This is a genomic window from Longimicrobium sp. (assembly GCA_036377595.1).
Taxonomy (GTDB): domain Bacteria; phylum Gemmatimonadota; class Gemmatimonadetes; order Longimicrobiales; family Longimicrobiaceae; genus Longimicrobium.
Genome location: DASUYB010000006.1, coordinates 1 through 103,349, shown reverse-complemented (window position 1 = coordinate 103,349; position 103,349 = coordinate 1). Strand labels below are relative to the sequence as shown.

At 70.9% G+C, this 103,349-nt stretch carries 86 protein-coding genes; 44 read left to right on the top strand and 42 right to left on the bottom strand.

Annotated elements, in window-relative coordinates:
• Nucleotides 1–298: 298 nt before the first annotated feature.
• From VF092_01195 to VF092_01180, 4 genes are all read right to left on the bottom strand, one after another.
• Nucleotides 299–1,621, bottom strand: coding sequence for a RagB/SusD family nutrient uptake outer membrane protein (locus tag VF092_01195; GenBank protein ID HEX6745900.1), 1,323 nt, complete (start codon nt 1,619–1,621; stop codon nt 299–301).
• 204 nt (nt 1,622–1,825) lie between these two features.
• Nucleotides 1,826–4,885: a TonB-dependent receptor gene (locus VF092_01190; protein ID HEX6745899.1), complete on the bottom strand. Its 3,060-nt coding sequence runs from the start codon at nt 4,883–4,885 to the stop codon at nt 1,826–1,828.
• 497 nt (nt 4,886–5,382) lie between these two features.
• Nucleotides 5,383–6,327: a UV DNA damage repair endonuclease UvsE gene (gene uvsE, locus VF092_01185; protein HEX6745898.1), complete on the bottom strand. Its 945-nt coding sequence runs from the start codon at nt 6,325–6,327 to the stop codon at nt 5,383–5,385.
• A 239-nt stretch (nt 6,328–6,566) separates the two neighbouring features.
• Nucleotides 6,567–6,935, bottom strand: a complete 369-nt coding sequence (locus VF092_01180) for a PAS domain-containing protein (protein HEX6745897.1) — start codon at nt 6,933–6,935, stop codon at nt 6,567–6,569.
• A gap of 203 nt (nt 6,936–7,138) precedes the next feature.
• On the opposite strand from VF092_01180, the gene VF092_01175 reads away from it, so the two are divergent.
• From VF092_01175 to VF092_01110, 14 genes are all read left to right on the top strand, one after another.
• A complete protein-coding gene (locus VF092_01175; GenBank protein ID HEX6745896.1) occupies nt 7,139–7,690 on the top strand; it encodes a PRC-barrel domain-containing protein in 552 nt (183 codons plus the stop codon).
• Between the two features lie 124 nt (nt 7,691–7,814).
• Nucleotides 7,815–9,161: a gluconokinase gene (locus tag VF092_01170; GenBank protein ID HEX6745895.1), complete on the top strand. Its 1,347-nt coding sequence runs from the start codon at nt 7,815–7,817 to the stop codon at nt 9,159–9,161.
• A gap of 265 nt (nt 9,162–9,426) precedes the next feature.
• Nucleotides 9,427–11,517: a transketolase gene (tkt, locus tag VF092_01165; protein HEX6745894.1), complete on the top strand. Its 2,091-nt coding sequence runs from the start codon at nt 9,427–9,429 to the stop codon at nt 11,515–11,517.
• Between the two features lie 118 nt (nt 11,518–11,635).
• The gene (tal, locus tag VF092_01160; protein ID HEX6745893.1) at nt 11,636–12,778 is read left to right on the top strand and encodes a transaldolase; all 1,143 of its coding nucleotides are present in this window, start codon (nt 11,636–11,638) and stop codon (nt 12,776–12,778) included.
• A gap of 1,040 nt (nt 12,779–13,818) precedes the next feature.
• Entirely contained in the window at nt 13,819–14,460 is a 642-nt protein-coding gene (locus VF092_01155; GenBank protein ID HEX6745892.1) for an NADPH-dependent F420 reductase, read from the top strand.
• A 760-nt stretch (nt 14,461–15,220) separates the two neighbouring features.
• The gene (locus tag VF092_01150; GenBank protein ID HEX6745891.1) at nt 15,221–15,775 is read left to right on the top strand and encodes a hypothetical protein; all 555 of its coding nucleotides are present in this window, start codon (nt 15,221–15,223) and stop codon (nt 15,773–15,775) included.
• Nucleotides 15,776–15,895: 120 nt separating this feature from the next.
• Nucleotides 15,896–17,032: an FAD-binding oxidoreductase gene (locus VF092_01145; GenBank protein ID HEX6745890.1), complete on the top strand. Its 1,137-nt coding sequence runs from the start codon at nt 15,896–15,898 to the stop codon at nt 17,030–17,032.
• A gap of 640 nt (nt 17,033–17,672) precedes the next feature.
• Nucleotides 17,673–18,164, top strand: a complete 492-nt coding sequence (locus tag VF092_01140) for a plastocyanin/azurin family copper-binding protein (GenBank protein HEX6745889.1) — start codon at nt 17,673–17,675, stop codon at nt 18,162–18,164.
• Between the two features lie 339 nt (nt 18,165–18,503).
• Nucleotides 18,504–20,474, top strand: coding sequence for a Sec-dependent nitrous-oxide reductase (nosZ, locus tag VF092_01135; protein ID HEX6745888.1), 1,971 nt, complete (start codon nt 18,504–18,506; stop codon nt 20,472–20,474).
• Nucleotides 20,475–20,585: 111 nt separating this feature from the next.
• Entirely contained in the window at nt 20,586–21,728 is a 1,143-nt protein-coding gene (locus VF092_01130; protein ID HEX6745887.1) for a hypothetical protein, read from the top strand.
• On the top strand, nt 21,725–23,116 hold the full coding sequence (nosD, locus tag VF092_01125; GenBank protein HEX6745886.1) for a nitrous oxide reductase family maturation protein NosD: 1,392 nt from the start codon (nt 21,725–21,727) through the stop codon (nt 23,114–23,116). The genes VF092_01130 and nosD overlap by 4 nt, the downstream gene beginning before the upstream one ends.
• A gap of 318 nt (nt 23,117–23,434) precedes the next feature.
• Nucleotides 23,435–24,346 (top strand): ABC transporter ATP-binding protein, encoded by a 912-nt coding sequence (locus VF092_01120; protein HEX6745885.1) that lies wholly within the window; start codon nt 23,435–23,437, stop codon nt 24,344–24,346.
• Nucleotides 24,347–24,354: 8 nt separating this feature from the next.
• Nucleotides 24,355–24,801 carry a nitrous oxide reductase accessory protein NosL gene (locus VF092_01115; protein HEX6745884.1) on the top strand — a complete coding sequence of 149 codons (447 nt, stop codon included), beginning with the start codon at nt 24,355–24,357 and terminating at the stop codon, nt 24,799–24,801.
• Nucleotides 24,785–25,618 carry an ABC transporter permease subunit gene (locus VF092_01110; GenBank protein HEX6745883.1) on the top strand — a complete coding sequence of 278 codons (834 nt, stop codon included), beginning with the start codon at nt 24,785–24,787 and terminating at the stop codon, nt 25,616–25,618. The genes VF092_01115 and VF092_01110 overlap by 17 nt, the downstream gene beginning before the upstream one ends.
• Before the next feature lie 317 nt (nt 25,619–25,935).
• Here the strand turns inward: VF092_01110 and VF092_01105 are convergent, their stop codons facing one another.
• Complete coding sequence (locus tag VF092_01105) at nt 25,936–26,130, bottom strand: hypothetical protein (GenBank protein HEX6745882.1); 195 nt, start codon at nt 26,128–26,130, stop codon at nt 25,936–25,938.
• A 158-nt stretch (nt 26,131–26,288) separates the two neighbouring features.
• Here VF092_01105 and VF092_01100 point away from each other — a divergent pair, with 158 nt between their 5' ends.
• The 6 genes from VF092_01100 to VF092_01075 all read left to right on the top strand — a co-directional run bounded on the left by VF092_01100 (nt 26,289) and on the right by VF092_01075 (nt 32,747).
• Nucleotides 26,289–26,969 carry a DUF6766 family protein gene (locus VF092_01100; GenBank protein ID HEX6745881.1) on the top strand — a complete coding sequence of 227 codons (681 nt, stop codon included), beginning with the start codon at nt 26,289–26,291 and terminating at the stop codon, nt 26,967–26,969.
• A gap of 195 nt (nt 26,970–27,164) precedes the next feature.
• Nucleotides 27,165–28,229: a glycosyltransferase family 4 protein gene (locus tag VF092_01095; GenBank protein ID HEX6745880.1), complete on the top strand. Its 1,065-nt coding sequence runs from the start codon at nt 27,165–27,167 to the stop codon at nt 28,227–28,229.
• A 144-nt stretch (nt 28,230–28,373) separates the two neighbouring features.
• Complete coding sequence (locus VF092_01090) at nt 28,374–29,459, top strand: lysophospholipid acyltransferase family protein (GenBank protein ID HEX6745879.1); 1,086 nt, start codon at nt 28,374–28,376, stop codon at nt 29,457–29,459.
• Nucleotides 29,456–30,904, top strand: coding sequence for a glycosyltransferase (locus VF092_01085; GenBank protein ID HEX6745878.1), 1,449 nt, complete (start codon nt 29,456–29,458; stop codon nt 30,902–30,904). The genes VF092_01090 and VF092_01085 overlap by 4 nt, the downstream gene beginning before the upstream one ends.
• 47 nt (nt 30,905–30,951) lie before the next feature.
• Nucleotides 30,952–31,716, top strand: a complete 765-nt coding sequence (locus VF092_01080) for a DUF3108 domain-containing protein (GenBank protein ID HEX6745877.1) — start codon at nt 30,952–30,954, stop codon at nt 31,714–31,716.
• Nucleotides 31,717–31,742: 26 nt separating this feature from the next.
• Nucleotides 31,743–32,747, top strand: a complete 1,005-nt coding sequence (locus tag VF092_01075) for a hypothetical protein (GenBank protein HEX6745876.1) — start codon at nt 31,743–31,745, stop codon at nt 32,745–32,747.
• 201 nt (nt 32,748–32,948) lie between these two features.
• On the opposite strand, the gene VF092_01070 is transcribed toward VF092_01075, so the two are convergent.
• The 3 genes from VF092_01070 to VF092_01060 all read right to left on the bottom strand — a co-directional run bounded on the left by VF092_01070 (nt 32,949) and on the right by VF092_01060 (nt 35,668).
• Entirely contained in the window at nt 32,949–33,875 is a 927-nt protein-coding gene (locus tag VF092_01070) for a DUF5996 family protein (protein ID HEX6745875.1), read from the bottom strand.
• Between the two features lie 79 nt (nt 33,876–33,954).
• A complete protein-coding gene (locus VF092_01065) occupies nt 33,955–34,731 on the bottom strand; it encodes an alpha/beta hydrolase (protein ID HEX6745874.1) in 777 nt (258 codons plus the stop codon).
• Nucleotides 34,732–34,834: 103 nt separating this feature from the next.
• The gene (locus VF092_01060; protein ID HEX6745873.1) at nt 34,835–35,668 is read right to left on the bottom strand and encodes an alpha/beta hydrolase; all 834 of its coding nucleotides are present in this window, start codon (nt 35,666–35,668) and stop codon (nt 34,835–34,837) included.
• Between the two features lie 176 nt (nt 35,669–35,844).
• On the opposite strand from VF092_01060, the gene VF092_01055 reads away from it, so the two are divergent.
• Together VF092_01055 and VF092_01050 are read left to right on the top strand one after the other, a co-directional pair.
• Entirely contained in the window at nt 35,845–36,123 is a 279-nt protein-coding gene (locus tag VF092_01055; GenBank protein HEX6745872.1) for a hypothetical protein, read from the top strand.
• Nucleotides 36,124–36,240: 117 nt separating this feature from the next.
• Nucleotides 36,241–37,584: a hemolysin family protein gene (locus tag VF092_01050; GenBank protein HEX6745871.1), complete on the top strand. Its 1,344-nt coding sequence runs from the start codon at nt 36,241–36,243 to the stop codon at nt 37,582–37,584.
• Between the two features lie 699 nt (nt 37,585–38,283).
• On the opposite strand, the gene VF092_01045 is transcribed toward VF092_01050, so the two are convergent.
• From VF092_01045 to VF092_00970, 16 genes are all read right to left on the bottom strand, one after another.
• Nucleotides 38,284–43,749, bottom strand: coding sequence for a multicopper oxidase domain-containing protein (locus VF092_01045; protein ID HEX6745870.1), 5,466 nt, complete (start codon nt 43,747–43,749; stop codon nt 38,284–38,286).
• Between the two features lie 979 nt (nt 43,750–44,728).
• On the bottom strand, nt 44,729–45,787 hold the full coding sequence (locus VF092_01040) for a sigma-54 dependent transcriptional regulator (GenBank protein ID HEX6745869.1): 1,059 nt from the start codon (nt 45,785–45,787) through the stop codon (nt 44,729–44,731).
• A 40-nt stretch (nt 45,788–45,827) separates the two neighbouring features.
• Nucleotides 45,828–46,736: a hypothetical protein gene (locus tag VF092_01035; GenBank protein HEX6745868.1), complete on the bottom strand. Its 909-nt coding sequence runs from the start codon at nt 46,734–46,736 to the stop codon at nt 45,828–45,830.
• Nucleotides 46,660–47,394: a prepilin-type N-terminal cleavage/methylation domain-containing protein gene (locus VF092_01030; protein ID HEX6745867.1), complete on the bottom strand. Its 735-nt coding sequence runs from the start codon at nt 47,392–47,394 to the stop codon at nt 46,660–46,662. The genes VF092_01035 and VF092_01030 overlap by 77 nt, the downstream gene beginning before the upstream one ends.
• 135 nt (nt 47,395–47,529) lie before the next feature.
• Complete coding sequence (locus VF092_01025) at nt 47,530–47,973, bottom strand: type II secretion system protein (GenBank protein ID HEX6745866.1); 444 nt, start codon at nt 47,971–47,973, stop codon at nt 47,530–47,532.
• On the bottom strand, nt 47,939–48,595 hold the full coding sequence (locus VF092_01020; protein HEX6745865.1) for a GspH/FimT family pseudopilin: 657 nt from the start codon (nt 48,593–48,595) through the stop codon (nt 47,939–47,941). Before VF092_01020 ends, VF092_01025 begins: the two co-directional genes overlap by 35 nt.
• Nucleotides 48,592–50,328, bottom strand: a complete 1,737-nt coding sequence (locus VF092_01015; GenBank protein ID HEX6745864.1) for a secretin N-terminal domain-containing protein — start codon at nt 50,326–50,328, stop codon at nt 48,592–48,594. Before VF092_01015 ends, VF092_01020 begins: the two co-directional genes overlap by 4 nt.
• A 173-nt stretch (nt 50,329–50,501) precedes the next feature.
• Nucleotides 50,502–51,026 carry a hypothetical protein gene (locus VF092_01010; GenBank protein HEX6745863.1) on the bottom strand — a complete coding sequence of 175 codons (525 nt, stop codon included), beginning with the start codon at nt 51,024–51,026 and terminating at the stop codon, nt 50,502–50,504.
• On the bottom strand, nt 51,023–51,682 hold the full coding sequence (gene gspM, locus VF092_01005) for a type II secretion system protein GspM (protein ID HEX6745862.1): 660 nt from the start codon (nt 51,680–51,682) through the stop codon (nt 51,023–51,025). The genes VF092_01010 and gspM overlap by 4 nt, the downstream gene beginning before the upstream one ends.
• The gene (locus VF092_01000) at nt 51,679–53,085 is read right to left on the bottom strand and encodes a PilN domain-containing protein (protein HEX6745861.1); all 1,407 of its coding nucleotides are present in this window, start codon (nt 53,083–53,085) and stop codon (nt 51,679–51,681) included. The genes gspM and VF092_01000 overlap by 4 nt, the downstream gene beginning before the upstream one ends.
• Nucleotides 53,086–53,349: 264 nt before the next feature.
• Nucleotides 53,350–54,561, bottom strand: a complete 1,212-nt coding sequence (locus VF092_00995) for a type II secretion system F family protein (GenBank protein ID HEX6745860.1) — start codon at nt 54,559–54,561, stop codon at nt 53,350–53,352.
• A gap of 5 nt (nt 54,562–54,566) precedes the next feature.
• A complete protein-coding gene (gspG, locus tag VF092_00990; protein ID HEX6745859.1) occupies nt 54,567–55,214 on the bottom strand; it encodes a type II secretion system major pseudopilin GspG in 648 nt (215 codons plus the stop codon).
• Nucleotides 55,211–56,704, bottom strand: coding sequence for a GspE/PulE family protein (locus VF092_00985; protein HEX6745858.1), 1,494 nt, complete (start codon nt 56,702–56,704; stop codon nt 55,211–55,213). The genes gspG and VF092_00985 overlap by 4 nt, the downstream gene beginning before the upstream one ends.
• Nucleotides 56,701–58,761 (bottom strand): cytochrome D1 domain-containing protein, encoded by a 2,061-nt coding sequence (locus VF092_00980; protein ID HEX6745857.1) that lies wholly within the window; start codon nt 58,759–58,761, stop codon nt 56,701–56,703. Before VF092_00980 ends, VF092_00985 begins: the two co-directional genes overlap by 4 nt.
• A 486-nt stretch (nt 58,762–59,247) precedes the next feature.
• Nucleotides 59,248–60,195, bottom strand: coding sequence for a DMT family transporter (locus tag VF092_00975; GenBank protein ID HEX6745856.1), 948 nt, complete (start codon nt 60,193–60,195; stop codon nt 59,248–59,250).
• Nucleotides 60,196–60,282: 87 nt separating this feature from the next.
• Nucleotides 60,283–60,741 carry a nuclear transport factor 2 family protein gene (locus VF092_00970; GenBank protein ID HEX6745855.1) on the bottom strand — a complete coding sequence of 153 codons (459 nt, stop codon included), beginning with the start codon at nt 60,739–60,741 and terminating at the stop codon, nt 60,283–60,285.
• 398 nt (nt 60,742–61,139) lie between these two features.
• On the opposite strand from VF092_00970, the gene VF092_00965 reads away from it, so the two are divergent.
• Complete coding sequence (locus VF092_00965; GenBank protein HEX6745854.1) at nt 61,140–61,613, top strand: DUF4440 domain-containing protein; 474 nt, start codon at nt 61,140–61,142, stop codon at nt 61,611–61,613.
• Between the two features lie 16 nt (nt 61,614–61,629).
• Here VF092_00965 and VF092_00960 read toward each other — a convergent pair whose 3' ends face one another.
• Nucleotides 61,630–62,490 (bottom strand): MBL fold metallo-hydrolase, encoded by an 861-nt coding sequence (locus tag VF092_00960; protein ID HEX6745853.1) that lies wholly within the window; start codon nt 62,488–62,490, stop codon nt 61,630–61,632.
• Nucleotides 62,491–62,736: 246 nt separating this feature from the next.
• On the opposite strand from VF092_00960, the gene VF092_00955 reads away from it, so the two are divergent.
• The gene (locus VF092_00955) at nt 62,737–63,111 is read left to right on the top strand and encodes a hypothetical protein (protein HEX6745852.1); all 375 of its coding nucleotides are present in this window, start codon (nt 62,737–62,739) and stop codon (nt 63,109–63,111) included.
• Between the two features lie 162 nt (nt 63,112–63,273).
• On the opposite strand, the gene VF092_00950 is transcribed toward VF092_00955, so the two are convergent.
• The 8 genes from VF092_00950 to VF092_00915 form a co-directional block, all read right to left on the bottom strand.
• The gene (locus tag VF092_00950) at nt 63,274–65,217 is read right to left on the bottom strand and encodes a pyridoxal-dependent decarboxylase (protein ID HEX6745851.1); all 1,944 of its coding nucleotides are present in this window, start codon (nt 65,215–65,217) and stop codon (nt 63,274–63,276) included.
• Nucleotides 65,218–65,459: 242 nt separating this feature from the next.
• Nucleotides 65,460–65,849, bottom strand: a complete 390-nt coding sequence (locus VF092_00945) for a hypothetical protein (protein ID HEX6745850.1) — start codon at nt 65,847–65,849, stop codon at nt 65,460–65,462.
• Between the two features lie 114 nt (nt 65,850–65,963).
• Nucleotides 65,964–66,728 carry an endonuclease/exonuclease/phosphatase family protein gene (locus tag VF092_00940; protein ID HEX6745849.1) on the bottom strand — a complete coding sequence of 255 codons (765 nt, stop codon included), beginning with the start codon at nt 66,726–66,728 and terminating at the stop codon, nt 65,964–65,966.
• A gap of 86 nt (nt 66,729–66,814) precedes the next feature.
• Nucleotides 66,815–68,080 carry a hypothetical protein gene (locus VF092_00935; protein HEX6745848.1) on the bottom strand — a complete coding sequence of 422 codons (1,266 nt, stop codon included), beginning with the start codon at nt 68,078–68,080 and terminating at the stop codon, nt 66,815–66,817.
• A 228-nt stretch (nt 68,081–68,308) separates the two neighbouring features.
• Nucleotides 68,309–68,977, bottom strand: coding sequence for a PHP domain-containing protein (locus VF092_00930; protein ID HEX6745847.1), 669 nt, complete (start codon nt 68,975–68,977; stop codon nt 68,309–68,311).
• Nucleotides 68,970–69,584, bottom strand: a complete 615-nt coding sequence (gene coaE, locus VF092_00925; protein ID HEX6745846.1) for a dephospho-CoA kinase — start codon at nt 69,582–69,584, stop codon at nt 68,970–68,972. The genes VF092_00930 and coaE overlap by 8 nt, the downstream gene beginning before the upstream one ends.
• A gap of 60 nt (nt 69,585–69,644) precedes the next feature.
• Nucleotides 69,645–70,049, bottom strand: a complete 405-nt coding sequence (locus VF092_00920) for a type II secretion system protein GspG (GenBank protein HEX6745845.1) — start codon at nt 70,047–70,049, stop codon at nt 69,645–69,647.
• 19 nt (nt 70,050–70,068) lie between these two features.
• Nucleotides 70,069–71,007: an MBL fold metallo-hydrolase gene (locus tag VF092_00915; protein HEX6745844.1), complete on the bottom strand. Its 939-nt coding sequence runs from the start codon at nt 71,005–71,007 to the stop codon at nt 70,069–70,071.
• A gap of 264 nt (nt 71,008–71,271) precedes the next feature.
• Between VF092_00915 and VF092_00910 the strand changes: the two genes are divergently transcribed.
• From VF092_00910 to VF092_00890, 5 genes are all read left to right on the top strand, one after another.
• Nucleotides 71,272–71,742, top strand: coding sequence for a DinB family protein (locus tag VF092_00910; protein ID HEX6745843.1), 471 nt, complete (start codon nt 71,272–71,274; stop codon nt 71,740–71,742).
• The gene (locus tag VF092_00905; GenBank protein HEX6745842.1) at nt 71,739–72,671 is read left to right on the top strand and encodes a CPBP family intramembrane glutamic endopeptidase; all 933 of its coding nucleotides are present in this window, start codon (nt 71,739–71,741) and stop codon (nt 72,669–72,671) included. Before VF092_00910 ends, VF092_00905 begins: the two co-directional genes overlap by 4 nt.
• A gap of 655 nt (nt 72,672–73,326) precedes the next feature.
• Nucleotides 73,327–74,445, top strand: a complete 1,119-nt coding sequence (locus tag VF092_00900; GenBank protein HEX6745841.1) for a hypothetical protein — start codon at nt 73,327–73,329, stop codon at nt 74,443–74,445.
• A 183-nt stretch (nt 74,446–74,628) separates the two neighbouring features.
• Entirely contained in the window at nt 74,629–76,761 is a 2,133-nt protein-coding gene (locus tag VF092_00895; GenBank protein ID HEX6745840.1) for a dehydrogenase E1 component subunit alpha/beta, read from the top strand.
• A 279-nt stretch (nt 76,762–77,040) separates the two neighbouring features.
• A complete protein-coding gene (locus VF092_00890) occupies nt 77,041–77,820 on the top strand; it encodes a hypothetical protein (GenBank protein ID HEX6745839.1) in 780 nt (259 codons plus the stop codon).
• Nucleotides 77,821–77,911: 91 nt separating this feature from the next.
• On the opposite strand, the gene VF092_00885 is transcribed toward VF092_00890, so the two are convergent.
• On the bottom strand, nt 77,912–79,186 hold the full coding sequence (locus tag VF092_00885; GenBank protein HEX6745838.1) for a M12 family metallo-peptidase: 1,275 nt from the start codon (nt 79,184–79,186) through the stop codon (nt 77,912–77,914).
• Nucleotides 79,187–79,585: 399 nt separating this feature from the next.
• Here VF092_00885 and VF092_00880 point away from each other — a divergent pair, with 399 nt between their 5' ends.
• The 3 genes from VF092_00880 to VF092_00870 are packed head-to-tail and all read left to right on the top strand — an operon-like array spanning nt 79,586 to nt 81,332.
• Nucleotides 79,586–80,212: a hypothetical protein gene (locus VF092_00880; GenBank protein ID HEX6745837.1), complete on the top strand. Its 627-nt coding sequence runs from the start codon at nt 79,586–79,588 to the stop codon at nt 80,210–80,212.
• Nucleotides 80,213–80,248: 36 nt separating this feature from the next.
• Nucleotides 80,249–80,869, top strand: a complete 621-nt coding sequence (locus tag VF092_00875; GenBank protein ID HEX6745836.1) for an outer membrane beta-barrel protein — start codon at nt 80,249–80,251, stop codon at nt 80,867–80,869.
• A 7-nt stretch (nt 80,870–80,876) separates the two neighbouring features.
• Nucleotides 80,877–81,332 carry a hypothetical protein gene (locus VF092_00870; GenBank protein HEX6745835.1) on the top strand — a complete coding sequence of 152 codons (456 nt, stop codon included), beginning with the start codon at nt 80,877–80,879 and terminating at the stop codon, nt 81,330–81,332.
• 74 nt (nt 81,333–81,406) lie between these two features.
• Here VF092_00870 and VF092_00865 read toward each other — a convergent pair whose 3' ends face one another.
• The 3 genes from VF092_00865 to malQ all read right to left on the bottom strand — a co-directional run bounded on the left by VF092_00865 (nt 81,407) and on the right by malQ (nt 84,356).
• Nucleotides 81,407–81,640: a hypothetical protein gene (locus tag VF092_00865; protein ID HEX6745834.1), complete on the bottom strand. Its 234-nt coding sequence runs from the start codon at nt 81,638–81,640 to the stop codon at nt 81,407–81,409.
• 486 nt (nt 81,641–82,126) lie between these two features.
• Nucleotides 82,127–82,858: an SDR family oxidoreductase gene (locus VF092_00860; protein HEX6745833.1), complete on the bottom strand. Its 732-nt coding sequence runs from the start codon at nt 82,856–82,858 to the stop codon at nt 82,127–82,129.
• Nucleotides 82,839–84,356: a 4-alpha-glucanotransferase gene (gene malQ / locus VF092_00855; protein HEX6745832.1), complete on the bottom strand. Its 1,518-nt coding sequence runs from the start codon at nt 84,354–84,356 to the stop codon at nt 82,839–82,841. Before malQ ends, VF092_00860 begins: the two co-directional genes overlap by 20 nt.
• 553 nt (nt 84,357–84,909) lie before the next feature.
• Between malQ and VF092_00850 the strand changes: the two genes are divergently transcribed.
• Nucleotides 84,910–86,646, top strand: a complete 1,737-nt coding sequence (locus VF092_00850; GenBank protein HEX6745831.1) for an ATP-binding protein — start codon at nt 84,910–84,912, stop codon at nt 86,644–86,646.
• 253 nt (nt 86,647–86,899) lie between these two features.
• On the opposite strand, the gene VF092_00845 is transcribed toward VF092_00850, so the two are convergent.
• From VF092_00845 to VF092_00830, 4 genes are all read right to left on the bottom strand, one after another.
• The gene (locus VF092_00845; GenBank protein HEX6745830.1) at nt 86,900–87,286 is read right to left on the bottom strand and encodes a hypothetical protein; all 387 of its coding nucleotides are present in this window, start codon (nt 87,284–87,286) and stop codon (nt 86,900–86,902) included.
• Nucleotides 87,287–87,588: 302 nt separating this feature from the next.
• Nucleotides 87,589–88,935: an alpha-amylase family glycosyl hydrolase gene (locus tag VF092_00840; GenBank protein HEX6745829.1), complete on the bottom strand. Its 1,347-nt coding sequence runs from the start codon at nt 88,933–88,935 to the stop codon at nt 87,589–87,591.
• Complete coding sequence (treS, locus tag VF092_00835; GenBank protein HEX6745828.1) at nt 88,932–92,213, bottom strand: maltose alpha-D-glucosyltransferase; 3,282 nt, start codon at nt 92,211–92,213, stop codon at nt 88,932–88,934. Before treS ends, VF092_00840 begins: the two co-directional genes overlap by 4 nt.
• Nucleotides 92,214–92,994: 781 nt before the next feature.
• Nucleotides 92,995–93,174 (bottom strand): hypothetical protein, encoded by a 180-nt coding sequence (locus VF092_00830; protein HEX6745827.1) that lies wholly within the window; start codon nt 93,172–93,174, stop codon nt 92,995–92,997.
• A gap of 392 nt (nt 93,175–93,566) precedes the next feature.
• On the opposite strand from VF092_00830, the gene VF092_00825 reads away from it, so the two are divergent.
• The 11 genes from VF092_00825 to VF092_00775 all read left to right on the top strand — a co-directional run bounded on the left by VF092_00825 (nt 93,567) and on the right by VF092_00775 (nt 102,850).
• Entirely contained in the window at nt 93,567–94,538 is a 972-nt protein-coding gene (locus VF092_00825; protein HEX6745826.1) for a hypothetical protein, read from the top strand.
• 790 nt (nt 94,539–95,328) lie between these two features.
• Nucleotides 95,329–95,682, top strand: a complete 354-nt coding sequence (locus VF092_00820; protein ID HEX6745825.1) for a hypothetical protein — start codon at nt 95,329–95,331, stop codon at nt 95,680–95,682.
• A gap of 569 nt (nt 95,683–96,251) precedes the next feature.
• Nucleotides 96,252–97,670, top strand: a complete 1,419-nt coding sequence (locus VF092_00815; protein ID HEX6745824.1) for a phophatidylserine decarboxylase associated domain-containing protein — start codon at nt 96,252–96,254, stop codon at nt 97,668–97,670.
• A gap of 117 nt (nt 97,671–97,787) precedes the next feature.
• The gene (locus VF092_00810; GenBank protein ID HEX6745823.1) at nt 97,788–97,994 is read left to right on the top strand and encodes a cold shock domain-containing protein; all 207 of its coding nucleotides are present in this window, start codon (nt 97,788–97,790) and stop codon (nt 97,992–97,994) included.
• Nucleotides 97,995–98,185: 191 nt separating this feature from the next.
• Complete coding sequence (locus tag VF092_00805) at nt 98,186–98,626, top strand: nuclear transport factor 2 family protein (GenBank protein HEX6745822.1); 441 nt, start codon at nt 98,186–98,188, stop codon at nt 98,624–98,626.
• A 144-nt stretch (nt 98,627–98,770) separates the two neighbouring features.
• The gene (locus VF092_00800; protein HEX6745821.1) at nt 98,771–99,547 is read left to right on the top strand and encodes a nucleotidyltransferase domain-containing protein; all 777 of its coding nucleotides are present in this window, start codon (nt 98,771–98,773) and stop codon (nt 99,545–99,547) included.
• A complete protein-coding gene (locus VF092_00795) occupies nt 99,544–99,933 on the top strand; it encodes a VOC family protein (protein HEX6745820.1) in 390 nt (129 codons plus the stop codon). Before VF092_00800 ends, VF092_00795 begins: the two co-directional genes overlap by 4 nt.
• A gap of 60 nt (nt 99,934–99,993) precedes the next feature.
• Nucleotides 99,994–100,389 (top strand): VOC family protein, encoded by a 396-nt coding sequence (locus VF092_00790; GenBank protein ID HEX6745819.1) that lies wholly within the window; start codon nt 99,994–99,996, stop codon nt 100,387–100,389.
• Between the two features lie 136 nt (nt 100,390–100,525).
• Complete coding sequence (locus tag VF092_00785; GenBank protein ID HEX6745818.1) at nt 100,526–101,125, top strand: cytochrome P460 family protein; 600 nt, start codon at nt 100,526–100,528, stop codon at nt 101,123–101,125.
• A gap of 279 nt (nt 101,126–101,404) precedes the next feature.
• On the top strand, nt 101,405–102,229 hold the full coding sequence (locus VF092_00780) for a hypothetical protein (protein HEX6745817.1): 825 nt from the start codon (nt 101,405–101,407) through the stop codon (nt 102,227–102,229).
• Between the two features lie 366 nt (nt 102,230–102,595).
• Nucleotides 102,596–102,850 carry a hypothetical protein gene (locus tag VF092_00775; GenBank protein ID HEX6745816.1) on the top strand — a complete coding sequence of 85 codons (255 nt, stop codon included), beginning with the start codon at nt 102,596–102,598 and terminating at the stop codon, nt 102,848–102,850.
• A 282-nt stretch (nt 102,851–103,132) separates the two neighbouring features.
• Here the strand turns inward: VF092_00775 and VF092_00770 are convergent.
• Nucleotides 103,133–103,349 (bottom strand): hypothetical protein (locus tag VF092_00770; GenBank protein HEX6745815.1); only part of this gene is annotated, 217 nt, incomplete at its 5' end.

Sequence of the window (103,349 nt, the reverse complement as noted above, 5' to 3'; positions counted from 1 at the left end):
TGGACCAGCTCGGATCCAACGCACTCGCGCACTTCTGTTCCTGGACATCTGGCCGAGCATACTGCATCCAACCCGCACCGAACCCTCTCCCCACGCTGAGGTCTCCCCCCTTCTCCCCGTTATCGGGAGAAGGGGGGGCCGGGGGGGATGAGGGCCCTCGCGCGCAGCGCGACCCCGCTGTTCCGGCGACTGTTCCAGCGACCGTTCCGACGCCTGCTCCGTTGAGCGAACGAAACCGCCGCCCCGGAATCCCGGAGCGGCGGTTCGTATTTCCTTTCTCACGCGGCGGTGAGCCGCGTCACGCGTTGGGGTTGTTCGCCCGCTCGACGTCGGGGAGCGGGAGGCAGCGCTGCGAGCCGTAGGTGCCGCCGGCGTGGTAGGCGGTGCCCGGCGCCGGGCTCAGCGGCAGGTTGAAGCGGATGTAGTCGCCCAGGTGGTGGCCGTCGAGGAAGAACTCGCGGCGCCGCTGGTCGATGATCTCGGCCAGGATCTGCGCCTGCGTGGTGCCGGTGAACGCCGGCTGGCCGCCGCGCGTGCGCTCGGCCGCGATCACCGCCAGCGCGGGCGCCAGGTCGTTGGCGCGCGCCGCGGCCTCGGCCACGATCAGCTGCGCCTCCTGGTAGCTGGCCAGCACCATCGGCGTGCTCGAGGTGGTGTACTTCTTCTGCAGCCACTGCTGGATCCCCGTCACCGTCAGCGCGATCCCGCCGGGGCCGGAGCCCGCCACCGAGTCCACCGGCACGCGCGGGTCGCCCAGGCGGCGGTACAGCGGCCCCACCGTGGCGGACAGTGAGACGGCGGTTCCCGCCTGCCGGTTCTCGGACCAGATCTTGTTCTGCCGCAGCGAGTTGGCCCCCGAGGTGGTGACGTTGTACACGAAGCCCGAGGGGATGGCCGCCGCGTCCGTCCGCGCTGCTGCGTACTGCCCCAGGTCGAGCTCGGCGCGCGCGCGCCCCAGCCGGGCCGCGTTGGCCAGCTGCGCGTTCCCCGCCGCCGTCGCCGCGGTCATCGCGGTGTTGAAGCGCGCGATGGCCTCGGTCAGGATCTCCGCCGGCGTCATCTCCGGCCCGTAGATCGGGTTGCCGCTGGCGTCGAAGTTGGAGATGGTGGCCGAGCAGAAGCCCTCGCCCAGCAGGACCAGCGAGTAGCCGGCCACCAGCGCCGCCTGCGCGATCTTCGCCTGGCGGCCGGAGACCTGCGCGTCGGTCCACTCGTTCAGGTGGCGCAGCAGGTTGTCGGCCCCCGAGCGCGCCTTCTGCAGCGGCGCGTACACGCCCAGCTCGGCGCAGGTGCGCGACTGGTAGCGCCGGTCCGCCGACGTCATCGTGCGCTGGTCGTACGGGAAGCGGTCGGCGGTCTGCGTGGCGTCCTGCAGCTCGTCGCCGATCAGGCCGCCCAGCGCGGCGTAGGCGCCGGCCGCGCACTCGAAGTCGCCCACCACGCCGTTCAGCAGCGTCTGCGCGTTGGCGGGGTCGTTCTCGAACGCCTCGGCGCCGATGCGGTTGCTGGTCTGCACGTCCAGCGCGTCCTTGCAGGCGGGGAGCCCCGCCATCAGCACCGCGGCCGCCGCCAGCGCCCCCCAGGGCACCCGCCGCCGCATGCGTCGTTGTTCTCGCGTCATCGTCTTCTCACCGTTCGGGTTAGGAAGTCCTGAGTCCTAAGTCCTAAGTCCTGAGTCCTAAGTCCTAAGTGCTGAGTGCTGAGTGCTGAGTGCTGAGTCCCGGGCTCGATCGCCTATCGTCCTGTTCGTAAGTCACTTGGGACTTAGGACTCAGGACTTAGGACTCTTTTACTGGGCACTTGGCACTTGGCACTGGGCACTGCCTCAGAAGTTCAGATTCAGCGTCACCACCCACGACGTCAGCTGCGGCAGCGTGGTCTGCTCGAACGCGCCGAAGTTGCCGCCGCGGGTGCCTCCCAGGAACATGGCCTCGGGCTCCAGCCCCTCGTAGCCCGTCCAGGTGTGCAGGTTGCGCCCCGCCACCGACAGCGACGCGCGCCGCGCGCCGGCGCGGCGGGCCAGCGTCTCGGGGAGCGAGTAGGTCAGCGACACCTCGCGCAGCTTGGCGAAGCTGGCGTCCTGGATCAGGAAGTCCACCAGGTTGCGGCTGCTCTGGACCTGCGCGATGCGGACGGGATCGAAGCGCGTGGGATAGTAGTTCTCCTCACAGCGCCCGAAGAAGGTGCAGCGGACGCGCAGGTTGCCGTCCACCTTCTGCATCCCCGTCTTGAAGTCGATCAGCCCGTACAGCCGGAAGTTCTGGAAGAAGGAGAGGGTGGAGCTGAACGAGCCCTCCACCTTGGGCAGGCTGCGGCCCAGGAACACGTTCGGCGCGTCGTCGGCGGTGCCGAAGTTGCCGTCGGCGCCCCTGCACGGCATCGACCCGCCCGAACCGTTGTCGCACATCACGTTGATCGGCCGGCCGTTCGCGTCGAACTCGGCCGACAGCACGCGCTGCTCGAAGAACGAGCCGATCGGGAAGCCCTCGCGGTGCTCCAGGAAGCTCCCCGCCGTCACCGACGTCAGCCCCGGGAGGCCGAGGGTGACCACGCGATTGTTATTGGTCGCGACAGACAGATTGAGGTCCAGCCCCACGTTGCGGCGGTCGAGCGGGCGGCCGCGCGCGGACAGCTCCCATCCCCAGTTCTTCACCTGGCCGGCGTTGAAGAACTGCGTGCCCGAGAAGCCGATCGACGGCGCGATCTCGCGCTCGAGGATGGCCCCGTTCGTCCGCTTGTTGTAGTAGGTCACCTCGAAGCCCAGCCGATCGTCGAGCAGCCCGGCGTCGAAGCCCACCTCCAGCTCCTTGCCGCGCTCGGGTCCCAGCGCCGGGTTCCCCAGGAACTGCGGCGTCACCGCCGGCGCGTCGCCCGTGCCGATCGCGGGCGCGTAGGTACGCTGCGCGGCGAAGGTGGGCGGCTGCTTCCCGGCCTCGCCGTAGGCGGCGCGCAGGAGGAGGGTGGAGATGAAGGGGACGCTGAAGAACGGCTCGTCCGTCACCACCCAGCTGCCGCTGACCTTGGGATAGTAGACGCGGTCGAAGTTGCGCCCGAACGCGCTGTTGTCGTCGGTGCGCAGCCCGAAGGTCAGGAACAGCCGGTCGTTCCAGCCGAACTGCTGCTGCGCGAAGAAGCCGAGCTCCGCGTTCTCCAGGCTGAACTCGTTGTTCACCCGGTCGGCCGTGGTGGCGTCGATGGCGGTCAGCCCCTGCGCGGGGAAGATCTCGCCGTACGCGTACACGGTGTCGCTCTTCGTCCGGTAGTACTGCCCGCCGAAGGTGGTCTTCGACGACAGCTGCCGGAGGAGGTCGAACGTGGCCGTGCCGCTGTAGTCGATCGTCCGGTAGCGGATGTCGCCGTTCAGCACCTCCTTCAGCCCCAGCGCCTCGCTCCCGAACACGGGGTTGGAGACGAGCGAGTCGATGCGCGGGAAGAAGGTGACGTTGTCCTCGCGGGTGAAGTCGGCGCCCACGCTCATCCGGTGCGCGAACCAGCTGAACGGCCGGTGGTTCACCTGCAGCGACCCGATGAAGCGGTTGACGCCCTGAGAGAAGTGGTAGAGCGCGTCGTACTCCTCCGGCAGCCCGCTGTGGAAGCCGCGCTGGTGGGCCACGGCGCCGACGGTGTTCGAGGGCGAGGCCAGCACGGTGGACCACACGCGCCCGCCGAAGCCGGCCTCGGCGGAGAGGTTGGTCAGCCCGTCGGTGTACCCCATCCCCGCGTCGATGTCGAGCTTGCTGCTGGGCGCCACGGTCAGGTTCAGGCGCGCGGTGTAGCGGCGCATGTCGTTGCTGCGCTCGGCGCCCTCGCTGTCCTCGAACCCGCCCGACGCGTAGTAGCGGAAGCGGTCCGTCCCGCCGCTGGCGGAGACGTCGGCCTGCTGGTGGTGGCCGGTGCGGAAGATGGGCGTGCCGCGCGCGTTCTCGCGCTCCACGATGTCGAAGGGCACGGTGTCGAGCGCGCCGGTGGGCCCGCCCACGCGCGGGATGGGGCCCCAGTTCACCCAGAAGCGCCCCTCGGGGTTCTGCAGGAAGTTGGCGCCGGTGCGCACGTTCACGCTCCACTGCGTGCCGCCGCCGGCCGCGCCCTTCTTGGTGATGATCTGGATCACCCCGTTCGACGCCTCGGTGCCGTACAGCGTGGCCGCCGCGGGCCCGCGCAGCACCTCCACGCTCTGGATGTCTTCGGGGTTGATGTCGTTGATGCGCGAGATGGTGCTCGAGCCGAACGCCTGGTTGGCCGGCCCGGTCGCGGCGGTGGAGTTGATGCGCACGCCGTCGACGTACACCAGCGGCTCGTTGGAGAGCGAGAACGAGCTGGCGCCGCGGATGCGGATGCGCGCGCCGGTGCCCACCGCGCCGGTGCCGGGCTGGATGACCACGCCCGGGGCGCGGCCGTTCAGCAGGCTCTGCACGCTGGTGACGGGCGCCTCGCGGGTGACCTCGGCCGCGTTGATGGTGCCCACGGCGTTGCCCAGCGCGCGGCGCTCGGTGGGCTGCGCGGTGCCGGTGACCACCAGCTGGTTCAGCGAGATGGCGGCCTCCTGCAGCGCGAACTGCACCGCCATGTCGCCGGTGCGCACGGTGCGGGTGGCACCCTGGAAGCCGAGCAGGCTCACGCGCAGCGTGGCCTCGGCGCCGGTGACGCCGGCGATGCGGAAGTGCCCGGCGGCGTCGGTCACCGCGCGCAGCGAGGTGTTGACGACGACCACCTGGGCGCCGGCCAGCGGGCGCCCGCCGCCGCTGGCCACCACGGTGCCGCCGACCTCGCCGGTCTGGGCGGCGGCGCCCGCGGGGAGCGCCAGCTCCAGCGCCACGGCCGCCGCGGCCAGGCGGCGGAGCGTCCACACCGCGCCGGGCGGTTCCGAACGCGTGGTTGGTTGCATGGGGGGTCCTCCTGGAGGGGTGAACGAACAACGGCGCCGCACCGCGCCGGCCATTCCATCAGCCGAGGGGGCGGGGCGCCTGGTCACGCGGGCGGCATGCGGGCCGCTCGCGGTGGATTCGGGGCGTGTGCCGGGGTGCGTGGCGGTGCTCCGGGGCGTGGCGTGGGGCTGAGTGGCAAGCGCCTCCGAGGGGCGCGGATCTGCGGGTGGAACTCCGAGTTTTCCGGGGGATCTATCGCGAAGGTAGCCCGGCCCGCGGAACGGCGCAAGGTAGACGGCGCGCCACGGCCCGGTCACGATTTTTCATCGAACGAGATACGAAAGATGCACGGCTGGTGAGGCGGGACAAAGTGCGAAAATGCGGGGATTCGCGGCGGGATCGGGATCGGTAAACTGCAGAATCTCACGCAGAGGAGCAGAGGTAGCAGAGGCCCGGACCGGGGTTCCTCTGCTGCCTCTGCTCCTCTGCGTGAGCTTTCTTTTCTTTTGATCTCGTCCTACATCGCACCGTCCGGCCAGAGGCGCAGGCGCGCCATGTCCGCGCGGAGCTTGAGGAGCGCGGCGTCCTTCATCTTCGCCTCCAGCATCACGTCGAACGGGCGCGGGCCGGCGGCGCGCAGGAAGGCGGCGAGCTCCCACGGGTTCACGTAGTCCGCGTGCTGGGAGAGCAATGGCGGCGCGGGCACCTCCTTCCCGCCCTTCACCACCACGCGCGAATCCATCTTCGGCGACGAGAAGTGCACCTTCGGCGTGACCTCCGCCGGCCACGTGTCCAGCGCGGCGCGGACGGCGTCGCCCATCTCCATCGTCCCGGGGTTCAGCAGGTGGTGCTGGTGGTCGAAGATCACGCGGACGCCGACCGCCTCGTGCACGCGCAGGCAGTCCTGCACGGTGTAGATCGTCTCGTCATTCTCGATCACCAGCCGCCGCCGACCGGACTCCGAGAGCCGCGGCCAGTTGGCGATGAAGCGCGCGATGGCCGCGTCCTTGTCGCCGTACGCGCCGCCGAGGTGGAGGATGACGACGGCCTCGGGGCCCTGCTCCATCGCGTCGAGCAGTTCGGCCTGCGCGTTCACGTCGGCGATCCCCTTGGCGTTGATGGCGGGGTCGACGGCGCTCAGGAGCACGTACTGCGAGGGATGCAGCGACAGCCGGATCCCCCGCTCGCGCGCGATGCGGCCCAGCTCGGCCAGCCCGCCGCGGCACTCCGCCACCTGGTTGTGGAACTGGGGGAGATCGGGGTGGGTGCGGTAGGGGACGAAGTCGGACGAGATGCGGTACATGCGCACGCCGATCTCGTCCAGGTAGTCGAAGATGGCGTGGAGGTACTCCATCGACACGCGCAGGTGCGGCCCCGACTGCCACCGGCGCGCGTCGTTGCTCTTCAATCCCTCGCGCCCCGCCACCTTCACCGCGAACCCCAGCCTGCGCTCCGCGCTCACATCATCCTCTCGATCGATCCCCGGCATCGGTCCGGGCGAATAGAATTCACGGCAACAACCGCACAAAGTCGCTGCGCGACTGCGGGAGAAATCATCCAGCATCTCCAGAAGATTCGGTGAGGTCACCTATCCCCGTACGACAGCTCGCCGCCACGCACGAATCCGTCCATGCAGTCGCGCAGCGACTTTGTGCTCTTGTTGCCGTGAATTCATTCGCCCGGCCACCTGGAGCCGCAGCTTCACGGGCGCTCGACGCAGACCCAGACCGTGTCGGTGGTCGGGCTGTAGAACATCGAGATCACCACGTTCTTCTGGCGGCCGTCGCGGAAGCGGAAGACGTAGTCGAACACCGTGTGCAGCTGCTTCTTCTCTACTCCCTCCACGAAGCGGCCGTGGAACTCCTGCACCTTCGTGCACGGCGCCACCTCGTCGAAGAAGCTCTTCCCCAGCGCGTCGTCCTTCGCGACGCGGGCCAGCTCGCTCTCGGTCTGGTTGAACTTCAGCACCCTGCCGGTCCGGTCGAGCTGGATCATTCCCATCGGCAGGGTGTCGAGCTCGGCTTCGGACAGCACGTCGGCCTTCTCCAGCACTCCGGCGGTCGCCTGCATGATGTGTCTCCAGTAAATGCGGGGAATCGATGCGGGCTGTCCCGCGGCACCGCCAAGAATATGTCACTGTATAATGTTTGTCAAATCTTTGTCGAAGACACGGGATCGTGGAGATGGAACCCGATTTGCGGCCGGGGGACGGCTCCGCGCGCGCCTTCACCGGGCGCCGCGGCGGACACTCGACGAACCCGGGAGGTACGCCGATGACAAACGACGACCTGGACCGCGTGGTCCCGCTGGACGAGCTCGACGACTTCCGCATCGCCCGCGACGACCCCGACCCGCGCGGATGGGAGGTGGTGGCGGCGGACGGGCGCAAGATCGGCGAGGTCGACGAGCTGCTGGTGGACACCGGCGCCATGAAGGTGCGTTACCTGGACGTGGACCTGGACGACGAGATCGTGGCGGGCGAGCACGACCGGCACGTGCTGGTGCCCATCGGCTACGCGCGCCTGGACCGCGACCACGACCGGGTGATCGTGGACGAGATCACCTCGGGCGACCTGCGCGCGATCCCCGCGTACGACCACGGCCCCATCACGCGCGACTTCGAGACCTCGGTGCGCGACAGCTGGCGCCGCGACCGCGAGCCGCCCGCGCCGGAGCGGATGCGGGCCGACGCGCAGGACGACTTCTACGCCGACGACATCTACGACGAGTCGGCCTTCTGGGCCGCGCGGCGCTCCACCGGCCTGGGCGGCGCGCTGGGCGACCTGGGCCGCGACCCCGGCCGTCCCCGCGACGTCCAGCGGTGATTTTGATCCCACGCAGAGGCCGCAGAGGGCGCAGAGGGCGGGACGAAAACCCTCTGCGCCCTCTGCGGCCTCTGCGTGAGATTCATGGGATGCCTGGCGCAACACGACGGCGTAGATTGCGGGGATGAGCAAGCCGTGCGTGCTGGCGGTGGACGTGGGCTCGTCGTCGGTGCGCGCACAGCTGTACGACGCGCGCGGCCGGCCGGTGGGCGACGGCCCCGCGGCGCAGGTGCCCGTGCGCTGGCGCACCCACCCGCGCGGCGCGATGGAGACGGACGCCGACACCCTCGTACGCGCGGCACTCACCGCGCTCGACCGGTCAGTGAAGCTCGCGCGCGCGGCGCGGATGGAGATCGGCGCCGTGGCGCTCGACACCTTGTGGCACGGGGTGATGGGCGTCGACGCCAACGGCCGCGCACTCACCCCGCTCCATGCCTGGGGCGACACGCGCGCCCGCGACGACGCCACGCGGCTTCGGGAGGGGATCGATGCGGACGCCGCACACGCGCGCACCGGCTGCTTCGTGCACGAGAGCTATCCGGCCGCGCGTCTGGTCTGGCTCCGCCGTACGCAGGGCGATACCTTCCCGCGCGCCGCGGCCTGGCTCTCCATCGGCGAGCACCTGGGCGAGCGGCTGCTCGGCGTCCGCCGCACCTCGCTGTCGATGGCGTCGGGGACGGGGCTGCTGGACGTGCGCCGCTGCGCGTGGGACGCGGAGATGCTGGCCGCGTGCGGCATCTCCGAGGCGCATCTCTCCGAGCTGTCGGATGAGCCGATGCGGGGCCTGCGGGCGCCGTTCGCGCGGCGCTGGCCCGAGCTGGCCGGGGTCCCGTGGTTCCCCGCGCTGGGCGACGGCGCCTGCGCCACGCTCGGCAGCGGCGCCGCCGAGCCGGGCCGCATCGCGCTGACGGTGGGGACGAGCGCCGCCGTCCGCGTGCTGCGCGAGGACCCGGCGCCGCGCGTGCCGGACGGGCTCTGGCTCTACCGGCTGGACGCGCGCCGCACCGTGGCCGGGCGGGCGCTCTCGAACGCGGGAAATACCTTCGCCTGGCTGCGTCGCACGCTCCGCCTTCCCCGCCCCGAGCGGCTGGAGGCGATGCTGGCGGCCGCGGCGGACCGGCCCGTCCCGCATCTCCACGTCATCCCCACCCTGCTGGGCGAGCGCCCGCCGCTGTCGGAGCGCGAGGAAGCCGCCACCATCGCGGGGATGACGATGGACACCACGCCGACCGAGATCTGGCGCGCCTGGCTGCAGGCGGTGGCGATGCGCGTGGCGGAGGCGGTCGCAGCGGTGGAGCGGGAGTACGGCCGCGCGGAGGAGATCGTGGCCAGCGGCGGCGCGCTGCACGCGTCGGATGCGTTCCGCCGCATCGTGGAGCGCGCGCTGGGCCGCCCCGTCACCCTCCGCCCCGCCGGCGACGACACCGCCCGAGGCGCCGCGCTGGTCGCCCTGGAGCGCATCGGCGCCTGAGACGGCTGTCCGCGCCGCGGCGCCGAATTCGCAGCGAGCCCGAGGTGTTGCCGGGCGAATGAATTCACGGCAACAAGGGCACGAAGTCGCTGCGCGACTGCTCCCCGGCATCCGCGCGACGCGCCGAACTCCGCGTCGGCGCTGAGTTCTCCCCTCCCCTGCGCAGCGGGGGAGGGGCCGGGGGAGGGGGCCCGCCGGCGGCCGCGCAGACGTCAGAACAGCGGCGCCGATCCGGCCCGCGAAAACCATTCAACCAGACCGATCGATGTCCGACGGACGGCCGTACGGCGGCGACCTGGACCAGCTCTGCATCAATACCATCCGCACCCTGTCGATGGACGCGGTGCAGAAGGCCAACTCCGGCCACCCGGGCACGCCCATGGCCCTGGCGCCGCTGGCCTACGTGATCTGGACGCGGCACCTGCGCCACAATCCCCGCGACCCGCACTGGCCCGACCGCGACCGCTTCGTCCTCTCCGCCGGGCACGCGTCCATGCTCCTGTACTCCATGCTCTACCTCACCGGGTACGGGCTGGAGCTGGACGACCTGAAGAACTTCCGCCAGTGGGAGAGCCGGACCCCCGGCCACCCCGAGTACGGGCTGACCCCGGGCGTCGAGACCACCACCGGCCCGCTCGGCCAGGGCTTCGCCAACGGCGTGGGGATGGCCATGGCCGAGGCGCACCTGGCGGCGCAGTTCAACACCCCCGAGCACCGGCCCGTCGACCACCTGGTCTACGCCATCTGCTCCGACGGCGACCTGATGGAGGGCGTGGCGTCCGAGGCGGCGTCGGTCGCGGGCCACCTCCAGCTCGGCAAGCTCATCTACTTCTGGGACGACAACAAGATCACCATCGAGGGCTCCACCGACCTGGCCTTCACCGAGGACGTGCTGGCGCGCTTCGCGGCATACGGCTGGCACACCGACCGCATCGAGGACGCCAACGACCTCGCCGCGATCGACGCGGCCATCGAGCGCGCCAAGGCCGACCCGCGGCCGTCGATGATCGCGGTGCGCTCGGTGATCGGCTACGGCTCGCCCAACCGCGCGGGAAGCGAGAAGGCCCACGGCGAGGCGCTGGGCGAGGAGGAGGTCAAGCTCTCCAAGCAGCAGCTCGGCTGGCCCACCACCGACACCTTCTGGGTCCCCCAGGAGGCGCTCGACCACATGCGCAAGGCGGTGCCCCGCGGCGAGCGGATCCAGGACGAGTGGCGGCGGCGCATGGACGCCCTGGCCGCGGCCGAGCCGGAGCGGGCGCGGGCGCTGCAGGACGCGCTCGCCCGCCGCCTCCCCGAGGGGTGGGACGCGGAAGTCCCGACGTGGAGCAAGGACGACAAGCCCATCGCCACGCGCGCGGCGTCGGGGAAGGCGCTGAACGCCATCGCCCGCAGGGTGCCGTGGCTGATGGGCGGCTCGGCGGACCTGGCCGGCTCGAACAACACCAACATCGACGGCGGGGGCGACTTCGAGGCGCAGAGCTACGACGGGCGCATCCTGCACTTCGGCGTCCGCGAGCACGCCATGGGCTCGTTGATGAACGGGATGACGCTGCACGGCGGGGTGCGCGTATTCGGCGGCACCTTCCTGATCTTCAGCGACTACATGAAGCCCCCCGTCCGCCTCGCGGCGCTGATGGAGCAGCCGACGATCTACATCTACACGCACGACTCCGTCGGCCTGGGCGAGGACGGCCCCACGCACCAGCCGATCGAGCAGCTGGCCTCGCTCCGCGGCGTCCCCGGCCTGGTCGACCTGCGCCCCTGCGACGCGAACGAGACGGCCGAGGCATGGCGCTTCACCATGGAGCACACCGAGGGGCCCGTCTTCATGGCGCTCACCCGCCAGGCGCTCCCCATCCTCGACCGCGACGTGCTGGGCGACGTGTCCGGCCTGCGCAAGGGCGCCTACATCCTCGCGGAAGCAGAGGGCGAGCTGCAGGCCATCGTCATCGCCACCGGGAGCGAGGTGAGCGTCGCCCTCGAAGCGCGCGAGCAGCTGCAGGCCGAGGGCGTGGGGACGCGGGTGGTGAGCATGCCCAGCTGGACGCTCTTCGCCCGGCAGCCGCGCGAGTACCGCGACGAGGTGCTGCCGCCCGAGATCAAGGCGCGCGTGTCCGTCGAAGCCGCGAGTCCGCTCGGCTGGGAGAAGTGGGTGGGGACGGAGGGCGCCATCGTGGGCCTCTCGCGCTTCGGCGCCAGCGCGCCGGCGAAGGAGATCTTCAAGCAGCTGGGCTTCACCGGCGACAACGTCGCGGCGAAGGTGCGGACGCTGCTGGGCCTCGAGGGCGGCAACGGCGAGGAGGCCGGCCTGGCCGCGGCGGGCCCGGCGCGGCACGGGACGGACGAAGGGAGATAACAGATGGTCCTGAGTCCTAAGTCCTAAGTGACCGGACCTCAGTTAACTTGGGACTCAGGACTTAGGACTTAGGACTTAGGACTTTTGGTTCAGCTTACCCGAACCCAGGACGGTACAGATGTCCGACACCGCGAAGAGCCGCCTCCACGCCCTGCACGAGCAGGGGCAGAGCGTCTGGCTGGACTACATCCGCCGCGGCATCCTCGAGAACGGCGAGCTGGCGGGGATGATCCGCAGCTACGACCTGCGCGGCGAGACCTCCAACCCCACGATCTTCGAGGAGGCCATCGGCAAGGGCGACGACTACGACGACGCCATGGAGACGCTGGCCGCCGAGGGCGTGGAGGCCGGCGAGGCGTTCGAGACCGTGGCGGTGGAAGACATCCAGGACGCCTGCGACCTCTTCCGCCCCGTGTACGACGAGGCGGGCGGGCACGATGGGCTGGTGTCGATCGAGGTCTCGCCGCTGCTGGCCGAGCACACGCAGGAGACCATCGACGAGGCGCGGCGGCTGTGGAAGCTGGTCGACCGGCCCAACGTGATGGTCAAGGTCCCCGGCACCGACGAGGGGATCCCCGCCATCGAGCAGCTGCTGTTCGAGGGGCTGAACATCAACATCACCCTCCTCTTCTCGCTGCGCGGCTACGAGGCGGTGATGGAGGCCTTCCTGCGCGGGATGGAGCGCCGCGCCGAGGCCGGCCTCCCGCTGGACCACGTCGCCTCCGTGGCCTCGTTCTTCGTCTCGCGCGTGGACTCCTCGGTAGACGCGCAGCTGGAGAAGATCGCGGCCGAGGGCGGCGCGCGCGGCGAGAAGGCGAAGAGCGTGATGGGGCGCGCGGCCATCGCCAACGCGAAGATGGCCTATCTCCGCTTCACCCAGGTGTTCTCGGGCGAGCGCTGGGAGCGGCTGAAGGCGAAGGGCGCGCGGGTGCAGCGGCCGCTGTGGGCCAGCACGTCGACCAAGAACAAGGCCTACCGCGACGTGATCTACGTGGAGGAGCTGATCGGCCCCGACACGGTGAACACCATGCCGCTGGCCACCATCGAGGCGTTCGCCGACCACGGCGAGGTGCGCCGCACGGTGGACACCGACCTGGACCGCGCACGCGCCGACCTGGCCACGCTGCAGGAGCTCGGCATCGACCTCGACGCGGTGACCGAGCAGCTTCAGGTGGAAGGGGTCGAGAAGTTCTCGAAGTCCTTCCGCCAGATGATCCAGACGGTCGACGAGAAGCTGACGCGGGTGGCCCAGGAGACCTGAGCCGGCCGCCGGCCCGCACCGACGAGCCCGCCGCAGGCGGGCTCGTCGTTTTTTTCCGCCTGGCGGCAGGCGGCGGGAGGCAATAAGGAATTTTTCGGAGTGGTGCCGTCTAATGATCCAGACGATGACGTGAAGCTGACGCGGGTGGTGCGGGAGAGGTGGCCGGCGGCGCGGACGCGCCGCGCGGAATCGCTCCCCGGCCCCCGCCGGGAGCGACTTCCTTGCGCCCGATCCCCCACCACTCCACTCCTCTGGCGGCAGGACGCGCACGCACCGCGTGGCATCCGCGACACGTCCACTCCGTGCCGATGTGCCCGTGGGTGGGACATCGACGTGAGGCTTCCCTGTCGCAACTTGGACAGCCGCGCCCCATGGCATGCCGGAAATGGGCGGGCGCGCGAGATGAGGTAAGTGCCGCAACGGCACCATCTTCGCACAATTCGGGTCGTTTTCGAGGACACGGCACAGTAACTGCAACAGTCTTGCGTCGCAGATCAGCCATCTCCAGTTCGTCCGGATTCATCCCGCAGGACGTTCCACGCACCGCCGCCAGCAGTTCGCAGGACCAGCAGCACAGATGATCGTTGCCGGGAGCGGGCCCACGGGTTCGGCCCTTTAATGCGCCGAACATCGTCGCCCGTCACAGGTACGCAGGCCTCAGCCCGCCGCCCCGTGGCCCGCCCGGCCCACAATCGCCCGTTCGGTTCTTGATGGGGATCACACAGGCTGGCGGCAGACCCGGAGCCGGGGCAGGCTTGCAGGACCGTTGATGGGCGCAGGGAATCACGTACGCAGTCTACAATGCTCACCTTCATGATCCCTGCCGGCCTGCCCGGCGGGTGGCCGGGCCGGCTCCCTTCCACCGGGAGCTGGCCCGGCCGCCTTTCATAAGTGCCCAGTGCCCAGTGCCCAGTGCCCAGGGAACCGCTTCGCCCGGGCACTTGTCCCGGTTACCCACGGGTGCCTGCTTGCGCCTCTTCTCCGCGCCGGCACACCTTCCCGCATCCCTGGAACATCCCCCTGGAAGAACGGGAGCTACGATGAAGATCGGCATCCTGGGCACCGGCGTGGTGGGGCAGTCGCTGGGGCGCGGCTTCGCGGGACGCGGCCACGACGTGATGATCGGCACGCGCGACCCCGGCTCGGGGAAGCTGGACGAGTGGGTGGCAGCGACGAACGGGCGCGGCTCCGTGGGCACGTTCGCCGAGGCGGCGGCGTTCGGCGAGCTGGCGGTGCTCGCCACGTCGTGGACGGGGGCGGAGAACGCGCTGCGCTTGGCCGGCGCGGAGAACCTGGACGGGAAGGTGGTAATCGACGTCACCAACCCGCTGGACTTCTCGGCGGGCGCGCCGCGGCTGAGCGTGGGGTTCAGCGACTCGGCCGGCGAGCAGGTGCAGCGCCAGCTTCCCGGCGCGAAGGTGGTGAAGGCGTTCAACATCATCACCGCGGGAGAGATGGTGGACCCCGACTTCCCCTGCGGCCCACCCACGATGTTCATCTGCGGCAACGACGAGGGCGCGCGCCACGCCGTGGCCGGCATCTGCACCGAGTTCGGCTGGGAGGTGGTCGACATCGGTGGCATCGAGGGCGCGCGCCTGCTGGAGCCGCTCGCGATGCTCTGGATCGTGCACGGCGTCCGCTCGGGCGCGTGGACGCACGCGTTCAAGCTGCTGAGGAAGTGACGGAGTGCTGAGTGCGTGAGGGGCGACGCAGAGATCTGTCATTCCGAGCGCCGCCGCTCGACGGATCTCTCGTCCGCATCATCATTTGCGCGGCGGCCGAGGAATCTATGGCCGGCATTCGAGCGATAGCCGAGGCTTTCGCGCGGATACTGACCAGAGATTCCTCGGCCGCCGCCAGGCATTGGTGCCGCATCGAGTTCGGTGCGGCGGCGCCGCTCGGAATGACATCCCCCGCGTTCGTGCCTTTGGACGTCGGCCATTGCTCGCGGGCGGTTTCCGTCTGAGTTTTCGGGAAGATGATGGTTCCGCGGAGGGACATCCTCATCCACGGGAGCCGCTCGCGATGCTCTGGATCGTGCACGGCGTCCGCTCGGGCGCGTGGACGCACGCGTTCAAGCTGCTGAGGAAGTGACGGAGTGCTGCGTGCTGAATGCGTGAGGGGCGACGCAGAGATCTGTCATTCCGAGCGCCGCCGCTCGACGGATCTCTCGTCCGCATCATCATTTGTGCGGCGGCCGAGGAATCTATGGCCGGCATTCGAGCGATAGCCCGGGCTTTCGCGCGGACGCTGGCCAGAGATTCCTCGGCCGCCGCCAAACATTGGTGCCGCATCGAGTTCGGTGCGGCGGCACCGCGCGGAATGACATCTCCAGGCGTCTTACCGTCCCCAGCCATTGCTCGCGGGCGGTTTCCGCCTGAGTTTTCGGGAAGATGGTGGTTCCGCGGACGGACATCCTCATCCACGGAGGCGGCCGTGTCGGTGGAGAAGCCACGCGTCGAGGCGCCCCACATCGCGCCCGCGGGCGGAGTCCAGCCCAAGGACGCATCGATGGACGTGTACAGGGAGATCTGCGCCAGCATCCGCGCGACCGACGATGTCAGCCTCAAGCTGCTGGCCATCGTGCCGCTGGTGGCGGGGTTCCTCTCCGGCGCGCTGGCGCTCTGGGCGGGAAAGGACGCTGCCGCGGGAAGCGCCAAGCCCGCGCTGAACCTGGCGGTGCTGGCGCTCGCGCTGGCCGGCGCCGGCATCACGCTGGGGCTGATGAACTGGGAGATGCGCAACATACAGAAGTGCAACTGGCTCATCGCCCGCGCCGCCGACCACGAGCGGCGCCTGCTGGGGATCACGCCGACGGAGGACCCGCGCCTGGGGATTCACTGGGACGGCTGGGAGGGCCCGCAGCCGCCGCTCGTCTCCGTCTTCCGCCGCCCGTGGGGCAAGACCCAGGCGGAGAAGCTGATCTACGGCACCGCGGTCGCCGTCTGGCTCGTCCCCGCCGCGCTCGCGATCGCCCGGCTACTGGGCGCGAGCTGAGGCCCGTCGCGCACTCCGACGCATCGCCCAAGCCGACGCCAGTAGTCCCCGCAGGGGGACTTCGCGTGGTTGTTGCAGCGAATTCATTCGCCCTTTCTCCCCCCGCGAACCCCTGATTCCGTGATCACCGAGACCTACATCGCCCCGCCAAACACGCCTGTCTGGGACGCCGGCGGCTGGACGGGCTTGCCGCGCCTGGAGGGCGACGTCTCGGCCGACTTGTGCGTGATCGGGCTCGGGGGCTCGGGGCTGGCGGCCGTCGGAGAGCTGCTGCGGCTGGGCGCAAGCGTCGTCGGGGTCGACGCGGGCACCGTCGCGGGCGGAGCGGCGGGGCGCAACGGCGGCTTCCTGCTGGCGGGATCGTACCACTTCTACCACGACGCCGTCGCGGCGTACGGGCGGGCGCGCGCGCTGGCCATCTACCGCGCCACGCTGGCGGAGATGGACCGCATCGCCGCGGAGACGCCCGAAGCGGTGCGGCGCGTCGGCTCGCTGCGCATCGCCGCGTCGAACGACGAGGTGGAGGACTGCCGCGCACAGCTCGCCGCGATGCGGGCGGATGGGCTGGCGGCGGAGTGGCACGAGGGCGCGGAGGGCACCGGCCTCCTCATCCCCACCGACGGCGCGTACGATCCCCTGCTCCGCTGCCGCACCCTCGCGCGGAGGCTGGCGGACGCGGGCGCGCGGCTTTTCGAGCACTCGCCCGCCGCCGAGCCCCACGCGGGGGAGGTGCGGACGCCGGTGGGACGCGTGCGCTGCGGGCGCGTGATCGTGGCGGTGGACGGCGGGCTGGAGCGGCTGGTGCCGGCGCTCGCCGGTCGCGTGCGCACCGCGCGGCTGCAGATGGTGGCCACGGCGCCGCTGTCGGAGATCCGCTATCCGCGCCCCGTCTACATGCGCTACGGCTACGAATGGTGGCAGCAGCTCCCCGACGGCCGCATCGCCCTGGGCGGCTTCCGCGACCGCGCGGGCGATTCGGAGTGGACGCACGACGCCGCGCCCGGCGACGCGGTGCAGTGGATGATCGAGGGCTTTCTCCGCGGCACGCTGGGGATCGACGCGCCGATCACGCACCGCTGGGCCGCGTCCGTCGGCTACACCGAGGACGGGCTGCCGGTGCTGGCGGAGGTCGAGCCCGGCGTGTGGGTGTGCGGCGGCTACAGCGGCACCGGCAACGTCATCGGCGCGCTCTGCGGCCGTGCCGCCGCCCAGCTGGCGGTCACCGGCACCTCGGAGCTAGCCTCCTCGTTTATCTAATCTCCTTTTATGGAGGTGAACGATGCGCACGAAGATTCCGAGCCCAGCCTCAGCCGATCCCTACAGTCCTTTCGCCCAAGCACGCAAGTCGGGCTCGTTGGGGGGTGACATTGCGCACGGTCTGGCGCGTAGGAGAATCGTGGATCTTGTCGCAGACTCGAAGAGCAGTGTGGAAGAGATGCTCGCTGCCGGAGCGGAGCCCACTCCATGTCGCCGCCGGCTCGATTGAGCGAGACAGCGGCGACATCCCGCCATTGGAACACCCGACGCGTCAGATTTCGCTCGCGTTCTCCGGGTGAACCCGCCCGACCTTCTGCTCGCCGAGCTCGGAGCGGCTGGACTGCATCGACACTCCCCCCACGCTGGGGTGGGGGGCATCGTCTGAGAATATGCAGCCTAGCCACAAATGGACAAAGTCGAGCTCAGGATGACGTCGGAGCGGATCGTCGTGTATCCCACAAAATCCGGCATTCGAGCGCTCGCGCGGACCATCCTCCTTACGGGCGGACGACTACGCGTGGGGAGCGTCCCCACGCGAATTCCGGGGAACACCGGGCGGACCGTGGTCGGTTGGGACCCCACATTCGCCACCGATGACGGACGTGCGCCACGAATCTCCCATCTCCACGAGGATACACGGATGCAGCCCAGGAACCTGATGGCCCTCGCCGCGCTCGGCGCCACCCTGCTGGCCGCGTGCGGCGGCGAAAAGGGCGGCGACGCCGGCGCGCCCGCCGACACCGCGCAGCCCGCCGCGGCCCCGGCCGCCGCGCCCGCCCCCGCCACCGGCTCCGGCCCCACCGCGCTGGGCGAGCAGGAAGAGGCGAACGGCACCGTGATCGAGGTGAAGATGATCACCGACGACACGGGAAACCGCTTCGAGCCGAACGTGATCAACGCGAAGGAAGGCGACGTGCTGCGCTTCACCCTGGCCACGGGCGTGCACAACGTGGACTTCCTGGCCGCGAAGAACCCCGGCGTGAACGGCCTCCCCGCGCCCAGCGAGATGCTGCAGCTCCCCGGGCAGACCAAGGAGTACGTCGTGGGATTGAAGGCGGGCTCGTACTACTTCCAGTGCGACCCCCACGCCGCGCTGGGGATGACCGGCACGCTGAACGTCACCGCCGATTGAGCCGGATCGCCTGAGCCCGCCGGTTGGATCGGGCCGGTGAAGATGCAGTGATCCCGCCGTTTCGAGGTTTTCGGACGACGGCCCCGGCAGCGCAACGCAGCCGGGGCCGTCGTGTGTCCTCCCGTGGGGCGACGCCGGATTCGCCGAACCTTACGGCGTGGGGAAGATCCCCATGCGCGAGGGGGACGACGCCGGGGAGAATCTTCCTCACCATCCCCTGCCAGCGGCGGACTCTCCCCGCCCGTCGGTGCGGCCAGATTGAGCGGCAGTCCGGCGGGTCCCATGGCTTCCCATCTTTCTCCACCCGCCGCTTCCCACCTCCCGACGGGAGATCTTCCGATGAAACGCACCGCACTCGCGTGCGCCGCGCTGGCCGCCGCCGTCATGGCCGGCTGCGACCGCAAGCCACAGGCGCCCGGCACCCAGCCCATGGCCACGGGCGACGTGCAGAGCGCCGCCCTGGCCACCTACGTGAAGCCGGGCGACCAGGACGAGTACTACCTGTTCTACTCCGGCGGCCACAGCGGCCAGGTGTTCGTGGCCGGCGTGCCCAGCATGCGGCACATCGCCACCATCCCGGTGTTCGCGCCGTACCCGGGCACCGGCTACGGCTTCGACGAGGACACGCGCGCCATGCTGGGCGGCTACACCTGGGGCGACGTGCACCATCCCGCCGCCAGCAAGACCAACGGCGACTACGACGGGCGCTGGCTGTTCGTGAACGACAACGCCAACAACCGCATCGCCCGCATCGACCTGCGCGACCTGAAGACGCACCAGATCCTGGGCCCCATCCCCAACACCATGGGGAACCACGGGAGCTCGATGGTCACCGACAACACCGAGTACGCGCTGGTGGCCACCCGCTTCTCCGTTCCCCTCGGCAGCCAGTACGAGCCGCTGGAGAACTACGCGACCCGGTACCACGGCGCCATCTCCGGCATCAAGGTCGATCCGAAGACGGGGACGATGTCGCTCGGCTGGCAGATCATGACGCCGCCCTTCAACTGGGACCTGGGCGCGACCGGGAAGGGCCCCTCGAACGACTTCGCCTTCTGGACCAGCTACAACACCGAGCGGGCGACCGGGAAGCTCGAGGTGACGACGGCGCAGCGCGACCGCGACTACGTGGCCGTGGTCAACTGGCGCGCGGCCGAGCGGGCGCAGCAGGCGGGGCAGACGCAGACGGTCGGCGGCGTGCCGATCATCGACCCCGCGAAGACGCCGGGGGTGATGTACCTCCTCCCCTGCGGCAAGAACCCGCACGGCGTGGACGTCGATCCCAGCGGCCAGTACGTGATCTGCTCGGGCAAGCTGGCGCCCACGGCGAACGTCTTCTCCTTCGCGAAGATCCAGGAGGCGATCCAGAAGCGCGACTTCACCGGGAGCGAGGACGGCATCCCCGTTCTCAACTACGATCACACCATCCTGATGGAAGTGCCCGTCGGGCTGGGGCCGCTGCACACGCAGTTCGACGGCAAGGGCTACGCGTACACCTCGCTGTACGTCGAGTCGGCCGTGGCCAAGTGGAAGCTGCCGCCGTACGCGGCGGGAACGGACCCGCGCACGATCGTGGTCGACAAGATCCCCGTGCAGTTCAACATCGGGCACCTGGTCACCGCGCACGGCGACACGCGGCATCCGCGCGGCGACTTCCTGGTGGCGATGAACAAGATGTCGCGCGGGCGGCACCTGGACGTGGGCCCGTCGATCCCTGAGAGCTCGCAGCTGATCGACATCCGCGGCAACCGGATGCGGATGCTGTACGAGAGCTACACCGAGCCGGAGCCGCACTTCGCGCAGCTGGTGCACCGCAGCGTGTTCACCCCCATCGAGTTCTATCCGCGCGCCGAGAGCCGCGACCGCAACGCGGTCTGGCAGCCGCGCGACACGAAGGTGGTGCGCGACGCGGCGCATCACCGGGTGGAGGCGTGGGTCTACGCGATCCGCACCTACTTCGAGCCGGGGCGCATCCAGGTGCAGCAGGGCGACACGGTCACCATCCACCTGACCAACGCCGAGCAGGAGCGCGACGAGATCCACGGGTTCGGGCTCACGCAGCACAACCTGAACGTGATCATGGACCCGGGCGATTCGAAGACGGTGAAGTTCGTGGCCAGCCGCGCCGGCGTGTACCCGTACTACTGCACCAACTTCTGCTCCGCGCTCCACCAGGAGATGCAGGGCTACCTCGAGGTGGTGCCGCCGGGCCGCGCGCTGACGATGTACCGCAACAACACCGGCCTGATGGTGTGGCAGCGGCGTGACGCGCCGCAGGTGGCGATGGCCGGCGGGCACGGGGGCCACTGAGAAAAGAAGTCCTGAGTCCTGAGTCCTAAGTCCTAAGTGAGGGCGGCCGGACTCGCGACCTGCGGTTCACTTAGGACTTAGGACTTGGGACTTAGGACCTTCTTTCCCGAGATGAAGAAGATGAGCGAATCGACGAAATCCGCCGCCTTCCCCCGGCGCGCGGGGCGGGCGACGGCGAAGGCGGGCGAGACGGCGCCGTGGGCGGTGCGGCCGCTGCTGCTGGCGGCGGCGGTGCTCACCGCGGCGGCCATCCGCCTGCCGCTGTGGGGGATGACGCTGGTCAGCACGCAGTATCCCGACGGGCTGCGGATGATCGTGTACCCCACGCGCATCCGCGGCGACGTGACCGAGATCAACATGCTGAACCACTACATCGGGATGCACCAGATCACCGACGCGTTCTTCGCCGAGCTGAAGATCCTCCCGCTCCTCCTCGGCGTGATCGCGGCGACCTGCGTGCTGGCCGCGATCGTCCGCCGCGCGTGGACGGCCGCGGTGCCGCTGGCGCTGATGGCGGCCACGGCGCTCTACGGGATGTGGGCGATGCAGCACCGGCTCTGGCAGTTCGGCCACGAGCTCGACCGGCACGCCGCCATCCAGGTGCCGCCCTTCGACCCGCCGATGTTCGGCCAGAACCAGCTCGCCCAGTTCGCCACCTGGTCGTACTTCTCGTGGGGCACCTTCCTCCCCGTGATCGCGGGGGGGATGGTGGCGGTGGCGCTCTGGCTGGAGCTGCGCGCGGGACGGAAGACGAAGGAGATGCGCGTCGCCCGCGCCGTTCCCGCGGCGGCGATGGCGATGCTGGCGGCGATCGTCACCGTCTCCGGCGGGTGCGCGCGCGAGCGGACGGAGGCGCCGTCGCTCCCCGTGCTGCGGCCGGGCGCGGTGACGGCGGCGGACCAGGAGATCGGCCGCATCACCCGCGACTGGAGCGACGCGGCCTGGGAGCAGTGCGGCCCCTCGCTCCGCGACGCGCTGGGCGCCCGCGACCTGGTCCGCGGCGCGATGAACGTGGAGATCCGCGACGAGGACGAGCAGGTGGTGGCCCTCCGCGCCGAGGCTCGCGCGTGGATCGAGCGCGGCGACGCGAAGCTCGGCTTCGTCCGCCCGCAGCTGGAGTCCGGCATCTGCGACGGCGAGCTGAACGTCGCCCTCGACGAGGTGCGCGAGACGTACGCGAAGGCGGGGACGGCGGCGATGCAGGCGCTGCGGCTGGCGCAGGGCTTCCGCGACGGGGAGCGCGCCGCGCGATGATCCTGGCCGCCGCCGCCTTCGCCGCGCTCCTCCAGGCGCCCCCGCCGCGCACGCTGCGCGTGGGCCCGGGCGCGCCCTTCGCCACGCCCGCGGCCGCGCTGGCCGCCGCGCGCCCCGGCGACACGGTGCGGGTGGCGCGCGGGACGTATCGCGGCGCGCTGGTCATCTCCATCCCCCGTCTCGTGCTGTTGGGGGATGAAGGTGCGGTGATCGACGGCGGGCGGCGCGGGACGGCGGTGGCGGTGCGCGGCGCGGACGGCGTGGCGATCGAGGGCTTCGTCATCCGCAACTCGGGCCGGTCGCTGGATACGGACGACGCGGCGATCAAGCTCTTCCACAGCCGCCGCGCACGCATCCTCCGCAACCGCATCGAGGAGTCGCTGCACGGCGTCTATCTCCAGGAAGCAGATTCGGCGGCGGTCGAGCGCAACGTGATCGCCGGCGACACGGCGCTGGCCGAGCCGCGGCGGGGGAACGGGGTGCACCTGTTCAACTCGCACGGCACGCGCGTGATGGGCAACGAGATCCGGTGGACGCGCGACGGGATCTACTTCGCAGGGGCCAACGGGAACGTGATCGCTGGCAACGAGGTCGCCCGCGTGCGCTACGGCGTGCACTACATGTACAGCGACGACAACGTGTTCGAGGACAACCGCTTCACCGCGAACGCGGCGGGCGCGGCCATCATGTCGTCCAAGCGCATCGCCTTCCGCGGCAACCTGTTCGCGCGTCATGTCGGCTACCGCGCCTACGGCATCCTGCTGCAGAGCGGCGAGTACGTCGTGGCCGAGCGCAACCGGATCGAGGGGAACCTGACGGGCATCTTCCTCGACGCGTCGCTGCACTGCGAGTTCCGCGGCAACGCCATCGTGGGCAACGGCGTGGGGATCGACCTGACGGCCAGCAGCGAGGGCAACCTCTTCGCCGGCAACGCCATCGCCGGCAATCGTACGGACGTGGTGAACCTGCTGGGCGCGGGCGAGAACCGCTGGTCGGAGAACGGCCGCGGCAACTGGTGGGGGCGCGGCAAGGCGTTCGACCTGGACGGCGACGGCGTGGGCGACCGCCCCTTCCGCGCCGGCGATGCGTTCGCGTCGCTGGCGGCCAGCCGCGGCGTGCTGGAGATCTGGGTGGGGACACCGGCCGCGCGTGCGCTGAGCTGGGCGGAGGAGGCGTTCCCGGTGTTCGGCGTGGCGCACGTGGAGGACCCGCACCCGCTGGTCCGCCCGCCCGCCGGCGTCCTCGCCGCGCCGGAGGATGCGGCGGCGCCGCGCCGTGGGCTGCGCGCGTCGGTGCTGCTGCCGCTGGCGGGGCTGAAGCTGGCGTTCGCGGGGGTGATCGGGTGGCGGCGGCGGATCCCGGCGCGGCGCACTCCCCGGCTCGCCTAGGCTCGCCACCCCTCCCGTACCGGGAGGGGTAGCCGGACGGGATCCGCTCGGGAGGGAGCGATCCTACCCGCCCGGCGCGGAGGCCCTCTCCCCCCGCCCCCCTCCCCCAAAACAGCCTGGGGGAGGGGGAGAACAAAACGTGGAGCCGAACTTCGGTCACACAGTAAGCCAGGTTTTGACAGGGGGATGCAGGACGCGGGGATGCTGGGGAGGCCCCCCTCTCCCGGTACGGGAGAGGGCGAGCGCTCTAAGGCGCGGGGAGAGGGCGGACGGATGCCGGCACAAGGGACCGAGATCGACCACACGATCGAGAAGACCATGATTCGCTACACCGGCTTCACCAAGCGCTTCGGCAAGGTGGCCGCCGTCTCCGGGCTGGACCTGGAGGTGCGCGAGGGCGAGGCGCTGGCGCTGATCGGGCCCAACGGCTCGGGGAAGACGACCACGCTCAAGGCCGCGCTCGGGCTCATCCGCCCCACCGCCGGCTCCGTCACCGTCGACGGCCTCGACGCCGTGGCGGCCGGGCGGCAGGCGCGCGCGCGGCTCGGCTATCTCCCGCAGCGCCTCTCCTTTCCCGAAGGGTGCGCCGCGCGCGAGGTGATGCGCTTCTACGCGCGTCTCCGCGGCGCGGACGCCCGCGAGGTGGACGCGCTGCTCGACCGCGTGGACCTGCTGGCCGCGGCCGACCGCACGGCGGAGGAGTTCTCGGGGGGGATGAAGCAGCGGCTGGGGATCGCCGTCGCGCTCCTCGGCACCCCCGGCGCGCTGGTGCTGGACGAGCCGACGGCCGCGCTCGATCCGACGGGATCGCTCAGCGTCCGCGACCTCGTCGCCCGCATCCGCGCGGAGGGAACGACGGTGCTGCTGTCGTCGCACGACCTGGCGGAGGTCTCCGCGCTGGCCAGCCGCCTCGCCGTGTTCGTCGCCGGGAAGCTGGTGGCGCTGGGCACGCCCGGCGAGCTGGTGCGCGAGCTGGGGCTGCACGCGCGCATCCAGGTGGGGATCGCCGACTGGCTGCCGGACCCGCGCGAGGCCGCCGAGCGCGCCGGCGCCCGCCAGGTGGAGTGGGTCGGCACCACGCTCCGCTGCGAGGTCCTCCCCGGCCGCGAGGCCGCCGTGGTCGAGGCGCTGCGGCAGGCGGGCACCCAGCTCACCGAGATCACCGTGCGCACGCCGGACCTGGAAGACATCTACCGCGCGGTCACCCTTTCCGGCCGCCGCGCGGCGTGAGGATCGCCATGAGACCGACCCTGCTCCGCATCTCCATCTCCCTGGCCCTGGCCGCGTGCGCTACCGCGGACGCCGCCCCGCGCCCGCGCGAGATCGCCTACGGCGTGGACGCCTGCGAGCAGTGCCACATGAGCGTCGACGACCCCGGCCTGGCCGCCGAGTGGCTGGAGCCCGGCGGCGCCGCGCACAAGTTCGACCAGCCCGGGTGCCTCGTCGCCTGGCTGGCGAAGCATCCCGTCGACGGCACCGGCTTCGTGCGCGACTACGGCGGCGGCTGGGTGCGCGCCGACAGCGCCACGTACGTGATCGGCGGGCGGCGGACGGACATGGGCTTCAGCGTCACCGCCTTCCGCGCGCGCTCCGCCGCGGACGCCCGCGCGGCGGAGATCCACGGCCGCACGCTCGACTGGACGACGTTGAAGAAGGAAGGAGTGCCCGATGCCCACGCGCATTGACGCCGTCCGCACCATCGCCGCGCACGAGCTGCGGGGCGCGCTGCGAGGGAAGATGGTGCCCGCGTTCGGCGGCCTCTTCGCCATCCTCGCGGTGGGGATCAGCCTCGCCGGGCTGGGCGCCAGCGGTCAGGCGCTGGTGCAGGGATTCACCCGCACCGCCGTCTCCCTGCTGACGCTCTCGCTCTACCTCCTCCCGCTGCTCGGCCTGGTCCTCGGCGCCGCCGCGTTCGGGGGCGAGGACGGCGCGGCGGAGCTGCTCCTGGCGCAGCCCATCTCCCGCGGCGAGGCGCTGCTGGGGCGCGCGGCGGGGCTCTTCGCGGCGCTGGCGATGGTGTCGCTGGCCGGCTTCGGCACCGCCGGCGCGCTCGTGGCCGCGCAGGCGGGGACGGAGGGGCTGGGCGGCTACGTGCTGGTGGCGATCGGATCGACGCTGGTCGGCTTCGCGGGGCTCGCGCTGGGTGTGCTGATCGGGGTGACGACGCGGCGCCGCGCCTCGGCGGTGGGATGGGCACTGGCGGCGTGGTTCGGCGCCGCGGTGCTGTACGACCTGGCCTGCATCGCCGTGCTGCAGGTGATGGGGACGGGCGAGCCGGGGCCGTACCTCGTCGCCCTCCTCGCGCTGAACCCGATGGACGGCATCCGCGCGCTCGGGCTGGTGCAGCTCGGCGCCGACGTCCTCCTCGGCCCGACGGGCGCCGCGCTGCAGAAGCTGCTCGGCGCCACGGCCGGCGCGCTGGTCGTGCTCGCCGGCGTGGCCGCATGGACCGCCGGCCCGCTCGCGCTCGCCGGCCGCGTCTACCGCCGCCGCGACTTCTGATTCGAGATCCGGGATCCTGGTCAGACTCCGGCTCGAGAGGGTGCGGCTGAACCTTCGGGACGCGCTCATTGGATGTCATCCTGAGGGCGCGGTGCACCGCCGCGGCGTCCGCGGATAACTCTGCGCGCCCGAAGGATCTTGCATGGCCGGCTGGATGTCCGCCCGAACGAGCAGGCCTGTCCGGGCGCCGATTAGATCCTTCGGTCGGCGCCAACGTTCGGTGCGGACGCGAATCCAGCGCGGCGCCTCCCTCAGGATGACACCGGAGGTGATCCGGGATCTCGGTTCGGCAAATCCCGGTTTCGGTTTGATCCGTCCTACACCTTCTCTGCCGGGTCGGTGACGGCCGCGTCCGCCTGCAACGCCCGGAGATTCTGCTCGATCCGCTCGAGCATCGCGGCGTAGACCGGGTCGGTCTGCTCCGCCATCAGGTCCATCAGCGCCGCCGCGGCCTGCTCGTGCGCGCTGACCGCCTTCTGCAGCGAGATCTGCTTGTTCTCCTGTGGTTCCATCTCCCTCTCTCCTGATCCGGCGGACAAGACGCTGCTGCATCGCCATCGCTACGTGCACGTCGTGCGCCGGGGCGTTCGACGCGAACGCTGGCATGGAACGCGCATTCTGGACAGCCGATCCGTGCAGGTCGAGCTCACCAGCGAGGGGGATTGGCGACGTGGGGAAGTGGATCAGGAGCCACAGCCTTGGGCTCGCGGCGATCCTGCTGTTCGCGGGCTCGTTCGTGGGCCAGGTGCTCACCGGGCGCGCCGAGTACAACGAGGACCAGGAGGCGCACGGCCAGCCGCCCGTGTCGCTCGTCGGGTATTTCGGCACCGGGCACTTCGGCGAGGCGACGCTGGAGAACTGGGAGTCCGAGTTCCTGCAGATGGCGGTGTTCATCTTCCTGACCGCGTTCCTGGTGCAGCGCGGCTCCGCGGAGAGCCGCAAGCCGGAAGACGAGCCGGGCGCGGGCGAGGAGCCGATCGACGAGGACCCGCGCAAGCACCGCGGTGACCCGAAGGCACCGTGGCCGGTGCGGCGCGGGGGCATCGCGCTGGCGCTCTATCGCAACTCGCTCAGCATCGCGCTGTTCCTGCTCTTCCTGGCCTCGTTCGCGGGCCACGCCGTCACCGGGGCCGCCGAGTACAGCGAGGAGCAGGGCGCCCACGGCCAGCCGGCGGTGAGCGCGCTGGCCTTCGTGGCCACGCCGCGCTTCTGGTTCGAGAGCTTCCAGAACTGGCAGAGCGAGTTCCTGTCGGTGTTCGCGCTGACGGTCCTGTCCATCTGGCTGCGGCAGCAGGGCTCGCCCGAGAGCAAGCCCGTCCACGCCCCGCACGAGCAGACCGGCGAGGAGTAGATTAGATGGGGCCGCGTGGGTCTCCCCTCCCCTGCGCAGCGGGGAAGGGGCCGGGGGAGGAGGCCATCCGCGGCCGCGCGAATGCCGGTCGAAGTGGCACGATCGCCATCCCCCTCTCGCGTGGACGGTGCCGGGCGGCGGGGTTAGTTTGTCGCGCGTGAACCGACCCGCCCGCCGCCCGCCCCGCGCCGCCCGATGCGCATCGTCCTGAGCAACGCCTCGGCGCGGTGGGGCGGCGTGACGAAGGTGACGGAGGTGCTGGCGCGGGGGCTCCAGGCGCGCGGCCACGACGTCGTCGTCTTCGGCCGCCCGAAGTCGCTGCTGGAGGAGCGGATGCGCGCCGTCGTCCCGTTCGAGCCGGTGCTGCGGGGGATCGACCTGCACCCGCCCTCGCTCTGGCGCGCGGCCCGCGCGCTGCGCCGCCATCGCGCCGACGTGGTGGTCGCGCTGATGAAGAAGGACGTGCGCCTGACCGCGCCCGTCGCGCGCGCGCTCGGCATCCCCGTGGTGATCCGGCACGCGAACGACCAGCCGCTTCCGCGCGGCCTGCGCGGCCGGGTGCTGTACGCGGGGGCGATGCACGTCACCAACGCCGAGGCCACGCGGCGCACCATCCTGGCCTCAGCACCGTGGCTGCCGCCCGAGCGGGTGCGCGTGATCCACAACGGCATCGACCCGGCGCCGTTCGAGGGCGCGGCGCCGATCCCGCTCGACCTGCCGGAGGGCGCCGTCCGCTTCGGCTACGTGGGGAGCTTCGAGCCGCGGAAGGGATTGCGCGTGCTGGCCGAGGCGTGGCGGCGCGTGGCGGAGGCGGCGCCGGACGCGCACCTGCTGATGGCGGGGACGGGGTCCGAGGAAGCGGCTCTGCGGGAGATGCTGGACGACGCGCCGCGCGTGCACTGGCTCGGCTACCGCAAGGACGTGCCGAACGTGATGGCGGCGCTGGACGTGCTGGTGCTGCCGTCGTTCGTGGAGGGCGCGCCGAACGTGGTGCAGGAGGCGATGGCGACGGGGGTCGCGGTGGTCGCCACCGCCGTGTCCGGCACCCCCGAGCTCGCGCGCGACGGCGTGGAGGCGCGCCTCGTCCCCGCGCGCGACGCGGACGCGCTGGCCGCCGCGATGACGGAGGTCGCGCTGGATGCGGACCTGCGCCGCCGTTTGGCCGCCGCCGGCCACGCCCGCGTCCGCGAGGAGTTCACCCTCGAGCGCATGCTCGACCGCTACGAGGCCCTCCTCGCCGAAGTCGCGCGGCGGGGCTGAGTCGCAGTTCTCCCCTCCCCTGCGCAGCGGGGGAGGGGCCGGGGGAGTGGGCCGTCCGCGGCCGCGCCAATCTCCGCCACATTCGCATTGATCGTCGGCCCCGGCTCGATCGACATCGACCGAAAGAAGCAGGACAGCAGATAGATGCAGGACACGAAGCCATCCCCATCCCCCGCCCCACCGGCGGAGGCATCCCCGACGCCCGTCGCGCCCGCCGCGCAGCAGGCGTCGACCGCCGTCGCGCGGCCGGCGCGCGGGGGCGAGACGCCGCGCCACACCGCCGCGCACCGCGTGGAATACGCGCTGGCGCGGACGCTGGAGACCGCCGTCGCAACCCTCCCCGAGCGCGCGGCGGACGCGGTGGGGCGGCGCATCGGGCGGATGGTGTACCGCCTCGGCATCCGCCGGAAGGTGGTGGAGGAGAATCTCCGCATGGCCTTCCCGGAGAAGGACGAGGCTTGGATCCACGCCACGGCGCGGGCCGCGTACGAGCATCTCGGCCGCGAGTCGGCCGCCATCCTCCGCCTCAGCAGGCTCGACCGCCAGGCCATCGTCGACCGCACCGTTCCCGTCGGCTGGGACGAGCTGCAGGAGGCGCTGGCGGAGGGGAAGGGCGTGATCCTCGTCACCGGCCACTACGGCAACTGGGAGATCGCCGCCGCCACCGTGGCCGCGCGCGGGACACCCATCTCCGCCATCGTCCGCCGCCAGGGGAACCTGCTGGTGGACGCGCGGCTCGACGATCTGCGGCGGAATCTCGGCGTGGAGACCGTCACCCAGCGCGAGGCGCCGTCGCGCGTCCCCCGTCTCCTGCGGAAAAACCGGGTGATCGGCATCGTGGGCGACCAGGACGCGCGGCGCGCCGGCGTCTTCGTCCCCTTCTTCGGCAGGCCCGCCTCGACGCACCGGGGGCCCGCGCTCTTCGCGCTGAAGCTGGGGGCGCCGGTGTTCGCCTGCGTGGCGCGCCGCCTGCCGGGGCGCGAGGTGCGCTACGAAGTGAGCGGCCAGCGCGTTCCCGTGGTCCGCACGGGCGACCTGGAGGCCGACGTGCAGGCGCTCACGGCGGAGCTCGCGGCGCGGCTGGAGGGCGAGGTGCGCAAGGCGCCGGAGCAGTACTTCTGGTTCCACAGGCGCTGGAAAAGCAGCCCTACATCGGAACAATCCGCGGCGGAAACGGGTAATTCCGAGTCCGTTTCCGCACCCGCGGACAGCGACCCGGACGACGCGTGATCTACATCTGCATCCCCTCGCTGAACGAGGCGCGCACCATCGGCGTGCTTCTCTGGAAGATCCGCCAGGTGATGGAGGAGTTCCCGCGCGACTACCACGTGCTGGTGCTCGACGACGGGTCCACCGACGACACGCGCGAGGTGCTGGAGCCGTACCGCCGCGTCCTTCCCGTCACCGTGCTGCGCAACGAGAAGACGGGCGGCTACGCGCCGGCGGTGGAGCGGCTGATCAAGGAAGCGGTGCGCATGTCCACCCACCCCAAGCGCGACGCGGTGGTGGTGATGCAGGCGGACTTCACCGAGAGCCCCGACGACATCCCCCACCTGCTCAAGCGGCTGGAAGGCGGCGCGGACGTCGTCGGATCGACGGTGAAGGAGACGGAGGGCGAGCTGCCGCGCAGCCTGCGCTGGTCGCGCCGCGGCCTCCCCTGGCTGGTCTCCCGCGCGCCGCTGCCGAAGGAGATCCGGGATCCGCTCTCGGGCTTCCGCGCGTACCGTGTGTCGGTGCTCAAGCGCGCGCTGCAGGACCGCGACGGCAAGCCGCTGCTGACCAAGCACGGCTGGGCGGCCAACGCCGAGCTGCTGCTGTCGGTAGCCCCGCACGTGCGGCGCGCGGAAGACGCGGAGGTCTCGCTGCGCTACACCCGCCGCGAGCGGCCCACGCGCTTCCGCCCGTGGAGCACCGCGGTGGAGCTGTGGGACTTCGTGCGCAAGGCGCCGCGGCGGCTCGCCGAGGCCCGCGCCGCCGCCGCGCTCCCCGAGGCGCAGCGCCCGCAGAAGCCGGCGCAGCCCGAGCCCGTCGCCGCCGTCGCCGAGCCGCCGCGGCAGCCGAAGCCGCAGCGCGCGCCGGAAGCATCGCCCGCGGCGGGGCCGCCGTCCCAGCGCAGCCGCCCGCCGCGCAACCGCAATCGCGGCCGCGGCGAGCGCCAGCAGGGGGACGAGGGACGCCAGCGTCCTCAGCAGCAACAGCCGCAGGGAGATACGCAGCGCCCGCGCGACCGCGAACGCCCGCCGCGTCCCCAGGCCGAGGCGGCGGATGCGCAGCCGGTCGCCGAGCAGCCGGTGATCGAGCAGCCCGTGATCGACCAGCCGGCCGGCGAGCAGGCGAGCGGCGAGGCGCCGCAGCCGTCCCGGAAGAAGCGCCGCGGCAATCGCCAGCGGAATCGCTCGCGCCGCGCGGAAACCGAGGGGCAGGCGGACGCGGCTGAATCTCCGGACGCCGCCGAGCCGTCTTCTGATGCGGCGCCGGAGCAGCCGGGCGAGGCGCCGAAGAAGCGCAAGCGCCCGCCGCGCCCCCGCCGCCCGCGCCGCAAGCCGTCCGCTACCGGCGGAGAGATCGGCGAGGGCGGAGATAGTGGTGGCGACGCGGCCGGCGGTCCATCTCCCGCATCCAGCGGCGACGCGGGCGGGGGCGGAGGAGGCGGAGAGCCGCCGGGAGAAGGATGAACGGACTCGATCCCCACCGATCGAGAACGACTTTTCGGAGCGACGAGATGCGTCTGGTTCGTGGACATAGATTCGGGGCCGCGGCGGCCGCGCTGGCCGCCGTCGCGCTTCTGGCCGGCGCGGCGCGCCCGCAGGACGCGGGGCGCCGCCTGCCGTTCTCCAGTGGCGAGCGCGCCGACTACCAGGTGCGCCTGGGCGCGCTGAGCGTCGGCAGCGGCTACCTGGAGGTGGTCGGCTCGGAGACCATCGGCGGCGCGCACACGCTGCACGCACGGATGCGGGTGTCGGGCGGCGTGCCGCTGGCGCACGTCGACGACCGCTACGAGACGTGGATCGACACGCAGGGGCTCTTCTCCCGGCGCTTCGTCCAGGACGTGCACGAGGTGCGCTACAATCGCAGCCGCAGCTACGAGTTCGACATCGCGCGCCGCACCTACCGGCGGCTGGACAAGAACGAGACGGGCAGCATCCCCACCGCCAACCCGCTCGACGACCTGTCGTTCATGTACTTCGCGCGCACCCTGCCGCTCGAGGTGGGCGACACGTACACGCTCAACCGCTACTTCAAGGAGAGCGGCAACCCCGTGGTGCTGCGCGTGCTGCGGCGCGAGACGGTCACCGTTCCCGCCGGACGCTTCCGCACCGTGGTGGTGCAGCCCACCATCCGCACCAACGGCCTGTTCGGCGAGGGCGGGCGCGCGGAGATCTACTTCTCCGACGACGAGCGCCGCATCCCCGTGCTGATCCGCAGCCGGGTGCCGGTGGTGGGGTCGCTCACCATGTCGCTGCGCAGCTACCGCGCGGGCTCCTGACCGATCCCCATCGCCCCCGAACGCACGTGACCAGCGACGACGGCCGAAGCGGCGGGTCCGCCTCAGGGAACGCTCCCGAGGCGGACCTTTCGCTGGTGCGCACCCTTCCCGTCTCCACCCGCCCCAACAAGGTGCTGGCCGGGCAGTTCGCCTCGCCACCGCCGGATCGTGACGAGCGCACCTTCGCCGCGTTCTTGGCCTCGCTCCCGCACATCCTCCAGGCCGAGGCCTTCCTCGCCGTCGCCGATGCCGTCGCCGACGCCGTCCGGGGACGCAGGGCGATCGTGTGGATGCTGGGCGGGCACGTGGTGAAGACGGGGCTGGCGCCGCTGCTGATCGACCTGGTGCGGCGCGGGGCGGCCACCCATCTCGCCTCCAACGGCTCCGCGGGGATCCACGACTACGAGATGGCGCGCTGGGGCGGCACCAGCGAGGACGTGGAGGCCGGCCTGGCCGACGGCTCGTTCGGGATGGCGGACGAGACCGGGCGCGACATGAACGCCGCCTTCGAGCGCGGGATGCGCGAGGGGTGGGGGATGGGAGAATCGCTCGCGCACGACCTGAACGAGCGCAACGACCTGGCGTACCCCGAGCTGTCCCTCCTCCTGCAGTCCTTCCGGCTGGGGATTCCGTACACGCTGCACCCCGCCCTCGGCGCCGAGATCATCCACCAGCACCCCGCCGCGAATGGCGCGGCGATCGGCGACACGGGGCACCGGGACTTCCGCCGGCTTGCCGCCGCGCTCCCGGCGCTGGATGACGGCGGCGTAGTGATCAACCTCGGCAGCGCGGTGGTGATGCCGGAGGTGTTCCTGAAGGCGCTGACCGTCGCGCGGAATCTGAATGACGGGCGGCCGCGGAATTTCACCGCGGCGGACTTCGACATGCAGCGCCACTACCGCCCGCGCGTGAACGTGGTCGAGCGGCCGACGAGATCGGGAGGAGGCCGCGGCTTCCACCTCACCGGCCACCACGAGCTGATGCTGCCGCTGCTCGCCTGGGCCATCGCCGAGCGGCTGGACGCGGGGTGAGGCCCTTCGGCGAGGTTCGGACGGGCGGGTAAACCCGCGGCTGGAACATTGGAAAGCCTCGCAAACCGCGCGAGGCTTAGTTTTTCGTCGGCTGGACGGCTGCAGCCCGAGCGCATGTATCCGCCACAGCCTGCGCAGCAGGCTTCCCAATGTTCCAGCCGCGCCTTCAGGCGCCCGGATCGATCTCGGCCCGCCGGTGCATCATCCCCGCTCCAGCGCCGCCCGATCCCATCGCGCCAGCTCGGCGGCGGCTTCGTAGGTGGTGTCGAGGAAGGCGTGGAGGGCGGCGTCCGGGTCCGCAGCGGTGCGGACGGCGTCGTAGGGGAGGATGAACTCGCCCCAGTCGGGCGACCACTTCGCGGCATCGGGGCGCGCCTTCCACTCGCCGAACCCGTCGGGGGCGGGGTAGGCGTAGGCGTAGAAGATGGCCTCGCGCATGGGGCCGCCGCCGGGCCAGAAGCCCGCGCTGCTGACCTCGTGCGAGTACGCCTCGCGCGTCACCGAGTCGGCGACGTTCGGCGCGCCGGGGTGCGGCGGCGCGCGGCGGCCGCTGAAGCGCGTGACCGCCAGGTCGAAGCTCCCCCAGAAGAAGTGCACCGGGCTGCACTTCCCCAGGAACCGGCCGCGAAACTCCGTCATCACCCGCGTGCTCTGCGCCAGCACGCGCCAGAACCGGTGCGCGTACTCCGGATCGTACGACGCGTGGACGGTGTCCTCCGCGAAGGGGATCGGGTCGGCGATCTCGACGGGGACGGGCCAGATCCGCACCTCGATCCCCAGCTCGCGCAGCCGCGCCATCGTCTCCGCGTAGAAATCGGCCACGGAGCGCGGCTCCAGCCTGAGCGTGCGGGCGCCGCCGTGGCTGCAGGCGATCACCAACTCGTGCGAGACGAAGTCGAACTCCATCTCGAACGTCCCCGCCTCGCCGTACGCGATCGCCGAGGTGGTCAGGCCGCGCGCGGAGACGTAGAGCGGCACGTGCCACCAGTGGTTCACCGGCGGCGCCAGCGCCATCCGCACCTTGCCGGCCACCTGCGTCCACAGGTGCAGCGTGTCGCGCGTCGGCTCCCACGCGTCCAGCGCCAGCGCGGGCCACGCGGTCCCGGCGGGGGATTCGATGACGGTCACGGCAGGATCTCCGGGTGGGGGATGGAGATGGGGGATGCACCGCGTTCTCGCCGCACGACGTGGGCCGGGGCGATGCGGATCACCCCCGCGCCGCCACCTCGCGCAGGAAGGCGACGGCCTCGCGGTTGAAGTCCTCGTGCGCGTCGAAGACGACGGCGTGGGCGCCGTGCTCCAGCTCGATGCAGCGCCCGCCCGGCAGCGCCTCCGCCAAGTCCCGCGCGAAGCCGCGGCGGACGACGGGGTCGTGCTTCCCCAGCACCACCACGCCGGGGCAGCGCGCCCGCCGCGCCGCCGCGAGCGCGTCGTGCTTTCCCGCCGCGGCCCAGGTGCGCAGCCAGCGCGGGATCCCCGCGCGGAAGTACGGCTCGCCGACGGCGGGGATCAGGCCCAGCGGCTCGAACACCGGGTCCATCACGAACCCCGCCGCCTGCCGCAGCCGCCTGAGCGGCGCCGGATCGCCCGTCGGCGCGGCGAGCACGAGGGCGGCCACGCGCTCGGGGTGATCCGCGGCGAGCTGCAGCACCGCCTGTGCGCTCACCGAGTGGCCGACGTACGCCGCCGTGCCGATCCCCAGCGCGTCGGCCCAGCGCGCGACCCACGCCGACTGGTCCTCGACGGAGAGGAAGGGCGGGCCTTCCGTCTTCCCGAACCCCGGCAGGTCCATCGCCAGCACGCGGAAGCCGGCGGCGGCGAGCGGCGGCCCGTTCCGCGCCCAGAAGTCGGCGGAGAGGCCCAGGCCGTGGACCAGCACCACCGGCGGCCCTTCCCCCGCATCGCGGTAGCGCACATCGTAGTCGCCCACGCGCACCCACCGCTCGCGCGTCCACGCGACGGCTGCATCGCCCTCTGCCGTCATTGCATCTCCTGATAACAGAATGTCTCACGCAGAGTCAGCAGGGTCAGCAGTTGAACTGCGCAGTTGACTGCTGACTCTGCTGACTCTGCGTGAGCCCAAAAGATCATTCGCCCACCTCGCCGCCGTCGAGGAAACGCAGGAGGGCGGCGTTGAATTCGTCCGCGCGGTCGATCATGGGATTGTGGTGCGCGCCGCGGATCACCATCAAGCGAGAATCGGGGATGCCGGCGCGGAGCGCGCGGGCGGCGTCCAGCGGCACCAGGCCGTCCTTCTCGCCCCAGAGGATCAGCGTCGGCGCGGTGATGCGTGGGAGGAGCGGGCGCACGTCGTCGCGCAGGATGTGGCGCAGGCCGCGCAGGACGGTAACGGGGCCGGCCGTCAGCGCGTCTCTCCAGATGACGGGGAGGAAGCGCGGATCGCCCCAGCGGCGCGGCGGACCGGTCTCGTACAGCAGCCGCAGCAGCGTCCGCGGCGTCCGCGCCCGCGGGATCCCCGCCGCGTCGACCAGCACCAGGCGCCGCACCAGCTCGGGGCGGGACGCGGCGATGTGGACGGCCAGGTGCCCGCCCATCGAGTGGCCCACGAGGTGGACGGGGTCGGCGGAGACGGAGGCGATCCAGTCGGCCAGCACCTCCGCCGCGGCGGGGACGTCCGGCAGCCGGCCCGGCGCGCGGCTGCGGCCGAAGCCCACCACGTCGGGGACGGCCACGCGGCGTGATACGGCCAGGGCGGGGATGTTGCGCTGCCACCACCGCGCCGAGCCGCTGAGCCCGTGCAGCAGCACCACCGTCTCGCTCCCCGCGCCGGCCTCGACCCGGTGGATGCGGTACGCGCCGGCCTCGCTCCACGCGGCGCGGTACCCCATCGGCACCCACCAGGCGGGGCCGGCCAGCCGCCGCGCGCGCGGCGTCCGGGAGGAACGGCGAGACGGATCCATGCGCCCGGAAACTACCGGACGCACCGCCCCGCGCCATCCCCCGGCGTCCGGCGAAAAAACGGGGAGCAGCAGTTTCGCGGAAGCCCGGAAAGTGTTAGATTTATCGGCACACCTGCGTTCGTACGCTCCACCCTCCGCGCGAGGGTTCGTTTCTTTAGGAAGATGAGGAGGCACGTTTGAGTCGTAACCGAGACCGGGACAGAAAGCCCAGCCGCCCGTCGGTGCTGGACGAGGCGCGCAACGAGCTGTTCTCGCACATCCACCGCTGCGGCGTGCTCCAGGCCACCGACGAACAGCAGGTGGAGTGGATGAAGGATACAGTGGAGTTCCTGTCCGAGCGCTATCCGCAGCTCAAGGACAAGGAGCTGAAGGAGCTGGAGAGCATCGGCCTGCGGTTCTGCCGGCCGGTGATCGTGAACGCTCCGGGCGCCGAGGCCGAGAGCGCAGCGGCCTGACGCCCCACGTGGCGGCGCGGTCGCGGGGGGACCCCACACAGACCCCCGTGAGCCCGCGGCGCCGCGTGCCTGCGGGGTCCCGGTTCGCGGGGCCCCGGGTCACCCCCCAGACATCCGATGGACGACCCCGGCCCGAGTAGTCTCTCCCTTTTCATAGCCCTGGCCCTCGTTGCCGCCAACGCCTTCCTGGCGGCGGCCGAGTTCGCGCTCATCGCGGTCCGCCGCTCCCGCATCGAACAGAACGTCCGCCTGGGCGATCCGCGCTCGCAGCGCGTGCTGCCGCCGATCGAACGGCTGGAAGAGCTGGTGTTCTCGGCGCAGATCGGCCGCAGCACCCTCACCGTGCTGCTGGGATGGTTCGCCGTGGTGGCCGCCGACCGCTTCTGGGGGCCGCTGGGCCTCCTTCCCGTCCCCGCCCGCATCCTCTCCTTCGCGCTGGTCATCCTCCTGCACGCCACGCTGGGGCAGCAGGTGCCCAAGCTGATCGCCGTGAACCGCGCGGAGTGGATCACCGCGCACGTCTCCGTCCCCTTCCTGGAGATCCTGGCGGCGGCGCTCTTCCCCATCACCCGTCCCCTTTCGTTCATCGTCCGCGGCTTCCTGCGCCTGTTCGGCGTGCGCCAGGCCGGCCTGCACCCGCTGATGCAGACCCCCGAGGAGCTGCGCATGCTGGTGACGCACGGGACGGATCCGGGAGAGATCGAGAGCGACGAGCGCGACATGATCCGCGGGGTGTTCGAGTTCGCCGAGACGGTGGCGCGCGAGGTGATGACGCCGCGCACGGCGATGGTGGCCGTGCCCGTGGAGATCACCTTCGACGAGCTGGTCCGCGTGGCCCTCGAGGAGGGCCACTCGCGCTACCCCGTGTACGAGGGGACGGTCGACTCCATCGTGGGCGTGATCCTGATGAAGGACCTCCTCCCCCTCCTCGCGCGGCGCGAGGAGCTGGAGCAGACGGGGTTCGACATCCGCGCCATCCTGCGCCCGGCCTACTTCGTCCCCGGCACCAAGCTGGTGAGCGAGCTGCTGCAGGAGCTCAGGCAGCAGAAGGTGCACCTGGCCATCGTGCTGGACGAGTACGGCGGCACGCACGGGCTGGTGACCATGGAGGACCTGCTCGAGGAGATCGTGGGCGAGATCGCCGACGAGTACGACGAGCCCGAGCCCGAGTTCGAGCCCACCCCCGAGGGCGACGTGCTGATCGACGGCGCCGTGTCGCTGGGCGAGGTGAACGAGCGCTTCGGCCTGCGCCTTCCCGAGGAGGAGTTCGACACGCTGGGCGGCTACGTCTTCGGCACCCTGGGCCGCGTCCCCGTGGTGGGCGACGTCGTTCCCGCACCCGGCGTGGACGGCGACATGGAGCTGCGCGTGGAGGAGACCGAGGAGCGCCGGGTGACGACGGTGCGGCTCTGCCATGTTTCCGCGCGGGCGGTGGAGGAGCCGGCGCCGGTGGCTGAATGAGTGCTGAGTGCTGAGTGCGTGAGTGCGTGAGTGCGTTCGCGCCCGCGCACCGCGCCTACCCGACGTCATCCTGAGGCCGTTGCCGCGCACCAAGCCCACACCGACGTCATCCTGAGGCCGGCCAGACCGTAGCCGCGTCGGTTCGAATGCCTGCAGGCCGAAGGATCTGTGGCCTGTCGCCGCACAGTCGCCGCGGACACGAGCCGCAACCTGACGAAGCCCCTCTCCCGAACGAATCGGGGGAGGGGCTTCGGCGTGTGGGGCCAGCATCCTCCCCGCTGCGCGGGGAGGACCCTCATCCCCCGGCCCCTTCTCCCGACAGCAGGAGAAGGGGAGACCTCAGCGCGGGGAACGGGGTCGGCGCTGGGAGGAAACTTCGTACCCGCCGCCGGATGGCCCCCTCCCCCGGCCCCTCCGCCCGCTTCGCAGGGGAGGGAGAACTTAGCGCGGCGACCGGGGTGGAGTGGAGAGCGGGGCGGGCCGCCACGATTGCGTCGCACGTGAGGCGAGGAGCGCGAAAACGGCTGCACCGCGCGCTCGAAGTTACCCCCTCCCGTTATCGGGAGGGGGTACGCGGCCTCAGCCGCGGGGGGAGGGTCTCACGGGGCCTGCGGACGGGGACAAGAGCCCGGCCCGCGACGTGTCCGCCGCGGGCCGGGGTGAAGGTTCATCGAGATTCGATCCGCCGTCAGCCGTCCGTCAGTTGCAGACCGTGGCGCCGGTCTGCGGGTCGATGGTGCAGCTGCCGGACATCTTCGTCATCGTGGCCCCAGCCGGCGCGGTGGTGCCGCCCGTCGTGGTGGTCGTGGTGGCGCCCGAGGGCGGGACCACCCGCAGGATCCCCCAGATCCCGAAGTCGAACCCGAACGACGCCTGGTCGCGGAACAGGTAGTCGCCCGGCACCCGGTTGATGCTTCCGGCGCCGTGCCGCGGCACCACCTCGAAGTGCTCGCCCGGGCCGTGGCCGTCGCGCGCGCCCTTCCACTCGCTGAAGCGGTTGTCGGCGATGGTGCGCGAGCTGTCGGCGTACGGCTCCTGCTCCCACACGTGCCCGTGCAGCACGAACACGTGGTTGCGCGCGTGCCCCTGCGGCTCCAGCACCCGCAGGCGGATGGAGTCGCCCGCCACCGCCCGGAAGAACGGCGTCTGCGCCGAATCGCCCTTCAGGATGGTGCGGAAGTCCAGGTTGCGCGTGAAGTTGAAGTCGGCGTCGGGCGCGAACCCGCGGCGGAACCACATCGGCTCCGTCCGGTAGTTCAGCCCCTTGGCCCCCGAGTCCTCCGCGTCGTCCTCGCCGCCGATGTTGGGCACCGGCGCGCCGGCCGCGAAGGTGTGGCTCGCGATGCGCGCCCCCGTTGCGCACTCCTTCACCGGCTCCTCGGTGCGCGTGCAGTCGATGGCCGGGAGCGTGGCCGCGCTGCCGAACAGCAGGTTCACGTCGTCCTGGAAGAGGATCACCCCCTCCTTGAACAGCGTGGCCCCGTCGCTTCGGCGGCGGATCACCGCGGCCGCGCGATTGGTCGGGTCCACCGTCCACCTGGTGTTCCGCGGCTCCACGATCAGCCCCGCGATGGCACCCTTGTTGGAGTGCTGGATGCGGTCCGACGAGGTCAGGTTGATGGCCCCGAACTCGGCCGGGGTGGCGCGCAGCTTGTTGCCGTTCCCCACCGGATACACGGTGCCCGCGTACCACTGGTACCAGCGGTACTCGCCCGGCAGCACGGTGGTGTTGCGGTTGGCGCCCACCGCCGAGCCGTCGGAGAACTGCACGTCGAGCGACACCAGCTGCGCGTGCAGCCCCACGCGCGCCGAGGGGCGCACCTGGTTGGCGTTGAACTGGTCCACGATCATCGGCAGCGTGTTGAACCCGTTGGTGTCGGGCAGCACGCTCGGCAGCCGGTTGCGCAGCCGCACCAGCACGCAGTCGCCCGCGTTGGCGCGCAGCACCAGCGGCTCGGGGTTGCGCGTGAGCTGGCCGTTGCTGAGATCGGCGTCGTACACGTAGACCACCGCCGTCGGGTCGTACAGCGGCCCGCCATTCGTGGTCCGCGGGTTGTAGACCAGCCGCCCGCCCGGCAGCTTCGACGCCGGGATGGCGCTGATCTCGAACAGGCGCAGCGGCGCCACCCGCGGACACACCCCCCAGAAGCCCACGTTGCTCGAGCCGGGCTGGCTCTTGTACTCGGTGGTACTGGTGGTGGTGGCCGCCGACATCGACATCGTGGCCCCGCTCTGGGTGGCCGGCGCCACCGTGTTCCCCGTGGGCGACAGCGACTTGGTCCCCGCGTTCGGGTCCGTCGAGAGCACGGTCTCGGTACCGGTGTCGGGGTCGTACTCGAACTGGTCGTAGTCGATCCCGCCCTGCGCGTCGTTGCCGTACCCCGCCTGCACGCTGTCGGACGAGGTGGCCACCGCCGTGGCCATCCGCGTGGCCACGGGGCCGCTGCTCGACGGCGAGGTGGCGTCGGCCGTGGCCACGCTCCCCTTCCACGTGGTCGAGTCGTCGGGCACCGGGAACTGCGTCTTGACGGTGAACGAGTTGTAGCCGTCGACGGTGGCCAGACGCCCCGCGGCCGCGTCCTTCTCGGCCGCGTCGCGGCTGCTGGAGACGGGGCGGAAGTCGTCGAGCCGCGCCAGGTCCTTCCGCGGGGTGCGGTAGGCGCGGATGATCCCCCACTGCCCCACCCACTGGTCGTCCACCGCGCTGCCGCCGCGGTAGTGGAAATCGGCCACGCTGTCGCGCCGGTTGGACATCAGCGGGCTGAGCGCGAACTCGTGCCACTCGCTGATCCCCGCCATCTGGCTGGCGCGGAAGCCCGAGTTGGGCGCCAGCCGCTCGAACAGCCAGCGGGTGCCGTTGATCCCCCAGTTGTGCCCTTCCTCGTGCGCCCCCACCAGCAGGCGGACCAGGATGCGGTCGTCCTCGTAGGTGCGCAGCAGCGGGGTGAAGGGGTCGCGCGGCTGCTCGCCCACCCGCTGGCCGTAGGGCCCGAAGGTGTTGAGCCGGGCGTCGCGCCGCACCACGCGGTTCCAGTACGCCAGCGACAGGTCGCCGGTGCTGTCCGCCGGCTGCGCGTTCCCCGTGGGGTTGCGGACGCGCAGGGCCACCGGCTCGTTGCGGTAGTTGATCAGCATCATCCCCGGGTCGTCGGCGGAGATGATCTCGGGGCACCCCAGCGCCGCCGACATCCCGTTGGGGCACACGCCGGTGCCCCGCGCGAACGGCGGGCGCAGCAGGTAGGGCAGCCCCACGTCGTCGCGGCCGGGGGGGTTGATGGGCGGCGTGCGGCCCAGGTTCCCCACGAACCCTTCCGCGCCGTAGGCGAGCGAGAAGTCGGCGATCTGGATGCCGAACTCGCGGTACGAGCGGTTGGGGGTGGCCGTGTAGAGGATGTCGGCGCGCCAGCTGGTCGGCCCGCCGTCGAAGCGCCCGCCGAACGTCGCCAGCGTCTCCGGGTCGCGCCACACCGTCCCCGAGTCTTCGGGAAGCAGCCCGGCGTACAGCCCCACCTGCTGGTGCGTGCTGGGCCCGAAGTGGTCGTGCGTGAAGATGGTGGGGAGCGGCGTGGCCTTCCCGCCGCCGCGCGGGACGGGGTCCACCCACCAGCGCTGGATGTTCTCCTGCGCCCCCAGCCAGGCGGGGTTGCCCTGGAAGCCCGAGTAGGGGTGGTACCTGGCCACGGGGCAGGCGTTCGTCCCGTCCCTGGCATCTCCCGAGTTGAGCCCGGTGCACCCGTTCTGCCTGCGGATAGCGCGGATGACCTCGCGCACCGCGTCGGGGCTCAGCGCGCCGTCCTCGTAGTTCCACCCGTTGGCGGCGCCGTCGGACGAGGTCACGTCGAACTTCACCAGGTGGATGTGCTGCCCGATGATGTCGGTGGGCGTCTGCACCTGGAAGTCGTCGACGTTGTACTCGGCCGGGATCAGGTTCACCAGGTGGTAGGTCAGGCACGAGCCGTTGCGCGCGCGGAAGAAGAACGGCTCGGGCGCCTTCGTCTGCGCGATGAAGGCGTTGACGTCGGCCCACAGGCCGAACATGCGGTGCTGGCTGAACGACCAGTTGGCCTTGTTGTAGAAGGCGGTGATCTGGAACGAGGCCGCCTTGTAGTCCAGCGAGTCGCCCATGCGCACCCCGCGGATCCCGCAGGGGTCGGCGAAGGGCGCGCCCCAGGTAGGCGGCAGGCCGTTGGTCTCGAACGTTCCCGTGGTCAGCCAGCTGTCGGCGATGGGGCCCGGGTACCCCAGCCGCGCGTGGAAGCGCATGGCCACGCGCTCGTCCACGGTGCCCGTGTCGGGGAGGAAGTTGACGGTCAGCAGCGAGTCGTGCTTGCTGAAGTCACGGGTGTTCAGCGCCGGGAAGGTGCTGACCCCGCCGGTGACCACGTGGCGCTTCAGCCCGCCGTCCCACGCCAGGTCCAGCGGCGGCTGCGGCGGCCGGTGCCCGGCCACGCCGGGGATGTAGAAGGGATACCCCTTCATGCTGTCGGCCGGGAGCGGCGCCAGCGCGTAGGTGGGGATGGGGACGACGGCGGGGATCGGCGTCCCCGCGGCGATCTCGCCGTCGGGAAGCGCGCGGCTTCCCGGGGCGGGGCGGCCGTCGGTGCCCAGCACCGTGCCCCCCTCGAACACGTCGTGGTTGCGCCACAGCCCCCACATCCCCTGCGCGAAGTGGGGATAGAAGTGGCAGTGGAAGATGGCGTCGCCCGGCGTGTCGTTGCGGTTGCCGCCGCCGCCGTAGGTGATCTCGTAGGTGAAGCCCGCGCCCGGTCCGATCGCCTGGCTGTCCTTGTAGTTGGAGAGCGAGTCGTTCGGCGTGTTGATCCACTGGTGCGCGTGCAGGTGGAAGATGTGGTGCTCCTTGGGCCCCGCGTGAAGGTTGCGGATCTTCACGTGGTCGTTCACGTAGCTGTGGAACACGTTCGACGGGTCGTCGGGATAGAGCGCCTTCGTCGCCCGCGGCCCCGGCGCCGGCGGATGCGCCGGGTCGAAGTCGGCCGCCGCGGGGATGTCGACCACCATGGCGGGGTCGCCGACCGCCCACGAGGAAAGGAAGAACTCCTCGAACTTGCAGTCGTTGCACCGCCACATGGGGCCCAGCCCGAAGCGGTTGGCCAGGATCTCGGCGCCGATCCCGCCGGTGCCGTAGTTGATGGCGAAGGCGTCGCGCCCGCCGTGCAGCGTGTGCTTGAAGGTGGTGCTGTCGAAGATGGGGTTGAACGCCTGCACCAGCCCCACCTCGTCGTGGAAGATCACCGTGTGCTCGCGGAAGGGCTTCAGCCGCTGCGGATAGACGGGCACCCCGGGGTTGGGATACGCCGTGGCGGCGAAGTTCCCGCGGTTGGGGCCGGTGATGATGGCGCTGATGTCCGACCACACGATGGTGTCGCCCTTGAGCATGTTCAGGATCGGGCGGCCGCTCAGCGGGCCGGACAGGTAGCGCCTGGTGTAGTCGATCTTCGGGTAGCCGTTGACGAACTGCGGGTTCCCCGAGGCGTCGAGCGAGGCCAGCCGCATGTCCTCGGCGGTCACCTGGCTGCGGTAGTACTCGGCGCCGGGCGGCTCCACGTTCACCGCGCCGAACAGCCCGCGGCCGATCTGCCCGCCGTCGCCCTCGCCGCCGGTCATCTGCGCGGCCGAATGCAGGAGGTAGGTGCCCTCCTTCTCGGCGAACAGCGTGTAGGTGATGGAGCTCCCCGGCTCCACCAGCGACGAGGGGTTGGCCTGCACGGCGCTGCCGTCGTCGGAGATGGTGTTCACCAGCTGCATCCCCACCACGTGGATGGAGACGGCGCGGGTGGTGTCGGGGTGCGTGCCGTTCTGCGGCGACAGCAGGTTCCGGAGCGTGATCCGCAGGCACTCGCCCGCGTTCACGCGCAGCACCACCGGGCGCGGACGCCGGCCGTCGCGCAGCCGCGCGTCGCCGGTCGTGGCGGCGCCGCCGCTGCTGGACACCACGTCCTGCTCCAGCGCGAAGAGCAGCGCGTCGGGCGCGTTGGCGCCCAGGCGGTTGTACCAGATGAACTGCTCCAGCGCCACGACCTTGGCGATCTTGGTGCGCGTGCACTGGGCGTGGAGGGGAACGGCCCCCGCGAGCGCGAGCAGCAGCGCCAGTGCCAGGCGTGCCGCGCCGCGCCACGGCGGCAGGGGTTGGGGAGCTCGTCGCATGGGCGTCCGTCCTGCCGGTGATGTGTGGGTTGCAGCCGGGTAGGGCCCCCCGCGCTCCGGCACGCGCGGCGGCACGCGGGCTCCGGGCGGCGCGCGTCCGCGCGCGCGTGGTGGCGCGGGATGCGGACGGCGCGGCACGCCGGGTCGGCTGCACGAGCGGGAGCCGGGCTGGCGCGCGGGTGCCGGTGCGCGGGAGGGTCCGGCGGCGCGCAAAGGCAACCCGTGTTCCAAACTGATGTTTTACGACAAGTTGTTGACGATGAGCAGGATGGGCCGCGATGTGACATTTCGTTGACGCGGCGATCATGCACAGATCATGTGCACGGGCGCCGTCGCAGGCACAGGATCTGTGTATCGGGGGAGAGCGTGAGGGTGAAGAAGGGTGGGGCCATCAAGGTGGGAAATCGAGATGTGATAAAGAATTAGCAGCACATTCGCGTCTCCGGATTCCGAATGGATGGAGCCGCGGCGCGCATCCCGATGACGGGCGAATGGACGGCGCCGACATTGCCGCCGCGCCTCCGGGACGGGAGGGCCGTCGTCCGCGCGGACGGATGACCGGGGAATGACCGGATATCGCTACAAAAGAGATAATTTTCGGATGATGATGAAGGATCGGAGTGTGCCGCGGCATTGCGCCCTCCCCGGCTCGCCCAGGCTCGCCACCCCTCCCGTACCGGGAGGGGTAGGGGTGAGGACACTCGCGCGGGCGGCGGAGGCTGGCCCCCTCCCCCGGCCCCTCCCCGCTGCGCAGGGGAGGGGAGAACTCAGCGCGGGGCGGGACTTCGCGTGAGGGATGCGCGCCCGGAGGGCCGGGACCCGCCGCGCGCGCACCGATGCGTCGTCGCGGGCGGATGGCGGGCGCGGCGGGGCCCGGCGCCGTTGGCCACAGTAGTATCGTGGCCTACGGCGCGCGCAGCCCGTTTGGGCGTCTAAGCGCCCAACACGCCCGAATCCCGCGGTTATCTTTCGAGATTGCCTAGACGGCCGAGTCGCCGGGCTTGCGGCCGTCGAGCTGGCGGAGCTTCTGGCGCAGGGTGTTGCGGTGGATGCCCAGCATCCGCGCGGTGTCGCCCAGGTTGCCGCCGGACAGGTCCAGCGCGCGGCGGATGTGGCGGCGCTCCAGCTCGCGCAGCGGAAGGAAGCGGCCGTCGCCGTCGGGCTCGGGCGCGGCGGTGGCCGCCAGCACCTCGGGGGCGAGGTGCTCGGCACGCAGCACCTCGCCGTCGGCCATCAGCACCGCGCGCTCCATCACGTTGCGCAGCTGCCGCACGTTCCCCGGCCAGGTGTACGCGCGCAGCCGCGCCGCCGCGTCGGGCGACACGCCGCGCACCGGGCGCCCGTGCTCGGCGGCGAAGGTCTCCAGGAAGCGCCGCGCCAGCAGGTCCACGTCGTCGCCTCGGTCGCGCAGCGCGGGAAGCTGGACGACGACCACGGCCAGCCGGTAGTACAGGTCTTCGCGGAAGCGGCCGGCGGCCGCCTCCGCCTCGAGGTCGCGGTTCGTCGCCGCCACCACGCGCACGTCCACGCGCACGGGGGTGTCGCCGCCCACGCGCTCGATCTCGTGCTCCTGCAGCACGCGCAGGATCTTGGCCTGCATGGTGGGGCTCATGTCGCCCACCTCGTCCAGGAAGAGCGTGCCGCCGCTGGCCCGCTCGAAGCGCCCCAGCCGCCGCGACGCCGCGCCGGTGAAGGCGCCGCGCTCGTGCCCGAACAGCTCGCTCTCCAGCAGCGTCTCGGGGATGGCCGCGCAGTTCACCGCCACGAACGGCCCGCGCGCGCGCCGGCTGTGCTCGTGGACGATGCGGGCCAGCAGCTCCTTTCCCGTTCCGCTCTCGCCCTGCACCAGCACGGTGGCGGTGCTGTCGGCCACCAGCCGCGCCACCTCGAGCGCCGCCAGCACGCGCGGGCTGCGCCCCAGGAACGCGCCGTCCGCGGCCTCGCGCGGCGCCGCGGCCGGCGCGGAAAGCACGCGCGCGGTCGCCGCGGCGCTGCCGGCGCTCCGGAAGGGGACGATGGGACGGCTGGGCTCCCGCATCTTCTCGATCAAAGGGGAAGGGCGATGGTTCCCGTCTGCTTCAGCGTTCCTCGATCTCCGCCAGCGGCGCCAGGCGGCCGCCGGCCAGCACCGCCACCGCGCGGATCCGCGCCCGCTCGGCCGGCCCCGCGCCCCGCGCCTCCACGCGCACCTCGGCGTGGTGCGGGGCGAAGGCGGCGCGCGCGAGCAGCTCGGCCATGCGGTCCTGCACCCGCTCGCGCGACAGCACCGGGAGCGCGGCGACGACCTCGTACGCGCCGAGGAAGGGCGCCGCGCGCCGCCGCTCCACCACCGCGCGCACCGCGTCGGGACCGAACCCCGGCAGCGTCAGCAGCACCGCCGCCGGCGCGGAGTTCAGGTTCACCCGCCCGTCGCCCGCCACGCTGAGGAGCGGCGCCAGCGCGCGGTACGCCGCGGGGGTCACGCCGGGCACTTCGCGCAGCTCCTCGACCGCGCGGAAGGCGCCCGCGGGGGGACGGAGCGCCGGCGCCAGCGTGTCCTCCGGCGCAGCCATCCACCGCGGGCCGCGGCTCACCCGCCATCCCGTCACCGCGTAGGCGAAGGCGTAGGCCTGGTCGGACGACATCCCCACGGCTGAGGCCAGCGCGCGGAGCTCGGCGGCGGTGGCCAGGTTGAGCTGGAGCCGGGCGCGCGCGTCGGTCACCGTCACCCGCACCGCGACGCCGTCGTAGTCCAGCGTCTCCGCGGCCACCACGAGCGTGTCGGTGGGCGGCGGCGCGGAGGCGGCGGAGAGGCGCGCGCGGAGCGACTCCTCGGCGTGGGCCAGCCCGCCGCGCGCGGCCCAGCGGGCGCGGGCGGCGTCGCGGGCGGCACTGGCGCCGCGCAGGTCGCCGCGCGCGCCGGCGTGCAGGTCAGCGGCCAGGGCCGCAGCCAGCACCAGCGCCCACAGCACCGCAACCAGCGCGAATCCCCGCCGGCCCACGCGCATCGGTTCCTCCAGTCAGGGTCTGCAGCCCGGGCCTGAGCGGCACGCGCAGCGGAAGTTGCAGCAGGCCGGGAAAGCCGCCCATCCGCGGGTCGGCCGCGATCTCCTGCGCGGGCGTCACCCGGAGCTCCACCGCCTCGGGGAGGACGGAGTCCGACGCCCACGCGTCCAGCCACACCTGCCGCTCGCGGATGGTGACGCGATACCGCACGTCCAGCCCACCCGCCGCGCGCGCCACCACGAGCGTCTCCGCCGGCTCGGGGCGGGGGCCGAGCGCGGACACCTCGGCCAGCAGCCCCGACGGCCCCAGGGTGGAGCGGCCGATCCACAGCCGGATGCGGCGCGGCCCCGGCCGCAGCGCGCCGCCGTCCTCCACCGCGAAGGCCAGCTCGTCGCGCGGGACGCCCGCCGCGCGCCGGTCCGCGCCCGCCAACGGGCCGCCGCCGTCGAAGAGCGCCGCGGCGCGCACCCACTCCTGCAGCGTCTGGCGCGCGCCCGCGCCGGGGAGCGCCGCCTCTCTCGCGCGCTCCGCCGCCCGCCGCGACTCCGCCATCGCCCCCACCACGCCGTACGCCGCCGCCGACACCGCCCCCGCGACAACGAGGGCGACGAGCACTTCGACGAGGGTAAAACCGTACTGCGAACGGAGATGGTTCGTCATCGGGTAAGCCAGTAATCCGTACGCAGGATCAAGCCTCTGCGCTGAGTTCCCCCCTCCCCCGCGCAGCGGGGGAGGGCCGGGGGAGGGGGCCTCCGCGCCGGGGCGGGCAGGATGCGTCCTCCCGGCGCCGATGCTTCACGGTGCCGCCGACGGCATCCCCGCCATCGAGTTGAACTCCGGCAGCATGTCGGTGCGATGGAAGGTCGTCTCCAGCGAGTAGCTGCCGCCGGTCCAGTCGACCACCACCGCGGCGCGGACCAGCGCGGGCGACTCCGTCTCGCCGCGCAGGAGCGCGTGCCAGATGAAGCGGCCGTACGGCGCCGGGAACCGTTCCGCGCGCGGGGACAGATACGCGGCCAGCGAGTCCACCGGGAGCAGCGACAGCTCCTCCATCCGCATCTCCGCCAGCGCGACGGCCTCGCGGGCGGGGCCGACCCTCGCTTCGGACCGGAGCGCCTGCCGCGCGGCGCCGAGGAGCGGCACCAGCGCCAGCGCGACGATCAGCAGCGCGACGACCGCCTCGATCAGCGTGAACCCGCCGCGGTCAGCGAGCCGCGCGCGCGGCGCCGCTCCACGCATCGACCACGATCTCAATCCCTCCTCCTTCCCCCGTCACGAGCATCCGGTCGGCGCGGGCGCGGCCGGTGGCGTCGAAGCCGACCCGCGCCGCGCTCCCCATCGCCATCACCCTTCCGTCCGCGGGGAGCGGGAGCACGCCGGAGCCCAGCGTGTCGCGCGCGCCGCCGTCCGCGTCGGCCGTCACCGAGAAGGCGCCGTCGCCCGCGCGCACCTCCACGCGGACCGGGACGCCGCGCGCCGCCGCATCCGCCCGCGCGCGGGCCAGGACGTGCAGCAGGCTGTCGGCGGCCGCGCCGGCGCTGCGCTCGCGGGGCGGCCGCAGCGCGGGGACGGCCACCGCCGCCGCGATGGCCAGCATCGCCATCACCACCATCATCTCCAGCAGCGTGAAGCCGTAGGAACCACTCAGCGTGCGGAAAGGGTTCGGACTGCTGAGCGACCCTGTGCGCGGCCGCGGGCGGCCCCCTCCCCCCGGCCCCCTCCCCCGCTTCGCGGGGGCGGGGGGGAACTCAGCGCCGAATCCAGCTGCCGCGCTGAGGTCTCCCCTCCCCCATCCCTCCCCCCTCGTGGGGGAGGGGCCGGGGGTGGGGGGGAACCCCGGCGGCGCCCACACCGCTCTCATCGCCCGCGCCTCTCGCTCGCCATCACGTCCTCCGCGTCCGACTCCGGCGCCGTCCCCCCGCCCTGCGGCGCGGGCGGCTGCGGCTGCGCAGGCTGCTCCGGCGCAGGCGACGGCGCCACGGGCTGCGGCTGCGCGGGCGGCGGCGCGGCCGGCGCCGGCGCGACGATCGGTCTCGTCCGGCGGCCGGTGGGAGTGCCGACGGGGGCGGCGGTGGTGTCCTGGCTCTCCTTCCAGAACAGCGGGATGCTGTCCGGGAGCGCGCGGTCCAGCCGCTCCGTGCGCTCGCGCACCCGCCGCGTGGCGCCGTCCACGTCCTCGTCGCTGTACAGCACGTGGGGAATCAGGAAGAGGAACAGCTCCGTCGACGTCTTCTGCCGGCTGGTGGAGCGGAAGAGCCCGCCGATCAGGGGGATGTCCTTCAGCAGGGGGACGCCCGAGTTGTTGCTGTCGCGCTGGTGGTCGATCAGCCCGCCGATCACCACCGTGTGGCCGTCCTTCACCAGCAGCCGCGTCTCGGCCTCGCGCGTGGAGATGATCGGCGCGCCGAACTGCGTCTCGTTCGTCGCATTGCTCACCTCCTGCAGCACGGAAAGGGTCACGTAGCCGTCGGGGTTGACCGTGGGGCGGATGGTGAGCTGGGTGCCCACGTCGCGGTACTGGATCACCTGGTCGCGCGCGGCGTTGTCGGTGGGGAACGAGCGGGAGATCTGGATGAACGGCCGCTGGTCGCCCACCAGGATGCGCGCCGCCTCGTTGTTCTGCGCCAGGATGACGGGGCGGGAGAGGATGGTGACGTCGCCGCTGGCGGCCAGCGCGTGGATGATGACGTTCGCCTCGACGTTGCCCAGCTTGAGGATGCGCAGCGCCACGTCGCCCGCCGTCCCGCCCACCAGCTCGCCGCCGATGGAGGTGCCGTTGTCGTTGATCTCGTGCTGGGGAACGCGCACGTCGATCCCCAGCCCGAACTGGCTGTTGCGCCGCACCTCGGCGATCAGCACCTCGATCATCACCTGCAGCGGGCGCGTGTCGAGCTGCTCGATTGCCTGCCGCAGCGTCTCGTAATCGGCCGGCGTGGCGCGGATCAGCAGCGCGTTGGTGCGCGAGTCGGCGAACACCTGCACCTGCCCCTGCAGCCCCGCGTTCAGCCCCGCCTGCGGGCGGGGCACGCGCGGGTCGCCGTTGGCGTCGAGCGACTGGCCGCGCAGCTGCTCGGTCAGCGACTGCGCGCGGTCGGGGTGCGCCGCCACGCCGCCGTCGCCGATGCCGAAGAGCGCGCCGATGCTGCGCGCCATGTCCTCGGCCGGGGCGTGGCGCAGGCGGTACACGAACACGCGCACCGAGCCGTCCTGCGGCCCCGCGTACGCCTGCTGCGCCTGCGGCTGCGCGACCGCCTGCGCCGACCCCGCGCGGGGAACGATGCGCAGCAGTCCGCTTCCCTCGTCCTTCAGCTCCAGGTCGTTGGCCTGCAGCAGCGAGCTCAGGTACACGCGCACCTGGGCGAGGGGAACGGGGGTGCTGGTGCGCAGCGTCACCGCCTTCTGCGGCAGGTCGCCATACACCACGTTCAGCCCCGCCGCGTCCGCCAGCGCGGCGACCACCAGGCGCATGTCGGTGTTCTGGAAGTCCACCTGCACGCCGCCCGGGGTGCGCACCACGCCCGCGGGCTGCTGCTGCGCGTACAGGTGCGGCGCCGCCAGGAGCGCGGTGGCCGCGGCGGCGACCAGGATCCGCATCATCCTGAATCCGGGTGTCCGGCAGGTGCACCGCACGGCGTCCCGATGGACGTCATCCTGAGGCCGGCCAGACCGCAAGCTGCGTCGGCGCCGTAGCCTGCAGGCCGAAGGATCTATCGCTGGCTCAGCACGAGAGCGGGCGAGACGCACCGGATCTCCAGCCGCGTTGGGGTTCACTCCGAGCCTCCGGTGCGCAGGACGAGGGTGGTGTCGCTTCCGGCCAGGGTGGCGCTCCCGGGGGTCACGCGCACCAGCCGGAACTGGTCGATCTGCTGCCCGAGCCTGACGATCTTCCCCTCGCCCGAGGGCCCGGCCAGCGCCGCCAGCCCGCCGCTCTCCAGCACGACGGTGCCGAGGAGGCGGTAGGCGTACACGGGCGGCGGCTGGGTGACGGGAAGCTGCGGCGCGTCGACGGGCGCGGGCGCCGGCTCGCCGGGCATGCGGTAGCGCCCCGGCGGCCGCCTGCGGTCCGCGCGGAAGGGGTCGCGCGCGACGGCGGCGAGGACGACGCCGTCCGACGCGTCGCGCCGGGGGACGCGCACCTCGGGCATCGCCGCGATCTTCTCCGCGCGCGGGGCGGGCGGGAGCGGCTCCACCTGGCGCCACGCGGCGAAGGTCGTCACCGCCAGCGCCGCCGATCCCGCCAGCGCCGCGGCCGCGACGCGCGCCGCGAGCGTCCACCGCGCCAGCGCGCTCATCGCCCCGCCTCCGCGCTGTCCGCCGCGGGGACGGGCTTCCCCGTCGCCAGCGTGTATCCCGTCGCGGTGAAGGAGAAGCGGATCACCTCGCTCCCCCCGCCCGCCGCGACGAAGAAGGGCGTGGGGGCGTACGCCGCGCCGGCGGCCACGGGGCCGTCCTGCGCCTCGATCTTCAGCTCGTCCACGCGCACCAGCTTGGGGCCGGTCTCCAGCAGCTGCAGGAGGTTCATCACCCCCTCCAGGTCGGCCTCTCCCGTCACGGCGACGGGGAGCGCGGTGATGCCGCCGCCGGCGTCGCGCACGGGCGCGGGGTCCACGCGGGTGACGTTGGCGCCGCCCATCTGCGCCAGGCGGCGGACGTAGCCCGCGACCGCCGCCCCCGCCGCCGCGTCGTCGTCGCCCCCCGTCAGCCGCGGCGCGACGGCGAGCAGCTTTTTCGCCCCGTCTGCGAAGGCGGCGGGATAGCCCCTGGCCTCGGCCAGCAGCTCCAGCTCGCGCCGCAGCAGCCGCCGCTCGTCTCCCAGCTTCGACTCGGCCGACCGCAGGGCATGGAGATACGGGGAGACGGCGAACGCCCAGATCAGCCCGGGAACGAGGATGGCCGCGCCGACCGTGATCGCCTTGCGGTCGCGCGGGGTGATGGAGATGCGGCTCATCTCTGCCTCCCCTGCGGCGCGCGGAAGGCGGCCACGTCGAAGCGCTCGCCGGCGTCGCCCTGCTCCCAGCGGACGGGCGCGGCCAGGGAGACGCGCTCGAAGCGGCGGCTGGCCTCCAGCGCGGGGACGACGGCGGATGCGGAGCGCGCCACCCCCGCCAGCCGCATCCCCGCCGAGTCCGCGGTCAGCGTGCGGAGATGCGCCGAGTCGGGGAGCGCGCGGGCCAGCGCGGCGATCTCGCCCGTCCACGCGGGCGACGCGGCCTCGAGCGCGGCCAGCGTCGTCAGCCGTCCGCGGACGCGCTCCACGGCCGCGCGCGCCTCCAGCGCGTCGCCCACCGGCTCGCGGATCTCCCGCCGCCGCGCCTCCACCGCCGCCACCTCGCGCCGCACGCCGTCCAGGTGCATCGCCCCGGCGGACGCGAGCAGCACGGCGGACGCGGCGGAGAAGGCGATCGCCCGCCGCTTCGCGGATCTGGTTCGGGAGACGAGGATGGATTCGGGAAGGAGCGCGGGCGCCGAGCCGCCCGCGCGCGCGGCGCCGAGCGCGATCACCGCCTCGGCGGGAAGCCGCTTCAGCGCGTGGGAAGATGCGACGCGCCCGGCGAAGCGCTCGTCGTCCATCAGCGCCTCGCGCACCTCCGCCGCGCCGTCCTCGGCCCCGCAGACGGCGACGACGGTGCACGCCGCCAGCTCCTCGTCCCCATGCAGCGCGGCGAGGACGCGGTCGGAAAGCGTGGGGGATTCGGGAGATGTGGACGCGGCGAGGGGCTGGATGCGCGCGGGCTGCCCCGCCGCCAGCATCAGCAGCTCGGGCCCGGCCGCGGTGCAGGCGACGACGGCGGTGCGCCCGAAGCGCGCGGAGGGAACGAGCGCGCGGACGCCCGCCGCCAGCGCCGCCGCGGCGGGCACCATCGTCCCCACGCGGAACCCCGCCGCCGCGCACGCCGCGGCGATGGTCTCCGCGAGCGCGGCCGGCGCGCACGCCGCCAGCGCCGGTGCGAGCGTGCCCGCGTGGGGGAGGGGGAGGCGCACGGCGTCGGCCACCAGCGCCTCGTCGCGCACCGCGAAGTGGCGGCGCGCCCCGCGGCGGACCAGTGCGGCCAGCTCGCCGCGGCGCACGGGCGGCAGCGGCAGGACGCGCGCGTGCGCCAGCCGCCGCAGCAGCGCGACGTCGACGGTGCCGCGCGCCACGCCGAGCTCGCGCGACAGGTCGCGCAGCGCCTCTTCCAGCGCCGGCCAGCCGTCCACCTCGGGGGGCGCCAGCGGGCACGACAGCACCTCGGCCGGCCGCGGCGCCAGCAGCCCGCGCAGCCGCACCGCCACCAGGTGGTCGGGCGCCAGCGCCAGCGCCAGGCGCGCGGGGCGAATGTGGAACCCGCGTGTGGGTCGGGGTCCGCTCATCATTACATCACTCCGTTACTGCGTACCTGCATTGCTGCATTGGTGCGAATTACCGACATCTTCGCGACCGCGGCTGGCCCCCTCCCCCCGCCCCCCTCCCCCGCTTCGCAGGGGCGGGGGAGAACTTCGTCTACGTGCAAACGACTGTCGTTATGGCCTGCACCGGCGGACGCGGTCCCACACGAATGCCCGCCTCGAGAGTCCGCGAAGGCGGACTTCGGGCCGTTGTTGCCGCGGTGCCGCGGTTTCAACCGCCCGTCCGCCTCACAGCCCCTCCGGCCGGATGCCGTAGATCGCTTGCAGGAGCGAAAGCGCGACGAGTCCGACGAGCACGCCGAAGAACACGATCATCACCGGCTCGACCAGGCGGAGGAGCCGGTCCAGCCCGCGCTCCAGCTCGCCCTCCATCGCGGCGGCGGCGCGCTCCAGCATCTCCGGCAATCGCCCGGCGTCTTCCCCGACTTCGACCATCTGCACGAAGAGGAAGGGGAAGGCGGGGCTCCGCCGCAGCGCCGCCGCCAGCCGGTCGCCGGCGCGCACGTCCTCGCGGGCGCGCAGCACCTCGCCGGCGACGGCGGCGTCGCCGTGGCTGGCGGCGGCCACCTCCAGCGCGCCCAGGATCGGCAGCCCGCTCTCCAGCAGCGCCGCCAGCGTCCGTGCCAGCCGCGCCGCCGCCGCACGCCGCCGCAGTCCCCCGACGATCGGGATCGAGAGCAGCACCCGGTCGACCCCCGCGCGCCCCTCGTCCGACGAGCGCACCCCCGCCACGACCGCCGCGACCACCAGCGGCGCGAGGAGGAGCGCCCACCACCACGCGGCGGCGAACTTCCCCGCGTCCAGCAGCAGCTGCGTGGAGCGGGGGATGGCGGAGCCGGTGTCGGCCAGCAGGGCCACGAAGCGCGGCAGCACCCACGCGAACAGCACCCCCAGCGCGCCCGCCCCCGCCGCGGCGACGACGGCGGGATAGACCATCGCCGAGGCCAGTCTCGAGCGCAGCGCCAGGTCGCGCTCCATCTGTCCCGCCAGCCGGTCCAGCGCCGGCGCCAGCGTCCCGCCGCGCTCGCCGGCGCGCACCATCCCCACCGCGAAGCGCGGGAAGACGGACGGGTGCGCGGCCATCGCCTCGTCCAGCCGCGCGCCGCCGCGCACCCGGTCGCGCACCTCCAGCACCGCCGCCGCCACGTCGCGCCGGGCGACCACGCGGCTGACGGCGGCCAGCGCGCGGTCCAGCGGAAAGCCCGCCTCCAGCAGCGTCGCGAGATACCGGACCGCCTCCGCCACGTCCGCGCGCCGGCCGCGGAACGCCGCGCGCGGCCGTTCCTCCGCGCGCGCCGCCGCCGTCGCGGGCGACACCTCCAGCGCGAACAGCCCGCGCTCGCCCAGGCGCCGCTCCACGGCGGCGGCGGTGTCGCCGTCCTCCACGCCGCGGACGGTGCGGCCCGCGGACGTCGCGGCGCGCCAGGCGAAGGCGGGCATGGCGGCTACTTCCACCCCAGCACGTCGGCGTCCTCGCCGTCGCCGCCCTCGCGGCCGTCGCGGCCCAGCGTCAGCAGGTCGTAGCCCTCGGGGTTCGCCGCGCCCGGGCTGCGGTAGAGGTAGGGGCGCCCCCACGGGTCCAGCGGCACGTCGCGGCGGAGATACGGCCCCCGCCAGTTGCGCGGCGCCGGGCCGGCGGCGGGGCGGGCGCGCAACGCGGCCAGCCCCTGCTCGGTGGTGGGATACTCGTCGTTGTCCAGCCGGTACGCGTCCACCGCCGAGCCCAGCATCTCCAGCTGCGTCTTCGCGGTCGCCTCCTTCGCGCCGCCCACGTGGCGGAAGACGTTGGGTGCGACGAGGGTGGCGAGAACGGTGATCACCACGATCACCACCAGCACCTCGATCAGGGTGAAGCCCATCAGCGGCCGGCGCTGCCGGAGCGCGGCGGGCCAGTGGCGGCCGTGCGGCGCCTGCGGCCCGGGTTCGGGGTCGGGGGATGGCTCCGCGTCGAGCTGCGCCCTGCGCCCGGGTTCGGGGGACGGCTCCGCGTCGAGGTGCGCCCTGCGCTCGGCGGCGATGGCGTGGGCGGGGCGCGGCGGCGCGGACAGGATGCGCTCCACGATCTCGGACAGCTCCAGCCGGTCCATCTTCATGCAACCCTCAGCACTTCCTGGGGTGTGGTGACGCCGGCGGCCACCTGCCGCCAGCCGTCCGCGCGCAGCGGCCGCATCCCCCCCGCGAGGGCGACGCGCCGCAGCCCGTCCGTCCCCGGCGCGCGGAGGAGCTCCGCGCGCAGGCCGTCGTCCACCGTCAGCAACTCGTGGATCCCCGTCCTTCCTCGATATCCCGTCCCCCGGCACGCCCCGCAGCCACGCCCCCGGAGCACCCGGTCCGCGGCGAACCCCGCCGCCGCCATCTCCCGCGCCACCGCGGAATCCGGTGCCACCGCCTCCGCGCAGGCGGGGCAGACACGGCGGACCAGGCGCTGGGCGAGCACCGCCTGCACCGTCGACGCGACCAGGTAGTCGGGAACGCCCAGGTCCACGAGCCGGGTCAGCGCGCCGGGCGCGTCGTTGGTGTGCAGGGTGGAGAGGACGAGGTGGCCGGTGAGCGCGGCCTGGATGCAGATCTCCGCCGTCTCCGGGTCGCGCATCTCGCCGACGAGGAGGACGTCGGGGTCCTGCCGCAGGATCGAGCGCAGCGCCCGCGCGAAGGTGAGCCCCAGCCGCGCGTGGACGGGGACCTGGGCCACGCCGGGGAGCTCGTACTCCACCGGGTCCTCGACCGAGACGATCTTCTCGCCGCCGGTGCGGATGCGCTCCAGCAGCGCGTACAGCGTGGTCGTCTTCCCGCTCCCCGTCGGCCCCGTCGACAGCAGCACGCCGTGCGGCCGCGCCGCGAAGCCCAGGAGCGCGGCCAGCGTGTCGTCCGCCATCCCCAGTCCGGCCAGGTCGAAGCGCTGCCCCTCCACGTCCAGCAGGCGCAGGACGACGGACTCGCCGTGCAGCGTCGGCAGCGTGGAGACGCGCACGTCCAGCTCGCGCTCGGCCGTGCGCAGCCGCACGCGGCCGTCCTGCGGCATCCGTCGCTCGGCGATGTCGAGCTCGGCCATGATCTTCAGCCGGCTGACCACGGCGGCGCGGAGATGGGGAGGCGGCGACGGCGCGTCCTGCAGCACGCCGTCTACGCGGTAGCGCACCCGCATCGCCCGCGCTTCGGCCTCGAGGTGGACGTCGCTGGCGCCCGCCTCGACCGCCTCGGCGAGGAGGAGATTGACGAGACGGACGACGGGCGCCTGGTTGGCGATCTCCTCCAGGTCGTGCGCGACGAGATCGGCATCTCCCGTCGATACCACCCCGTCGACGCCCAGCCCGGCGGCGAAGGACGCGGCGGTGGGCTGGCCGCAGGCGCGGCGGATCTCGTCCAGCAGCTCGGCCTCGGCCACCGGCTCCAGCTCCACGGGAAGGCCGAACAGCACCTCCAGCTCGGCGACGGCCTGGGGATCGGGGCGGCCGGAGAAGGCCACGCGCAGCCGTCCCCCGGCCCGCTCGCGGGGGAGGAGGCGGGCGTCCTCGAGGAAGTCCTGCGCGGGAAGCTCGTCCGCGCGCACCGGGCCGCTGGCCGCGGCGAGCGGGGCGATCACCGGGCCTCGGCTTGGAAGTACAGCGGCCGCCGCCCGCGCGACGTCACCCCCAGCGAGGGGATGTCGACCGCCGCGGCGTACAGCCCCGGCGCGGGGACCTCCACCGCCGCCTCGTATACGCCGCCGCCCGCCGCGCGCGCGTCCACCCGGCGCTGCCATCCGCCGGGCGCGGCCAGCGTCACCCGCACGTCGCCCACGCCGTCCACCGGCGCGCCGCCGGGGCCGACCAGCTTCAGCCGCACCGTCGCGGGGCCCACGGGGAGCTTCCGCGCCGGGTCTGCCGCCTCCACGGTCAGCGTCTCCCCCGCCGGGCGGTTCGGGTCGGCGGCGATGCGGAAGCCGTAGCAGCCGACGACGTGCGGGTCGGCGCTGCGCAGCACCAGGTCGTAGTCGCCCGCGTCCTCCAGCCGCACGGTGGCCGCGTACACGCCGGGCTCGGTCTCGCGCAGCCGGCGGCTGACGGCGCGCACCGCGCGGGGAACGTACTCGTACGTCGTCAGCCCGCCGTGGGGGACGGGCATCCCCTCCATGTAGTGGTAGCTGTAGACCATCCGCTCCGCGGGATTGGCGACGTACACCGCGTCGTGCATCCCCGGCTGGGCCACGAGCACGTCGCCGATCGAGTCGCCCACCGCGCCCGGCGCCCGGTCGCCCGCGGGGAAGGCGTCGTGCGCGCCCGTGGCCCCCGCGGTGGGGTTGGCGAGGGGGATCATCGCCACCTGCGGCGTTCCCGCGGCGCGCACGTACGCGAAAGAGGAGGTGAAGGTGACCTGGTCCACCTGCGCGGCCCCGCTCAGCGAGCGCAGGCTGCGCCGGGTCACCGCGTCGTACAGCTCCAGCGTCCCCGCGCGGGGATTGACGATGAAGGCCAGCCGCCCGCCCGGCCGCGGCCCCGCGTCGGCATCGCCGTGCGCGGCGTGCGCGTCCGCCGCCTCCGGCGCGAAGCGGATGGAGGCGATCCCCGGCGCGAACTGGATGCGGCCGACCATCGCGCCGCGCGCGGGATCGATCACGGCGACCGTCCCGTCGCCCTGGTTGGCGACGAAGGCCTGGCGCAGCGTGGGCGACCAGGCCACGTCCACCGGCGCGTCGCCCGTGCGCACCACCACCGCCACCCGCGCGCTCGCCGCGTCCGCGATGGTCACCGTCCCCGCGCCGCGTGCCGTTACGAACGCCAGCGCGCCGTCGTCGGAGAAGGCGATCGCGTGCGGCCCCGCGCCGGCGGCCAAGCGCGAGACGACCTCCAGCCGCTCCGCGTCGATCACCGCCACGCCCGGCTCGGCGCCCTCGGTCGACACCCACACGCGGCGCCCGCCGGGCTGCATCGCCACGCGCATCGGACGCGTGCCGGCGGGGATGCGCGCGCGCACCTTCCAGTCGTGCGTGTCGATCACCGCCACCACCCCGCTGTCGGGGATGGAGACGAAGAGGAGGCGGTCGTCCGGCGTCGACGCCCAGTCGGCGCCCGGCGCGGGGAGGGGGACGGCGGCCAGCAGGCGCGTGCGCCCGAACCCCTTCAGCGGGTCGATCACGGCGACCACCGGCTGCCGCGCGAGCACGGCCAGCACGTGCCCGTTCAGGTCCTCCACCGGCGTGGCCAGGGAGATCTGTCCGTGCTTCACCATCATCGCGCTCTCGTTCAGCGCGCCGATGCGCTGCTCGCACTCGCGCTGCGTCGTGGCGCCCGCCGACCGCCGCACGTCGATCCACGCGGAGGGCAGGAGGCGCGAGACCGGCTGCCCCGTGGCGGGGTCGGTGACGCGCACGCGCAGCTCCGTCTCGCCGCCCTGCACCGCCGCGCCGCCGCCCTCGCCGCGGGCGACGACCTCGGCGCGGAGCACGCGCACCGCCGTGGCGTCGGCGCGCGTGGACGCGGGCCGCGCCGCGGCGTGCGCGGCGTGGCCGGTTGCGGGGGAATGTGCGGACGGAGCGCCGGCCCGGGGCGCGGAGGTGTCCGCATGGGCGGCGTGGCCGGCGTGCGGGTCCTGCGCGGCGAGGGGACGCGCGGACAGCACGGCGGCGGAGATGACGACGGCGACGTTCCTGAACGGGCGCAAGCTGCACCTCCCGATCGCGCGGCGGCGCAAAATGCGCCGTGCGCGGATCCGTGGTGGGGTTGGACGACGCGGGTGGACGGTGTCCACACCCTGCGTCTCAGCAAACATGCGTTTGTCCGTAAGTTCGACTGAAGCCGCCCGTCCGCGTATCAGAACACAGTTTCGGGTTGCGCCGGATCGGACACGTTTCGGAGCGGCAGACCGAAGCTAAGGAAGGTTTGCCGAACACGCCACCCCCAGCACTTTGTCTACAGATCCACTTGTAAACGATTGCGGAAGGAACGTTTGTATGTGGAGGGGATTCGATCACGCAGAAGGAACGTTATGACCTCTATTTACGCTGTCGCACAATTGGTGACAATCACAGCTCAATTTCCGATCAAGGCTGGTCCTCTTTTTTGTAGCAGATGATTCATTCCTGCAGTGTACGTTCGATCGTCCATTTTATGGAGACTTCGACGCGTGGCGTCAATCCTCACGCCGCGCTCAGGGCTCCACCATCTCCTGCTCCGCGGGCGAGGGGAGCTCGCCGCGGCGCAGGCGCTCGCGGCGGCCCTCCAGCACCGTCAGCGTGACCCCGGCGAAGATCAGCAGCGCGGCCGGGATCAGCCGCGGCGACACGCGCTCGTGCAGCACGGGCACGGCCACCGCCGCGGTGAGCACCGGCTGCAGGTAGACGAAGACGGAGACGACGCTCGACTCCACCCGCTTGAGCGCGAACACGTTCAGCCAGTACGCGCCCACCGTGGGCAGCGCCACGATGAAGGCGACGGCCGCCCACGTCTCCGCGCGCATCCCCGCCACCTCGCGCGCCAGCGGCGCGATCCCCCACGGCAGCATCCCCAGCGCGCCGAAGGTGAACACCCAGGTGATGACGGTGAGCGCGTCGTACTTCCGCAGCAGCCCGCGCGAGATCACCAGGTAGACGCTGTACGCGGCCACGTTCGCCAGCGCGAGCAGGTTCCCCAGCATCCCGCCCGTCGCCGCGCCGGCGCCGACGAGCCAGAGCGCGCCCGCGCCGGCCACCGCGATCCCCGCCCACTTCAGGCGCGTGGCGGTCTCCTTCCGCGCCAGGATGGCGATCAGCAGGGTGATGGCGGGCCCGGCGGTCACCATCGTCTGCGCCGCCGTGGCGGTGGTGAGCGAGAGCGCGGTGATGTAGAGGATCTGGTTCAGCATCACCCCGAACACCGCGTACGCCGCCAGCATCCAGTAGTCGCGCCGGTCGCGGATGCGCTCGCGGACGAGCAGGGCGTGCAGGACGCGGAAGAGGAGCGCGGCGCCGGTGACGCGGAGGAGGGCCAGCGCGGGGCTGGACAGCTCGCGCAGCACCACCTTAACCACGATCGGCAGCACGCCGAAGAAGATCTGCACGAGCAGCAGCGCGATGTAGACGCGCGCCGCCTCGCCACGGGTCCGGATGCGAATCGTCAACCTTCCGTCGTCGATGGAGGGAGCGGGCCGGGATGATCGGGCGGCGGCGACACCCGCGCAACCCGGCGGCGCCATCCACCGGCGGGCTCACGACCCCTCGTCCGGCTCCATGCGCATGGCCGCCAGCAGCCACTCGCCGCCGCGACGGACGAAGTGGGCCGTGGCCCACGCGCGCTGCGTGCCGAGCGAGCGGCCGGCCTGCTCGACGGCCAGCACGCTGCGGTAGCGCATGGTCGCGCTGTCGCCGCTCGCGCTCACCGTGGTCGACGGCTCCAGTATCTCCTCGCGCACGACGAGGTCGGGCGGATTGTTGGCCGCGCGTCCGGCCACCTGCTCGGCGTCGAACACCCTGCCGCCCGACTCGGTGGAGGTGAAGCCGTCCGCCAGCATCCGCCGCACGGCCGCCGCGTCGTGCCGGGCGAAGGCGTCGTTGATCTGCCGCAGCGTGGAGAGGAGCCGCGGCTGGACGTCGGTCGCGGGGTCCTGCGCCGCGGCGGCGGAGCCCAGGGTGGCGAGCAGGACGAGGGAAAGGAAGATCGCGCGCACTTCGGGCCTCCTTCGGACGGGGGGATGATGAGCCACACACGCGATTCTACGTCCGTCGCGCCCGCGCGGATTGCCGTGCGGGAGAAGTCTCCCTTTTGGGGATCACGCAGAGTCAGCAGGGTCAGCAGAGAACTGATCCAGAATCGAGGATTCAGTGTGCATTCTGACATCCTTGAAGAGTGACTCACACGGAGGGAACGGAGGTAACGGAGGAACTAAACGCGATCGCAGTTCCTCCGTTACCTCCGTTTCCTCCGTGTGAGATTCTCTGGTTCAGGAAAATCAGGATCCAGACTGAATCCTCGAAACGGGCACGGCCGATCTGGCGTGTGCAGGATGGGCGCGTGAGTTTGTGTGGGATCTCGCCGTTCCGCCACGCCCACCCCGGAGACGAACCGATGCGCCGTCTGCCGCGCAGATTCGCACCGCTGGTCCTGCTCGCGCTCGGGGCCTGCGCCGTCCACGTGCGCACACCGGCAACGGAGCGCGCCGCGGCGGCGGCGCTGGTGTCCGAGACGGAGGCGTTCATGCGGGAGTACGCCGCGGACCTGGCCCAGGGCCGCCGAGACGCCATCATCGCCCGCTACGATCCGCGCGGCGTGTATTTCGTGGGAAACGGGCGAAAGAAGCTGCTCCCCACGGATTCCATCATCGCCATCTACCGCGGCCGCTGGCAGCCGCCGGCGAGCTTCGCCTGGCGCGACCTTTCGTACGAGGCCGCCGGTCCGGACGCGGTCGTGGTGACCGGGCTCTTCGACTGGGGACTTCCCGACCGCACCATCCAGATGTCCTACACCGGCCTCCTGCTGCGCCGCGACGGCCGGTGGATGATCCGCCTGGAAGACGAGTCCGTCGCGCCGCAGCGACCGTAGGCGACCGGGCATCCGCTCACGAATCGCTCCCGATCGCGCGGGCATCGGCCGGAGCATCGGCCGGAGCATCGGCCCGCGCGCAGCCCTCGAGGTGGGCGATGTAGCGCTCGGCGGAGCGGCGCACCGCCTCCTTGCCGTCGCCGCGGATCACCATCCCCCACCACGCGGCGTGGACATCGGCGAAGGGGTACGGCTCCAGCACGTCCGCGATGTGGCGCACCTCGGCGGCGGAGAGCGGGACGAGGTTCGGGAACGAGTACATGAAGCTCACGTGCCGGAAATCCGGCCGCACGTTGAGCGTGTCGCCCGTCAGCAGCGCGCCGTCGCCCCGTGCCACGTGCAGGACGCACGCGCCGGGGAAGTGGCCGCCGCAGCGCACCAGCGTCAGCCCGTCGCCCAGCGCCTTCGTCTCCCCCTCCCAGAATTCGATCGACGGATCGGAGCGCATCACCCACTCGCGGTCGTCGGCGTGGAGGAGGACGGGGCAGCCGAACGCGCGCGCCCACTCGACCATCGACGTGTAGTAGTGCGGGTGGGAGATGGCGACGGCGCGCAGGCCGCCGATGCCGCGGATCATCTCCACCAGCGCGTCGTCGAGCAGCGAGATGCAGTCCCACAGCACGTTGCCGCCCGGCGCGCGGACCAGGATGGCGCGCTGCTCGATGCCGAACGCCGGCTCCATCCCGATCCCCATCAGCCCCTCGCCCTCCATGCGCACGGTGTTGCGGTGCGTGCGGCGGAGGCGCGCCAGCGTGGTCCACTGCTGCCCCTGCGGGTTCACGTACTGCCGCTCGTCGGTGCAGATCTCGCAGCGCGCCGGTGGCGTCTCCGACGCGGCGTGCTGCGTCCCGCACGTCGTGCAGATCCAGTGCTCCATCCCCCGTCTCCCGATTCGAGATCGCCATCCCCACCACTGCGGGGGACGATAAGCGGACGGGGGATGCCGCGCACCTGTCCGTTCGTCTCCCCTGTTCCCTGTCCCCCGTGCCCTGTCCCCTGATGTTTTGGCCCGGAAGATGAAGGACCCGGACGCGCCTTACGGACCGAGGCGGGAGCGGCTATCTTGGTGGCCCCAGGCCCGGGGCGGCCTGCGCACGTGGACTACAAGCCGGGAGAGGACGGGATGACGGATCACGACCATGCGCACGATCACGGCGAGAGCGAGGAAGTCGACGGGGTGGTGTTCGGCTTCCGGCTGTTCGAGGAGGGCGGGCAGATGTACCTGGCCGAGGCGGAGATCTTCCCCGGCGAGGACGAGCCTTCGGCGCTCGGCGTGACGCTGGTGTTCCAGCCGCTGAGCGGGCTCGACCTCACCTCGCCGCCCGAGGAGGACGAGGAAGACGACGAGCCCGCCGCCTTCGACTTCGACGACGAGCTGACGCGCGACCCGAAGGCCCCCGTCGCCGAGCAGATCGCCGACATCGTGCGCCAGCTCTCGAACCTGACGCCCGCCTCGCTGGCCGAGTACCTGCGCGCCGCCCGCGAGGACGAGTCGTAGGGGACAGGGGACAGAAGGAGCGGCGGCCGCACCCGTGCGTGGTGCGGCCGCCGTTTCTATTCCACCCATCCAAACAGAATTGCCTCACGCAGAGTTAGCAGGGTCAGCAGTAAACTGCAGTTCAACTGCTGACTCTGCTGACTCTGCGTGAGCCCATTCTTTTCAGAGAACCTGCTCCAGAACCCTGCGGAGGGCGCGCGCGAAGCCGGCCACGAAGTCCTCCCTCCCCCGCCCCGCCGCGAAGAACGGATCCATCACCGTGCAGCGGATCACCGCCACGCCGCCCGCGCGCTCGTAGTCGTCGAAGGTGAAGCCGAGCGCGCGCACGATGGGCTCCGCGGCGCGTCCGTATTCGTGCGCGCGCAGCACCGTCTTCGTCACCACGTACTCCAGGTCGCGCGCCGACCGCCCGGCCGCCACGCTCATGGCGCCGTAGACGCGGTCCGCCAGCGCGTTCGTCTCCTCCAGCGTGGCCAGCGACGGGTGGCCCACCGCGAAGCAGACGATGTTGAGGTCGGGCTCGGGGAGCGGCACCAGCCGGAACGGCGCCCAGTCGCCCGCGGAGATGCGGCGGTGCAGGAGGTGCGCGCCGCGCGCCGTCTCGCCCACCAGGCGGCCATATCCGCGCGCGTCCAGCGGCAGAACCTTGTGGCTCATCCACACCGCCGCGGCCGCCGCGCCGGGCTTGCTGCCCTCGAGGATGAAGCGGCCGATGTACGACGCCGCGTTCCCGCCCTCGTGGAACACGTACGGCGCCTCCACCGCCACCAGGTCGCGCACGCGCACGTCGCGGAAGCTGACCGCGCCCGCCGGGTAGGGCACGAACCCCAGCTTGTGCGGATCGATGGTGACCGAGTCGGTGCGCCCCAGCGCCGCCAGCGCGCGGTACACGCCCTCCTCGGGCCACGGCTCGGGCGCGTAGTCGGCCAGCGCCTGCTCGTAGCTGCGCCGCTCGCCGTCGGCGCCCAGCGTGATCGACGCCGCATAGCCGCCCCACGCCGCGTCGGCATGGAGATGGAACGCCACCCCGTGCCGCCGCGCCGCCTCGTCCCGCACCTCGGCCACGAGGTCGAGCCGGTCGACGGCGCTTTCCTCCGTGGTCCCGATCACCGAGATGCAGGCGATCACCGGCTGCCGACTCTCCGCCAGCGTCGCGAGCCCCGCCCGCAGCGCGTCGGGGTCCATGCGGAAGCGGCGGTCGACGGGCACGTGCACCAGCTGCGCCCCGCCGATCCCCAGGGCGCGGCAGATCTTCTCCCACGAGTAGTGCGCGGTCGACGGCACCAGCACCGCCGCGGCCGGCAGCGAGTCGCCGAACTGCGCGGCCAGGCGGCGGCCGAACTCCTGGTAGCCGAGCCCGGCAAGCGAGTGCCGCGTCACCGCCGCCGCGGCGGCGTTCGGGTCGCCCACGCGCTCGCGGAAGTGCTCGACCAGGTCCAGCGCGTCCGTCGGCGTGACGTTGAGCAGCTGCCAGAGGTCCATCGCGCGCAGGTCCGCGCCGCCGCCGGCGGGAAGGCGCACGCCCACGTCGGCGAGACTCAGCTCGTCCGCGGCCCAGCGCACCGCGACGGGGAGATACTTCACGTTCCGGGCGACCCAGAGCGCCTCGAAGTTGGCGACGGTGCCGCCGGAGGTGAGGTGGCCCCAGTGGCGCGGGGGATCGTAGCCGATCATCCGCGCCAGCTGGTCGGCCACCTCCAGCTCCATGCGCGTGGTCACCGGGCTGGCCTCGGCGGCCACGTTGTTGGGGTTGTACAGCAGGGTGGCGAAGTACCCGACGAGGCTGGCCATCGTCAGGTCGCTCGACATGTGCCCGATGTAGCGCGGGCTGAAGAAGGGCACGCCGGCCTTCAGCTCGCCCAGCAACCCCATCAGCTCCTGCGCCAGGGTGGTGATGGAGCGCTCGTAGGCCGGCGTGCGCTTGCGCGCCTCGGTGACCTCGAAGCCATCTTCGGGGTGGAAGTTGCGGCGCCAGAACACGTGGTCGCGCACGGCCTCCAGCAGCAGCCGCTCGAACACGTCGGCGTTCTCCGCCTTGGGCCCCAGAAACACCGACGCGAGGTCCACCGGGGCCTCGCGTCGTGAGGAAGTGCCGTAGTCCGTCATCGTCGTTCCATCTCAGCAGACTTCGGTGGATGTGGAGCGACGAAGGTAGCGCGCACCGCTTCCATCGGAAACCGCACGGCGTTCGCGGCGGACGACGGAGGAAAGGAAGGGGCGTACGCGGAGGAATGGAGAAGTGCCGGAGGAAGCGCAGAGCTTCGCCGCGCCGTCCGGTTCTTCTCCGCGTGTCCTGCGGCTGGCGACGAGACCGACCTCGCGCCGAGTCGGCTCCCGTTGCGGCCGGATCAGTTGTTGACGTAGATGGGGGTGCCGACCAGGATGGGATCGCGAACCCGGTCGTCCAGCTCCACCCGGCAGACGTAGCCGTTGGCCAGGCCCCAGCCATCCGGGTTCGCACCGTTGTGCAGCGCGAGGTAGGCCTGCATCGACTCGGCGTCGGCGCAGGTGAACGCCCCGTCCCGGCTCCGCAGACACATGCACTGCTGGTTGGGGACGGTCGACCTGCACGGCTGGTAGCGGTACGGGTTCAGGTCGGCGGCGTGCGTGGTCATGCACGTGCACCCCTGCTCGCACGTCTGCGGCACCACGCCGGGCGCGGGGGCGGGCATCCACCGCGAGGCACGTTGGAGCGAGGCCGGGGCAGCGCCGCCGTAGACGAGGCGGGGAAGCTTCATGGGTGGCTCCTCCCTGGATGAAGGCGAGTGGCGAACGCGACCGTGCGGCGCCTCTCTGGCGTCCTTGCATGCGAATTGCGCGCCGTGCGCAATCTAGCCCGCGCGCTTCCCCCATCAAGTGTTTCGTCGGCCCGGCCGCGGCGCCGGGGCGGAGACCGTCGGATCTTCTTCGGATTCGGCGCCGACGCGGTCCATCCCGCTTCCCCCGAGATCGATGATCACCGGCCGGTGGTCGCTGCGCCCCTCCCACGCCTCGTACGAGCCGACGCCGACGTCCGCGATGCGAGGCAGCCACGCGCGCGGGACGAAGCAGTAGTCGAGGTGATAGGCGAGGTCGCGCCGCCACATGTGGTAGTACGTGGCGCGCGACTCCTCGCCCGGCGCCTCGCGGTGGAACTCGTGGTATGCGCTCGCCAGCTCGTGCGCGTGCAGCCGCGCCTCGATGGTGGCGTACGTCCAGTCCCTGCGCTTGCCGTCGAAGACGGGGTTCGCGTTGAAGTCGCCCGTCACCACCGTGGGGCCGCTGGAGACGAGGTCCGACAGCGCGTCGATCCCGTGGCAGACCATGCGCGAGTAGCTGCTCCGGTCCGGCAGCGCCCATACGGCCACCAGGGTGAAATCCACCGGCCCGCTGACGCGGAACGGGACGATCCACTTCTTCGTCTCCGCCGCCACCGCGATCGGCTCGACGGACCAGCCGTCGCCCCCCATCACCGCCACGCCCTGCCGCGGGTTGTCGCCCACCCAGCGCAGGCGGTGCGACTCCTCGGCCGGCCGCGCGCACTCCTGCACCACGGCGATGTCCGGCGCCAGCGCGCGCAGGAGGTCGGTCTTCGCCGCGAACGGCCCGCGGCAGCAGTTCCAGGTAAGGATTCTCAACGGCGAGCAGGCCAGGTTTCGGATGGGTCTCCAGCGCGATCGACCAAGCTATCGAAAAACGAACCCTCGAACGACGGAGGAGCGGTTCACCGATACCGGAAGGTCCACTTTCCGGCTACTTCCCAGCGGCTGCCGTCGAAGCGGTTCAGCACCTTGTTGAAGTTCCTGAGCCCGACGAACTCGACCTCGTTGTCCTCGCACCACTTCCGGGCGAGCTTGACCCCCTGCCGCTCGATGATCCGCGTCATCCGCTCCATGTTGCCCCGATGGATCACTCTCTCGGAGCGCCCGAGCACCGACCCCGGCACCCGTTCGACGTGCGTGATCGTGGGCGTGGTGCCGGTCCGGCGGATCGTCTCCGGCTTCGCCTTCTCGATCGTGTCCACGAGCTCGGTGATGAGCTTCCCCTGCTCCTCCGAGCGCCGCCGGAGCCACGGCCAGCGGAGCCTGAGCCAGTCGGCGCCGCTCATCGGCGAGACCATCCTCCGCCGCGGGTTGATCCTGAAAAACATCCTCTCCCACCGCTGGCCCATTGCGCGCGTGGTGAGGGATGCGTGCACAGAAAAGGAGACGATCAGCACGCCCAGCACCACCTGAACCACCGCCAAACGGAAGACCGGGGCCTGGTATTTCAGGGCCACATCTCCCGTCTGCAAGTTCGTGATCACGAGCCAGCCATAGATCAGGGCGGGGAAGAAGAACACGATCCAGATCCTGTGAAAGAGCGCGCGGCGCCCCCACTGCGCCAGCGTGGGCGGAGAGCTCAGGACCTGGCCCATGGCCAGCGCATGGTACAGCAGGTTTGCCGGTGTGTCGCCCGGGTGCGGCGAGGCCTCAGGCGGGTGTTCGTCGCAAAGACGCCGGACCTTGTACAGTGCCAGATACAGGTTCTCGTGCTCGCGGTCCAGGCAGAGGACGAGCACCCACATGAGCAGCACGAGCGCACCTCCTCCGAGCACGCCCATGTCGTTGACATCGATGTAAACCCCGGGAATCGGCGACGAGGGCAGAAGCGCTCTGGACGCGAACTGCCGCACGTACTCTTCGTTGCGGATTTCGAGGAACCTGTCATGCACCGTTGCGGCCTGGGAGGAGGCGGGGGTGCGTCCGGGAGCCGGCGTCGCGGACTGCGCACGGGTGACCGCGGAATCGGGAAACCATTTGTCCATCCGCCGCCGGGGCCACCCCCATTCCTGGACGTTCCAGTTCGCGATTCCGATCAGGGCAGTCGCGATGACAACCACGTAGAGTGCCCATCGCGCGCGATCGGACGAGCGGCTGAACGCGTTGACGTACTGCTGCAGCTCATCGAGATCGGTGGGGCCGGCGCTGCGCCTGGTCGGGCTGAACATGATCGCCTCCATGCCTGTGGGTTGAGCCATGAGACGTGCTTGCGCCCATCTGAGGGCGGATGCGGAAAGGATAGGTGCTCACGCACGGGGAGGAGACTAGGTAGAAGTTCTCCGCGTCTCCGCGTGAGGCCTGTAATTTTCCAGGATTGGTACGACGTGATTCGATGTACATCTGCCCATACGACAGACGGATGGAATTTGCTGAAAGGACCTGAAAATGAAAGGGTGCTACTCCGGCACGATCTTCTTGCGCAGGGTAGCGTAGCTGGACCAGACGGTGACGCGGAAGGGCGAGGTGCCGCGCACCAGCGTGGCGCTGGCCAGCGCGCCCAGGAAGGAGTCGCGGGTGTGCTCGAAGGGCGGCACCTCGACGTAGGCGGTGCCGATCTCGCCCAGCGTGTGGGCGTCGCTGCCGGCGCCCAGCAGCTTGCCGTGCTCGTGCGCCCACGCCTCGCCCAGCGCGTTGATCCCGGGCTTGAAGGTGCGCGCGTTGTGCGCCTCCACCACGTCGACGAGATCCGCGATCCCGTCCAGCAGCTCGCCGCCGCCGCGCCGCCGCTTGTCGAAGGGGTGGGGGACGTAGACGACGCCGCCCTGCGCGCGGATCCGCTCGCAGGTCTCGCGCATCGGCGTGTACTTGGGGATCAGCTCGGTCAGGAAGATGCCGATCAGGTCCGGCCCCTCCCCCGTCCGCACCTCCTCGCCCACGATGATGCGGTCGGGCGCGAGGTCGCGGAGGCGGAAGGCGCCGTCGATGCGGTCGTGGTCGGTCACCACCAGCCGGTCGATGCCGGCGGCGTCCATGGCCCGCAGGATGCCTTCGTAGGGGTTCAGCGAGTCCTTCGATGCGCGGGTGTGGCAGTGCATCTCCACCCGCAGGCGGCGCGGCTCAGCCACGCGCCCGCTCCGCCGCGCGCAGCTGCAGCTCCAGCCACACGTCGCGCGCGCGGCGCTCCACCTCGCCCAGCGAGCCGGTGTTCTCGACCACGTAGTCGGCGCGCGCGCGCTTCAGCTCGGCCGGCATCTGCGCGGCGATCATCCGGCGCGCCTCCTCGGGGTCCAGCCCGCGATCGCCGACCAGGCGGACGAGGCGGACCTCCTCGGGCGCGTCCACCAGCACGACGACGTCGAACTCGTCCACCAGCCCCACTTCGAACAGCAGGGGGATGTCGGCCACGATCACGCGCTCGCCCCTCGCCTCGGCCTCGGCGTACAGCTCGCCGCGCAGCGCGGCCACGGCCGGGTGCACGATCTGCTCCAGCCGCTCGCGCGCGCCGGGGTCGGCGAACACGATGCGGCGCAGCGCCGCGCGGTCCAGCCCCCCGCCCGGCTCCACCACCTCGCTCCACTCCGCGGCGATGGCGGCGAACGCCGGCGTCCCCGGGTCCACCGCGCGCCGCGCCAGCTCGTCGGCGTCGATGATGGTGCCGCCCAGCGAGCGCCACACGTTGGCCACGGTGCTCTTCCCCGCGGCGATGTTGCCGGTAAGCCCCACCTTCAGCATGCGTCCCCCGCCCTCCCTCTCACGGTTCGAGATCTCATTCTCCGCGTCCGATCCGTCTCCTCAGAAGCGCCGTCCGCCCTCGGGTGCGTGGGTGATGGCGTCGGGGTTGGAGAGGATGTCGTCGGCCGTTCCCGCCTGCCGGTCCTTCCCCGCCGAGCCCACCTGGAACGAGGTGCCGCTGAACACGATGTAGTACGGCATGCCCCAGGGGTCCTCCGACGCGTTCTGCTGCATGTCCTCGCGGTCCACGAAGGCCGCGAACCCGGCGCCGGCGGGCACCGGGTGGCCGATGGCGTCGGCACGCTTGACCAGGTCGCGGATCTCGTTGACGCGGGTCTTGGCGCTCCATTCGTACAGCGGGTTCAGTGCCGGCTGCACCTTCGGCCACACGCGCTCGCGCAGCGAAGGCACCAGCACGACCGCGGCCACGCAGAGCAGCAGCAGCAGGAAGATCTTCTGTACCATGGGCCCCTTCGTTGGTGTGTCACCCCGCCGGCGCGCGGCGGAAGCGGTCCGCCCCCTCCGCGCCGTCCTCGCGCGCCACCCGCCGCATCGCCGCGAGACGGTCCAGGTGCGCGCGCGTCTCGCGCAGCGCCAGCATCCGCGTTCCCGCGCCCATCTCGCGCCCCGGCCAGCGCCGGTCCACGATCTCCCAAACGCTCGCCGGCTCGCCGGAGACGAGGGACGCGACCGTCTCCGTCTCGCCCTCGGCGGCGGCGATAAGCTCGCGGAGGCGGGCGCCGTCGTCCGCCACGGGGTCGCCGTGGCCGGGGAGGACGATGCGCGGCCGGAGCGCCTCCAGCCGTCCCAGCGCCGCGACGTAATCGCCCACCGGGTCCGCGCGCTGGCGGTTCACCCCCAGGGTGGGGGTGATGCGCGGAAGCACCGCGTCGCCCGCGATCACCAAGCCGTCGGCGGGGCGATGCAGGGAGACGTGCCCCGCGGTGTGCCCCGGCGTCCACGCGTATCTCCACCCGTCCGCGCCGGGGACGTCGCCCTCGTCGCCGTCCAGCGTCGCGTCGACCGTCACCGGCGGCGCGAGGGACTGGGCGCTCGCGCGGCCGCTCTCCACCGCGTCGATCCACTCCGCGGACGCGCCGCAGCGGCGGAACAGGTCGCGGCGGTATTCCGCCTCTTCCTCGGGATGCGCGGCCGCGTGCTCCATCCGCTCCGCGTCCAGCCTTCCCATCAGCACCGGCGCGCCGGTCGTTGCGCGGACGCGGGCGGCCAAGCCGACGTGGTCCATGTGCATGTGCGTCACCACGTGCACCGCGACGGCGTCCCATCCCCCGGCGATGGAGGCGACGCCGGCCTCGAGCGCGGCCCACGCGTCGTCCGTCCCCAGTCCCCCGTCCACCAGCATCCATCTCCCCTCGCCCAGGTCCGCGAGGTACGCGTGCACCTCGGGCGGGCGGCCGGGCATGGGCGTGGTGACGCGCCATACGCCGCGCGCAACCTCCGCGGCGGCCGGGGCGCGGGGGGACGGCGCGGCTTCGGTTGCGGTGGGATCGGACGAAATATGGACCCGCCTTGCAGGGGGACACAAGAAAAATCGCCGGGAGGCCGCCGGGACATCTCCCGCCGAGCCTTCGCGATGCGTGGGAAACATTACGGAAGCGGCGCGGGGATGGTAAGATGTCCGCCGCTCCGGCCGCATCTCCGAACCCAATCCCCGTGAGGCGATTCCGTGGAATCCGCGCTCCTGCAGGCGATGCTTGCCTTCGAGACCCGCGCCGCCCAGGCCAATCTCAACGGACTGACGCACGACGACGCGCTGGCGCAGCCGCCCGGCGGCGGGAACTGCGTGAACTGGATGCTCGGCCACATCGTCACGCACCGCAACCACATGCTGCGGCTGATGGGACGCGGGCCGGTGTGGGGCGCGGAGCTCGACGCGCGCTACGACCGCGGCAGCGCGCCGGTGACGGACGGGGACGGCGCCGTGCCGCTGGACCAGCTGCTGGAGGCGATGGAGCGGGCGCGCGCGGCGCTGTCGGACGGGTTCGCGGAGATGACGCCGGAGCGGCTGGCGGAGGAGACCGGGCGCGGCGGCCCGCTCGGCCAGCGGCTGGCGCTGATGCTGGGCCACGAGCTGTACCACGTCGGGCAGATCAGCATCCTCCGCCGCCTGCTCGGCCACCCGGGCGCCATCAAGTGACGACGTCGATCGACGCGCGCCGAGAGGGGGACGGACGGCCGATCCTGGCGCTGATCGGCTTCCTCGTTTTCGTCTTCATCGGCGGCGCGCTGCTGGCGCCGTGGCTGTACCATGCGCTGCAGGCCGTCGCGCCGGGAACGGGGCTCGCGCGCACGCTCTTCGCGCGCGTGGTGAACCGCGCGCTGCTGCTGGCGGCGCTCGCCGGCATCCCCTTCTACGTCCGCGCGTCGGGGATCCGGCGCTGGGCGGACGTGGGGCTCGACCCGCGCAACATCCGCTGGAGACGGGTCGCGGTCGGCTTCGCGCTGGGATTCTTCTCCCTCGCCGCCGTGTGCGCGGTGGCGATCGCGGGCGGTGGGCGGGCGCTGAACCTCGCGCGCACGCCGGGGCAGCTGGCCGCGCAGTTCGCCGGCGCGCTGGCCACGGCGCTGGTGGTGGCGGTCATGGAGGAGCTGCTCTTCCGCGGCGCCATCTTCGGCGGGCTGCGCCGGGCGATGCCGTGGGGCGCCGCGCTGGTGGCCAGCAGCTTGATCTACGCCGTCGTGCACTTCATGGCGCGCCCCGCCAATCCGCCGGTGATCGACTGGCTCTCCGGCCTGCGCGTGCTCCCCTCGATGCTGGCGGGGATGGCGCAGCCGGGCGGCCTCGTCCCCGCGCTGCTGAACCTGACGCTGGCGGGCGTGGTCCTGGGCCTCGCCTACCACTTCACCGGCGACATCCTGACCTCCATCGGCATCCACGCCGGCTGGATCTTCTGGCTCAAGTTCTACGGCTTCCTCACCAAGGGCGTCCCCGGCGTGGACCCGGTGTTCTGGGGGACGAGGAAGCTGGTGGACGGCTGGCTGGCGTTCGTGGCGCTGGCGGTGGTGTTGTCCATCGTGGTGGCGGCCTCCCGGCGCCGCGGTGCAGCACGAGCCTCCGACCCCTGAGGCGAGCGACCAGATCGCCCTCCTGCGGCGGAAACGTCTTTATTGCGGTGCTGCCGCTGCGCGACGATCTTTCACTACTTCTATGGCCGGCAGTTCATCTTCCCCCTTCATGGAGACCCGTCATGGCCCGGTTCAACATGCACCTCCCCCACCACCTATGCGGCTTCCCTCGATCGCGCCCGGCTGCCTTCACACGCCCGGCTGCCAGGCGATGGTTTGCGGGCGCGCTGGTCTCGATCACCGTCATGTGCACACCCGGCTGCGGGGAGCACCTGGTGAATAGCGCCGCCAGCTACGGCTTCGTTCGAGGTATCGGGGTGGCCGCGAACTCCCGTTACGTGGTCGTCTGGGGAGATAAGCCCGCACCAGATCCATCGGGTACCCTGTGCAACGGCTTTAGCTGTATGCTCTACACCCGGCCCTTCGACCAAGCGGGAGATCCCGTGGCCGGACAGATTCTCGTTTCACCGAGCACGAACGGCCTTTACAGCGACATTGAGACAGCGGTAAACGACGACGGCACCTTCGTGGTTGTGTATGATCGGTACATCTACAATGCGAGCGCATCCCATCTCATATCAGCCACCAGCTCTTCTTCCAGCGATATTCGGCCGCGGGCCTCTCGGTCGGCTCGCCGCAGCAGTTCGATTACGGCGTGGACCCGAAGATCGCCGCGATGCCCAATGGTGATTTCCTCATCGTCTACCGCGCGTACACCTCGTTCCAATCTCCCATACCGGTGGTCTACGTCCAGAAGTTCAACTCGGCAGGTGCCCAGCTTCTCCCGCGAATCACCGTCGATCCATCGGGAGGGCGCGACCCGATGATCGCCGTTCTCTGCACCGGCGAATTCATCGTGAGCTACCGCCGCGGAGACCCAACCGTTCAGACGACGGAGTACGTTCGGCGGTACCAGGCAAACGGGGTCCCTAAGGGGTCCACCATCACCGTAGGCACCAATGTCGGTCAGCTGGGGGGCGAGGCGCTGATCTACAAGCCCACCGGCTTCTTCGCGGTGCTGACCTCGCAGAAGAGCCTTTCCGGTGGCGTGGACTACTACTTCAGGCACTACGACAACAACGGGAATCCCGTCGGCCCACCCCAGTTCGTCCTGAACAATTCGGGCTCAAAAACGATCTATCAGGTGTCCTCCAATCGGTGTGGACAGTATGCCCTCGTTTACACCCAGTCTGCCACCGGGCCGATCATGGTCCGGGAGTATGCCTACGACGATGTTGCCTTCCCCGACTACCAGGTGAGTTCGAGTACAGGTTTATCCAACGAGAACCCTTGGATCGGGCTCTCATCGGGGCTCGCCATCACCGCGTGGACCCGCTACAAGCCGTCGGGCAAGGACCAACTCTACGCGAGAAGGCTGCTCACCGGCGCGTTCATCACCGGCACGCCGCCGGTGACGGTATGCCCGGGCGGCTCGCAGAGCGCGGTGATCGGCCGGCCGGGCATCCCGGGCTACACCTATGCCTGGTCGCCGACGACGCACCTGAGCAATCCGAACGTCGCGCAACCGACAGTGACGCATCCCGGGGGTACGATTTCGTCTTCCACCACTTACACCGTTACCATCGGCTCGCCCTGTTGCCAGCGGACCGAGTCCGTGGTGGTGAATTTCAAGCCGCAATGCTCCGGCGCCGAACAGGCCCAGCGGACACGCATCGGCCTGGGCGAGCCAGCATCCTGCACCGGTCAGCCGGCTGTCGCGCTCGTACGCGCGACTCCGGCGCAGGCGTCGGCCTTCCTGTCGGGAAGCTGGTAGACTCCAGCGCACAGCCACGTTCCACTCCTTTCCCGACCCGGTGCGGGGTGTCCACAGGCTGGATCTCCCGCACTGGCCCCGGACCTGCACGCGGGGTATGTTGGTACCATTCTCGACCCGGACACAGTGAAAGACCGCGCCGAATTTGGCCGGTCTCTGAACGAATTCAGCATCGGCAGACACATGGCGACGACGACCCGCAGGAAGCCCACGGCGGAGCCGGCCACCACCCTGGACCGCGACACCCTGCTCGGCTTCTACCGCACCATGCTCCTGGCGCGGCGGCTGGACGACAAGGAGATCCAGCTCAAGCAGCAGAACAAGATCTTCTTCCAGATCTCCGGCGCCGGCCACGAGGGTGTGCAGGTGGCCGCGGCCGCGCACGCGAAGCCCGGCCACGACTGGTTCTACTTCTACTACCGCGACCGCGCCTTCTGCCTGGCCGTGGGGATGACGGCGCTCGAGCAGCTGCTGCAGGCCGTGGGCGCCGAGGCCGACGTCGGCAGCGGCGGGCGGCAGATGCCCAGCCACTGGGGCCACCCGGCGCTGAACATCGTCAGCACCTCGAGCCCCACGGGCACGCAGTTCCTGCAGGCCGTGGGCACCGCCGAGGCCGGCATCCGCGCGAAGCGGGTCGGCGACCCGCTGGTGGAGATCACCCACGCGGGTGACGACGAGATCGTGTGGGTGACCACCGGCGACGGCACGACCAGCGAGGGCGAGTTCTGGGAGAGCCTGAACTCGGCGTGCAACCTCAAGCTCCCCGTCCTCTACATCGTGGAGGACAACGAGTACGCCATCTCCGTTCCCGTGGAGGTCAACACCGCGGGGGGCAGCATCAGCAAGCTGGTGACCGGCTTCCCCAACCTGTTCATCCAGACCTGCGACGGCACCGACGTGGTCGACAGCTACGAGGTGATCGGCCGCGCGGTGGAGCACTGCCGCCAGCGCAGGGGGCCGGCCCTCGTCCATGCGAAGGTCATCCGCCCGTACAGCCACTCGCTGAGCGACGACGAGAAGTTCTACAAGACCGACGCGATGCGCACCGAGGAGCAGAAGCGCGACCCGATCGTGCGCTGCTCCGCGCTCCTCCAGCAGCTGGGCTACGCGACCGAGGACGATCTCAAGCAGATCGAGGCCGAGGTCGTGGCCGAGATCCAGCGCGCCACCGACGAGGCGCTGGCATCGCCGCAGCCCGACCCGTCGACGGCCATGCGCTACCTCTTCTCGCCCGACGTGGACCCCACGGCCGAGCAGTTCGACACCGAGGACGACCCGCGCTTCAGCGGGAACGAGACCACGATGGTCGACCTGATCAACGCCACGCTGCGCGACGAGATGCGGCGCGACCCGCGCATCGTGGTCTTCGGCGAGGACGTGGCCGACTGCAGCCGCGAGGAGATCCTGGAGGAGGTGAAGGGGAAGGGCGGCGTGTTCAAGGTGACCGCCGGCCTGCAGCGCGAGTTCGGCGGCACGCGGGTGTTCAACTCGCCGCTCGCCGAGGCCAACATCGTGGGGCGCGCGGTGGGGATGGCGGTGCGGGGGCTCAAGCCCGTGGTCGAGATCCAGTTCTTCGACTACATCTGGCCGGCGATGATGCAGATCCGCGACGAGCTGGCCACCATGCGCTACCGCTCGAACAACACCTACGCCAGCCCGGTGGTCATCCGCGTGACCTACGGCGGCTACCTGAAGGGCGGCGCCATCTACCACTCGCAGACCGGCGAGTCGATCTTCGCGCACTGCCCCGGGCTCCGCGTCGTCCTCCCCGCCACGGCGATGGACGCGGCCGGGCTGCTGCGCACGGCCATCCGCTGCGAGGACCCGGTGCTCTTCCTGGAGCACAAGCACCTCTACCGCCAGGTCTACAACAAGGGCGTGTATCCGGGCCCCAACTTCATGATCCCCTTCGGCAAGGCGCGCACGGTGCGCCCGGGGACCGACGTCACCGTGGTGGCCTGCGGCGCGCTGGTGCAGCGCTCCGTCGTGGCCGCGAAGATGGCCGAGGAGCAGCTGGGGATCAGCACCGAGGTGATCGACCTGCGCACGCTCAGCCCGTTCGACATGGACTCGATCGCCGAGAGCGTGAAGCGCACCAACCGCGTGATCGTGGCGCACGAGGACTCGCTCAGCTGGGGGATCGGGAGCGAGATCGTGGCGCGCATCGCCGACGAGCTCTTCCCCTGGCTCGACGCGCCGGTGAAGCGCGTGGCCTCGCTCGACACGTGGGTGGCCTACGCGCCGCAGGTGGAGCGCGCCATCCTCCCCGAGCCCGAGGACGTCCTCAAGGCCATCGAGCAGGTGAAGGCGTTCTGACCGCCCGGTCCTGATCGCCCGAAAAGACGAGATCGGCCTCGCCCGGATGCATCCGGGCGGGGCCGATCTCATTCGACCGGATGACATCCTGCCCCGCCGCGGCTGGCCCCCTCCCCCAGCCCCTCCACCGCTCCGCAGGAGCGGAGCGGTGGAGGGGAGAATTTATCGCGGGACCGGCCGCTCCGGTTCGGACAAACGTTTTCTTGTCCGCCCCCGCATGCAGCATAGACTGGATATCGTGCCCTTTGCACAGCCACACCCTTCCATGGGGAGCGTCTTATGGCAAGCACGATTGCGCACGCTGCGAGCAAATTGCGAGAGCCGCTGCCGGCCCAGGTGCTGCATTTCCTGACACTGCGGCGGGCGATTGGATTCATCGGCATCGCGCTGCCGTTCGTCCTCGTGGCAGGCGAGAACCTGCGCGATGCGCTGGCCCTGCACGCCACGCCGGCACGCCGGGAGCTGATCGAGCTCTCGATCAGCGCCTACTTCCACACGGGGATGCGCGATGTGTTCGTCGGCAGCCTGTTCGCGGTCGGCATATTCCTGATCTGCTACAACGGCTACCAGCGCATCGACAACCTGCTCGCGAACCTGGCGGGATTCGCCGCGCTCCTCGTCGCCCTGTTCCCGACTTGGGAGGCGTCGCGCGAGGCCACCGACACCGGCATTCCCGCTCCCGATTCCGTGACCCTCTTCTCGGGGCCGAACGCACCCGACCCCACTCTGGTCGGCTACATCCACTTCGGCGCGGCGACGATGTTCTTCGTGATCCTGGCGGTGATGTCGATCTTCCTCTTCACGAAGTCCGAGCCGCACCCCACGCCCGAGAAGAAGCAGCGCAACCGCGTCTACGTGGCCTGCGGGGTCATCATCGTTCTCTGCCTCGTCCTGATCGCGGCCGGCAAGCTCTTCCTGGGCGACGACGTCGAGCGGGCGACGAGCTTCGTGTTCTGGGGCGAGGCGGTGGCGATCGTTGCGTTCGGCGTGTCGTGGCTGGTGAAGGGCGAGGCCATCCTCAAGGACGCTCTGCCGCAGCGGGCGCCGCAGCCCGCGTGACGTCGCGTCGCCGCGGTCGAAGCGCAAAAGAGAGGGCGGGGCCGCCGCGGCGGCCCCGCCCTTCTCCCATTCCATCTCCCTGCCCCGAAGCTTACCGGAAGGCCGCCACGGTGGGCGCCGTGAGGTTCAGCACGCGGGCGTTGTCCTCGTAGGTGGCAGTGCCCATCACCTGGCCCGTGGAGGGGTAGGTCTTGAGCGGGTTGCTCCACCACTGGATGCGCGTGCAGTTGGCGCAGTTGTTCCCGTAGGCCATGATCGTCCGCCAGTTCTTGGTCGACGGGATGAAGCCGTGGCCGTACTGGTACGGGGTGAGCGTGCCGTCCACGAAGCGGTCGTGCCGGGCGCCCTGCAGGTGCCCCAGCTCGTGGGCGAACGAGTAGTAGCCGGTGATGCAGCTCTGGTCCGCAACCGCGAAGGCCGAGGTGGCGGTGGCGTTGATGGCCGCGGCCTGGCCGCACGCCTCGGTGTCGTTCACCACCAGCATCACCAGGTCGGCCGCGTAGGTGTTCCGCAGCGAGTGCACGTTGTCCATGTAGCCATCGGTGGTGCCCATCAGGCGGCTCACGTGCTGCGAGAAGGTCCCGTTCTCGGTGTAGGTGACCTGGCCGGTGTACACGCGGTTGAAGTTGATGCTGATCCCGCTGTTCGCGTACGACTGGTTGGTCTCGTCCACCGCCAGCTGGATCTTGCTGGTGATGTTGCCGGCCCGCGTCGCCGCCGAGGCGGTGTAGACCACCATCACGTTGATGGTGCTGAGCGCGGCCGCGCTGACGGCGTCGGAGCGCGACGCCTGGATCGCGCCGACGGCGCGGTCGAGCGTGTTGCTGATCAGCGCGCCGCTGGGGTTGTCGGGGGTGTGCTCCGAGGGGAAGCCGGCCTGGTCGATCTTCGTCACCGCGTGCAGCCCGTTGCCCACCGGCTCGATGGCGTACTTCGTCTCGCCGATGGTCACGGTGGCGGTCAGCTCGCCGTTCATCAGCACGGCCTGCACCCACCCGTGGCCGCCACGGATCGGGCCGGACCACGAGATGTCGTTGGCGGAGCGCTGAACCGCGTTCTGCCCGTCGGCCACCACCTGCAGCCCCGGCGCCAGGCCCAGGCGGACCACGCTCCCCAGCCGCAGCATGGAGGCGGGAGCCGCGGCGATGCGCGCCAGGTGCACCTCGGCGGAGGTCGGCCGCACCTGCACGGCGCCCAGCCGGCCCGACTGCGCGCGGTCGAGGCTGGGCGTGGGGACGAGGGTGAGCAGGTCCTGCTGGCCGGCGGCGCTCATGTCGCCCGGGGCTGCGGGGGTGATGTCGTCGGCGCCGCGGCAGGCGGCGGCGCCGAGGGATGCGAGCAGGACCAGCGCGAGCCTTGCTTTCATCTGCGTACTCCGGAATGTGGGTGGGGTGAGAGAGCGGGTCCGTGCATGGCACGCCCCGGGCCGGAGCGCTCCACGGCCCGGAACTCGTTGAAACCATTTGTTTTTGGAGATTTTCTGTCGACAAACTGATGGTTTCCGGGCGATGCAAGGCGGGGCGGCGCGCACCAACCTGAGGCGTTTGCTTTGCTGCCTTGCGGGAGATCGTGAAAAGACGACGAACGTGATTGCCCGTTACAATCGCATGTTTATCTGACGCAATCCGGTCGGCGTTGGGAATCTCCTCCGCGACCCGGCACCGTGAGTCACGTCCGTTCCCGCTCGCGCGTTCTTACGGTCGGCCCGCCGGACGGCCGGGCCCCACCCCAAGTCTCCCGTCTCCCTCCTTCGAGCGATACCCACATGCGCATCACCCACGTACGATCCGCGATTCTCCTGACGGCAGCCGCGCTCGCCGCGGCCATTCCTTCGCAGGGGCGCGCGCAGGCCGCCGGGCCGCGCGGGTTCTTCGTGGGCGTGGGCGCGGGGCTGGGGAGGACGGCCGAGCCGGGGAACGACGCGTCGCACATCAGCCCGGCGCTGCACCTGCGCGCGGGGTGGGCGTTCACGCCGTCGCTCAGCCTGGTGGTGGAGGCCGGCGCCAACGCCATCGGCAGCCTGAAGGTGGTGGACCAGTCCATCCCCGACATCGGGCCGCCGGTTCCGGCGCCGCGCGCGATCAAGCTGCAGACCGAGTGGGTGATGGCCTCGCTGCAGGTGGGCGACCCGGCTACCTTCTACGTGCGCCCCGGCGTCGGCGTGGCGCGGCATGCATACGACAAACTGACGCCGGTCGGCAACGACCAGATGGTCGCCGGCACCGGCTTCGAGACCGGGCTGGCGGCGGGCGTGGCCGCGGGGCGGCAGGTGCGCCTGATCCCCGGCTTCCCGCTGAACGTGGAGGGGATCGCCGTGTGGACGCAGGGCGAGGACAGCACCCGCCCGCGCTGGTCCACGGGGCTGCAGGTCGTGCACGACTTCCACTTCTGAGGCGGCGATGGGAACCTTCCGCAGGGATTTTTCGAGATGACGCGTTCGATCCTCTTCCGCGCGGCCGCCGTGGCGCTGGCCGCCGCCGCGATCTCCGCCGCGGGCGCGCGGGCGCAGGCCGGGCCGTTCGTGGGCGTGGGCGTAGGGATGGGCTCCATCAACGACCCCGACGCCGGCAACCACCGCGTGAGCCCGGTGCTGCACGGGCGCGTGGGGTGGGGCTTCTCCCGCTCGCTGGCGGCGGTGCTGGAGGTGGGCGTGCACGGCCTGGGCGACGAGCAGCCGCGCACCTCCGACATCTCCGTGATCAACGATTTCGGCGCCACCCAGGTCAACCGCCGCCCGGAGGTGATCAACACCGTGTCGCTGCTGGCCTCGGTGCAGGTGGGCGACCCGGAGCAGGTGTACGTCCGCCCGGGGATCGGCCTGGGTCGCCACGCCTTCCCCATCTACCTGGTCGGCGCCTCCAGCGTGGAGCGCGCGGACATCAGCCACGAGGCGGGCCTGGCGGCGGGGGTGGCGCTCGGGCGGGTGGTCCGCGTCGCGCGGGGCTTTCCCGTGGCGGTCGAGGCGGTCACGCTCTGGAGCCACGGCGAGGACAGCGCCGGCTCGCGCTGGGGCGCGGGAGTGCAGGTGGTTCCCCTGCTCCACTTCTGATCCGGCGATGAGACTCGCATCCACCCTGCGCGCCGCCGCGGCCGCCGTATCGCTCGCCCTGCTCGCCGCGTGCGGAGATTCGACCGGGAGCACCGCGCTGGCGGTGGACCTCGGCCTCCGCGCCATCGACCCCTTCGAGCCGCCGGCCTTCACCGCCACGAGCAACGCCGCGGGCACCATCGTGATCGAGGGATTCTTCGGCATCGGCGGGTGCGACGAGCCGCGCGCCACCGCGCACCGCCAGGGAGACCGGGTGGTGTTCGAGCTGGAGCTGCGGGACAACGTGCGGACCGGGTGCAACGACCTGGCGGTGCTGCTGGGCTACGCCGCGCTCGTGCGCGACGTGCCGCCGGGCACCTACCATCTCCGCGTGCACCACGTGAACACGCTGGAGGGTTCGCACGATCCCAGCATTCTGCGCCCCGACGGCGTGCGGCTGGAGACGGACGTCACCGTGCATTGACGATTCTCCGCGCACGACGAAGCCCCCGCCCGGATCGCCGGGCGGGGGCTTCGCGTTGGGGAGATGGAGGGTGACTACGACGACTGCCTGCCGCGCCGCAGCACGGGCCAGTCGGCGAACGCGAACACGTAGATCGCGATGAATCCCACGATGGGGATGAAAAGGAGGAGCGACAGCGCGCCCGAGTACCCCGCCTTGCTCACGATCTTCCACGCCGGGATCAGCACGATCACGATCGACAGCACCATCATCACCAGCGCGCCCAGCATTCCCAGCGACGTCAACGCCTGTACCTGTTCGGGATCCATCCGCCACCTCCGCTCTGGGTGTACGGTCCTGCAGGAGACGGACGGATTTATGAGGCGGGACGCGCGCGGGAGCAAGAAAAATCTGATCAGATCAACAGAGGCATGTCATTCCGAGCGCCGCCGCCCGACGGATGCCGCGCTCCACTCCGAATGCCTGCGGCGGTCGAGGAATCTCTGGCTGGCGTCCAGGCCGAAACGGGGCATTCGCGCGGACGCTGGCCAAAGATTCTCGGGCTGCAGGCATTCGAGCGGCCGCGGTTCCGGTCTGGCCGCCCTCGGAATGACAGATTTGGCGGGCGGACGGGCTGACAAATACTCCCTGACGGGCGGCTGAAGCCGCGGCGCCTCGGCTACACAACTACGAAAAGCCTCGCAAACCGCGCGAGGCTTCATTCGCATCTGATTCGCAGCCTGCGAAGCAGGCTTCCCAATGTTCCAGCCGCGGGTTCACCCGCCCGTCACGATGCCCGTCTCCACCGACCTGCGTCAGCTGCGGCCATAGACGGGGACGGCGGCGCCGTTGACGGGGGCGGATTCGGGGGAGGCGAGGAAGAGGATCACGCGCGCGATCTCCTCCGGCTGCGTCCACTTCGAGGCATCCGCATCCGGCATGGCGCGGCGGTTGGCGGGAGTGTCGATGGTGCCGGGGAGGACGCAGTTCGCGCGGATCCCCTTCTCCCGATACTCCTCGGCGATGGTCTCGGCCAGCACGATCAGCCCCGCCTTGCTGACCGCGTAGGCGCCGTTCCCCGCGCGCTGCTCGCGCGCCGCGCGGCTGGAGACGAACACGATCGACCCGCCGCCGCCCTCCAGCATCCGCGGGATCGCCGCGTTCGCCAGCAGGAAGCCGCTGGTGAGGTTCACCGCCATCATCCCCTCCCACACGCCCAGCGCGGTGTCGCCCACTTTCGGGCCGCCGTGCCACGCGCCCATCACGTGCGCCACCGCGTCCAATCTCCCACCCCACTGCACCGTCTGGCGGATGGCGGAGTCGGCGCCGCGCTCCGTCGTCAGATCGAGGAGGCAGGTGGAGATGCGTGACGCGTGCGCCGCCTTCAGCTCGTCGAGCGCGTTCTTCGCGTCGGTGTGATGCATCGCCACGGTGACGCGCCACCCCGCCTCGAGGAACGCGCGGGTGACGGCGCGGCCCAGGTTCCCCGCCCCGCCGGAGACGAACGCGACGGGGCCGCCGCCCGCCTCAGCGCCGCTCTTCGCCATGCAGCCTCCCGGTGCGCGCGGTGATGTCCCTCAGGCGCGCGGCCAGCTCGCGCGTCAGCGCCCCCTCGCGGAAGCGCCAGCGCCAGTCGCCGCTGACCGAACCCGGCGTGTTCATCCGCGCCTCGCTCCCCAGTCCCAGCACGTCCTGCAGGGGGACGACGGCCAGGTCGGCGTTCGACGCCAGCACGGTCTCGATCATCCGCCACCCCACCTCGCCCGCATCTCCATCCCCCGCCAGCTCGGCCAGCGCCGCCCGCTCGCCGCGCGAGGCCTCGTCGCGCCACCAGCCGAGCGCGGTGTTGTTGTCGTGCGTTCCCGTGTACGCCACCGCCTCGCGCGGATAGTTCTCCGGGAGATGGGGATTCCCGGGATCGCCGCCGCCGAACGCGAACTGGAGGACGCGCATCCCCGGGAAGCCCAGCTCGTCGCGCAGCGCCTCGACCGCGGGGGTGATGATCCCCAGGTCCTCGGCGATCAGCGGGAGCGGGCCGAGCTCCCTCTCCACCGCCTCGAACAGCCGGGTCCCCGGGCCGGGAAGCCATCTCCCGTTCAGCGCCGTCTTCTCCGCGGCCGGCACCTCCCAGTAGCTCTCGAAGCCGCGGAAGTGGTCGATCCGCGCCACGTCCACCATCTCCAGCGTGCGCCGGAAGCGCGCGGTCCACCACGCGTAGCCGTCGCGCTCCAGCACCTCCCAGCGGTAGAGGGGATTGCCCCAGCGCTGCCCCGTCTCGCTGAAGTAGTCGGGCGGCACGCCGCTGACCACCGTCGGCCGCCCGTCCCCGTCCAGCTCGAAGATCTCCGGGTGCGCCCACACGTCGGCGCTGTCGTGGGCCACGAAGATGGGCACGTCGCCGACGACGAAGATGCCGCGGCCGTTGGCGTAGCGCCGCAGCTCGCCCCACTGCCGGTCGAACAGGAACTGCGCCAGCGCGTGCCGCTCCACCTCGTGCGCCAGCCGGTCGCGCGCGCCGGCGATGGCGTCCGGGTCGCGCCGGCGGAGCGGTTCGGGCCAGCGCGTCCACGGCGCGCCATGCTCGTCGCGCAGCGCGCGGAAGAGCGTCCAGTCGTCCAGCCACTCGCGGTGCCGCTCCACGTACTCCGCGAACCCCGCGCGCAGGCCGGGCGACGCGGCGGCGCCGAACGCGGCGTGGGCGCGGCGCAGCAGCCCGTCCTTCCACCGCCCCGCCCCCGCGAAGTCCGCCGAGTCGGGGTCGAGCGCCGGCGCGCGCGCCTCGTCCTCGTCGAGCAGCGCGTCCTCCACCAGCAGGTCGGGGGAAAGGAGGAGGACGTTCCCCGCGAACGCCGACAGCCCGTTGTATGGCGATCCCCCGTCCCCCACGGCCACGAGGGGGAGGAGCTGCCAGAGCGTCTGCCCGGCCAGCGCCAGCCAGTCGGCGAAGCGGTACGCCTGCGCGCCCAGGTCGCCGCCGCCGTCGCCGGGGAGCGAGGTGGGATGCAGCAGCACGCCGCTGCGGCGCTCGCCCGTGACCTTCACCATCCCCCCGCGCTCCGGGCACGGAAGGCGAGGGAGATGGGGTTCCCGGCGGATGACGCCATCGAGCCGATGGAGGTCCGCACGGGACGGCCGGCGCCGCGGCGCGCCCTCTCCCTGGCGCTGCGCACCTGTCCCTCCCCCAGAACCGACCGGGGGAGGGACGGGCTCGCTTCGCTCGTGACGCGCGAACGCGGCTTGTGGATCATGGCGATGGACGAATCCGGAGCTGGCGGACGGCGGTGTCGCGGCGAGCCCGTCGAAGGCACGCCGCGGGAGCGGACGGGGCGCCTCCCGGCTGCAGAATCCGCGCCCGATCCGGGGGTGGAGGCGACGCGATCCCCCATCCATCCGACGGGCGATGGCGAGCGGCGGAGCATCGTACCGGCGCGCCGCCCGCGCGTCCAGCCCCGTGCCGTGGCGCGGAGGGCGGATCGTTGTCCAAATGAAAGATCGGTGCCATCTCGCTGGCCGTGCAAGCTGGCATGCAGCTTGTACTTGAGGGGCGCGCGCGGGGCGCCCGCGCGCGGACGGACTTCATGCGGGAACGCGAACGACCATGGACGGCGGCTCGGCACAGGGGATGGCGAACGGAAACGGCGGCCCGGCGCGGCTCTCCGACGAGGAGGAGAACGTGCGGCAGCGGACGCGCGAGGCCAAGGAGGCCCAGTACCACCTGCTGGTGGAGCGCGTCCACGACTACGCCATCTTCCTGATGGATCCCGACGGGGTCATCACCCACTGGGGCGAGGGCGCGCAGCGGATCAAGGAGTTCACGCCGGACGAGGTGGTGGGACGCCACCTGAGCTTCCTCTATCCCCCCAACGGCGCGGAAGACGGCACGGCCGAGGAGCACCTGGCAACCGCCGCCGAGACGGGCGAGTACATCGGCGAGGGAATGCGGCGGGCGAAGATCCGCGGCACCTTCCCCGCCCGGGTGGTGCTGACCGCGCTGCGGCGCGACGGCGAGCTGGTGGGGTTCAGCAAGGTCACGCAGGACCTGAGCGAGCGCAACGCGGTGGAAGAGCGGCTGCGGCAGGCGCTGCGCGCGGCCGAGTCGGCCAACGCGGAGAAGAGCCGCTTCCTGGCGACGATGTCGCACGAGATCCGCACCCCCATCAACGCCATCCTGGGCTACGCCGACCTGCTGGACCTGGAGGTGCAGGGCCCGCTGACCGAGGGGCAGCGCGGCTACCTGGACCGGGTGCGCGCCAGCGGCCGCCACCTGCTGGCGCTGATCGAGGACGTGCTGGACTTCGCGCGCGTCGAGGCGGGGCGGATGGCCGTGGCCGCGGGGAGCGGGAACGCCGCCGAGGCGGCCGAGGCGGCGGCGGGGCTGCTGCGCCCGCAGGCCGAGGCGCGGCGGATCCGGCTCGAGGTGGAGTGCGATCCCGAAGCCACGTACTGGGGCGACGAGATGCGGGTGCACCAGATCCTGGTGAACCTGCTGGGGAACGCCATCAAGTTCACCGACCCCGGCGGCACCGTACGCGTCACCTGCGGCTGCGGCGAGCCCGACCCCGAGGCGGAGCTGCGCGGCCCCGGCCCGTGGACCTGCGTGCGCGTGGACGACACGGGGATCGGCATCCCCGCCGACCGGCTGGCGGCGGTGTTCGAGCCCTTCATCCAGGTCGACAACGCGCTGACCCGCGCGCACCAGGGCACCGGGCTGGGGCTGGCCATCTCCCGCCGCCTGGCGCGGCTGATGGGCGGCGACCTGACGGTGCGCAGCCGCGCGGGCACGGGCTCCACCTTCACCCTCTGGCTTCCGCGGACGCAGCCGCAGCCCGACGCGGCCGGCGCGCCGCAGCCGCGGCCCGGGGGATCGCTCACGCAGATCGGGCAGCACCTGGCCTCCGCGGCGCCGCTGATCCTGCGCGGCTACGGCGAGCGGCTGCGCGTGGACGCGGGCACCCCCAGCGCGCGCGGGCACACGCGCAGCGAGATCGAGGACCACCTGGTGACGCTGGTGACCGACCTCTCCTCGGTGCTGGTGGTGCTGGAGGAAGACGGAGAGGATTCGCGGGGGATCGCGAAGGACGCCGACGACGTGCAGCGGCTGCTGGCCATCCGCCACGGCCGCCAGCGCCACCGGCTGGGGTGGGGGGAGATGGAGGTGCGGCGCGAGTACGAGGTGCTGGGCGAGGAGGTGGAGACCGCGCTGAACGCCGCGCGCGAGCTGGCCGGCAGCCGCGCGGTGGACGATGCGCTCCCCGTCGTGCGCCGCCTGCTGAACCGCGCGGCCACCCTCTCCCTCGGCGCCTTCCGCGAGGCGGCGGAGCAGGCGACGTCCTGAGCCGCGGCCTGCGCGACGGGCAGCTGAAGCCGCGGCTGGAACATCGGGAAGCCTGCTTCGCAGGCTGCGGGGCCGATCGCCGCGCTACTCCCGCGGCTCGGGGAGCGAGCCGGCGAAGCGGCGGAGCGCCTCCAGGCGCCCGCAAGCGGGGGCGGGGGTTCGAACTCTGAACGACGCGCGAGTGCCGAGGAGGAGCGAGACCAGATGATGAGTGCCGGTTGCGCAAGACGGCGCGCACCGGGCTAACCCGGCTTTACTGCCGATATTTATTCCGGAAGGTGCTGGTCACGGAATCAGGGATGAAAAGCCGCGCCGGATTATCCACAGTCGTCGACGACTCCACCACGGTGTCTGTCGGCGCGACAATCGCCGGCACCACCACGTCCACCGCCATCGTGTCTGTCGGCTCATCGCGCGCAAAGCTGGCACCGATCTGCGCGGGAGCCGGCGTCACGGCGGTGTCGGTGGAATCCTGAAAGGCCGGCACCTCTGGATTGTACCCACCGGTGGCCGGCTGCGCTCCTGAACCATCCAGACCGAAGTAGCGCCGCACTTCTGGTACCGTAACGGAGACGATGATGCCTGCGATGGTGATCAGAAGCCCGCTGAGCGTAACGATGCGGTCCGTGCGCTGAGACATTGTGGCCTTCGCAATTGATTGTCCCCAAAGCAACCCTGCAAGCGGAAGATGCCCCGCGTCCTTGAACGTGTCAACGATCCTTTAAGGCGGCGGGCGCGCAGCGAGCGCATGGCCTCGACCAGGGTGCGCGCATTGTCGATTCAGGGAGGGGGGATGAGGCGCCGACGACGGCAGTCCGCGCCCCCGCCCTCCCACCTGCTCGTGAAGCCTCGCGCAGTTTGCGAGGCTTTCCAACTTTCCAGCCGCGGCTTCAGCCGCCCGTCCCGATGCCGGCGAAGCACGCGGAAAGGCTGGCGCGGCGCCTACTCCTCCAGCACCGGCGGCGGCGATGCAGGCACGGCGGCCGACGAGGTCAGCTCGGGGAGGACGTAGGCCACCTCCGCGCGGCTGAGCGAGATGGTCTCGCGCACGGGCTCGCCGGTGTGCGGCGCGCCGTCGCGGCAGACGCGGAACAGGCGGTAGCCGGGCGCCAGCGCGTCGACGGCGATGTCCACCAGCCGCACCTCGCGCGGCTCCGCCCACACCTTGTTGACCAGGATCCACCCCTTCGCCGCGGCGGGCGCGTCCGAGGCGCGGCGCTCCAGCACCAGCGTGTCCTCCCGGATCCCGCGCGGGGCGCGCAGCACGCCCTCGCCCTGCAGCACCGGGTGCTGCTTCTTCAGCGCGTTCACCCGGGCGATGAAGCCGCGCAGGTCCATCCACCGCCGCTCCCAGTCGCCCGGCATCGTCTTCACCACGTCCATCTGCGTGCGGAAGCCGAACTCGTAGCCCACGGGCATCATCACCCCCGCGCTGAACGCCGCCGCGAAGGCGTAGCGCTGGCGCTGCACGGCCTCGTCCCCGTTCGTCTCCTCCGCCAGCCGCGCGGTGTCGTGCGACTCGGGGAAGGCGATGGAGGGCGCCGCGTGCCTGAACACCTCGTGCTGGTCCAGCGCCCACGGCTCGCTGAAGTTCCACCACTTCGACGAGTTGAAGAAGTAGTCGAACCCCGCGCCCGCCAGCTGCGCCACGTCCTCCACCGGCGCCCCCAGCGTCTCCGCGAAGAAGACGACATCGGGATCGACCGACCGCGCCGCCTCGATCAGGTGCCGCCAGAGCGCCGCCGGCACCTTGTACGCGGCGTCGCAGCGGAAGCCGCGGAACCCGAGCTCCACCGCCTCGCGCACGATCTCCGCCCAGTACGCCCACTGCGCCTCGCGGCCGTGCGCCGGCATGTTGTCCATGTCCGCCAGGTCGCCCCAGACGGTGATCTTCGACGGGTCGTCGGGGTCGCGCACGAAGGGCGAGCGCACCTGTCCGTCATCCCCCCACCGGTACCACTCGGGGTGCTGCTGGATGAGCGGGCTGTCCTTCGACGTGTGGTTGACGACCAGGTCCATCACCGGCTTCAGCCGCTGGTCGCGGATCTTCTGCAGCGCGTCGCGTAGCGGCTCCAGCGACGCGGGGTCGGCGCCGGGGGGCACGAAGAGCGGGTTCAGCCGCCGGTAGTCCTTGATGGCGTACAGGCTCCCCGAGAAGCCGGGATACTGCCAGGGGTTGAGATAGAGCCAGTCGAACCCCATGGCCGCGGCGCGGGCGGCGTGCTCGGGCCAGCGCGTGGCCGGGCCGACCAGGCGGGGGAAGAGGTTGTAGATGAGCGGCGGCGTCACGCGGCGCCCTCCCCCGCGATGGCCAGCACGCCGTGCAGCGGCACCCACACCCACTCGGGACGGTTGTTCATCTCGTATCCCAGCTCATAGACCGCCTTCTCCAGCTCGAACACCGCCAGCGCGCGCAGGGTCGCGTTCAGGTCGCTGGGGACGACGGGCGAATCTCCCAGCGTCTCGCGGTAGGCGGAGATGAAGAGCGAGCGCACCTCCGCCCGCCACGCCTCGGCCCAGCGCTCCACCGACATCCGCACCGCCAGGTCGTCGATCTTCAATCCGTGGAGCGACAGGCGGACGGCGTAGTCGAACGAGCGCAGCATCCCCGCCACGTCGCGCAGCGCGGAGTACTTCGCCCGCCGCTCTTCGAGGGGACGCGCGGGCTCGCCCTCGAAGTCGATCACGTACCACTCGTTGCCGTCGGGCGCGGGGTGCGCGCCGCGCAGCACCTGGCCCAGGTGGTAGTCGCCGTGGATGCGCACCTTCACGCTGCCGGTGTCGGCCAGCAGCTCCAGGTCCTCGCCGCGCAGCCGCAGGTCGTTGGCCGCCCGCACCACCTGCGCCAGCCGCCCCTGGATCTCGCGCGGGAACGAGCCGGGAAGCGCATCCAGCCGCCGCGACAGCTCGCCCAGCACGCCGTCCACCTGCCGGCGGAAGCCGTCCGCCCAGCGCCGCACGTCGTCGTGCCGCACCGGCTCCGGCGCGAACGCGGGATCGTCCGTCTCCTTCGCCAGGGCCAGGTGGAGGCGCGCCGTCGTCTGTCCCAGCCGCCGCACGGCGGGGAAGAAGTCACCCGCCATGCGGTAGAGCGCGTCGCGCCCCGTCGGCGTGTCGGGATCGGCGGCGCTGCGGCTGGCCGCGCCCAGGAAGCGGTCCATCGCGCGGAGCGCCACGCTCCACGCGTCACCCCGGTTGTCGACGTAGCGGAAGAGGCCGGCCACGGCGGACTTCACCCCGTCCGTCCCCTCGTACTCGATCCACCCCGCCAGCTCGGGAAGCGAGCGGAAGCCGGCCTTCTCCACCAGGTGGCGGGTGACCTCCAGGTCGGGGTTCATCCCCCCTTCCAGCTTGCGGAAGATCTTCAGCACGTACTCCTCGCCGAAGACGATCGAGGTGTTGCTCTGCTCCGCGCCCATCGGCCGCGCCGGGCCCCGCACCGTGCGGTCGCCCGCGCTGGAGGTGGTGCAGCCGCTGAAGCGCCCGTTCACGCCGGAGATGGTGCGCTCGGAAAGGACCAGGTCGAGGAGCGATCCCGCCACGCGCCGGTCCAGCAGCGCGTCGTAGACGCGCACGTCGCCCCGCTCCGTGGCGTGCGAGAGGATCGCCTCCGCCTCCACCCCCGGCGCCGTGGTCGGCCGCAGCGAGACGGGAAGGAGGTAGACGTCCGGCTCGCCCTCGCGGTAGCGCACGCGAACGCGGGCGACCAGGACGTGCGGCGCGCGCTCGGGGCGGAGGACCGCGTGGTCGGCCAGCTCCACCCGCGCCACCTCGCGAGCCTTGCCGCGGAACCAGCGCTGGCGGTAGAGCCAGTCGTGCGGCAGCGCGTCGATGATCCCCGCCACCGACGCCGGGCTCTCCAGGATCGCGGTGTCCTGCTCGGCCCACTCGCGCGCCAGCTCGGGGTGCAGCTCCAGCTCCTCGGGCGTGCGCGACGTGCGCAGCGCGAACCAGAAGAAGCCGTAGGGACTCAGCGTCAGCGCGTACGGCGTCTCGTCGATCGGCAGGAACTCCGTCTCCCCCAGCAGCTCGACGGGGACGCGGCCGGCGAAGCGCGCGAGGTCGAGACGGACGGCCTGCGCCGCGCCGGAGAGGTTGTTGACCACGAGGATCGCGTCCTCCTCGTGCTCGCGGATGTAGACCAGGACGTGGGGGTTCTCCGGCTCCAGGAAGGTGATGGAGCCGCGGCCGAAGGCATGGTGCTGCTTCCGCACCCGGATCAGCCGCCGCATCCAGTTCAGCAGCGAGAAGGGCGACTTCTGCTGCGCCTCGACGTTGATCGCCTGGAAGCCGTAGACGGAGTCCGCGATGGCGGGGAGGTACAGCCGCGGCGCCTCGGCGCGGCTGAAGCCGGCGTTGCGGTCGGGCGTCCACTGCATCGGCGTGCGCACGCCGTCGCGGTCGCCCAGCCAGATGTTGTCGCCCATCCCGATCTCGTCGCCGTAGTAGATGATCGGCGAGCCGGGCATGGTGAAGAGGATGGAGTTCAGCAGCTCGATCTTGCGCCGGTCGTTGTCCATCAGCGGCGCGAGACGTCTCCTGATCCCGAGATTGATGCGCATCCGCGAATCCTGCGCGTACTCGCGGTACATGTAGTCGCGCTCGTCGTCGGTCACCATCTCGAGCGTGAGCTCGTCATGGTTGCGCAGGAACATGCACCACTGGCAGTTCCCGGGGATGTCCGGGGTGCGCTGGATGATCTCCACGATCGGCTTGCGGATCCCCTGGCGCACGGCCATGAAGATCCGCGGCATCAGCGGAAAGTGGAACGCCATGTGGAACTCGTCGCCGTCGCCGAAATACGGCCGCACGTCGTCGGGCCACTGGTTCGCCTCCGCCAGGAGGATTCGGCCGCGGTATTTCGAGTCCAGCCGGACGCGGAACTCCTTCAGGATGTCGTGCGTCTCGGACAGGTTCTCGCAGATGGTGCCCTCGCGCTCGATCAGGTACGGCACCGCGTCGGCGCGGAAGCCGTCGAGCCCGTGGTCCAGCCAGAACTCCATCACCTCGAACATCTTCTCCTTCACCGCCGGGTTGTCCCAGTTCAGGTCCGGCTGGTGGGCGAAGAAGCGGTGCCAGTAGTACTGCCCGGCCACCGGGTCCCACGTCCAGTTGCTGGGCTCGGTGTCGGTGAAGATGATGCGCGCCTCGCGGTACAGCTCGTCGCTGTCGCTCCACACGTACCAGTCGCGCTCGGGGCTTCCCTTCGGCGCCCGGCGCGCGCGCTGGAACCAGGGGTGGTCGCTGGAGGTGTGGTTGAGGACCAGGTCGGAGATGACCTTCAGCCCGCGGCGGTGCGCCTCCTCCATGAAGCGGGTGAAGTCGTCGACGGTGCCGTAGCTGGGGTGGATGTTCCAGTAGTCGGCGATGTCGTACCCGTCGTCGCGCAGGGGGCTCGGGTAGTAGGGGAGGAGCCAGATGACGTCGACGCCCAGCTCCTGCACGTAGTCCAGCCGCTGGATGAGGCCGTTGAAGTCGCCGATGCCGTCGCCGTTGGAGTCCTGGAAGGCCTTGACGTGCAGCTCGTAGAAGACGGCGTCCTTGTACCAGAGCGGGTCGTCGCTCACGGGCTCCTCGAAGATGATGATCCGGTCCGAAACGAAGCCCGGCGCCGGAGCGCCGGGAGGTGTGTGCGTCAGAATAGCGCGCGGGCGGCGCTGCAGGAAGCGGGCCTTGGATAGAGGTGACAAGCGGGTGCGAGTTTCCCCTATCTCCATATGCTGGCATGCATCCACTGAGTTCCCGAGAGTTCCGGAGCGACAGCATGTTTCCTTGCTTCCCATATTGTCGCAAGCAATTTGTTGAAGTGGAGTTGAGGCAGAGCATGAACTGCTGGGCAAGCTAGCGACAATGTGGGTCTATTGGAGGAACAACAGGTGAGCGCTAGGAATCCGAAGAGCTCAACCCCTCCGCCGTTTGATCGGGCTGATGCAAACGAACCATTTCCCACTTGGGCGAAGTTTGCGTGGCTCGTCGCCATACCGATCGCTACATTTTGGATTTTTTCTCGCGAACCAGAGGGACCTGCTCCACCGTCACCCCCTGTTCGGCTGATCCTCAGTGCCGTTCTCGGTGCGCTGTTCGTTACAGGTGTCGTGCTCGCATTACGATTCCTTCGTCATAGTTCTAACGATGTAAATCCTGCTGGGATCACCATCGCTAAGCGACTGAAGATAGCGGGGACAGGCTTATTACTTTTGCTTATCTCGGGCCTGATATCCGTGGAGGTTGACCGGCAGATGCGTGAGTATATTGCGGTTGGCCCCGGCCTCGACCCCAGAGGTGGTTTAGATTTGTTTGGGTGGGTGCTGAGACTCATGGGACTCGCACTCCTCGGCATTGCAGTCGTCACGCGTCGACGCAAGTCTTTGATGCGGCCCTGAAGTCGACGGCCAGCTCGTGCCCATAGTCCAAGCGCTGGATGAGGCCGTTGGAGTCGCCGATGCCGTCGCCGTTGGAGTCCTGGAAGGCCTTGACGTGCAGCTCGTAGAAGACGGCGTCCTTGTACCAGAGCGGGTCGTCGCTCACGGGCTCCCCTTGTGGTCCGAATTCCGGTCCCGAAACGAAGCCCGGCGCGCGGAGCGCCGGGAGGGTTGTCGCGTCAGAATAGCAGGCCGGTGGTGACGCAGGAAGCGGGACTTGCGCTGTGCGGTGAACGATTCAGTGAACTCCGCCGAACGTTTGCTTGTGAAACGAATGACGCACCCTCACGATTTTCTCGTCCTAAGCCGAAAAGCCTCTCGCGTTCCACCTTGGCTTCGGGCATCACACAGAACCTCAGAACGAACGCAGCGCCCGTTCGCACGCGATCCCCGGGCGTCTCCTCCTCACCATCAGAAAAATTTCATAGGCTCAGTATGAAGACGCCAGCATCTCTCGCCCCATTCCAATTCTCGCCTGATGAAGCAGATACAGAACCCATGACATGCTTCGTCATTCAGCCATTTGGCAAAAAGATCGATTCAAGTGGAACTGAGGTTGATAACGATGAGGTATATGACGCGCTCATGACGCTTTCGACTATCAAGCCAAGTATGCCGATCCACGTCTCTCGTGCTGACACGGGAACCATCAGCAGGGCTGACCTGCACGAGCACGTTGTTACCCGGTTACGTCGATCCGATTTCTGCATTGCTGACCTGACGGGGCAAAACCCGAACGTACTTTACGAGACTGGGATTGCAAAGGGGTTCGGAATCGCAGTTGTCCTGATCTGTCAAGACCGAAAAGATGTTCCAACAGACCTTGCAGGCTATATCACGGTCCGCTACTCCCCGGGACGACTGGGTGAACTCCCTGGCGCGATTGCTCAGCATCTGGACATGATCCGGGAGGAGGTTGCCGCGCGTCGCCACCGCCACGCGGCGCAGATCGATTACTTCGCGACCCGCAATGAAGCCAACATTCGTGCCCGCATCCTGGCCGCGACTGAACGCATCGACATTCTTCAGACTAACTTGGTCACAGTAGCAACCGACTATCTTCAGCAACTCGTCGAGAGGATGAATCAGCGGCCAAGCCTTCAACTGCGCCTGCTTACACTGAATCCACAGAGCGTTTTCGTGAACTATCGTGGTGGGCAAGTCGGGTTTGCCGATAACATCGCATTGTACCGCGAGGAGCTTGATACAAACCTTAAAAGCGTCCGTTTTGCCCTGCACAAATTCGAAGACCGCGTTCAGATACGCATATATGACGATTTCCCAACTCAAATCGCCTTCTACTTTGATGACGAAATTCTTGTATGTGTCGTCTCCGCAACCGGAAGAAGCCGAGACAACTGTGCGTTTCTCCTCGATGCCCGACTTTCAGGAGCGCAGCACAGCTTCAGCGCACATTTCGATTACCTGTGGAGCGACAAGAAAAGCAAGCCTTATCCGCTGCCCCAGTAGAAGCCGGGTCAGCGGCTTTGCACCGCAACCCGCTTTTGCCGCCAGCAGTTCTTCACCAGAGCCCAGAGACGACCATGCGTACCCTCATTCGGCTGGTAGGTCCGGTTATTACGGTTATCGGCATACTTTGCAATTTCGTGGGTATGGGACGCGATGGCTCTACCGCATCCGCACCGGACGTGGATTTCGTGCTGAGAGGTCCGTGTGTAGTGGTTTTCCTCGTCGGACTTGCTCTTAGCATCTATTCTGTGAAGAAGGGCTGGTGAAGAAACAATGCCGCCAAGTGCCACCGCTGGGTCGCGCACCTCCCACCAGCGGCTGTGCTACTGGTTGATGATCGGTGTAGGCGGGCTCCGCGGCGGCGGCGGGCGCGGGGTTCTTCGGCTGCTAGGGCATCGTGGCCTTCGATCCTCGTGACCCGGCGCACCCGTTCCGCGACTCACCGCGCTCCGTCCGCAGCGATCAGAAACAAGTGGCAGGGCCACTCCGACTCGAGCGCTCCTGCGCGTGATGCTGTCTGCTGGCGAAGAGCCTTGCGCCACGATTCGTTGCAGACACGTAACGCAACATTGCGCAGGTGATTGTGGCTCAACCTCCTCCCCACCCGTCGGATGTTCCCATCATTGAAGACCTTACGTGAACTCCCCTACGTGGATCAAACAATGCCACCGCGGCACAGTGCACCGAGTCGTCCGGGCGAGTCAGAAGGAACGGGTACGTATCCCGTGCCATCCCCGCGCGACGTGCCGACCGGCGGTGCCACATTCACCCCCTCAATCGGGAGAAGATCATGAAGAAGCTGAGGCTGAGCCTGGACGCGCTCGAGGTGGACTCCTTCCAGACCTCGGGGCTGGAACACTGGGGAGGCACCGTGCAAGGCGCGGGCGACAACGTCTCCGAGGGGGGTGCCACGCAGTGCGGCGGCGTCCACACGTGCGGCGAGGGCTGCCGGGTGACGGCCGGCGGTCCCACGCAGTGCGGCGGCATCCAGACGTGCGGCGCCGGCTGCGACAAGGTCTCGGCCGGTCCTGTTACGCAGTGCGGCGGCGTCGAGACGTGCGGCGCCGGCTGCGACAAGGTCTCGGCCGGCCCCGTCACGCAGTGCGGCGGCGTTGAGACGTGCGGCGCGGGCTGTAATAAGTGACGCAGGCGCCCCGCCCGGACCACATTCGGGCGGGCGGTAGCAACCACTGCCAGTTCACGCGGTAACGCGGAAAAACGGAGAACTGCACCTGGCCGCAGTTCTCCGTTTTCTGCGCACGGGTCGCATGCGTCCGAGCGACAGGCGGCCTGTGGCTCGGGAGCCGGCCACAGATTCCTCAGGCGCCACGGCTTCGGTCTGGAGGACAAAGCGGCGCAGCGCCTTCGGAATGACATTTCTTTTCCTCCAATCCAACAGTTGATCCGAAGATTCGGTATTACGTCTGTCTGCAAAACCCAGCTTGGCGCGTTGCAGCGATGTAACATCTCGTTACTGGGACGATGTGGCCAGGCCTAGTTACCTGTCGCGGATCTTCCTGTCTCGCAACGGTTTGCCGGGAACTGGCCGGATGGCTCGAACGATGCCGCTGAAGCCGGGCATCAGGCGCTCGCCGGCGCGAAACTCTGCCCGCCGATCACCCCTCCAGCACTGATCCAGCGTCGCCCCCCTTCCGCTCGGCCGTGGGAACTCGGCCTTCGTTGATGTTCGCCCGCCACAGATGAGGAGATCCCATGGCCCAGTCTACCCGCCGTACCCCGTCCAAGCCGCAGCGGAAGGTCAAGGTCGGAGCCGTCGTGGGCGCCAGCCCGCTGCTCACGCTCGAAAACGCCGGTCCCGTGCAGATGGGCTTCTGGGTGCCCAACCGCGTGTGGGCCACGGCGAAGTATCTCATCCCGCTGCGCGACCACATCGCGGCGAAGCGGAAGGCCGGCACGCTGGCCCCGCTGCAGCCCGTGATGCAGGAGTTCAAGCAGTGGGTGGTCGCCAACAGCGTCTACCGCATGTGGATCAACTGGATGATCGAGCAGGCCAACGACTTCGTCTGCGGCCTCGACGAGAAGACCCGCAAGGAGATCAAGGGCGACGGCGACGTGCTCTGGATCGAGGGGTTCGACGCCTTCTTCGAGATCCTCAACGAGATCATCACCACCTCGCCGTCGTTCAACACCACGGCCCAGGTGGGCACGCCGATGAACGGGTTCCTGGCGGTGTCGATGGCCACGGAGGCCGGCCTGGCGCTGTTCCACGACAAGGCGTTCAACCAGCAGTTCAAGAAGGTCCTCGACGCCTGGAACACCTTCCTCAAGGGCAGCGCCTCGCTCGACAAGCTCGACATCTCGGATCCCGAGAAGCCCGGCTCCTGGATCTCCAGGGAGGCCCACAAGAAGGGTGTGTGGGACCAGATGGTCCACGATCCCAGGGCGCCGGGATACGGCTTCGACTCGTGGAACTCGTTCTTCATCCGGCAGTTCGTCCCCGGCGCGCGCCCCTTCAAGGGTGATCCCAAGGTCGACATCAACATCGGCTGCGAAACCACCCCCTGGGAGTACCGGAACGACGTGAGGCTGGAGAGCAAGTTCTGGGTGAAGGACAACGACTACTCCCTGCTCGACCTGTTCGGCGGGCAGCGGCAGTGGGCCAGGCTCTTCGAGGGCGGCCAGATCTACCAGGGCTTCCTCTCCGCCACGCACTACCACCGCTGGAAGGCCCCGCTGGACGGAACGCTGGTGTGCTCGTGGGTGCAGCCCGGCACCTACTTCGCGCAGCGCCCGGGGCAGGGCGAGGACCAGGGCACCTGGGAGGGCACCGAGTCGCAGCCGTACCTCGGGCACGTGGCGGCCCGCGCCATCTTCATCTTCCACCACGAGACCGCCGGCTACGTGGCGCTGATCTGCATCGGCATGGTGGAGGTGTCGACGTGCGTGATCGAGCCGAGCACCTTCATCGTCGGGGAAGGCGCCGACCCCGTGGCGATCACCCGCGGCACCGAGATCGGCCACTTCGAATTCGGCGGCTCGACGCACATGATGATCTTCCAGAAGGACCGCGTGCGCCTGGAGAAGTGGGCGGTCGAGGCCGTGAAGCACCAGAACGACCCCAATCCCACGCCCCTGGGCAGCGTCATCGCCAAATCTCTGCGCAAGCCGTGACGAGTTCGGACAGGGACACCGGCAGCCGCGGAGCCCACTCGCGGCGCCGCGTGTTGATCGCCAGTCCATGTCACGCGGCCAGCCGCCGCACCATCGCATGGAAAGGAGGGCACCGCCATGTCGGAGATCGGTACCGTGAAGTGGTACAACGATGCGAAGGGCTACGGGTTCATCGTGCGTGAGCGGGGCGCGGACGTCTTCGTCCATCACGCATCGATCATCGCGGAGGGACACAGGACTCTCAACGAAGGCGACCGCGTCAGTTTCGAGGTGGTCGAGGGCCCGAAGGGGCTTCAGGCGAAGAACGTGATCAGAATCTCCTGAAGCGGCTCGAACGTTGACGGCTGCGCCCGCGCGATCCTACCTTGCCAGCAGACAACTGAATCGAACACGCCGGCCATAGGGGCCTCCTCGAGAGGTGCATGCGCCCGGCGTGATCACTGGCGGAATCCCTGGTCGCCTTGCGACCAGGGATTCCGCCTTTTCGCGTCCCTACCCCTCACCCGGAGCCGAACATGCGCACTGCACTCGTCCTCGCTCTCGCCCTTACGCTCCCCTGCACCGCCGCCTGCCAGCGCAGCGCCGAGCCCGACTCCGTGGCCGTGCGGCGCGTCGTGGAGCAGGTGGCGGCGTCGTTCGACCAGAACGACGCCGATCTTCTCGACCGGCTCACGAGCGACGACTACACCTTCGTCGCGCCATCGGGGGCCATCCAGACCAAGGCGCAGCGCCTGGCCCCCATGCGCTCGGGGCAGCTCCACTACACCTCGGCGCGCTACGACGAGATCGTCGTGCGGGTGTACGGCACGGCCGCGGTCGCCACGGCGCGCGTCGTCGTGCAGGCGAGGATGGGCGCCACGGACGCGAGCGGCGCGTTCCGCGCGACGCTGGTCATGTCCCGGATCCGCGGCCGCTGGCTGATGGTGGCCTCGCACGCCAGCGCGCTCGCGCGGTGAGCTAGGGGGATGGAGGACCGATGCGCTCGGCCTTCGCCAGTCTTGCGCGCTCACCTCGAACGCTTGACCCTTGTGGCATTCGGCGGTCACGCACTATCGCGCGGATCGGAACGAGGGATGATCGCATCAGTCGACCCAGGAGACATGACGCTGCATCCTGACGCGCCGCCGCTTCCTGAGTCCGTGCGCGAGCTCGCCGAGGTGCTCGCGGCGCTTCCGGGGGCCACGGCGGTGGCGCTCGCGGGCTCGCGCGCGGCAGGCGACGCGGACGGCGGGAGCGACTGGGACCTCACGGTCTACTACCGCGGCTCGATCGAGCTCGGCACGCTCGAAGCTTACGGGGAGGTGCACCCGCCGGGCGCCTGGGGGCGCATCATGAACGGCGGCGCGTGGCTCCAGGTCGGGGGCGTCGAGGTCGACCTGATCCTGCGCGACCTCGACGTGGCGCTGCACTGGACGCGGCAAGCCGAGGCCGGCGTGTTCGAGGTGGACCTGCTGCTCGGCTACCTGGCGGGCGTGCCGACCTACCTCCTCGCGGGCGAGCTCGCGTCGGGCCGGCTGCTCGCCGGCGAGCTTCCCGCGGTCGGTGCCGTCCCGCCCCGGCTCGCCGAGACCGCGCCGCCGCGATGGCGCTTCGCGCGCGACTTCAGCCTCGACTACGCGCGAATGCACGCCGCGCGCGGGAACGTCGCCGGGGCGGCCGGGCAGGCGGCGAAGGCGGCCATGGAGGAGGCGCACGCGCGGCTCTGCGAGCGCGGCCAGTGGGCGCTGAACGAAAAGCGCCTGCTGGCGATGGCGGGTCTCGACGCCCTCGGCGACGCGTTCACGCGGCCGCCGGCGCAGGCGAGCGCGCTGGGCCTGTGGGTGGACGAGATCGCGCGTGCGCTGGCCAAGCAGCCGCCGCCGGAGGAATCGCGATGAAGCGCACGTGGACGATCATCGGGGTGGGCGACGTGCCTGGCAGCTGCAGATGGTACCAGTCGCTGTTCGGCCAGCCGGAGACGCCGCCCGCCCATCCCCACTTCGCGCAGATCCTCGACGCGGATGGGACCGTCCTGCTGTGCCTCCACGCGTGGGGCGCCCATGAGCATCCGACGTTGATGAGCCCCGGGCACGCGACGCCCGGCAATGGCCTCCTCCTGTTCTTTCGCGTCGATGATTTCGATGCGGCCCTGCAGCGGGCGCGCACGCTCGTCCCCCGTTTCGAAGAGGAGCCCCATCTGAACCCGAACACGGGAACCGACGAGTTCTCACTCCGCGACCCCGACGGCTACTACGTCACGATCAGCGCACTCTCCGCGGCCTGACCAGGCTGCGCGGGCGGCCCGGGTGGAGCGGCTTGGACGAAAACCTCCAAGGGGGTCCACATGACACAGGCAGAGATTTCCAGCATCTCGCCGTTCTTCATCGTAAGGTCCCTGCAGTCGGCGCTTTCGTTCTACCGGGACCGGCTTGGATTCGAGGTCATCTTCGAGGGGCCTGCCGGCGACCCCTTCTTCGGCATCGTCAGCAGGGGCGGGGGGATGATCCTGCTCAAGGACGTCGGCGTAGATCCAGTGCCGAATTACACGCGGGACGTCAAACAGGGCGTCGCCCGCTGGGACGCTTACGTCGACGTCCCGGATCCCGATGCGCTGGCGGCTGAATTTGCGTCGCGCGATGTCGAGTTCTCCGAGCCGCTGAAGGACACGGATGACGGCTTGCGTGGGTTCGAGCTGAAGGATGCTGACGGCTACGTCCTCTTCTTCGGCCGTCCCCGGTGATGAGCGCCGGTCGAAACCCAGGGACGGTTCCTGTGGCAGATCACGGTGCAGATGCTGCAGATCGACGTCCTGCCCGGGGATGATCACACGTTCTTGAGATACGCACGTTCACAAACGCACCAGAGCTCCGGCACCCATGGAAGACGGCATCGACACACGAAGCATCGGCCGCCGCGGAGGTGTGGCAGGACGCACGCGTGCGCTCGCTTGCGGACTCGTCGCCGCGATCCTGGCCGGATGCCACGCGCCTGCCTCGGCCGGCACCGCTCCCGCGCTCGTAGAACCGGCCGTCTTCGCCACGTGGCCGCGGGTGACGGAGAAGCCCGTTCGAGTCAGTCGAGAACTGTCGATGCTCTGCGTCGCGCTTCCCGCGGGCGATGCGAGGACACGGGCGGCCAGCCCCAGCAGCCCACACGCGCATCATACGATCGTGGTGCGGGTGAGCCCGAACGCGATCGATGCGTATCGCGAGGGCAGGCCGCTGCCGGCCGGCGCGGTGGTGGTCAAGGAGAAGTACAACGACGCCTCGGCCTCGGGGCCGCTGCAGGCGTACGGGGTGATGATCAAGCGCGCGGCCGGGTACGATCGCCGCGGCGGTGACTGGGAGTACGGCTTCGTCACACTCGGCTCCAGGGCGACGGCGACGAGAGGCCGGCTGGAAGGCTGCGCGGGCTGCCACGAAAAAGCGCGGGAGACCGACTACCTGTTCCGCACCTATCCCCGGGTCGGCCGGTAGGACGAGACACTGAACGACCACTGCGCCCCACATCCACACGCGTAAACATCCCGGCAGCCGCGATCTCGTGGAGCACCGCCGCGGCATCACTGCCCCACCCCACCTGCGCCGGGACTCCGCCAAGTGCCAATCGTTTGCTTGTAGATCCCGCCATCCGGGCCTATCGTCCACGCACGATGGTGCCGGTCGCCATCAACCTCTCCGCGCTTTCATCCTCGTCCCGGCCTCGACGCCGCCGCCCGTTCGTGGGGCGCGGCCTCCTTCGCCAGTAGAGTCTCCATGACGATTGCCGTCGAGCCTGATCCGCCGCGGACAGAGCCGCCGCACCGCGTGCGCGCCGGGGCACGCCTGGCCGAGTGGGGGTGGGAGCGCATCCGCTGGCTCGCGGCCGAGCTGACGATCGTGGTGGCTGGGATCCTGATCGCGCTCGCCATCCAGAACCGGGTGAACGCGCGGGCCGACCGGGACCGCGAGCGCGAGTACCTTCGCGAGCTCCGCGCCGATCTCCTCGAGACCGAGCGGGTGGTGATGCGGGACGACTCCATCCACCGCCCCCGCGACCGCGCGGGCACCATGCTCCTGCACGCGTTCTTCACGCCCGAGCGCCCGCCGAAGGACTCGGTGCTCGTCTGGGCGATCACCGCGACCTGGTACGAGACGCCCCGACCCATCCTGGGCACCGCGGAAGCGCTGGTATCGACGGGCGATCTCTCCCTCCTGCGCGACTACTCGCTGCGCTCCGCCGTCACCGCGTATCTCGAGGAGAACCGGATGCTGACGACCGAGCAGCTCGCCGCCGAGGAGGTGTGGGTGCGGTCGTCGCAGCAGCTCAGGCGCGCCCTCGACTTCTCCGAGGGCCTCGAGCTGCTGCCGCCGGAGCGCCTGGACTCGCTCGCCCGGGCGGACCCTCTTTTCTACCTTCCGCCAAGCCCTCGCCGCCGGCCGTTCCCGCTCGACGTCGACGCGTTCCTGGGCAACCGCGACGCGTACGACGGCGTGGCCGACATGTACTGGGGGAAGCAGAACATGGCGGGGTTCCGGGCGACGATGCTGCAGAGCGCCCGCGCGCTGCGGGCGCGCGTCGAGGCGGCGCTGGCCGAGTAATACGAAATCCGAGAATGTGGATGCTGCGCCCAAGCCAACCCCACGCCGACGTCATCCTGAGGCCGGCCAGACCGTAATCAGCGTCTGTGCAAGAGCTTACAGGCCGAAGGATCTATCACCGCGGCAGCACGCAATTGGGGTCGGACGCACCAATACTCCATCCCGGAGTCGGTATAATCCGCTGGATCCGGTCTGACCGGATACGCCCGGCGTTGGAGCAGGCGCCCGGACGGATTTCGCCGAAGTGTGATTGTAGGACTTGCGTGATATGGTGATATATAACACTATATGTGTCGCGATCCGATTGCTGGATCGTGGCGCGCGAGCACCTCCGCGTCGCGCGAGACCACCACCACGGGAGGTCCCATGAAGAAGCTGCGGCTGAATCTCGACCTGCTCTCCGTCCAGACCTTCGAAACCAGCCAGGCGACGCACGCGCGCGGCACGGTGCAGGGGCACCTCCCCAGGACCGACCCCGAGGTGTGCCCGTACACGCGCAACTGGTACTGCACCTACGGTTACGAGTGCACGGCATACCCGGAATACTGTCTGGCCCAGCCCACGGCCGAGCAGTGCATCAACACCTACTCCTGCCCCGGCGGCAGCACGTGCACGGGCTGACCACAAGACGAGGCATCCCCTACGAGCGGTGATGCCGGCAGACGGGAAGGTGATCTCGCGCCGAGAGTGCCTCTCCCGATACTGATACCGAATCTCCGGATCAGATGTGCATTGGAGGAAGGAAGGAATGTCATTCCGAAGGCGCTGCGCCGCTCTGTCCTCCATGCCGAAGCCTTGGCGCCTGAGGAATCTCTGGCCGGCTCCCGAGCCATAGGCCGCCTGTCGCTCGGACGCAGGCCATAGATTCCTCGGGCGCCGCCGGGCATCAGCGCGATTGAAGGCTCAGAGCAGCGGCGCCGCTCGGAATGACAACCTATCGGAATGCACAATCAAATTCCGGCAGCTGGTATAACTCTCGTCGCCACCGATGCTTGCGGCGCCCGAAGGATCTACTCGACCTGCGTCGAGATCAGTGCGACGCGCCGGCATCTTCGCGGCCTCGGCAAGATCCTTCGTCGGCGCCGGAGCGTGGTGCGGACGAGGGTTCGGCGCGGCGCCT

What these genes read in the sequence shown, in the direction of transcription:
- VF092_00790 (HEX6745819.1), top strand. Translation starts at nt 99,994, where the DNA reads ATGACACAGGCAGAGATTTCCAGCATCTCGCCGTTCTTCATCGTAAGG.
- VF092_01140 (HEX6745889.1), top strand. Translation starts at nt 17,673, where the DNA reads ATGCAGCCCAGGAACCTGATGGCCCTCGCCGCGCTCGGCGCCACCCTG.
- VF092_00955 (HEX6745852.1), top strand. Translation starts at nt 62,737, where the DNA reads ATGACGGATCACGACCATGCGCACGATCACGGCGAGAGCGAGGAAGTC.
- VF092_00780 (HEX6745817.1), top strand. Translation starts at nt 101,405, where the DNA reads ATGACGATTGCCGTCGAGCCTGATCCGCCGCGGACAGAGCCGCCGCAC.
- VF092_00960 (HEX6745853.1), bottom strand. Translation starts at nt 62,490, where the DNA reads ATGGAGCACTGGATCTGCACGACGTGCGGGACGCAGCACGCCGCGTCG.
- VF092_00945 (HEX6745850.1), bottom strand. Translation starts at nt 65,849, where the DNA reads ATGAAGCTTCCCCGCCTCGTCTACGGCGGCGCTGCCCCGGCCTCGCTC.
- VF092_01195 (HEX6745900.1), bottom strand. Translation starts at nt 1,621, where the DNA reads ATGACGCGAGAACAACGACGCATGCGGCGGCGGGTGCCCTGGGGGGCG.
- VF092_01025 (HEX6745866.1), bottom strand. Translation starts at nt 47,973, where the DNA reads ATGCGTGGAGCGGCGCCGCGCGCGCGGCTCGCTGACCGCGGCGGGTTC.
- VF092_00890 (HEX6745839.1), top strand. Translation starts at nt 77,041, where the DNA reads ATGGCAAGCACGATTGCGCACGCTGCGAGCAAATTGCGAGAGCCGCTG.
- VF092_00875 (HEX6745836.1), top strand. Translation starts at nt 80,249, where the DNA reads ATGACGCGTTCGATCCTCTTCCGCGCGGCCGCCGTGGCGCTGGCCGCC.
- VF092_00865 (HEX6745834.1), bottom strand. Translation starts at nt 81,640, where the DNA reads ATGGATCCCGAACAGGTACAGGCGTTGACGTCGCTGGGAATGCTGGGC.
- VF092_00885 (HEX6745838.1), bottom strand. Translation starts at nt 79,186, where the DNA reads ATGAAAGCAAGGCTCGCGCTGGTCCTGCTCGCATCCCTCGGCGCCGCC.
- nosZ (HEX6745888.1), top strand. Translation starts at nt 18,504, where the DNA reads ATGAAACGCACCGCACTCGCGTGCGCCGCGCTGGCCGCCGCCGTCATG.
- VF092_01035 (HEX6745868.1), bottom strand. Translation starts at nt 46,736, where the DNA reads ATGCGCGTGGGCCGGCGGGGATTCGCGCTGGTTGCGGTGCTGTGGGCG.
- VF092_01095 (HEX6745880.1), top strand. Translation starts at nt 27,165, where the DNA reads ATGCGCATCGTCCTGAGCAACGCCTCGGCGCGGTGGGGCGGCGTGACG.
- VF092_00815 (HEX6745824.1), top strand. Translation starts at nt 96,252, where the DNA reads ATGGCCCAGTCTACCCGCCGTACCCCGTCCAAGCCGCAGCGGAAGGTC.
- VF092_00825 (HEX6745826.1), top strand. Translation starts at nt 93,567, where the DNA reads ATGACATGCTTCGTCATTCAGCCATTTGGCAAAAAGATCGATTCAAGT.
- VF092_01045 (HEX6745870.1), bottom strand. Translation starts at nt 43,749, where the DNA reads ATGCGACGAGCTCCCCAACCCCTGCCGCCGTGGCGCGGCGCGGCACGC.
- VF092_00800 (HEX6745821.1), top strand. Translation starts at nt 98,771, where the DNA reads ATGACGCTGCATCCTGACGCGCCGCCGCTTCCTGAGTCCGTGCGCGAG.
- VF092_01080 (HEX6745877.1), top strand. Translation starts at nt 30,952, where the DNA reads ATGCGTCTGGTTCGTGGACATAGATTCGGGGCCGCGGCGGCCGCGCTG.
- malQ (HEX6745832.1), bottom strand. Translation starts at nt 84,356, where the DNA reads ATGGTGAAGGTCACGGGCGAGCGCCGCAGCGGCGTGCTGCTGCATCCC.
- VF092_00860 (HEX6745833.1), bottom strand. Translation starts at nt 82,858, where the DNA reads ATGGCGAAGAGCGGCGCTGAGGCGGGCGGCGGCCCCGTCGCGTTCGTC.
- VF092_00880 (HEX6745837.1), top strand. Translation starts at nt 79,586, where the DNA reads ATGCGCATCACCCACGTACGATCCGCGATTCTCCTGACGGCAGCCGCG.
- VF092_01155 (HEX6745892.1), top strand. Translation starts at nt 13,819, where the DNA reads ATGAAGATCGGCATCCTGGGCACCGGCGTGGTGGGGCAGTCGCTGGGG.
- VF092_01090 (HEX6745879.1), top strand. Translation starts at nt 28,374, where the DNA reads ATGCAGGACACGAAGCCATCCCCATCCCCCGCCCCACCGGCGGAGGCA.
- VF092_00820 (HEX6745825.1), top strand. Translation starts at nt 95,329, where the DNA reads ATGAAGAAGCTGAGGCTGAGCCTGGACGCGCTCGAGGTGGACTCCTTC.
- VF092_00775 (HEX6745816.1), top strand. Translation starts at nt 102,596, where the DNA reads ATGAAGAAGCTGCGGCTGAATCTCGACCTGCTCTCCGTCCAGACCTTC.
- tkt (HEX6745894.1), top strand. Translation starts at nt 9,427, where the DNA reads ATGTCCGACGGACGGCCGTACGGCGGCGACCTGGACCAGCTCTGCATC.
- VF092_00810 (HEX6745823.1), top strand. Translation starts at nt 97,788, where the DNA reads ATGTCGGAGATCGGTACCGTGAAGTGGTACAACGATGCGAAGGGCTAC.
- VF092_00965 (HEX6745854.1), top strand. Translation starts at nt 61,140, where the DNA reads ATGCGCCGTCTGCCGCGCAGATTCGCACCGCTGGTCCTGCTCGCGCTC.
- VF092_01105 (HEX6745882.1), bottom strand. Translation starts at nt 26,130, where the DNA reads ATGGAACCACAGGAGAACAAGCAGATCTCGCTGCAGAAGGCGGTCAGC.
- VF092_01000 (HEX6745861.1), bottom strand. Translation starts at nt 53,085, where the DNA reads ATGAGCGGACCCCGACCCACACGCGGGTTCCACATTCGCCCCGCGCGC.
- coaE (HEX6745846.1), bottom strand. Translation starts at nt 69,584, where the DNA reads ATGCTGAAGGTGGGGCTTACCGGCAACATCGCCGCGGGGAAGAGCACC.
- VF092_01020 (HEX6745865.1), bottom strand. Translation starts at nt 48,595, where the DNA reads ATGAGAGCGGTGTGGGCGCCGCCGGGGTTCCCCCCCACCCCCGGCCCC.
- VF092_01110 (HEX6745883.1), top strand. Translation starts at nt 24,785, where the DNA reads ATGCCCACGCGCATTGACGCCGTCCGCACCATCGCCGCGCACGAGCTG.
- VF092_00850 (HEX6745831.1), top strand. Translation starts at nt 84,910, where the DNA reads ATGGACGGCGGCTCGGCACAGGGGATGGCGAACGGAAACGGCGGCCCG.
- VF092_01040 (HEX6745869.1), bottom strand. Translation starts at nt 45,787, where the DNA reads ATGCGGGAGCCCAGCCGTCCCATCGTCCCCTTCCGGAGCGCCGGCAGC.
- tal (HEX6745893.1), top strand. Translation starts at nt 11,636, where the DNA reads ATGTCCGACACCGCGAAGAGCCGCCTCCACGCCCTGCACGAGCAGGGG.
- VF092_00895 (HEX6745840.1), top strand. Translation starts at nt 74,629, where the DNA reads ATGGCGACGACGACCCGCAGGAAGCCCACGGCGGAGCCGGCCACCACC.
- VF092_01015 (HEX6745864.1), bottom strand. Translation starts at nt 50,328, where the DNA reads ATGCGGATCCTGGTCGCCGCCGCGGCCACCGCGCTCCTGGCGGCGCCG.
- VF092_01120 (HEX6745885.1), top strand. Translation starts at nt 23,435, where the DNA reads ATGATTCGCTACACCGGCTTCACCAAGCGCTTCGGCAAGGTGGCCGCC.
- VF092_00795 (HEX6745820.1), top strand. Translation starts at nt 99,544, where the DNA reads ATGAAGCGCACGTGGACGATCATCGGGGTGGGCGACGTGCCTGGCAGC.
- VF092_00845 (HEX6745830.1), bottom strand. Translation starts at nt 87,286, where the DNA reads ATGTCTCAGCGCACGGACCGCATCGTTACGCTCAGCGGGCTTCTGATC.
- VF092_01010 (HEX6745863.1), bottom strand. Translation starts at nt 51,026, where the DNA reads ATGAGCGCGCTGGCGCGGTGGACGCTCGCGGCGCGCGTCGCGGCCGCG.
- VF092_01050 (HEX6745871.1), top strand. Translation starts at nt 36,241, where the DNA reads ATGGACGACCCCGGCCCGAGTAGTCTCTCCCTTTTCATAGCCCTGGCC.
- VF092_01130 (HEX6745887.1), top strand. Translation starts at nt 20,586, where the DNA reads ATGAAGAAGATGAGCGAATCGACGAAATCCGCCGCCTTCCCCCGGCGC.
- VF092_00995 (HEX6745860.1), bottom strand. Translation starts at nt 54,561, where the DNA reads ATGCCCGCCTTCGCCTGGCGCGCCGCGACGTCCGCGGGCCGCACCGTC.
- VF092_00870 (HEX6745835.1), top strand. Translation starts at nt 80,877, where the DNA reads ATGAGACTCGCATCCACCCTGCGCGCCGCCGCGGCCGCCGTATCGCTC.
- VF092_01175 (HEX6745896.1), top strand. Translation starts at nt 7,139, where the DNA reads ATGACAAACGACGACCTGGACCGCGTGGTCCCGCTGGACGAGCTCGAC.
- VF092_00805 (HEX6745822.1), top strand. Translation starts at nt 98,186, where the DNA reads ATGCGCACTGCACTCGTCCTCGCTCTCGCCCTTACGCTCCCCTGCACC.
- VF092_01170 (HEX6745895.1), top strand. Translation starts at nt 7,815, where the DNA reads ATGAGCAAGCCGTGCGTGCTGGCGGTGGACGTGGGCTCGTCGTCGGTG.
- VF092_01065 (HEX6745874.1), bottom strand. Translation starts at nt 34,731, where the DNA reads ATGACGGCAGAGGGCGATGCAGCCGTCGCGTGGACGCGCGAGCGGTGG.
- VF092_00915 (HEX6745844.1), bottom strand. Translation starts at nt 71,007, where the DNA reads ATGCCCGGCCGCCCGCCCGAGGTGCACGCGTACCTCGCGGACCTGGGC.
- VF092_01115 (HEX6745884.1), top strand. Translation starts at nt 24,355, where the DNA reads ATGAGACCGACCCTGCTCCGCATCTCCATCTCCCTGGCCCTGGCCGCG.
- VF092_01060 (HEX6745873.1), bottom strand. Translation starts at nt 35,668, where the DNA reads ATGGATCCGTCTCGCCGTTCCTCCCGGACGCCGCGCGCGCGGCGGCTG.
- VF092_01190 (HEX6745899.1), bottom strand. Translation starts at nt 4,885, where the DNA reads ATGCAACCAACCACGCGTTCGGAACCGCCCGGCGCGGTGTGGACGCTC.
- VF092_00935 (HEX6745848.1), bottom strand. Translation starts at nt 68,080, where the DNA reads ATGTTCAGCCCGACCAGGCGCAGCGCCGGCCCCACCGATCTCGATGAG.
- VF092_00950 (HEX6745851.1), bottom strand. Translation starts at nt 65,217, where the DNA reads ATGACGGACTACGGCACTTCCTCACGACGCGAGGCCCCGGTGGACCTC.
- VF092_00785 (HEX6745818.1), top strand. Translation starts at nt 100,526, where the DNA reads ATGGAAGACGGCATCGACACACGAAGCATCGGCCGCCGCGGAGGTGTG.
- gspG (HEX6745859.1), bottom strand. Translation starts at nt 55,214, where the DNA reads ATGAAGATGGACCGGCTGGAGCTGTCCGAGATCGTGGAGCGCATCCTG.
- nosD (HEX6745886.1), top strand. Translation starts at nt 21,725, where the DNA reads ATGATCCTGGCCGCCGCCGCCTTCGCCGCGCTCCTCCAGGCGCCCCCG.
- VF092_01030 (HEX6745867.1), bottom strand. Translation starts at nt 47,394, where the DNA reads ATGACGAACCATCTCCGTTCGCAGTACGGTTTTACCCTCGTCGAAGTG.
- VF092_01180 (HEX6745897.1), bottom strand. Translation starts at nt 6,935, where the DNA reads ATGCAGGCGACCGCCGGAGTGCTGGAGAAGGCCGACGTGCTGTCCGAA.
- VF092_00920 (HEX6745845.1), bottom strand. Translation starts at nt 70,049, where the DNA reads ATGGTACAGAAGATCTTCCTGCTGCTGCTGCTCTGCGTGGCCGCGGTC.
- gspM (HEX6745862.1), bottom strand. Translation starts at nt 51,682, where the DNA reads ATGAGCCGCATCTCCATCACCCCGCGCGACCGCAAGGCGATCACGGTC.